Below are 112,075 nucleotides of genomic sequence, written 5' to 3' on the forward strand. Positions count from 1 at the left end.
GGGAACGCCAGATGAGGGGTTTCCCATGTCGATCGACCAGAACACCGCGGCCCGCGTGGCCAAGCTGGCCCGGATCCGGGTCGAGGAGGATCGCCTGCCGGCGCTGGCCTCCGAATTCAACACGATCCTGGGCTTCATCGAGCAGCTCGGCGAAGTCGATGTCGAGGGGGTCGAGCCCATGGTCTCGGTCACGCCCATGCGCCTGAAGCGGCGCGAGGACGTGGTCACCGACGGCAATCAGCAGGACAAGGTCCTGTCCAACGCCCCCGATGCCCGCGAGGGTTTCTTTGCCGTGCCGAAGGTGGTCGAATGAGCGATCTGAACAAACTGGGCCTGGCCGCGGCCCGCGACATGCTGCGCGCGAAAGAGGTCACCTCGGTCGAGCTGACCGAGGCCTGCCTCACTGCGATCGAAGGCGCGGATGCGCTGAACGCCTTTGTCCACAAGACGCCCGATATCGCGCTGGAGCGCGCGAAGGCCGCCGATGCGCGGCTGGCCGAGGGCGAGGCGCCGTCGATGTGCGGGCTGCCGGTGGGGATCAAGGATCTGTTCTGCACCAAGGGCGTCGCCTCGCAGGCGGCGTCGAAGATCCTGGAAGGGTTCCTGCCGGAATACGAATCCACCGTCAGCCAGAACCTCGCGGATGCGGGCGCGGTCATGCTGGGCAAGCTCAACATGGACGAGTTCGCCATGGGCTCGTCGAACGAGACGTCCGTTTACGGCAACGCGATCAACCCGTGGCGCCGCGGCAATGAAGACACCGCGCTGACGCCGGGCGGCTCTTCCGGCGGCTCTGCCTCGGCCGTGGCGGCGGACCTGTGCCTGGCCGCGACCGGGACCGATACCGGCGGGTCGATCCGCCAGCCTGCCGCCTTTACCGGCACGGTGGGGATCAAGCCGACCTACGGGCGCTGCTCGCGCTGGGGGATCGTGGCCTTCGCCTCGTCGCTGGACCAGGCCGGGCCGATGACCAAGTCGGTGCGCGACGCGGCGATCATGCTGGAAGCCATGTGCGGCCATGATCCGAAGGACAGCACCAGCGCCGACCTGGCGGTGCCGGATTTCGAGGCCATGCTGACCGGCGACATCAAGGGCAAGACCATCGGGATTCCCAAGGAATACCGGCTGGACGGCATGCCCGACGAGATCGAGCAGCTGTGGAGCGACGGCACCGCGATGCTGCGGGATGCCGGCGCGAAGATCGTCGACATTTCGCTGCCGCATACGAAATACGCCCTGCCGACCTATTACGTGATCGCCCCGGCGGAGGCGTCGTCGAACCTCGCCCGCTATGACGGGGTGCGTTACGGGTATCGCGCCAAGCTGGAGCAGGGCGACGGCATCACCGAGATGTACGAAAAGACCCGCGCCGAGGGCTTTGGCCACGAGGTGCAGCGTCGGGTGATGATCGGGACCTATGTCCTGTCGGCCGGTTTCTACGACGCCTATTACAACAAGGCCCGCAAGGTGCGCACGCTGATCAAGCGCGACTTCGAGGAGGCCTTTGCCGCCGGGGTCGACGCGATTCTGACGCCGGCCACGCCGTCGGCGGCCTTCGGTCTCGGAGAAGTGACGGATGATGATCCGGTGCAGATGTATCTCAACGACGTCTTCACGGTTACGGTGAACCTGGCCGGTTTGCCGGGCATCGCCGTGCCCACGGGTGTCGACCGCAAGGGGCTGCCGCTGGGGCTGCAGCTGATCGGGCGGCCCTGGGAAGAGGGCGATCTGCTCAACACCGCCTATGCGCTGGAGCAGGCGGCGGGCTTTGTGGCTAAGCCGGAGAAATGGTGGTAGAACCGCAAACCGTCAGGTTTCGCGATTTGGGGGTAGGCCCGATATGACAGCTGACAGGTGCTTTGCAGTTCGGTTCGCGGTGAAGTCCGGCATCGGGCTTTTGGCGGGGGTGGCTCTTGTGGCCTGCACGCCCGAGATCCCCGACAGCGGGACGGGGTACAATCCCGCGCCGCCGGCTTCGGCCATCGCGCAGCCGACGCCCCTGGCCTCGGCGGTGCCGCCGCCGGATGCGATTTCGTCGGAGGAACTGCCGCCGCAGCAGGGGGTGCCGGGCGCGGCCACGGGCACGCCTGCCGGTGCGGCCACGCCTTCGGAGCCGTCCTTCTTCGGGGCCGATTCCGCGAATGTTGCAACCGGCACCGGGGCGACGGTGACAGGCGCGTCATCCTCCAACGTGGGGACGGGCGGCGACATCGCCGCCGCTACCGCCGCGGCGCTGGCCAATTCCGGCGTGCCGCCGGTCCAGGCGAGCCCGAGCAATCCGCCGCCGGTAGATCTGAACAACCCGGGCATCTCGGACGAGAACGATTTCCAGGCCGTGGCCAGCCGCGAATCCATTGCCAGCGATGCCGAGCGCCTGGCCCAGCAGCGCGCGCAATACGAGGTGGTGACGCCCACCGCAGTGCCGCAGCGGCCGACGGGCACCGACCCGAACATCGTGCAATACGCCCTGTCGGCGCAGAACCCCAAGGGCACGCGGGTCTATACCCGGACCGGCATCAACCTGGCGGCCAAGGCACAGCGCAACTGCGCGGAATACGCCTCTCCGGACCAGGCGCAGACCGATTTCCTGGCGCGCGGCGGACCGGAGCGTGACCGCCTGGGGCTGGACCCGGACGGGGACGGCTATGCCTGTGCCTGGGACCCGGCCCCGTTCCGGGCCGCGGTGAACAACTGAGGCCGATCCCGCACCCCTCGCCGAACCACGGGGAGCGGCGGGGCGGGGCCCTGCCAGAGCTGATCGTGGTGCATTACACGGCCATGCAGAGCGCGGGCGCCGCGCTGGAGCGGCTGTGCGATCCCGACTTCGAGGTCTCGGCCCATTACCTGGTCGGCCGGGACGGCCAGCTGTGGCAGCTGGTGGACGAGGCGCGCCGGGCCTGGCACGCGGGCACCGGCAGCTGGCAGGGGCGGACGGATGTCAATTCGCGCTCCATCGGGATCGAGCTGGACAATACCGGGCGGCATCCCTTTCCCGAGCCGCAGATGCGGGTGCTGGAGGCGCTGGTCTCGGAGATCCGGGCGCGCTGGGGCATCCCGGCGGAGGGGGTGATCGGGCATTCCGACATGGCGCCGGGCCGCAAGGTGGACCCGGGTCCGCGCTTTGACTGGACGCGGCTGGAGCGGCAGGGGCTGGCCCGTCCGCCCCGGGCGGTCTTGCCCGGCGGCGCGGCGGAGCCGGGGGCGTTCCGGGCGCTGGCGGCGGGCGCGGGCTATCCGGCGACGGCGGGGGATGAGGCGTTGCTCGAGGCTGTCCGGCTGCGGCTGCGGCCCTGGGCGACGGGGCCCCTGGAGGCGGCCGACGTGGCGGCACTGTGTGGAGATCTGGGCGGCGATCGGGGCGGGGTGGCCTGAGGGACGGGAGGCTATGCCGTCTGTTCCGGTTCCTGCGCTGGCCTTTGCCCGTGACCGGTGGCGACCGCTGCGCGCGGGCCCCTGTCTTCGTCACCATTGACCCGATCCCGGCGAGGGTGCATATCCCGCCCTCGCGCGGAGGGCCGGATGGCCGCTTCGGCGGGGTGACCCGCCGGGGAGGAAAGTCCGGACTCCCTGAAGCAACGGTGCCGGGTAACGCCCGGGCGGGGCAACCCGACGGAAAGCGCCACAGAAAACAGACCGCCTCCGGCCTGGCCGGGGGTAAGGGTGAAACGGTGGAGTAAGAGACCACCGCGTCCCTGGCAACAGGGGCGGCACGGCAAGCCCCACCGGGAGCAATGCCGAATAGGACCCCCGCGCGGAACCGGTCTTCGGGCCACCGCTAGGCTCGCTTCAGCCGAGAGGGGTCGGGTTGGCAGCTCAAGGGCCGTGGCAACACGTCCCGTAGAGGAATGGTCATCGACGGGGGCAACCCCTGAACAGAATCCGGCTTACAGGCCCTCCGCGCGTATGACACCTGCCCTGCGGGGCGGTGAACCCGGGCCCATGTGAAGGCGCAACGGTGGGGTGTAACCCCACCCTACGCAGCCGTCGCGCAGCCGCCATCGGCCCAACCGGGCTTGCCTTGCTGGCCAAGGCCCGACAGGGTCCGGGTCCCGCGCGATGGTGTGGCGACCCGCAACGTGCCGCCACAGCCGCCGCCTGCTGACGCGACGGCGTCCGGGCCTGCGCCCGCCGGTTCGGTGAAAACGGAGGCGGTCTTGCAGGATTGATGGTTGACTCGGGGCTGAAACTCCGTAAAACGCCGACTTCACAAGAGATATGACCGGGCCCTGCGCGCCCGATGCAGGAGACCACCCATGGCGAAGCCCACCACGATCAAGATCCGCCTGAACTCGACCGCCGGCACTGGCCACTTCTACGTGACCAAGAAGAACGCCCGGACCATGACCGAGAAGATGACCGTACGTAAGTACGATCCCGTGGCCCGCAAGCACGTCGAGTACAAGGAAGGCAAGATCAAGTAAGCCTGTTCCATCCGGGGCCGGCTGCCTTGCAGCCGGTGCGCGGAAGGATCTGCCGAACGAGCTTGCAGACGAATTTGGGCCACGCTGGGTGCGTGGCCTTTTTCGTGTCCGGGTCCCATCGCGGGCCCGGTGGAAATGGGTCAGCCGTGCCCCGGTGCGTCGCCTGTGCGGGACACAGGCCGGGGGCCCGGGAGCATGGCGGGAGGAGCGCCCCGAGACCCGGGGCGGGGCGGACAGATGAGCGCGGAGACCTTCACCATAAGGGCCACGACGCCCGCGGACCTGGCAGGCGTCGATGCCCTGCTGGCGGCCAGTTACCCGCGCCTGCTGAAGGCCGATTACCCGCCTTCGGTCCTGGTCACCGCGCTGCCGCTGATCAGCAAGGCCAACCCGGCGCTGCTGGCCTGTGGCACATACTACCTGGCAGAGGAACCCGATGGCAGGATCCTCGGCGCGGGAGGCTGGACGCCGGACCGGGCCCAGCCGCAGCTGGCGCATGTGCGCCACGTGGTCACCGATTACCGCAGCCTGCGGCGCGGCATCGGCCGGGCGATCATCGCCCATGCGCTGGAAGAGGCCCGCCTTGCAGGCTACAGCCGCATGGAATGCTGGTCCACCCGCACCGCCGAACGCTTCTATGCTGCCATGGGTTTTGCCGCCCTCGGCGCGATGGAGGTCACGCTGGCCGCCGGCATCGGCTTTCCGGCCGTGCGCATGTCCTGCGCGCTCTGACGGGCCCCGACATCGCCCGGGTCCGGGGCTGACGCTGTCGCGGCGCAGTCTGCCCGGATCATGACACGGGGCCCGGAGGGATACGACGACTCGACCCATGCTGCTGATCGCCGACCTGTCACTGGCGCGTGCGTCGGCCTGCACCACAGGGTTTTCCGGCAATCGGCGACGGGCCGAAGGTGGAGGCCGTCAGCCCGATCAGCGCGCCTGCCGGCACCGTCTGGATGGCGTACCACGGCTGGATGCGCCCCCGCGCTGCCGAACCTCGCCATGCAGGGCACCAGGCAAAACAAAGGGGCCGGATCGTTGCTGATCCGGCCCCTTGCGTGATGTCGGTCTGCCTTGCGGCCTGCGCTTATTCCCTGTTGCCGAACAGGGACAGCAGCATGATGAACATGTTGATGAAGTCGAGGTAGAGCCGCAGCGAGCCCATGATCGCCGACTTCGACAGCCATTCCTGATCGCCATGCGAGGCGAACTGGATGTATTCGTTCTTGATCTGCTGGGTGTCGTAGGCGGTCAGGCCCGCGAAGACCAGCACGCCGATGACCGAGATCGCGAAGGTCAGCGCGTCGGAGGCCAGGAAGATGTTCACGATCGAGGCGATCACCAGGCCGATGACGCCCATGAAGAGGAACGTGCCCCAGCCGGACAGGTCCTTCTTGGTCGTGTAGCCGTAAAGCGACAGCGCCGCGAACATGATCGCGGTGATCAGGAACACCTGGGCGATCGAGGCGCCCGTGTAGATCAGGAAGATCGAGCTGAGCGACAGGCCCATCACGGCGGCAAACACGTAGAACACCAGCTGCGCGGCAGAGGCAGAAAGCTTGTTCACCGCAGCGCTCAGGCCGAAGACGAAGGCCAGCGGGGCGAACATGATCACCCACTTCAGCGGCGAGGCGTAGATCGCGTAGCCGAGTTGCGTCAGGTATTCGCCTGCACCGATCTGGTACTGCGTCGGCACGTCGGTGACGGCCAGGCCCGAAATGGCCCAGGCGGCCAGTGCGGTAATAAGCATGCCTACGGACATCGTGCCGTAGACCTTGTTCATATGGGCGCGCAGCCCTTCGTCGATCGCGGCTGTGCGTACGCCAGCGGCAGACCGGACGCCTTGAAATTCTGCCATTCGTGGTCTCCCCAGTTGTTACATCAACGGGCGCGGCTGCACAGCCGCGCCCACTTCAGTGCCGAATATCGGGGCAAGGCACATGCAGTTCAAGTTTTTCCGGCACGAAATCGGAACTCCACACGCGATTGTTTGTTTCGCGTCGTGGCATGCCGGCGGAGAGGCCGAAAAGCCGCCTTCACGGGCGGATCCGGTCGCGGTTCAGTTGCGCCAGTGCGCCGGAACATCCCAGAAGGCGCGGCTAGCCTCTTGCTCGGCTTCGCGGCGCGAGATTCCGATATCCGACAGCGACCGATCGTCGAGCGAGGCAAGGCGGCGGCGCTGGCGCCACAGGCCCACAAGCAGACCCAGGCGAAGACGCGGGAAGGGCCGGGAAGCAATGCGGTGGCGGGTGATCTGGGTCATCGGGAACTCCTATCGCGGATCGTTATGTGTGCGTCATTCATCATCAAGCATGTTGAAGATATGGAGGGCTGTGGTACATTAGAGAAACGAATGTTCGTTGGGTTAAGCATCAAGGGGCGTGATATGAGGAATCTCGACATCACCACGCTGCGGTCCTTCGTGGCGGTTGCGGATGCCGGCGGGGTGACGCGGGCGGCCGGCTACCTGAACCTCACGCAATCGGCGGTGTCGATGCAGCTCAAGCGGCTGGAGGAGCTATTGGGCGTGACCCTGCTGGACCGGACCCGGCGCGGCGTGTCGCTGACCGCCGCCGGCGACCAGCTTCTCAGCTATGCGCGCCGGATGGTGGCGCTGAACGACGAGGTTGTGGCGCGGCTGACCGACCAGGCCTTCGAGGGCGAGATCTCGCTCGGGGTGCCGCATGATATCGTCTACCCCGTTGTGCCCCGGGTGCTGCAGCAGTTTCACGCCGCCTATCCGCGGGTGAAGGTGCATCTCAAGACCTCTTATTCCGCCGAGCTGCGCAAGGATTTCGAACGCGGCGCCTGCGACCTGATCCTGACCACCGAGGTGTCGACCGGGGACGGGGCCGAGACGCTGGCGCACCGCCCGCTGGCCTGGATCGGCGCGCCGGGCGGCTCGGTCTGGCGGCAACGGCCGCTGCGGGTGGCGTTCCAGCAGCATTGCGCCTTTCGCCCGCTGTCCCTGGCGGCGCTGGATCGCGATAGCATCGAATGGGAAACGGCGGTGGAGACCGCCAGCGATCGCACGATCGAGGCGACCGTGGCGGCGGACCTTGCGGTGAACACGATGATTGCCGGGACGGAGCCCGCGCATCTCGAACAGATCCCCCATGGCGGTACCCTGCCGGAGCTGCCGGTGCAGCTGATCAACCTCTACACTGCCCCGACCCAATCGCCGCTGGTCGCCGAGCTGGCCGATATGCTGCGGCGCGGATTCTGCAACAGCGCCACCATGCGAGCGGTGGAAACGGCGGCCTGAGGGGGCAGCGCACTGGCTCGCACCGCCAGGCGACACGTCAACAGGCTGCGTGGATCGGCGCGCCGGCGCCCCGGCGGGTCAGCCGGCACCTTCGGGCACGATGACCACCTTGCCGGTCGCCTGCCGGGTGCGCAGCAGCTCCAGCCCCTCGGCGGCACGATCCAGTGGCAGGACGTGGCTGATATGCGGTTTCAGGCGGCCTTCGGCGATCCAGCCCAGCAGAGTTTCAAGCGAGCCGGTCAGCACCTCGGGCGCAAAGCGCATGTAGCCGCCCCAGTTCACGCCCAGGACAGAGAGGTTCTTGACCATCAGGTGGTTGGCCGGCACCTGCGGCACCTCGCCGCTGGCGAAGCCGATCGGCAGCAGCCGCGCCTCGGGCTTGCAGGCGCGGAAGGCCGCCTGGAAGGCCGCGCCCCCGACCGGATCATAGACCACGTCGGCCCGGCCAAGCGCGATGATCTGTTCGCGCAGATCCTCCGCCTCGATGTCGATGAGGTGATCGGCCCCGGCCTTTCTGGCGAACTCGAGCTTTTCCGCGCCGCGGGCGCAGGCGATGACACGGGCGCCCATCAGCTTGCCGATCTCGACCGCCGTAAGCCCGACCCCTCCGGCCGCGCCCAGCACCAGAAGCGTCTCGCCCGCCTGCATCCTCGCGCGATGCTCCAGCGCCACGTGGCTGGTGCCATAGGCGATCGGGAAGGCGGCGGCGGTCTTGTAGTCCACGTGATCGGGCAGGCGCACCGCGCGCCGCGCCTCGAAATTGCCGGCCTCGGCCAGCCCGCCCTGGCCCGCGTAGACCGCGACACGCTCGCCGGGGGCGAACTGTCGCACGTTTTTCCCAACAGAGAGAATCTCTCCCGCAACTTCGAGCCCCAGTGTGAACGGGGGCTCGGGCGTGTCCTGGTACGTTCCTTTAATCATCAAAAGATCAGCAAAGTTGAGCGAACATGCATAAATCCGCAGCTGAATCTGGTCTTGGCCCGGATCTGGCAACGGTATGTTTGTCAACTGCGCAGGAGACCCGCGCGAGGTAATATGGTAAGCAAACATGGGATTGCCTCTGTTTGTGGTCAAATTTGGCCGAATCTGGCACACGCAAGTCATTGTTTTACAAGGTGACCAAGGTATTGTAGGCGAAATTCGGCCGGCTTTGATCGGTTTCGATGGATCGGCGAGAATCCTCCGTTCCAAATTCGATTTGTATTCAATTTCACGTAAACCGGGAAATCGCTCGCTTGAATTCAACCCAAAAGAACGTACACTCATGGCACCAAGGTCAGCGACTTGGAATGCTGGGGATAACAGGACTCTGACCGGTTGAGCGCGGGACGCGCTCAGTTGGCCGTTGCCGAAGCGTTATAGGCCAACGTGTGAAGTGACGTTTAAAAAGTTAAGTAAAGGAGAACCAGAATGACCCACCCCGTAGACGTACACGTGGGGAAGCGCGTACGTCATCGCCGCTGGCTAATTGGCATGACCCAGCAGCAACTCGCGGAACGGGTCGGTATCAAGTTTCAACAGATCCAGAAGTATGAAACTGGAGCGAACCGGATCAGCGCATCCCGTCTTTGGGATATTGCCGACGCGCTGGAAGTCCCGGTCAGCTTCTTCTTCGAAGGTCTACAGGAAACCCCGGCCGACGAATCGGCCAATGCCGATACCGCAACAGTCCCCGCCGATCTTCTGGGGGACAAGGAGGCACTCGACCTCGTGCGGTCCTACTACGCGATTCCCGAAAACCAGAGACGCAGGCTTTTCGAACTGGCCCGTGTGCTGAGCGACGTGGCCTGACCGGCCGCCTCCTTCCGGGGGCGGCTTTGCCGGCCTCTTGTATATCTTGTAATGCGTGATCCGGACTGGCACCACATGGCCATGTCCGGATTTTTTTCTTCTGACCCCGACTCCGATCTCGCGCTGGCGCACCGCATGGCGGACGCCGCGCGCGAGGCTATCCTGCCGTATTTCCGGATGGACGGCCTAAGCGCCGACAACAAGGACGCCGGGAAGGAGGGCGGCGGGTTCGACCCCGTGACCATCGCCGACCGCGCCGCCGAAGAGGCGATGCGCGCCATCCTGGCCGAGCACAGGCCCGACGACGGCATCTGGGGCGAGGAATACGGGCAGAAGCCCGGAACCTCGGGCCGGACCTGGGTTCTGGATCCGATCGACGGCACCCGCGGGTTCCTGTCGGGCACGCCGACCTGGGGCGTTCTGATCGCACTCTCCGAGGGTGCCGGCCCGGTGCTGGGCGTGATCGACCAGCCCTATATCGGCGAACGTTTCGTGGGCGGCGGCGGCCGGGCCGAGTACACCGGCCCGCGCGGCACGCACAGGCTGGGCACCCGCGATATCGGCGGGCTCGACAAGGCGATCCTCTTCACGACCTTCCCCGAGATCGGCACGCCCGCGGATCGCAGCGCATTCGAGGCGGTGTCGAAACAGGTGAAACTGGTCCGCTACGGGATGGATTGCTACGCCTACGCGCTGCTGGCGGCGGGGCAGGTGGACCTGGTGATCGAGGCCGGGCTGAACGCCTATGACATCCAGGCGCCCATCGCCGTGATCGAGGCGGCCGGCGGCATCGTCACCGACTGGGAGGGCAACCCCGTCCACCAGGGCGGTCGGGCGCTGGCGGCGGCGACGAAGGACCTGCATGCGGCCGCGCTGGAACTGCTGGCCGGAGCGGCATGACAGCGATGGAGACACCCGAATGAGCGAAACACTGATCCGCGGCGCCGACACGATCCTGACGATGGACGACGACCGGCGTGAACTGAAAGGCGCGGATCTGCTGTTGCGCGACGGCGAGGTGGCCGGGATCGGCTCCGGCCTGCAGACCAGCGGCCGGGTGATCGAGGCGCGGGGCTGCATCGTGACGCCGGGGCTGGTGAACACCCATCACCATTTCTACCAGAGCCTGACCCGCGCGGTGCCGGGGGGGCAGGATGCACTGCTTTTCGGCTGGCTGCAGACGCTCTATCCGATCTGGCAGCGGTTCGGGCCGGAAGAGATCCATGTCTCCGCCCTGACCGCGCTGGCGGAACTCGCGCTGTCGGGCTGCACGCTGACCTCGGATCACCAGTATATCCACCCCAATGGCGCGCGGCTGGACGATGCCATCGCGGCGGCGCAAGAGATCGGCCTGCGCTTTCAGGCGACGCGCGGCGCGATGAGCATCGGCGAGAGCAAGGGCGGTTTGCCGCCCGACAGCCTGGTCGAGGACGAAACGGCGATCCTGGAGGATTGCATCCGTGTCATCGACGCATTCCACGACCCGATGCCCGACGCGATGGTCCGGGTTGCCGTGGCGCCCTGTTCGCCGTTTTCGGTCAGCCGCGAGCTGATGCGGGACGCCGCCATCCTCGCCCGCGACAAGGGGGTGATGCTGCACACCCATCTGGCCGAGAATGCCGAGGATGTCGCCTATTCGCTGGAAACCTTCGGCTGCCGGCCCGGGCAATATGCCGAGGACCTTGGCTGGACCGGCCCGGATGTCTGGCACGCCCATTGCGTGAAGATCGAGGGCGAAGAGATCGACCTCTTTGCTGCCTCTCGGACTGGGGTGGCGCATTGCCCCTGTTCGAACTGCAGGCTTGGTTCGGGCATCGCGCCGGTCAGGGCGTTCCGGGATGCGGGGGTGCCGGTGGGGCTGGGCGTGGACGGATCGGCCAGCAATGACATGGGGAACCTCGTGCTCGAGGCGCGGCAGGCGATGCTGCTGCAAAGGGTCGCCAACGGCGCCGACGCGATGAGCGCGCGGGAGGCGCTGGAGATCGCGACGCGGGGCGGGGCGGATGTGCTGGGGCGGCCGGAATGCGGGCGGCTTGAGATCGGCGCGCGGGCCGACGTGGCGGTGTGGGACACGCGCTGCATCGAGGCGGCGGGAAGCTGGGATCCCGCGGCTCTGGTGATCGCGGGGCCGGTGAAGGTGCGCGACCTGTTCGTCGAGGGGCGGCAGGTGGTGGAAAGCGGCGTGCTGACCACGGTGGATCTGGACGAGATCATCGCCGCGCAGACCCGGCTGGTGCGCGGCCTGATGGGATGAGCCGGCGAAGCCTTGGCGCGCTGGTTCTGCCGCTGGCCGGACGATGCGCTGCGCCGGCGGATCTGCCGCCGAAGATCGTGGGATTGCCGCCGGGGGCACAGCCGGCGCGGCTGGATCCCGGGGCGCTGGAGCTGATCAATCGCGAGAGGGTGGCGCGGGGGCTGCCGGAGCTGCGCTTCGATCCGAGGGTCGGCGAGGCGGCGCTGGCCCATGCCTCGGACATGGCTCGGACCGGGTTCATGGGGCATGCCGGTTCGGACGGGGCGATCGCGGGGGAACGGCTGAGCCGGGCGCGGTATCCCTGGGGCTTCGCGGCGGAGAACGTGGCCCATGGGTATCGGGATGCGGCAGGGGTCGTCGCGGGCTGGATGGGCAGCGAGGGGCACCGGGAGGCCATCCTGTCACAGGCCGAGGTCGCGGCGGTGGCCAGGGCCGGGCCGGAGGATGCGGCCTATTGGACGGCCGTTTTCGCGGGGCCGTGCTGAGGGGTGTCCCACGCGTGGGACATTTTTGGGGTGTTTGAAATCAAGTGGTTACAGGCGCGGATTAACCGATCGTTAGGGATTGGCTGCGTGCAACCCTCCGGCCTGAACGACAGGAGCCGGGCAAGTGGCGGCCCGCGGGATGCCGCTCTGACCTTTTTGCGGGTGTGCTTTATGGTGCCATCGTTCTCCCAGCGGGGAGGTCTGTGCTGGCTTCACCAAAGCGGCAGCCCGATGGGGCGGGCCGCCGCTGGTCCGGCGCCTTTGGCTTGATTCCGGACCGGGGAATGGATCTGGCGGTGGTGCCGGCGGGCGGTTTGAAGGGTGTTTGCCGCCATGCGCAATCCGCGAAACATCGACACTGTCGCAACGGGAGGCGGCCCGTGGGGTGCCGCTCTGACCTTTGTGCGGGTGTGCTTTATGGTGCAATCGTTCTCCCGGCGGGGAGTTCTGTGCTGGCGTCACCAAAGCGGCAGCCCGGGGGGCGGGCCGCCGCTGGTCCGGCGCCTTCGGCTTGATTCCGGACCGGGAGAGAAGCTTGGGGGGAGTGCCGGGGATGGAGAGACGGTCAGTGGCGCGATGCGAGTGTTGGGGGGCTTGGGTGCCGTCCTTTAGCGCGTCGCCTCTTCGCCGTCGATCCACACCGCATGGATCGCGCGGTCATCGCCCATCATGATCGTGGGAAAGATCTCTTCCCAGGGGTCTTCGGCCCTGGCCGCGCGTTGCGCGATGGCGGGGGTGGAGGCGAGGTCGAGCACGACGAAATCCGCCTCGAAGCCCTGCTCCAGCCGGCCGATGCGATCGCCCATGTGCAGGGCCTGGGCGCTGCCGGCCGTCGCCAGCCACAAAAGTTCGGCCGGATGCAGGGCGCGGCCGCGCAGCTGGGCGATCTCGTAGGCGGCGGCCATGGTGCGCAGCATCGAGAAGGAGGAGCCGCCGCCGGTGTCGGTGGCCAGCCCGATCCGGTGGCCCTCGCGCATCAGCCCGTCCATGTCGAAGAGGCCCGAGCCGATGAAGGTGTTGGACGTCGGGCAATGCACCAGCCCGGCGCCGGTCTCGCGCAGGCGGTCGCGTTCGCGCGGCTCCAGGTGGATCGCGTGGCCGTAAAGGCCGCGCCCGCCCAGCAGGCCGAAGGCCTCGTAGGTGTCGAGGTAATCGCGCGCCTGCGGGAAGAGGTCCCGGACCCAGGCGATCTCGTCTGTCTGTTCGCTGAGATGGGTCTGCATCAGGCAGTCGGGGTGTTCGGCCCAGAGCGCGCCCATCGCCTCCAGCTGGTCGGGCGTCGAGGTGGGCGAGAACCGCGGCGTGATCGCGTAGGAGATGCGGTCGGTGCCGTGCCAGCGGCCCAGCAGCGCCTTGCTGTCGTCATAGGCCGATTGCGCGGTGTCGCGCAGGCCCTCGGGCGCGTTGCGGTCCATGCAGGTCTTGCCGGCGACCACGCGCTGGCGGCGGGTCTGCGCCTGCGCGAAAAACGCCTCAACACTGGCGGGGTGGATCGTGCAGAAGGAGCACATGGTCGTGGTGCCATGGGCGGCGGTCAGGTCGAAGTATCGCGAGGCGATCCCGGCGGCATAGGCCGGATCGGCAAAGCGCATTTCCTCGGGAAAGGTGTAGATGTTCAGCCAGTCGATCAGCCGCTTGCCCCAGGAGGCGATCATCGCGGTCTGGGGATAATGCGCATGGGCGTCGACGAAGCCAGGCACGATCAGGCGGGTGCCGTAATCGGTGACCGGGGCGTCAGGATGGGCGGCGCGAAGCTGCCCGGCCTGGCCGATCTGAACGATATGGCCGTCCTGCAGGAGCATCGCGGCATCGGTCTCGACCCGGGCTGCGGCCAGCGGATCGCCCGCGAAGGGATCGGCCGAAAAGCGCAGCAGCCGCCCGGTCACGAGCCTTGTCGTCGTCATTCGCATCTGCCCTATGTTGTGCCCCGTCGCCGAAGACCCTATCCGCGCACCCGGCCCGGGTAAATCGGGACCTTGCTGCCCTGCGGCATTGTCTCGGCCAACGGGGCCGGCCTATGGTCGCGGCAAGAGCAGAAGGAAGCCGAGCATGTCCGAAGAGACGGAAACGCCAGACGTCGTGGAAGAGCGCGAAGAGCAGGCCTATGCGCTCGACCGGAAGACCTGGGCGGGGATTCTCTATGCGCTGGATGTCGAGGATCCGGAGCTTCTGGAAAGCCTGACCGCGCCGATGCACGCGGCCGACATCGCCGACCTTCTGGAGCAGTTCAACCCCTATGACCGGGGCCGGTTCATCCGGCTGTATTCCGGCGACATCCACGGCGACATCCTGTCGGAACTGGACGAGAGCCTGCGCGAGGAGGTGATCCGGTTCCTTGATCCCGACCAGCTGGCCGAGGCGGTGCGGACGCTGGAAAGCGACGACGTCGTCGACCTGGTCGAGGACATGGACGACGCCGACGCCGAGGCGATCCTGGGCGCGCTGGAAGACAGCGACCGGGTCGCGGTGCAGCAGGCGCTGTCCTTCCCGGAGGGCTCGGCCGGGCGTCTGATGCAGCGCGAGGTGGTCTGGGCGCCGGATCACTGGACGGTGGGCGAGGCGATCGACTACATGCGCAACACCGAGGATCTGCCGGACCAGTTCTACCATATCGTGCTGGTCGATCCGCGTATGCGGCCGATGGCCAATGTCACGCTGGGGCGGTTGATGGCCTCGCGGCGCGAGGTGAAGCTGGCCGACCTGGCCGAGGAGTCCTTTCGCGTCATTCCCGTCACCCAGGACGAGGAGGACGTGGCCTATGCCTTCAACCAGTATCACCTGATCTCGGCCCCAGTGGTCGATGACGACGGGCGGCTGATCGGTGTGATCACGATCGACGACGCGATGATCGTGCTGGACGAGGAACACGAGGAAGACATCCTGCTGCTGGCCGGTGTGACGGAGAGTTCGCTGTCGGAAGGGGTGATCGAGACCTCGAAGAGCCGGCTGCCGTGGCTGTTCATCAACATGTGCACGGCGGTGCTGTCGTCGATCGTGATCGCGCAGTTCGAGGACACGATCGAGGCCTTCGTGGCGCTTGCGGTGCTGCTGCCGATCGTGGCGTCGATGGGCGGGAATGCCGGGACGCAGACGCTGACGGTGTCGGTCCGTGCTCTGGCGACGCGCGACCTGACGGCGGCGAACCTGATGCGGGTGGTCCGGCGCGAGGCGACGGTGGGGCTGATGAACGGGGTGGCCTTCGCGGTCTGCCTGGGGATCGTGGGCATGGTGTGGTTCGGGATGCCGCAGCTGGGGCTGGTGATCGCCGCGGCGCTGATCGTGAACATGCTGGTGGCGGCGCTGGCGGGGACACTGGTGCCGGTGACGCTGGACCGGTTGGGGGTGGACCCGGCGCTGGCCTCGGGGACGTTCGTGACGACGATGACGGACATGATGGGCTTCTTCGCCTTCCTCGGGCTGGCGACGGTGATCTTGTTGTGATGCGACGGAAGGGAGGCGCGGAATGAAGGACCTGGCGGAGATCAAGGCGGCGGCGCGCAAGGCGGCCTTCGCACGGCGGGCCGAGGCCCATGCGGCGGCGGCGCCCGGTGCGGCGGGGCGGCTGTCGGAGGTTCTGGCCGGCTATCGCGGCGTGCCGCTGTCGGGCTACATGGCGATCCGGACCGAGATCGACCCGCTGCCGGCCATGGCCGAGGCGGCGGCGCACGGGCCGGTGGCCGTGCCGGTGATCATGGCGAAGGGCCAGCCGCTGAAGTTCTCGCGCTGGGAGCCGGACGGGGCGCTGAGGGAAGGACCGTTCGGTGCGATGGTGCCGGAGGTGGACGATTTCCTGGAGCCGGAGATCCTGATCGTGCCGCTGGTGGCCTTCGACGCGGGCGGCGGACGGCTGGGCTATGGCGGCGGGTTCTACGACCGCACGCTCGAGATGCTGCGCGCCAAGCGGGCGACGCTGGCCATCGGCTTCGCCTATGACGCGCAGGAGGCGGAGGGGCTGCCGCTGGAGCCGACGGACCAGCCGCTGGACATGATCGTGACCGAGACGCGGGTGCTGCAGCCGGGCAGGGCCGGCTAGGCGGCGCGGGCCGGGTGGCCCGGCGGCGAGGACGATGAACATGAGAAACGGGACATGACGATCACACGGGAAGAAGAGCTGGAGCATCTCAGGGAGATCGGCCGGATCGTCGCGAACACGCTTCAGGCGATGGCGCGGGCGATCGAGCCGGGGATGACCACGGGAGAACTGGACGACATCGGACGCGGGCTGCTGGAGACGGCGGGGGCGAAATCGGCGCCGGAGGCCGTCTACGGGTTTCCGGGTGCGACCTGCATCAGCGTCAACGAAGAGGTCGCGCATGGCGTGCCCGGGGACAGGAGCATCCACGAGGGCGATCTGGTGAACATCGACGTCTCCGCCTCGAAAAAGGGTTACTTCGCGGACACGGGCGCGACGTTCCGGGTGGGGCGGGTGGCGCCGGGGCTCGACCGGCTGTTGCGGGACGGAAGACGCGCCATGCAGATCGGCATCGCGCAGGTCGGCGCGGACCGCCCGCTTGCGGGCATCGGACGGGCGATCGAGGCCTTCGCGTCGCCTCGCGGCTATACGCTGATCCGGAACCTGGCAAGCCACGGGGTCGGGCAAGCGCTGCACGAATATCCCGAGGAAATCCCGACCTGGTCGGTCCGGGGCGAGCGGCGCCGGATCAACCGGGGGCTGGTCCTGACGGTGGAGCCGTTCCTGTCCCGGGGCGCGCTCTGGGCTGATACCGGCGACGACGGCTGGACGCTTCACGGAATGCCGCCCGCGCCGGCGGTCCAGTACGAGCATACGGTCGTCGCGACCGACCGGGGAGCCATCGTCGTCACCCTGCCGGGCTGAGCCATGGCCCCGGCGGCGCGGTGGCGGCGGGGGGCGAGATTTTTCGGACGAAAAATCTTGCACATGCTCAATCGGTTGACGCGGGGGGGCACGGGCCAGCTTGCGCAGGGGAAAGGCCCACACTACCAGTAGCGCATGCGACTCCTCTTTCTTGGCGATGTCATGGGCCGGTCCGGCCGAAACGCAATTGCCGAACACCTGCCCAGACTGCGCGCCGACTGGCGGCTCGATTTCGTCGTGGTCAACGGCGAGAACGCCACCAACGGCATGGGGCTGTCGGGCGCCCATGCGAAGCTGATCTTCGACGCCGGCGCGGATTGCGTCACGCTGGGCGATCATGCCTTCGACCAGAAGGACATGATGCAGGCCATCGAGAGCGACAGCCGCATCATCCGCCCGCTGAACTTCGCCAAGGCGGCGCCGGGCAAGGGCTATCGCCTGTTCCAGGCCACGAACGGGCGCAAGGTGCTGGTCTGCCAGGTGCTGGGCCAGGTCTTCATGAAGCGGCCCTTCGACGATCCGTTCTCGGCCGTCGATTCCGTGCTGCGCGCGCATCCGCGGGGCGGGCTGGCGCAGGCGGTCATCGTCGACATGCATTGCGAGGCGACATCCGAGAAGATGGCGATGGGCCATTTCTGCGACGGCAAGGCCAGCCTGGTGGTGGGCACCCATACCCATGTGCCCACGGCGGATGCGCAGATCCTGCCGGGCGGCACCGGTTACCTGACCGATGCGGGCATGTGCGGCGATTACCATTCGGTCATCGGCATGGACAAGGCCGAGCCCATGCGCCGCTTCATCACCGGCATGGCCAAGGGGCGATTTACCCCGGCCGAGGGCGAGGCGACGCTGTCCGGCGTTTTCCTGCGCACCGACGACCGGACCGGCGCGGCGGAAGAGATCCGGATGATCCGGGTCGGCGGCCGTCTGCAGCCGTCGGCGCCCTGACCGGAGGCCGGCGCATGCAGGCACGGTTTCGGCTGGCGGCCTTTGGCGCGATGATCGCGGTGGCGCTGGGATGGGGCCTGTCGATGCCCTTGTCGAAAATCGCGGTCAGCACGGGATACGGGCATTTCGGCCTGATTTTCTGGCAATCGCTGATCGGGGCGGCCCTGCTGGCCGCCATCGCGCTGGGCCGGCGCAAGCCGCCGAGTGTGGGGCCCGCCCAGTGGCGGACCTGGATCGTGCTGGCGCTGACCGGATCGGTGATCCCCAGCGCGGCCTTCTACAGCGCCATCGCGCATCTGCCCGCCGGCGTGATGTCGATCGTGATTTCGCTGGTGCCGATGATGGCCTTTCCGCTGGCCATGGCGCTGGGGTTGGAAGGCTTTGCCATGCGCCGCTTTCTGGGGCTTCTGGTGGGGCTGGGCGGAACGCTTCTGCTGATCCTGCCCGGGGCCAGCCTGCCGGGGGCGGGCGCGGGCGCGCTGGGCTGGATCGCGATCGCGATGATCGCGCCCTGCTGCTATGCCATCGAGGGCAATTACGTCGCGCGGTTCGGCACCGCGGGGATGGATCCGTTCCAGGTCATGCTGGGGGCCTCGTTGACGGGGGCGGCGATGGTGCTGCCGCTGGCGCTGGCGACGGGGCAGTTCATTTCGCCCCTGCGCGTCTTCGGGGCGGCGGACTGGGCGCTGGTGGGCTATTCGCTGATCTCGATCATGGCCTATTCCGGCTATGTCTGGCTGGTCGGCGCGGCGGGGGCGGTCTTTGCCGTGCAGGTGTCGTACCTGGTGACCGCCTTCGGCATTCTGGCTTCGATGATCTTTCTGGGCGAACGGTATGCGGCCGTCACCTGGCTGGCTTTTGTGCTGGTTATCAGCGGCATTTTCCTCGTGCAGCCAAGACGGCAGAGCAGGCTTGCGGAAGAGCCCCCAATCGATGAGAGTGTTTCGCGCGCCTCGTAGAGGCCCGCGTCCGAGGGGCAAGACAGGGCAATCATGCAACTGCTTCAATTGGGTGAAACCGGCCAGGCCGTCCTGGCGCTGGTGATCGTCGCGGGCATGTTCGTGGCTTTTCTGCGCGAGACGCTGCCGACCGAGGTGGTGGCGCTGTCGGGGGTCTCGTTGATGCTGATCACCGGCGTGCTGCCCTATGAGGCGGCGCTGCCGGTGCTGGCCAACCCGGCGCCCTGGACGATTGCCGCGATGTTCCTGATCATGGGGGCATTGGTGCGGACAGGGGCTCTCGACAGTTTCACGTCGCTGGCGCAGGGGCAGGCCGCGTCCAACCCGAAGCTTGCGGTGGGGATGCTTGGGCTCTTCGTGGTGCTGGCCTCGGCTGTGGTGTCGAACACGCCGGTGGTGGTGGTGATGATCCCGGTGGTGATCCAGATCGCCCGGTCGCTGGACATCGCGGCGAGCAAGCTGCTGATCCCGCTGAGCTATGCGGCGATCATGGGCGGTACGCTGACGCTGATCGGGACATCGACCAACCTGCTTGTCGACGGGGTCGCGCGCAGTTCCGGGATGGAGCCCTTCACGATCTTCGAGGTCACGCCGATCGGGCTGGTGGTGGTCGCCTGGGGGGCGATCTATCTGTATTTCATCGGCTCCAGGCTGTTGCCGGAGCGGGATTCCATGGCGACGCTGCTGAGCGACCGCAGCCGCATGAAGTTCTTCACCGAGGCGGTGATCCCGCCCGACAGCAACCTGATCGGGCGCGAGGTGCTGGGCGTGCAGCTGTTCAAGCGCGAGGGCGTGCGGCTGGTCGACGTGGTGCGCGGCGATGCCTCGCTGCGGCGCAACCTGGACGGGGTCGAGCTGCAGGTGGGCGACCGGGTGGTGCTGCGCACGCAGATGACCGAATTGCTGAGCCTGCAGCGCAACAAGGAGCTGAAGCGGGTCGACCAGGTGTCGGCCGTGGCGACCGAGACGGTCGAGGTGCTGATCACGCCGGGCTGCCGGATGGTGGGGCGTTCTCTGGGCTCGCTGCGGCTGCGGCGGCGGTTCGGGGTCTATGTGCTGGCCGCGCACCGGCGCAACCAGAACATCGGCCGGCAGCTTGACGAGCTGGTGGTGCGCGTGGGCGACACGCTGCTGCTGGAGGGCGCGCCGGAGGATATCCAGAGGCTGGCGGCCGAGATGGAGCTGGTCGACGTGTCGAAGCCCTCGGCCCGGGCGTTCCGGCGCAACCATGCGCCGATCGCCATCGGCGCGTTGCTGGGGATCGTGGTGCTGGCCGCACTTGGCGTGGCGCCGATCCTGATGCTGTCGGTGCTGGCCGTGGCGCTGGTGCTGGTCACCGGCTGTATCGATGCGGACGAGGCGTTTTCCTTTGTCGACGGGCGGTTGCTGGCGCTGATCTTCTCGATGCTGGCGATCGGGGCGGCACTGGAGAGTTCGGGCGCGGTGGAGCTGATCGTGAATGCCATCGCGCCGGGGCTGTCGATGCTGCCGCCGGCGCTGGTGGTGTGGGCGGTGTACCTGCTGACCTCGGTGCTGACGGAGCTGGTGTCGAACAACGCGGTCGCCGTGGTGATGACGCCGATCGCCATCGGGCTGGCCGCGGCGCTGGGCGTGGATGCGCGGGCGCTGGTGGTGGCGGTGATGATCGCCGCCTCGGCCTCGTTCGCGACGCCCATCGGGTACCAGACCAACATGCTGGTCTATGGTCCGGGGGGCTACAGATTCACCGATTTCATGAAGGTCGGGATCCCGCTGAACCTGTCGATGGGGCTTCTGGTGTCGCTGCTGATCCCGCTGATCTGGCCGTTGCAGATGCAATAGGCGCGGGGGCTCGCCCGGCCGTTGCCGGCCGGTCTCGCGGCTGCTGTGCCTGATGTCAGCCGAAGGTCTCGGCCAGCAGGTCGAAGACCATGCGGATCGGGCGGGACGTGTGCAGCTCGCGGTGGGTGGTCAGCCAGGTTTCGACCGGGATCGGCGGGAAAGCGTCGGGCAGGATCATCTCGACCTCGGGCGTCAGATCGCCGACCTCGCGCGTCATGACACCGATGCCCAGCCCCTGGCGCACCAGCTGCCAGGACAGCGCGCCATTGGCCGAGTTGCAGCGGACCTGGTCGCGGGTGACCGGCAGGCCGCGGCGGCGCAGCTCGTCTGTCAGGCGGTCGGTGGCGTCAAAGCCAACGAAGGCCATGCGCGCCAGATCCTGCAGGGTCGCGGGGTGGCCGCCTGCGCGGGCGAGGTAGCGGCGCGCGGCCCAGAGATGGGCCTGGGTGTCGCGCAGGCGGCGGGCGATCAGGTCGGGCTGTTCGGGGCGGGCGTGGCGGAGCGCGATATCTGCCTCGCGCCGGCGCAGGTCGCGGATGTCGTTGCCGGGCACCAGGTCGACCGTGATGCCGGGCGCAAGGTCGCGCAGGCGGTCGATCACCGGCGGCAGCTGCCAGGCCGACATGGCGTCCGAGGCGGTGATCGAGACCGGCCCCTCGACCGATTGCGCCTGGCCCGAGGCCGCGAGCGAGAGCTGCGCCGCCGCGTCGCCCATCGCGCGGACATGATCCAGCAGGATCCGGCCCGAGCGGGTCAGCACCATGCTGCGCCCGGTCCGTTCGAAGAGGGTGACGCCCAGGCTGTCCTCTAGCGCCGCCACCTGCCGGCCGAGCGTTGGCTGGGTTGCGCCCATCGCGCGGGCGGCGGCCGAGAGCGAGCCCTCCTCGGCGGTGACGAGAAAGGCGCGGACCTGGTTCCAGTCGAAGCAAATGTTCTGCCAGTTCATGCATTTTTGTATGACGCAAGCGCCCGCCAGTCCATTCCAACCTGCGGTGATGCATGACTGCGCGCGCTGCCCGCCGCGTACCCGGGGGCGCCCGGGTCCCGGGCAATCGCCCGCCCTGTCGCGGGGCTGTCACTGGACATGGCCGAGCCTGTGACTAGTGTCGCATCAAGCGAGCTGACAGGAGTTGCGACGATGGAGAAGTTCGGCAAGAGCCAGCCGGCCAAGCGGGTCGAGGATGTGCGCTTTCTGACCGGCGCGGGCCGCTACGTGGACGACATCGCGCCCGGGGACGCCCTGCATGCCTATTACCTGCGCAGCCCCGTGGCCCATGCCGAAATCGTCACGCTTGACGTGGCCGAGGCGCGCGCGGCCGAGGGCGTGGCGGCCGTCTACACGATCGAGGACCTGGAAGCCGCCGGGCTGGACATCGCCATCCCCGCGACGGTGGTGAAGAACCGCGACGGGTCCATGGGGGCGGCGCCGCTGCGTCCGATGCTGGCGAAGGGCAAGGTCTGTTTCGTGGGCGAGCCCATGGCCGTGGTCCTGGCCGAGACGCTTGAGCAGGCGCGCGACGCGGCCGAGCTGATCGAGTACGACCTCAAGGACCTGCCCGCGAAGCTGGACCTCGCGAAGGGCGGGCCGATGATCCATGACGCCGCGCCCGACAACCTGGCCTTCGACTGGGGTTTGGGCGACGAGACGGCGACAGAGGCGGCCTTTGCCGCAGCCGCGAAGACCGTGCGCCTGGAGGTCGGCGACAACCGGGTCATCGTCAATTCGATGGAGCCGCGCGGCTGCTATGCCGAGGCCGAGGGAGAACGGATCCACCTGTCGTTCAACGGGCAGGGCGTCTGGGGGATGAAGGCGCTGCTGGCGCAGGCGCTGGGGCTGAACGCAGAGGCGGTGCGGATCACCAACCCCGACGTCGGCGGCGGCTTTGGCATGAAATCGGGGCCATACCCCGTATATTTCTCGGTCGCCCACGCGGCGCGGGCGCTGGGGCGTCCGGTGCGCTGGATGTCGGACCGGTCCGAGGCGATGATGGCCGACAACGCCGGCCGGGACCTGGTCTCGCTGGCCGAGCTGGCCTTTGACGAACACAACCGCATCACCGCCTACCGTGTGACCACGCGGTGCAACCTGGGCGCCTACAATTCCGTCTATGGCCAGCCGATCCAGACCGAGCTGTTCAGCCGGGTGCTGATGGGAACCTATGACGTGCAGACCACGTGGCTGCAGGTCGAGGGCTATTTCACCAACACCACCCAGGTCGATGCCTATCGCGGCGCCGGGCGGCCCGAGGCGATCTATCTGCTGGAACGGGTGATGGACCGGGCGGCGCGCGAGCTGGGCGTCGATCCGCTGGAGCTGCGGCGGATCAATTTCATCAAGCCGGACCAGTTCCCCTACACGACCGCCACGGGCGAGACGTATGACGTGGGCGATTTTTCCCGGGTGCTGGGCCGGGCCGAGGCGGAGGCGGACCTTGCGGGCTTTGCCGGACGCCGCGCGGCGGACGAGGCCGAGGGACGATTCCGGGGTCTGGGGCTGTGTTACTATATCGAAAGTATTCTGGGCGATCCTTCCGAGACCGCGAAGGTGGAATTCCATGAGGATGGCACGGTGAGCATCTATGTCGGCACACAGTCGAACGGGCAGGGGCACGAGACCGTCTATGCCAGGTTCCTGTCGGACCAGACCGGCATTCCCGCCGATCTGATCCGCGTGGTGCAGGGCGACAGCGATCTGATCGCCAAGGGCGGCGGCACCGGGGGCTCGCGGTCCGTCACCACGCAGAATACGGCGACGCTGGCCACGGTGGATGCGATGGTGGCGGCCTTCATTCCCTACCTGGCCGAAAAGATGGGGGTTGAGCCGGACGCGGTCGAATTCGACGCCGAAACCTTCCGCGCGCCGGGGTCGAACCTGACGCCGACGATGGTCGAGGCCGCGCAGATGGCGCGCGAGGATCAGCGGGAGGACCTGCTTGTGCACCAGGAAACTGCCGAGCTTCCGGGGCGGTCCTATCCCAACGGCTGCCACGTGGCCGAGGTGTCGGTCGATCCCGAGACCGGGCAGGTCACGCTGGAGCGGTACACGGTGGTCGATGATTTCGGCAACCTCATCAACCCGATGCTGGCCGAGGGGCAGGTGCATGGCGGGGTGGCGCAGGGCGTGGGCCAGGCGCTGACGGAACACGTCGTGTTCGACGAGGACGGGCAGCTTCTGACCGCGACGTTCATGGACTACGCGCTGCCGAGGGCCTATGATATGCCCATGATTTCCTTCACGTCAGAGCCGGTGCCGTCGACGGCGAACCTTATGGGCATGAAGGGCTGTGGCGAGGCCGGAACAGTCGGCGCGCTGGCGGCGGTATCGAATGCGGTGCAGGACGCGCTGTGGAATTGCGGTGTGCGGCAGGCGGATATGCCGTTCACGCCGCTCAGGGTCTGGGAAATGCTCAGGGATGCCCCTGTCGCCGCTGAGTGATCATGTCTCGCGCCTGATCGGCCGGCTGAGGTGGGCCGAGCCGGCGGCGCCGGGCAAGGAGTTGCCCGCGCGGATCCACGTGATCATCCTGGACGGGACGCTTTCGACCCTCGAGCCGGGCGAGGAGACCAACGCCGGCCGGACCTACAAGCTGTGCCGCGAGGTCGGTGCGCCGCTGCTGGTGCATTACGAGAAGGGCGTGCAATGGCCCAACTGGCGATCGACGATGGACGTGCTGCGGGGCAAGGGGACCAGCCGCAGGATCCGGCGGGCCTATGGCCGGCTGGCGTCGCGCTACCGGCCGGGGGACAAGGTGTTCCTGTTCGGCTTCTCGCGCGGGGCCTTCGCGGTGCGGTCGCTGGCGGGGGTGATCGACATGGTGGGGCTGTTGCGGCCCGAACATGCCACCCATCGCAACGTGCGGCAGGCCTACCGCCTGTATGAACAGAACCCCTATGGCCATGCGGCGGCGGCCTTTTCGCGGCAGTTCTGCCACCCGCCCGGAACCGTGACGATCGAGATGGTCGGCGTCTGGGACACGGTGAAGGCGCTGGGGCTGAAGGTGCCGATCCTGTGGCGGATGGTGCGCAGCCGGCATTCCTATCACAACCACAATCTCGGCCCCTCGGTGAAGGCGGGCTTTCACGCGCTGGCGCGGGACGAGACGCGGCTGGCCTACGAGCCGGTGATGTGGACGACACCGCCGGGCTGGTCGGGGCGGCTGGAACAGATGTGGTTTCGCGGCACGCATGGCGACGTGGGCGGCCAGCTGGACGGGTTCGACGCGGCGCGGCCGCTGGCGAATGTCTCGCTGGTCTGGATGCTGGAACGGGCGGAGGAAAGCGGGCTGCCGCTGCCCGAGGGCTGGAAGGCGCGGTACCCCTGCGATGCGACGGCGCCCTCGCTGGGGTCCTGGCGCGGCTGGGCCAAGGTCATGGTGCTGCGCGCGCCGCGCGAGGTCGGGCGCGACCGGTCCGAAAAGCTGCACGAGACGACGCCGCCGCGCCAGCCCGTGCCGGAAGGCTGGAGCGCCCGTGTCTCGGCGATCTGGTCGGGGCTGCGCGGGCAGGCGTGAAGGTGAGCCCCGGGACCGACCCGGGCGGAGGGGCAGGGCCAGGCCGCTGCGCGCGGCACCGGAGCGGCGCAGGACAGGGTGACGGGGCGTCCCGGGTCACGGGCCGATCGAAACGGGCGGTGACACGCGCCCCGCCGATGGGGGCATGGCCCTTGCGCCCGGACGAGAGGCCCCCTAATGGCACCGCATGACCGCACCGATGTCCCTTCTGCAGCATATGCGTGCCACGCTTGTGCTTGGCCTGCCCCTGATCGGCGGGCACCTTGCGCAATTCGCCATCCAGCTGACCGATACGGTCATGCTGGGCTGGTATTCGGTGGAGGCGCTGGCCGCCGTCACGCTGGCGGGCAGCTACTTCATCACCTTCTTCCTGTTCGGCGCGGGTTTTGCCTGGGCGGTGATGCCGATGGTGGCGACCTTTGCCGCGAAGGGCGACCAGACCGGCGTGCGGCGGGCCACGCGGATGGGGCTGTGGCTGTCGCTGCTGTATTCCGCGCTGGCGATGCCGGCCTTCTGGTGGGCGGAGGAGATCCTGCTGGCGCTGGGCCAGACCGACGCGGTCGCGGGGCTCGCCGCCGATTACCTGCGGGTGGCGGGCTGGGGGATCTTTCCCGCGCTGATCGTCATGGTTCTGAAGAGCTACCTGGCCGCGCTGGAACGGACGCGGATCATCCTGTGGGTGACGCTGGCGGCGGCGGTGATGAACGTCTTCGGCAATTACGTCCTGATCTTCGGCAATTTCGGCCTGCCGCCGCTGGGCGCGGTGGGCGCGGCCTGGGCATCGATCATCACGCACACGACCGCGCTGGCCGGCGCCGCGGCCTACGCGGTGATCGCGCGGCCCGAGCACCAGCTTTTCGTGCGGTTCTGGCGTGCGGACTGGGAGATGTTCTTCAAGGTGTTCCGGATGGGCGGGCCGATCGGGATCACGACCCTGTCGGAGGTGAGCCTCTTTGCCGGGTCGACCGTTCTGATGGGCTGGCTGGGGACGATCCCGCTGGCGGCGCATGGCATCGCGATCCAGCTTGGAACGGCGACCTTCATGGTGCATCTCGGCTTGTCCAACGCGGCGACGGTGCGCGCGGGCCAGGCGCAGGGTCGGGACGACGGGCTGGGGCTGCGGCGCGGGGCGACGGGGGTGCTGATCCTGTCGCTGGTGGTCTCGCTGATCACGATCGCGGTGTTCCTGTCGATCCCCGAACAGCTGCTGGGCCTGTTCCTGGAGCCCGACAACCCGAACCGGCCGCAGATCCTGGCGATCGGCGTCGGGCTGGTGACGATCGCGGCGCTGTTCCAGCTGGTGGACGGGGCGCAGGTGGTGGCGCTGGGGCTGCTCCGCGGGCTGCATGACACGACCGTGCCGATGGTGATGGCCGCCGTGGGCTACTGGGTGGTGGGCCTGCCGGCCTCTTACATCCTGGGGTTCGTGGCCGGGCTGGGCGGCATCGGGGTCTGGCTGGGCCTGGTGTCGGGGCTGGCGACGGCGGCGGTGCTGCTGCTCTGGCGGTTCTGGGGACGGGCCGTGGGGCAGGTCGGGGCGGCCGTGCCGGTCTGACGGGCGGCGCCCGCGGTGGGGTGAAACCCCACCCTACGGCGGAGGTGGGCGTGGTGCCGGCGCGGTGGGTTGGAAACCCACCCTACACGGGCAGCCCGGAGCGGTCAGTCAGACGCGCCGTCGGCGTCGCGTTTCAGCAGGCGGTCGGACTTCTTCCGCACCAGCACGCTGCGCAGGTCATGCATCGCCAGCAGCAGCGCATCGGTGACCTCTTCGAGCTGGTCGTCGCTGGCCTTGCTCTGCACCCAGTGGGCCGTCATGTTCAGGTAGTCGATGGCGCGGTGGATGTCGTCCATGTCGCGCCGGGCCAGCAGGGCCCGACGCTCTTCCATCCAGCTGTCGATCGCCGCGCGGTCATCCGCCGTCAGGCTGCGGTCGCCATGCGGCTTGACCTCGCCGTTGCGGATGTTGACCACGGCGATCTGGTCCATCTCGATCCGCCGGTGCCGGTTCTGCGTATCGACCCGGTAGACGAAGGCGCCGTTCTCCCGGACCCGGAAGTAATAATCTGGAAGCGCGGCGCTCATTCCGTCAGGCCGGCACAGAAATCGGCGATCCGGGCGCAGGCCTGCTCCAGCGCGTCATCCGAGGTCGCGTAGCTGATGCGGAAGTTCGGCGAGAGGCCGAAGGCCGCGCCGAAGACCACGGCGACGTTGGCCTCCTCGAGCAGGGCGGTGGCGAAGGCCTCGTCATCGGTGATCTTCACGCCGCCGGCCGAGGTCTTGCCGATCAGCCCGGCGATCGAGGGATAGACGTAGAACGCCCCGTCCGGCACCGGGCAGGTGATGCCGTCGATCGCGTTCAGCTTGTCGACCACCAGGTCGCGGCGGCGGCGGAAGACCGCGTTGTTGGGTTCGATGAAATCCTGCGGCCCGTTCAGCGCCTCGACCGAGGCCCATTGCGAGATCGAGCAGGGGTTGGTCGTGGACTGCGACTGGATCTTGCGCATGGCGGCGATCAGCGGCTCGGGCCCGCCGGCATAGCCGATGCGCCAGCCGGTCATGGCATAGGCCTTCGAGACGCCGTTCACGGTCAGCGTGCGATCGTAGAGGCCGGGTTCCACCTGGGCCGGGCTGGCGAATTCGAAGCCGTCGTAGACGAGGTGTTCGTACATGTCGTCCGACATCACCCAGACATGGGGATGGCGCATCAGCACGTCGGTCAGCGCCTTGAGCTGGTTGCGGGTATAGCCGGCGCCCGTGGGGTTCGAAGGAGAGTTGAAAATCAGCCACTTGGTGTTGGGCGTGATCGCCGCCTCGAGCTGGTCTGGCGTCATCAGGAAGCCGTTTTCGATGCCGCATTCCACGACAACCGGCTCGCCGCCGGCCAGCCGCACCATGTCGGGATAGCTGACCCAGTAGGGGGCGGGGATGATGACCTCGTCGCCTGGGTTCAGCGTGGCCATCAGCGCGTTGTAAAGCACCTGCTTGCCGCCGGTGGAGACCGAAATCTGCGCGGGCGTGTAGGTCAGGTCGTTGTCGCGCAGGAACTTGGCGCAGATCGCCTGCTTCAGCTCGGGGATGCCGTCGGGGGCGGTGTACTTCGTCTCGCCCCGGCGAATCGCGTCGATCGCGGCGTCCTTGATGTTGTCGGGCGTGTCGAAATCGGGTTCGCCCGCGCCCAGGCCGATGACATCGCGGCCGGCGGCCTTCAGCTCCCGCGCCTTGGTGGTCACGGCCACGGTCGGAGACGGTTTCACGCGGTCGAGCGTCGCTGAGAGGAAGGACATTTTCGGGCCTCGGTTTGAATGTTTGCCCGAACTGTCATAGGGTTCAGCCCAATTGCGATCAAGCGGCGAAAGCCGCCGGACGGGAGGCAAGATGAGCGACGACGATTGGTACGGGCCGGATGCGGCCACCTTCGGAGACCGGATGGCCGGGGCACGCGAGCAGGCCGGCATGAGCCAGGCGCAGCTGGCGCGCCGGCTGGGTGTCAAGAAGGGCACGATCGTGGCCTGGGAAGAGGACCGGTCGGACCCGCGGGCCAACCGGTTGCAGATGATGTCGGGGCTTCTGAATGTCTCGATCATCTGGCTCCTGACCGGAGAGGGCGACGGGCCCGAACCGCCGCAGCCCGAGGATCCGCAAAGCGTGGGGCTGGCGGAACTCGCCGCAGAGTTGCGCGAGCTGCGCAGCCAGATGCGCGCGAATGCCGAGCACGCGGCGCGCATCGAAAAGCGGCTGCGCACCCTCATGCAGGAGGGCTGAGCCGTGGTGGAGCCGCGCGAGACGCGGGTCAAGCGATTGAAAATGCGGGCAATGCGGCGCGGGATCAGGGAAATGGACCTGATCCTTTCGGCCTATGCGGACGCCCGTCTGGAGACGATGAACGAAGGCGAGTTGAATCTCTTCGATCAACTTCTTGGCGAAAACGACCAGGATCTCTATGCTTGGGTCACGGGCCAAAGCCCGGCCGAAGGGGTGTATGCCGCCATGGTTGATGACATCGCGGAGAACTACCAGAAATAGATCGGTTTTTCTCGTTTAACCGATTCTTGGGGTTTTGTTGCCACTTTCGGTCCGAGCAGTTTGAGTCGGAGTGAAACATGCGTATGGACAAGCCCCTTGCGCCTTCTGGAAGAGCCGGGTTCATGGCCGGGTACCTTGAGGCGTTGGCCTTGGTCGAACGCCTGCACCGTCTGCTTCTGGATGTGATCAAGGACGAATTCGAACGGGTCGGAGTCTTGGAGATCAACGCCGTGCAGGCGTTGCTTCTGTTCAACATCGGCGACAACGAGGTCACGGCCGGCGAGTTGAAAAGCCGTGGCTACTACCAGGGCAGCAACGTCAGCTACAACCTGAAAAAGCTGGTTGAGATGGGCTACATGCACCATCAGCGGTGCGAGATCGACCGCCGGTCCGTGCGCGTGCGGCTGACACCCCGGGGGCGCGAGATCCGCGATGTCGTGGACCAGCTCTTCCTTCGCCATGCGGAGGGCCTTCAGGAAAAGGGCGTGATCGATGCCGCGGGCATCGAGGACATCACCGGAGCGTTGCGCCGGGTGGAACGCTACTGGACCGACCAGATCCGTTATATCTACTGACGCTCCGGCGCGGCGCCTGCACGGGTCCGGAACCGGCGACGGGAACGGCCGGACCCAAGACGCCTTCGACTGTTGTGAGTAGCCGGCGGATGGCCCTGGGACAGATATGCCGAGATGAGACGCTGATCGCAGGATCTGGCGTCTCATGTTCGTTTCTAGACTCCGCCGGAACCATGGCCGGGCTGGCCCGGGTGCCTTATCGATCGGTGAGGCTTTGATATACGATCAGCGGATCAAGGTCTTCGTGATCTGCGGCGGCAGGCGGGATGGTGGTGAAAGCTCTGCCCCGGGATCGTCGGGAATTCGATCATCGGACGTACCTGTCCTGCCTGCCGGACATCAGGGGCCGATCCGGGATGTCGGGGCTAGGGTGGGACCGGGGTCGGAGAGTCGTTCGTGTCCGGTCGCTGCCTTGGGGCCCACGGTGGGGACTTATTGTCCGGTGAGCGGATTGTCGGGCTTCAGGGTTGCGAGGTTGAGCCCCTCGAGCTCTCGCAACAGCTTGCGCACCATGGCGGCCTCGTAGTCGGCAAAGCCCAGGGCGGTTTCCACGAAGGCGCCGGGGCCCGCGATCACGTAGGCCCGGAAATAGGAGCTGAGGCCCGCCACGTCGTCTTGCCGGGCATCCCCCTGGCGCGGGTCGTCGACGCCGATCACAAGCGCGTTCACGGTGATGTCGCGCGCTGCCAGCCAGGGCTGAAGGCTGCGCGGATGGGGGCCCATGTTGTGCTTGCCATCGCCCGAGACATCCAGCGTGTGGATCCAGCATCCCGGATGCGCGTCGAGCATCGCGCCGCCGATGCGCACCGCGCTGCCTAGGGCGGTGCCCGGCGGGGCGGCGGTGCGGGCGGTGCCGCGCAGACGCGCGATGATGCCGTCCAGCGCCCCGGCCGAGGTGACCGAGGTCCAGGGCACCAGGTGGCGCTGGTAGTCCGGCGCGCTCCATTCGAAGACGGCGATGTCCACCGGCGCCTGCGGCATGGCCAGGATCGCCCGCCGCACTTCGGGGTGGTTCAGCGCGGCGGCCAGCCCGTCAAGTTGCATCCGATACTCGATCGAATCGACCGACCCGGACACGTCCAGCGCCAGCACCAGCGCCTGCCGGCATTCGGCCGTCGCGGCGGCCGGGGCCATGGACAGGGGCAGGGACACAGACAAGGCAGTGCAAACGGCATACGCCATGGCCCGAAGCCGCCGGAGGCCTTGTGTCACCCCGGGCTCCCGGGGCGCTGGTCAAGCTCGCCCACGACGCGGGGGCGCAGCTCGCGCTCCAGCTTGCGGCGCATGGCGCGTTCGTAATCCTCGAAGCCGCGCGCCACCTCGACAAAGGCGCCGGGGCCGCGGATGACCTCGTTGCGGTAGTAGTGTTCCAGGCTGACCTCGGGTTCCGAATTGGCGCCGTCGATGGCCAGCCCGTTCACCACGACACCGGCGAAGGGGAAATGCCGGTAGGCGCGGGAGGGGGCGAAGCCTTCGTTGTTCTCGCCGTCGCCGGCGACGTCCACGGTCTGGAACAGGCAGGGCGGTGCGCGGTCCAGAAGGCCGGCGGCATAGCCCAGGGCATAACCCATGGCGGTGGGGAATTCATCGTGGCTGCGGGTCGATGCGCCGATCGCCTGGGCCACGGCAAACAGCGCGGCGCGGCTGTCGATCAGGGTCCAGTCGACCAGGACCTCGTGATTGTACCGCCCGCTCCATTCGAAGACGGCCAGCGCCACGTGCATGTCGCTGGCAAACAACGCGGTCTGGACCTCGGGGGCCAGCAGGGCAGAGGCCAGGCCGCCCCTTTGCAGCGCGTCCTCCTGCGCATCGACGGAGGAGGAGACATCCATCGCCAGTACCAGCGCCAGCCGGCACTCGGCTGCGGCCGAGGCTTCGGTGACCCCGAAGACCCCGGCCAGACCGGCGGCGAGACCCGCCGCAAGAGATGCGGCGCGCGGCGTCACCAGTGTCCGGTGTTTTCCATGCTGGCCCAGGGTTCTGCCGGCTCCAGCCGCTCGCCCTTCTGCAGCAGCTCGACCGAGATATTGTCGGGCGAGCGGACAAAGGCCATCCAGCCGTCGCGCGGCGGCCGGTTGATGGTCACGCCGTTGTCCTGCAGGTGCTGGCACATCTCGTAGATGTTATCGACCTGGTAGGCGAGGTGCCCGAAGTGACGGCTGTCGCTGGGCAGGCCCTCGTCGCCGTCCCAGTTGTAGGTCAGCTCCACCGGGCATTCTTCCTGGCCCGGAGGCGCCATGAAGATCAGCGAAAAGCGGCCCTGCTCGCTGTCGGTGCGGCGGGTTTCCCTGAGGCCCAGCAGTTCGAAGAACGCCATGGTCTTCTCGAGATCCTTCACGCGAACCATGGTGTGCAGATATTTGATGGTCATGTCGGGGACTCCTTGGTGTTGGCCCATCCTAACGTCCCCCTTGTCACTGTCGAGCGGGGGCGGGTCAAAAAGCCGACTGGATCCCGAAATTGATGCCGAAGCGCCGGGCCTCGTAGAGGGCGATGTTGCTTTCGGTGTTCTGCGCGTAAACCGTCATCGTCGGGTTGAAACCGAAGTAGTCCAGCCCGGTGAAGATCACCGTGGCCGAGGCCGAGACACGGTGATCCTGCCGCCCGTCCGGCGAATGGGGCGAGACATCGTAGTCGCGCCCGCGGTAATCCAGCCCCATCTGCAGGCCCGCGCCGTCGAAGATCTCTCCGAGCACCAGCGAGGCGCCCAGCCCGGCCTCGACATATTCTTCCGAGGCGACGGGGCTGTCGGTCACAGCACCCGACAGGACCACGCGCAGCTGCCGGCCGTTGGGGAAGAAATGCGCCGCCCAGGTTTCCGCCGAGTAGGTGTTCACGTCGGCGGTGTTGATCCCGTATTGCCATTCGCCCGCGATACGCCCGTTGATCCGCGTGGTCCCGGTAAGGGCGTAGGATTGCAGCGCCGAGGCGCGCAGGTAGCGGGCGAATTGTTCGTATCCGTACCAGGATTGCCCGGCATCCGCGCGAAAGGCGAATTCGCCGTCCTCGCCGAAGTTGAACGCGCGATAGCCGTAGCCGGCAAAGACCGAGGCAAAGTCGAAATCCGATCCCTTGACGCCCGGTGCTTCGGATTTGGCGTCACCGGTCAGCTCGAAATGGCGGTAATCCAGCGAGAGATAGAGATCCTGCGCCCGGGTCGCGGTCTGCCAGAAGCGGTAGCGGGTATCGGCGCCCAGCTCGAACTCGATCCCCGAAAGCGCCACGGCGGCGCCGGTCAGCTGGTATTGCACGGGCTGGCCAAAGAGCGCCTCGGTCAGCTCGTAGTTCAGGAAGGAGGTCCGGTAGGCGGAGCCGTTGTTGATGTTGCTGTCCGGCGTGATCGAGAAGCTGAAGCGCGACGACCAGGGGTTGGTGGCGCGCACGTACTTGAAGTCGCGGATCGCCATGGCCTCGAGGTTCTCGTGCGGGGCGATTTCGACCGCGCGGCGCAGCCAGAGCTGCGCCAGCGTCTTCTGCCCCGCCGTGGACAGGACCTGCGCCATCACCATGGCCGAGGCGAACTGGTCCGGGTCTTCCTCGGCAAGGTCCCAGGCCTGGCGCGCGGCGGTCTTGGCCGCGTCGGTCTGTCCCAGATCGCGCAGGGCGCGGGCGCGGATCAGCAGGGCGGGCAGGTCTTGCGCGTCGCGGGCAAGCAGGGCATCGGCCAGGGCCAGGGCCTGCTGCGGGGCGCCCACGGCAAGGCTGTCCGAGGCGGCGACGCGCATCTGGCCAGGGGTCAGCTGCACGGGGTCGGATCCGGCGGCGGGGGCCGGATCCGTCACAAGGCACAGGGCAAGGGCGGCCGCGAGGCCGGGCAGGCGCATCCTCTTAGCGGACGACGACGAAGCCGCCGGTCTCGCGCACCGTCACGTTGTCGGGCTGGCCGACGTTGGTTTCGGTGACGACGATGCCCACGATCTCGGCGGCGTCGTCGCCCGAGACGATGGCGTAGTAATTGCCCTCTTCGAAGGCGACCGCGTTGCCGCTGTTGTCGCCGAAATTGCTGGCGACGGTGCCGGCGATTTCGCCGTTGTCGTTCATCACGCCCGGACCGACCCGGAAGACGATCGCGGGCATGGCGTCCAGGCTGGAATCGGAACTGGCGTTGATGCCGTTGACGACCTGCTGGGTGATGTCGTTGCCGTTGATGTCATAGATCACCCGGTCGGTGATCTGGCCCCGCACCGCGTCGCCGCGGCGGCCGGTGGTGGAATTGAAATCCTCGAAATCGATGGCCATGTCGATCGTGGCGGTGGTGTATTGCAGGCCGCCGGCCCCGTTGAAATCGCGCAGCCCGGCGTAGTCGCCGCTGTAGCGGGCCTGGCCGGAATCGGGCAGGGTCATGCCGCCGTTGCGCTGGTAGATGAAGCCGCCGAAGCCGTAGTCGATGTAATCGCCCGTCCGCACGATGGCGAACTGGGTGTTGCCCGAGGGGCTGACGCCATAGATCGCCCGGTGCGCGAACTGGCTGATCGGCGCGCCGGTGATGCTGTCGGGATAGGTGGCGCTGGCCTCGTAGACGGCATAGGGCCCAAGGCTCGAGACGGCGGTGCCGCGCTGGTAGACATTGTCGCCGTCGAAGCCGAGGTTGTCGACGAAGAAGGTATCGTTCGAGGCGTCGTAGGACACGCTGGTGACAAAGCCGTCGCCGGGATTGCCGCCGTCCGCTTCGGTCGGTTCGGTGCGCACGATGGACGACGACGGGGTGGGCGAGGCGGTACCGGGGGGCAGGCCGCTGTCCCCGTCGATGCCGTCGGGATCGCTGCCGTCCGTGCCCTCGCCGTTGCCGCCGTCGGTGTCTTCGGCGTTGTCGTCGAACGGGTTGCCGTCCCCGCATCCCGACACCGCAATGCCCGCCGCAAGTGCGGCGGCAATAAACCTGTTCATGCCTGTCTGCCTCGGTGTTTTTTGTACACGATTTTGCCCGATTTTTCGCGCGAACCCCTTTGAAGTCAATGAAGTTCACGATTCGTCGAGGCGATTGAGAGCCGGGCATGATCGAAATGCCATACTGCATATGGCGTTTCATCCGGGGCTGACGCCAGATATGGTAGGGGGCGACTCGCATGAGAGGGAAGTGCCGCCATGGGCCTGTCACCGGAACAGCTTGCCGAAATTTCTGAACTGCGCAGCCAGGCACAGTCCACGCTGCGGGCCACCGCGCCGGGGATGGAGGCGCATCTCTACAAGCCCTACCAGGTGCTGGACCATGGCTTTGTGCGGGTCGTCGACTACATGGGCGACGACGCGGCGATCTGTCAGGCGGCGCGGGTGTCCTATGGCCGCGGCACCAAGTCGGTGCAGAACGACGACGGGCTGATCCGCTACCTGATGCGGCACTGGCATTCGACGCCCTTCGAGATGTGCGAGGTCAAGCTGCACGTCAAGCTGCCGGTCTTCGTGGCGCGGCAGTGGATCCGGCACCGGACGGCGAACGTGAACGAATATTCGGCGCGCTATTCGATCCTGGACCGGGAATTTTACATCCCCGCGCCCGAGCATGTCGCGGCGCAGTCCGAGGTGAACAACCAGGGCCGGGGATCGGCGCTGGAAGGCGAAGAGGCGGCGCGGGTGCTGGAGCTGCTGAAATCCGACAGCACGCGGGCCTATGACCATTACGAGGAGATGATCTCTTCGGACGGGCAGCAGGGGCTGGCGCGTGAACTGGCGCGGATGAACCTGCCGGCGAATATCTACACGCAATGGTACTGGAAGGTGGATCTGCACAACCTGTTCCACTTCCTGCGGCTGCGCGCGGATGCCCATGCGCAATACGAAATCCGGGTCTACGCCGAGGAGATCTGCAAGATCGTGGCCGACTGGGTGCCCTTCGCCTATGGCGCCTTCGAGGAATACCGGCTGGGCGCGGAAACGCTGAGCGCCTCGGCGCTGGATTGCGTGCGGCGCATGCTGAAGGGCGAGGAGGTCACGAAGGAGACCTCGGGCATGTCGGCGCGGGAATGGCGCGAGCTGGAGGCCGTTCTGAAGGGCTGAGGCTGGTTCGGGTTGAGAGGGGCAGCCTGCCCGGAGCTGACCGGTTCGGGCAGGCTGCCTGGAACGGGCGGCGCCCTCAGCTTTCGGTTTTGCCGCGGTAGAGCCAGAAGCGGCGGATGTCGGCAAAGAGCTGCGGGTTCATGATATGCGGCAGGTGCCCGCGATCACGGTACCAGCGGGCATCGGCGTTCTCCATTCGTGCGGCCAGCCGGGCGATCCCGGCCGAGGGGCTGACCGTGTCGTGGCTGCCATGAAAGAAGCGCAGCGGCGTGTCGGCCTGCATGGCGCGTGCCGAGGGGCGCCAGAAGGCGACGCCGGAGCCGTGGCTGAAAAGCATCCGGGCCGTGGGCGTGACCGAGGGCCCGGTGGGCCGGCCGCGGTCGTCCAGCGTCAGCTTCGGCCGGGGCGTGTCGCGGCCGAACATCAGCACCTGGAACAGCTCGTACCAGATCACCGGCCAGTCCGCCCCGGGATGGGCGCGGCGGATGCGCCAGAGATCGCTGCTCATCCCCATGGTCGTGGCCAGCAGGTCAGGGAAGGGCGCAGGGGCTGCGATCGCCGCCAGCGTCACGTCCGGGCAGGTCAGCAGCCCGCGCAGTTCCAGGCAGATGCCGGCCCCGGCAGAGATCCCGACAAGGTCGATCCGTCGCGCGGGTGCCGCGTTCAGGCGCTTGGCCAGCAGCCGCGCGGCCGGCCGCATCCGCACCCGCCCCTGAAGCGGGCGGCCGTCGAGCCCGGGGAAGGCAAGCTCTGCCAGCGCCGTGCCCGAGGGCAGGTTTTCGGTCAGCGGGTCGAAGGCATCGAGGCGGGTGAGCGCGCCGGGCACGGTCACCAGGATGCGCCGGGCCTCGGCCAGGGGGGTGCCTGACAGGCGCAGGCCGTCGCGATCGGGGCCGGGAGGGGAGAGAGGTCTCATACGTGGTGGGAGAGCCGGGCAGAGGGGCGATGTCAAATGCGCGGGTCGCCGCAGGGGTTCGTTTTCGTGTATAGCGTGACTATATACATAGTGTCATTTTCCTGTTACAAAACACCTATTATGCGCGCCTTCGTTTCCCTTGCCTTTCTGCTGTCACTTCCGGCGTCCGCCGCGCTGGCCAATCCGCTGGCAGAGGTGATCTGTGACACCACGCCCCGGATGCGGGACCGGCTGGAGCACCAGTTCGGCACCCGGCAGGAGGCGACAGGCCTGCGCGGGCCGGAGGAGATCATGGAGGTCTGGACCGACACGCGTGGCGACTGGACCCTGGTGATGACCTATGCCACCGGGACCTCCTGCATCGTGGCGATGGGCGAAGACTGGCAGCAGACGCATCGCAAGGATCCGGCCTGACGGCATAAGCGCCGCGCGGCGTGAAGGGACCCTTGCGCAAGGCACGGATCCTTGAACGGGGTCGGCTGACCGGTCGGTTGTCGCAAGGGACTGCACGGATGGTCCTGGACGACAACGCAGGGATCGCGGCGCGCGCCGTTTCCGAAACCCCGCACCGCGACGAAACATGGCGGCGGGGCGGGACAAAGGGCTGGACTTGGCCCCGCCGCTGCCGGCAGATTGGGACAACACTTGCATCCGCTGCACCGGGTCGCATTCCGCGCGGCGCCTATCAACTTTCGGGGGTTTCATGCGCAGACAGTCTCTTGCGGGTCCGGTTGGGGCCATGATCGGCGCGACCGCGCTTTGCGTGGCGGCCGGGGTGGCAATGGCCAGCGATGCGGCCACTGTCCAGCAATCCTCGTCGGAACTGCCGGTCGGGATCTATGCGACCGGCGCCGGTACGTCCTACTGCCCCGCCGGGCTGCGGCCCGTATCGGTCGACGGCACCACCAGCTGTGGCATGCCGAACCGGACCGAAACCTATGCCGAAGCGAAGCGTACGCCCTATCGGCGCAGCTATCGTTCCTATGATTGCGCTGTCGGGATCAAGGGCTGCGACTGAGCGGTTGCGGATCGGGCAGCGCCGGCCGGCCAGGGACCTGTCGTCCCGGGCCAGTCCGGGCCACGCGGTCATATCGCGACCGGGACCACAGAGGGTGCAGGCCTGGCCGACGTCAATCAACCTCTCCGCGCCCCGGTCGAGAAAATGCGCCCGGGCAGGGCCAGGGCGCAGCACAGAAACATGTGTCGGACATTGAATTCGGACAGTGAATTCGGGCTGTCTAGGCAGGGTCCCGGAGGTCCGTCCGGTCTCGTCAGAGAGGTTTCAGATCGCCCGCCATCGTGCGCCCGTCGCGCCCCTCGATCAACTCGTATCCGATCTTCTGATTGTCGGCGAGCCCGGTCAGGCCGGACCGCTCCACGGCAGAAATGTGCACGAACACATCCTTGCCGCCTTCATCGGGGGCAATGAACCCGTACCCCTTGGTGGTATTGAACCATTTCACGGTGCCAGTCGGCATGTCCCGTGTCTCCTTTCACCTTTGGTCGTTCAATCGCAAATCCATGCGATCATGCGTAAAACCGGCATGAACATCATCGGTCCGGGTTGGCAGAGACCGAAGGTTGACATGACGATTGACGCCTTTTGAGTGTCGCACGGCTTAGGGAAAAATCAAGGTTAAGACCTGTGAATTCCGGGGGCTGGCATTTATTTCGACTTTGGAAATGAGGAAAAGATATGCGGATTTACGGAATAAAGACCTGTGATACCTGCCGAAAGGCAATTCGGGCGTTCCCTTATGCCCAATTTATCGACATTCGCGCCTCCGGCCTGCCTGATGCGCTCAGGGCGCGTGCCTTGGAAGAGTTCGGGGAGGCGTTGATCAACCGCAGGTCGACAACTTGGCGGGAGCTGGACGCGGCAGAGCGCGAAAGGGCGCCGCAGGATCTGTTGTCCGATCACCCGGTGTTGATGAAACGGCCCCTGATCGAGGATGACGAGGACGGGCTGCACCTGGGCTGGACGAAGGAGGTCCAGGCGGCTCTGGGCGTGTGATCCGCGCGTGATCCGGGGGCCGCATGGCACGGCTCAGGGGCCGGCAAGGGACGGGCGCGCGGATCTGGCGGCGCGCCCGGTTCCTCAGCGCAGGCCGGGCGGCATGACCCGGCGCAGCAGCGCGTCGACGGACAGAAGCCCGCCGCCCTTCGCCACGAGATAGAGCAGCAGGAAGATCCAGAAGCTGCGCTGGTCGAGGATCAGGCTGCCCGAGGCGCCGTCGAACCAGGCGCCCAGTGACTGCGCGTCGGTCTGGCCCAGGCCATAGACATCGGTCAGCGACTGGATGACCACGAAGCCGATCATGCCGAGCGCGGCGAGCCGGGTGAAGAGACCCAGCACGATCAGCGCGGGCAGCAGGAATTCGGCCCAGGTCCCCAGCACGGCAACCAGCCAGTGCCCGGTCCCCAGTTGCGACACGTCGTAAGAGACCGACTCCATCTGTTTCGGGAAGATCTGGGCATAGGCCCCGGTCGAGGGGTTCAGAAAGCCGAAGATACCGTCGCCCAGCTTGGTCACGGCCGAGTGCCAGAAATAGAAAAGCAGCACGGCGGCGAAGACGAAGCGTGCCAGGAGCGGCAACAGGACATCCCCCCCGGTCTCGACAAGGGCGAAGACCCGGTTGTGAAAGGAAAACAGGCGGTGCATCGGGGTGGTCCTTTTCAGTCAGTCCTGGTTGGCCAGGCCGGTGATCGCCGCGCCCCGGATCAGCAAGGCGAGGACGGGGCCGGGGTCGAAGCCCGGGGTCTCGGTGCAGGCGGTCTCGTGGGCCGCGGCGACGGTGGCACCGTCGACAAGCGCCTGCAGGAAGGCGGCGCCGCCGGGGGGCAGCCGCTGCGGCAGAGGATCGTAGGCGGGGCGCAGGATCACGACATCCTCCGGCCCGGGCTCTGGTTTCGGGGCGCCCTCTTCGGTGTTGAAGCGCCAGATCGCGTGGATCGGCCAGGCGGAGCGGATCAGCTGCATGGCGGGCGCCAGGCTGAGGGCGCTTTGCAGCAGTGTTTCGGGGGCGATGTCCGAAAGGTCGGCGGGCGCGGCATCGGCGGCGTGGTAGGCGCGGCGCATGGCCAGGTCGAGCCGGGCGATATCGGGCAGGTAGCCCAAGTGCGCCAGCTGCGGCATCCCGGCGAGGAAGTCGGGGAAGGCGCCGCCGTAATGCATCATCAGCGGTGTCTGAGGCGGGTGGGCGCGCAGGTAGAGCCGCGCGAGACCGTCCATGTTCTGCTTCCCCAGCAACCTGGCGATGGTGGGGAAGGCGGTATGCAGCGCTTCGGTCAGCGAGACGGCGACATTGTTGCGATAGACGTCGAAGCGGCGGCCGGCCGGATGGTTGTCCGGACCGGAGAGCCCCTCTGGCACCGCGCTCTCGGGGTCCAGGAGCGCCGCGTGGAAGGTGGTCTGGTCCGGGCTCATGGCAGTCTTATCCGGCGGGGACGAGGGCGTGGGCGGCCCGGGCGGCCTCGGCCTCGAGCACGGGCCAGTCGGGGACGTCCGTGTCCCATTCGATCAGCAGGGGGCGGGGCCCGGAGCGGGCCAGCGTGTACGCCAGCAGCGCCCAGACCGGATCGGCGACCGCCCGGCCGTGGCTGTCTATCAGCAGCGGCGCGCCGTGGTCGTCGTGGTCCTCGTCATGGCCGCCGAGGTGGACTTCTCCGACGCGGTCCAGGGGGAAGGCGTCGATATAGCCCTGCGGCGAGAAGCCAAGGTTGGTGGCGGAGATGAAGACATTGTTGATGTCGAGCAGCAGGCCGCAGTCGGTGCGCTTCGACAGCTCGGCCAGGAACTCGGGCTCCGACCAGGTGCTGTCGTCGAAGGCGAGGTAGCTGGAGGGGTTCTCCAGCAGCATGGGACGGCCGACATTGTCCTGTACCTGGTCGATATGGGCGGCGACGCGGGTAAGCGTGTCTTTGGTGTAGGGCAGCGGCAGGAGGTCGTTCAGGAAATGGCTGTCGTGGGTGGACCAGGCGAGGTGCTCGGAAAAGCTGGCCGGGTCGAGCCAGGAGACGAGGTGTTTCAGCCGGGCCAGGTGGTCGGGGTCGAGCGGGCCCTCGCCGCCGATGGAGAGGCCGACGCCGTGGACGGAGACCGGAAAGCGTTCGGCCAGCGCGCGAAGCTGGGCAAGGGGGCGGCCGCCGTCGCCCATGTAGTTTTCGGCATGGATCTCGATCCACCGCACGGCGCCCGGGTTTTCGGTGATCGCCGCGAAATGCTGCGGCTTGAAGCCGACGCCGGGCGCGGCGGGAAGGCGGGTCGGGTGGCCGGTATCGAGCATGGGAGCCTCGGTTCGGTCTTCTGACGGTTTGCTGTCGGGCGCGCTGAACGGCGGGAAAGCGCGCCGTTCAGGTCTGTGTGGCGAGGGCAGCCGTGACGGCGCAGGCGGTGGGTTGGAAACCCACCCTACGGATATCTGCCGGGCCACGTCCGAGGGTCCGGGGGTAGGGTGGGGTTCTACCCCACCGCCCCCGCAAAAGGCCTTACGCGGAGGGCAGATCGCGATCGAGCGGTTCCAGCGACCCGTGGCGCGCGGTGCCGTCGGCTGCGGCGGGCAGGGTCATGTCGGTGCAGGTGCCCGCGTCGACCAGGGTCCAGGCGTTACCCTGGTAATCCACGGTCGAGGTGCCGGCGCAGGTGGTACCCGGTCCGGCGGCGCAATCGTTCTCGCCGGCGAGCGACACGCCATAGCACTTCTCCTTGGCCTGGGCCTCGGCGGTGGTGGCATGGGCGGTCAGGGCCGCGGCGATGGAGGCGGCGACGGTCATGGTTTTCACGGGATTCGACATCTCTGTTCTCCTCTGGGTGGGTGCCGTTTATGCACGCAGCGTAAACCGACCCGGTCGCGCGTTGGAACTCACGAGCCTGTTGGTCACGCCCCTGTCACTCCACGCGAACGGCGCGCAGGTGCAAGATACTGAAAATCATTGAGGAATAAAGGCGTCAGCCGGGCAATGTCATATCCCGGCTGTCGCGGATCACGGATTGTTACAGAAGATCCGGGGCCGTCGCCTCGGTTCCCAGGGCCTTTGTTACATCCTCAAGGCTCATCACCTCGGTCTTCTTCTCGCCCAGCCGGCGGATAGACACGGTGCGCTCCTCGACCTCGCGGTGGCCGATGGCGAGGATCACCGGGACCTTGCCGACCGAATGCTCGCGCACCTTGTAGTTGATCTTTTCGTTGCGGATGTCGGCCTCGGCCCGGACACCGGCGGCGGTCAGCTTGGCCACGACCTCGTTCACGTAGTCATCCGCTTCCGAGGTGATCGAGGCCACGACGACCTGCCGCGGCGCGAGCCAGAACGGCAGCTTGCCTTCCCAGTTCTCGATCAGGATGCCGATGAACCGCTCGAAGGATCCAAGGCAGGCGCGGTGCAGCATGAAGGGGCGATGCTTGTCGCCGTCCGCCGCGATATAGGACGCGCCCAGCCGTTCCGGCAGGTTGGGGTCCACCTGGAAGGTACCGCATTGCCAGACCCGGCCGATCGCGTCGGTCAGGTAGAAGTCCAGCTTCGGGCCGTAGAATGCACCGTCGCCCGGCTCCAGCGTATAGTCGCGGCCCACCGCCTTGATCGCGTTTTCCAGCGCGTTCTCGACGTAATCCCAGCTCTCTTCCGTGCCGACGCGCTTTTCGGGGCGCGTGGCAAAGCGGATCTCGAAATCGTCGAAGCCGAGTTCCTTGTAGACATTCGCGAGGAAGTCGATGAAGCGGGCGCATTCCTCCTGGATCTGATCCTCGGTGCAGAAGATATGCGCATCGTCCTGGGTAAAGCCGCGCACGCGCATGATGCCGTGCAGGGCGCCGGAGGGTTCGAACCGCGAGCACGATCCGAATTCGGCCAGCCGCAGGGGCAGGTCGCGGTAGGATTTGAGGCCCTGGTTGAACACCTGCACGTGGCAGGGGCAGTTCATCGGCTTCAGCGCGTTGATGCGCGTCTGCTCCTTGTTCCGGGCGGAGGCGTCGTCGGTCTCGCCGTCGCGGCTTTCATCCACCTCGACGATGAACATGTGGTGCTGGTACTTCTCCCAGTGGCCCGAGGCCTCCCACAGCTTGCGGTCGACGACCTGCGGCGTGTTGATCTCGCGATACCCACCCGCGCGCTGCTTGCGGCGCATGTAATCCTGCAGCGTGGTGTAGATCGTCCAGCCGCCCGGGTGCCAGAACACCTGGCCCGGCGCCTCTTCCTGCATGTGGAACAGGTCCATCTCGCGGCCGAGCTTGCGGTGGTCGCGCTTGGCGGCCTCCTCGAGCATGTGCAGATGCGCCTTGAGCTTTTCCTTGCCGGTGAAGGCCACGCCATAGATCCGCTGCAGCATCTGGCGGTTGCTGTCGCCGCGCCAGTAGGCGCCGGCGATCGACATCAGCTTGAACGCATCGGCCGGCACCTGCCCGGTGTGCTGCAGGTGCGGGCCGCGGCAGAGATCCTGCCAGCCGCCATGCCAGTACATGCGCAGCGGTTCGTCGCCCGGAATGGCGTCGATCAGCTCGACCTTGTAGGGCTCGTTGTTGTCCTTGTAATACTGGACGGCCTTTTCGCGGCCCCAGACCTCGGTGGTCACGGGCTCGCGCTTGTTGATGATTTCCTTCATCTTCTTCTCGATCTCGCCGAGATCTTCGGGCGTGAAGGGCTCTTCGCGGTCGAAATCGTAGTACCAGCCGTTGTCGATGACGGGGCCGATGGTGACCTTTGTGTCGGGCCAGATCTCCTGCACGGCACGCGCCATGATATGAGCGAGGTCATGGCGCACCAGCTCGTTCGCCTGAACCTCGTCCTTCATCGTGTGGATGGCGATGTCGGCATCCGTGTCGATCGGCCACTGAAGATCCCAGTGCTTGCCGTTCACGGTGGCGGAGATGGCCTTCTTGGCCAGGGAGGTGGAGATATCGGCAGCGACCTCGCCGGGCGTGATGCCGGCGTCATAGGAGCGCGAATTGCCATCGGGAAGGGTGAGAGAGACTTGGGCCATGATCTGGCTCTCCTCGTCGGTTTGGCGCCCACGGAACGCCCGGTTGCGGGTATGTATGCAGGGGCGGTGTGCCGGGCCGGGGCGGCGGTGTCAAGCCGGTGTCGGGGCGGCGCTGGTCGGCCGGGGCCGGGACGGGGCCGGGGGTCGGGCAGAGCGGGCAGGGGAATGTCGGTGGACCCCGAAGACCGGCCCCGGCATGATCGGGCCGCAAGGTGCCCGGATCGGGCGCAGGGCCCAAAGGCAGGAAGACAGGAGCGAGACATGAGCGAACCGCAATACCTGGAGACGGCGCAGGGCCGGCGGCTGGCCTATCACCGGACGGGCGGGGAGGGGCCGATGGTGGTCTTCCTCGGCGGTCTGAAGTCGGACATGGAGGGGACAAAGGCGCTTTACCTCGAAGACTGGGCGCGGGCGCAGGGACGGGCCTTCCTGCGGTTCGACTATTCCGGCCACGGGCAGTCGAGCGGGGTGTTCGAGGAAGGCTCCATCGCCGACTGGCACGAAGACACGCTGGCGGCGGTCGAGGCGCTGACCGAGGGGCCGCTGGTGGTCGTGGGGTCTTCGATGGGGGGGTGGCAGGCGCTGCTGCTCGCCCGGGCGATGCCCGCGCGCGTCGCGGGTCTTGTCACCATCGCGGCGGCGCCGGATTTCACCGAGGACGGCTATTGGGCCGGGTTCAGCGACGCACAGAAGGCCGAGATCGAGGCGGGGCGGAATGTCGAACTGCCGTCGGATTACATGGAGCCCTATGTCGTCACGCGCAAGATGATCGAGGACGGGCTCCGCCACCTGGTGCTGCGCGCACCGCTGGACCTGCCGTTCCCGGTGCGGATGCTGCAGGGCACGGCGGATACGGCCGTGTCGGTGGCGACGGCGGTGGCCCTGCTGGAGCACGCGACCAGCCCGGACATGCGCCTGCTGCTGGTGAAGGATGCCGATCACCGGTTCTCGGACGACACCTGCCTGCAGCTGATCGAAAGGGCTGTCGAGGACGTCTCAACGTGACGCGCCGGCTGTGGTTCATCACCCATGCGGATGTGGCGATCAGCCGGGCGCAGGATCAGCCGGCGAACGGGGGCGGGAATGTCCTGTGCTGCGCCGTGCCGGACTTGCGTCTGATCCACGGCTGGCGCGATATTGATCCCGTATCGGTTTGAGGTCTCACCATGCGCATGTTCGGCAAGATCCTGGGGTGGATCCTCCTGTTCCTCGTGGTGGCCGTGGGTCTGCTGTGGGTTTTTGGCCCGCGCGAGCCGGTGGCGCTGCGGGCAGAGTTCGATCCGCGCCGGTTCGGCGAGGGTGTGCAAGTCTATTTCGAAAGCGTCGAGAGCGCCTTTGACGACATCACTCCGGGTGTCGAGAAGCGGGTGATCTGGCAGGCGGGGTTCAAGGAGCAGCGCACGCCGGTCTCGGTTGTCTATATCCACGGCTTCTCGGCCACGTCGGAGGAGATCCGGCCGGTGCCCGACCGGGTGGCCGAGGCGCTGGGGGCGAACCTGGTTTTCACGCGGCTGACGGGCCACGGGCGGCCGGGCGATGCGATGGGCGAGGCGACGGCGGTCGACTGGATCGGCGATGTCGCCGAGGCGATGGCGGCGGCGCGCGCGGTGGGCGAACGGGTGGTGGTCATCGCGACCTCGACCGGCGGCACGCTGGCGGCGCTGGCCGCGCTGGATCCGGAGATGTCGGAGAGGGTCGCGGCGCTGATCCTGGTCTCGCCCAACTTCGGGGTGAACGCGCCGGGGGCTGCGATGATGACCTGGCCGGCGGCGCGCTGGTGGGCGCCGCTGATCGTCGGAGAGCGGCGGAGCGCGGCGCCCGAGAGCGAGGAGATCGGGCGCTACTGGACCCATGATTATCCCACCGTCGCGGTGCTGCCGATGGCGGCGCTGGTGAAGGAGACGGTGGCGCAGGATTTCTCGGGCGCGCAGGTGCCCGCGCTGTTCTGGTTCACCGAGGAGGACAAGGTGGTGGTGCCGGCGGCAACACACGCGGTGGCCGAGGCCTGGGGCGGGCCTGCGACGGTGAAGATCGTGACCATGGGGCCGGGGGATGACCAGAACAGCCACGTGATCTCGGGCGACCTGGTCTCACCCGGGCAGACGGAGGCGACGGTGCGGGGCATGCTGGACTGGCTCGCCTCGATCGGGATCGGCGGGTGAGGGGGACGTGCCGAAGCGGGGCCGTGGCATGATGGGCCAGAGGTCGGATCGCGTCCGGAGCGCTCCCGCCCGCCCACCCCGCGCTCCGGACGCGATCCGGCTCTGATGCGGCGGCCGGGGAGCATGTGGAGCCTGGAGACGCTGGGGCGCGTGCGGCTGTCGCGGCATTTCTTCATGCGCGATTTCCTCTATTCTGAGATCGGCAATTTCCACGAGGTGCAGAACATCCCCGACGATCCGGAGCTGGCCATCGCCTGTGGCCGCGCGCTTTGCGAGACGCTGCTGGACCCGCTCGAGGAGACGTTTGGCCGGATCGCCGTGCGCTCGGGCTATCGCTCGGCGCGGCTGAACCGGTTCGGGAACGAGAGGAAGCTCAATTGCGCGTCGAACGACTGGCCGCTGGAATGCCATGTCTGGGACAGGCGGCGGGGCGAGGACCGCGTGGCCGGTGCTTCGATCGTCGTCCCGTGGTTCGCCGACCGCTATGCGCAGGGGCGCGACTGGCGCGACCTGGCCTGGTGGATCCACGATCACCTGGACTATTCCGAGGCCTGGTTCTTCCCCAAGCTCGGCGCCTTCAACCTGGTCTGGCGGCCGGTCCCGCGGCGGCGGATCGACAGCTACATCGCCCCGCGCGGCTGTCTTCTGCGCCCCGGCGCACGGCCCGACGAACCGCTGGAGGCGCGCCAGGCGCGCTATCGCGATTTCCCGCCGTTCCGGGGCATAGCCTTTCCGTGATCGCCCTTGCGGGGCGGTTCAAAAGCCAGCAAGGTCGGACCAAAGGGATCCGACAGAGATCCCCGGCATGAGCGCAGGCAACAATGAGCGAACCCCTGGTCCTGATCCCCGGCCTGATGGCCGACGCGCGCGCATATGATGCGTTGATGACGCCGCTGTCACGCGAGCGCGCGGTGATGGTCGCGCCCTCGATCCTGGGCGAACGGGTGGAGGAAATGGCCTCCAACCTGATGGACCAGCTGCCGGTGCGCTTCGCGCTGGCGGGCCATGGGCTGGGCGGCGTGGTGGCGATGGAGATCCTGCGCCGCGCGCCGGACAGGGTGATGCGCATCGCGCTCATGGACAGCACGCCGCTGCCCGAAACCCCGCAGGAGGCCGCCGATCGCGAGATGCTGATCGTCAAGGCGCGGGCCGGGCGGATGGAAGACGTGATCGCCGAGAGCTTTCCGGCCGAGGCCCTGGCCCCCGGCGCGGCGCGGCGCGATGTGCTGAGGCACGTGGTCTCGATGGCCTTCGACCTTGGGCCGGAGGTGTTCCTGCGGCAGGCGCGGGCGCTGCAGAAGCGGCGGGACCAGCAACCGACATTGCGCAAGTGCCGGGTGCCGGCGCTGGTGCTTTGCGGGGAACATGATTGCCTGGCGCCGGTCAAGCGGCAGGAGTTCATGGCGGAGCTGATCCATCATGCCGCGCTGAAGGTGATCCCGGAGGCCGGGCATTTCCCGATGATCGAGACACCGGGCGCGGTGCTGGAGGCGCTGCGGAGCTGGCTGGACGCACCCATGGTGCTGCGCTAGCGGTGCTGTGTTAGCGGCCGCCCCTGTGACGGCGCGCCTGATGGACACGCCGCTCTTCGCTGTCAGAAGTCGCGGCCGGCGGGGGCGTTTCGCTTGCCCGCCGGGCGGCAAGGCCGGGCAGAGCCCGGCGCCTGCGGACCAAGCCCTCAGGCCGCCGCGTTGGAATTTGCGGCGTTGGGCTTGGGCTTCGGGCTGTTGGCGTCGATGAAGCTCAGCACCAGCGGGCGGATGTTGTTGCGCCAACTCTTGCCCGCGAAGATGCCGTAATGTCCGGCGCCGGGCTCGATATGGCTGGCCTTCTTCTCGTCCGGCAGGCCGGTGCAGAGATCGAGCGCCGCGATGCACTGGCCGGGGGCCGAGATGTCATCGTTCGCGCCCTCGACCGTCTTGACCGCCACGGTGGTGATCTTGCCGATGTCGACCTTCTTGCCGTTCACCGTGAAGACGTTGCGCGCGACCTCGCGGTTCTTGAAGATCCGTTCGACCGTCGAAAGGTAGAATTCGGCGGTCATGTCCATCACGGCGAGATATTCGTCGTAGAACCTGTTGTGCGGATCGTGGTCCGAGGCATCGCCCTTGGCGGTGCGCTGGATCTGGTCGGTGAAGGCTTTGGAATGGCGCTCGGCGTTCATCGACATGAACGAGGCCAGTTGCAGAAGGCCCGGATAGACCATGCGGCCGACGCCCTTGTACTTGAAGCCGACGCGCTGGATCATGGCGAATTCCAGCTGCCCCATGGTGACGCGACGGCCGAAATCCGTGACCTCGGTCGGCGTGGCGTCCGGGTCGATCGGCCCGCCGATCAGGGTCAGCGAACGCGGCTGCGCGTCGGGGTCTTCCTCGGCGAGATAGGCCGTCGCGGCGAGTGTCAGCGGCGCGGGCTGGCAGACGGCGATCACATGGGTGTCGGGACCGAGGTGGCGCATGAAATCCACGAGGTAGAGCGTGTAATCCTCGACATCGAACTTGCCGCAGCTGACGGGGATGTCACGGGCATTGTGCCAGTCGGTGACATAGACTTCGCAATCGGGCAGCAGCGAGTTCACGGTCGAACGCAGCAGCGTCGCGTAATGGCCCGACATCGGCGCCACGACCAGCACCTTGCGCTGGCTTTTCTCGCGTCCGGACACCTTGAAGTGCAGGAGGTCGCCGAAGTCCTTTTCGACCACGATCTCCTTTTCGACGATGTGGTCCTTGCCGTCGGCGCAGGTGATCGAGCGGATCCCCCAGGACGGTTTCACGACCATGCGCGAGAAGGTGCGTTCGGTGACTTCGCCCCAGGCCGCGGTCCAGGCGATCGCGGGGTTCGGAATCATGGCATAGACCGGATACGAGGCAAACGCCTGCGCCGTCGCGCCCAGCCACTGGTTGGTGTTCCGAACCGTCTCCATGACGTCGTACGTCATCATGTTCCGCATTTGGGGGACTCCTTTTTGCCGGTTGCTCGACTAAACTCGACGTGACTCGGTCCTCGCAGAAAGGACCATTCGCCGCTTTGTCCCGGCTACAGAGCGACACTATGCTGCAAAGCAGCAAGGTAGGAGGGAATTACGAGAATGGCAACTGATACTCAAGAATTGGTTACGACGCCCGCGGAGCATCTTGACAAGCTCAAGGAAAACATGCGCCGCGTCGAAGACCTCTCCCACCGACTGATCGACGTTCTCGCCCATCGCAAGATGCACAACCCGGCGCTGGACGCGCCCAAGCAGGATCTGTTTGCCAAGGCCGCCGCCGCCTACTGGATCGAATCGATGCAGGACCCGGGCAAGATCATCGAACACCAGATCCAGTACTGGTCCAAATCCGTGCTGCATTTCGTCGAGGCGCAGCAGGCGCTGGCCAAGGGCAAGCTGACCGCTCCGGACGATCCGGGGCCGAAAGACCGGCGCTTTACCAATCCTCTGTGGGACAGCCATCCCTATTTCAACTTCATCAAGCAGCAATACCTGATCAACGCCGAGGCGATCCAGCAGGCGGTCGCGGATGTCGACGACCTGGACGAGGTCGAAAAGCGTCGCCTGAGCTACTTCGCCAAGCAGATCGTCGACATGATGGCGCCGACCAACTTCCTGGCCACCAACCCCGACGCGCTGGAAAAGGCGGTTGAGACGGACGGCCAATCGCTCATCAACGGGCTCGAGAACCTGATCCGCGATCTCGAGGCCAACGACGGCGAGCTTGTCGTACGGCTTGCCGATGAAAGCGCCTTCAGGCTGGGCGAGAACATCGGCGCCTCGAAGGGCGAGGTGGTCTATCGCAACCGCATGATGGAGCTGATCCAGTATTCGCCCACGACCGAGCAGGTGCACGAGGTCCCGCTGCTGCTGTTCCCGCCCTGGATCAACAAGTTCTACATCCTCGACCTGAAGGCGCAGAACAGCCTGATCAAGTGGGTGACCGATCAGGGGTATACGCTGTTCGTGGTCAGCTGGGTCAATCCCGATCCATCCTATCGCGATATCGGGATGGAGGACTACATCCAGGACGGCTTTCTTGCCGCGATCCGCGAGGTGAAGGCGATCACGCAGCAGAAGCAGATCAACGTGGTCGGCTATTGCATCGCGGGGACGACGTTGGCGCTGACGCTGTCGCTGATGAAGCAGACCGGGGACAAGTCGGTGAAGTCGGCGACCTTCTTCACCGCGCTGACCGATTTTGCCGACCAGGGCGAATTCACGCCCTTCCTGCAGGACGATTTCGTCGACGGTCTGGAGACCGAGACGAAGGCGCGGGGGATCCTGCCGTCCTACATCATGGCGCGCACCTTCTCGTTCCTGCGCTCCAACGATCTTGTCTATTCGCCCGCGATCCGGTCCTACATGATGGGGCAGACCCCGCCGGCATTCGACCTGCTCTACTGGAACGGGGACGGGACAAACCTTCCGGCGAAGATGGCGATGCAGTACCTGCGCCAGCTGTGCCAGAGGAACGAATTCGCCTCGGGCGAGGGGATGGACCTGCTGGGCCACACGCTGCGGATCAAGGACGTGGACGTGCCGGTCTGCGCCATCGCCTGCGAGACGGACCATATTGCCGCATGGCGCGACAGCTATCGCGGCGTGCAGCAGATGGGGTCGCGGTCGAAGACCTTCATCATGACCCAGTCCGGCCACATCGCCGGGATCGTGAACCCGCCGTCCAAGAAGAAGTACGGCCATTTCGTCAACAAGGACCTCAAGCTTGACCCGCAGACCTGGCTCGACACGGCAGAGTTTACCGAAGGGTCGTGGTGGCCCCGGTGGGAATCCTGGCTGAAGGGACGCTCGGGCAAGATGATTCCCGCGCGCGAGCCGGGGGATGCCGCGCATCCGCCGCTGTGCGCGGCGCCCGGAGAATACGTGCGTCCGGCCATGGTCGAGAAGGACTGAGGCGCGACAACGGCGGTTTGCACCGGGTTATGCACGCGGCCTTCGGCGGTGAGCGGAATAAAATGGGGCTCCGCGGCCAATGGGTGCGGCGCCGTAAGAGCTGCTCGGAGCAAGAAAATCAAGGCCGTGAACCCGCGCGCCTTATGTCCTCCGGCTGGGCGGTGCATCCTCTGGGTGAGTATCCCTGTCGGCGGATCCTTGCCTTACAACCAGCATGTTATTTTCTGCATCGCAGCATTCGGACTTGAAATGCTGCGTCGCAGCATCTATTGTATGTCAGGAAGCGAGCGATGACGGGGTGGGCCCGTCACACAAGTACGGACAACCAGGAAGAGTACCATGGCTACCAACGCACAAGACTTCACCGCAATGATGAAAGACATGATGGGCGCATTCCCGGTCGACACGTCGGCCATGGAAGACGCGTTCAAGACCAGCGCATCGCTGAACGAGAAACTCTCGGGCGTCGCTCTGGAAGCGGCCGACAAGACCGCCGAAGTGTCCACCGCGTGGACCAAGCAGACGATCGAGAAACTCAGCGAGCTGTCGAAAGCCAAGACAGAGCCGGCCGACTACGCGAAGGCCCTGACCGATTTCGCCTCGGCCACCGCCGAGATCTCGGCCGAGCACATGGCCGCCTACGCCGAAATCGCCAAGAAGGTCCAGATGGACACCGTCGAGCTGATGATGGCCGCTGGCAAGGACATGACCGAAGACGCGACCGCGGCAATGAAAAAAGCCACCGACGACGTGAGCGCCGTCACCAAGAAAGCCACCGCGAAGTAATTCGGTCGCATTCGAGCAATTTGCACCATCTCCTCCCCTCAGGTGCAATCGCAGGAGGGGGCAGGCCGAAAGGTCTGCCCCCTTTTTCGTGCCCGGAGCCCCGTCGCAGGGCACCGGACCGCGGGAGCATCCTGGCACATCGAGCAGGCCCCGCGCGGGCCGGGCGCCGAGGCCTGCGACAGACGGGCCCGGCGCCGTGCTGTTCGTGTCGTGGTTGTGGCACAGGCCCTTTCTGAAGGGCGGCGACGGAGGACTGTGCGGGCGCGATCAGTCCCGTCATGCTGCACTGCGCGCATGAACGGCTGGAACGGTGCGCTCCCGGCGCTGCTACCCGACCCGCTGTTCCGCGATCGCGGTTGCCCAAGCGTCAGATCATTGAAAAAAAACGGCCTCTTTCCTTTCGTTCTGCGCTCGCATAGGCTTTTCTGCAACGCTGCATAACCGGGGGAGGCTATCGTGGCCGATACAGACAAACCGCTTCTGATCAAGCGCTATGCGAGCCGGCGTCTCTACAACACGGAAACCAGCGATTATGTCACGCTGGAGGACATCGCCGGCTTCATCCGTAGCGGACGCGAGGTCAAGATCGTCGATCTGAAATCCGGGGATGACCTGACGCGGCAGTATCTTCTGCAGATCATCGCCGAACACGAAAGCCGGGGCGAAAACGTTCTGCCGGTGACCGTGCTGAACGACCTGGTGCGCAGCTACATGGTGCCGGGCGGGGGGATGATGCCGCAGTTCCTGCAGACGTCGTTCGACATGCTGCGCGAGAGCCAGTCGAAGATGCTGAACAACATGACGGCCATGAACCCGATGGCCAAGACCGGGCTCGAGGCGATGAAGGCCCAGCAGGAGGCCTTTGTGAAGGCCATGACCGGCGGGATCGGGACGCAATGGTCAGGCCCGGGCGAGGATGACAGCGCGGGCGACGACAAGGACGACCTCGATTCCATCAAGAAACAGCTGGCCGAGCTGCAGGACAAACTGTCGAAGCTGAGCTGACGTGCGGCGCGGGGCCCGCCGGGCGGGCTGCGCCGTTTCTACCGGGCCGGTCCGCTGTGACCGGCCTTGTTCGTTCCTGCGACTGTGTCGCGGATCGTCTGCCGCGGGGTCAGCCGGCACGCCGCAGCAATTCGTCGAAAATCGCGTCCATAAGCGCGGGCGTCGAGGTGTCGGCCGGTGTCACACCCAGCCGCTCTGCGATCGGCGCGAGGTCTGTGGCCGCCGTGGCCGAGATGTCCAGCAGCTGTTCCTCCGAGGTGATCCCGTCCGCATCCGATTCCGACCCCGCCGAGGGCACCATGGCCAGATCCGCGCGGCGCTCCAGCCAGCGCAGGTCGCGGGGCGCCAGGTGCTCGTTGACCAGCGACGCGGCGAAGCGGAACCGGGGTCGGTGCAGGCCGCGTTCCAGTTGCGGCGACAGGTCGGGGCGGGCCGCCATGCGCTTGCGGATCCGCGCCTGGCGGCGGGCCTCCTCGCGCAGGAGCGTGCGCACCAGCCGCAGGCGCGCGCGGAACAGCCGGGGTGATCCCGTCAGCTCGGGGCGCTCGCGGTTGAACCGGAACAGCGCGGCGGCCATCGGCAGGGTGAAGCTCTCGTTGGTGCGGCGGTCCTGGATCCGGGACAGGTCGGCGCCGATGCGGGTGGCGAAGTCGCGCACGACTGACCCGCCGGGAAACCTGGACGGCCGGAAGGGCAGGAGTGTCACGTTCTCCGCGCCGAAGATCCGTTCGAGCGGGTCGAGCCGGGTGGCGTAGCGGGGGCCGGGCACACGGAAGACGTGGCGGCCGGCCTTCAGATCCTGCTGGAAGGCGGAGGCGGCATAGCCCGCCGGGTCGCGTACGTAGGCCAGAGGGCGGATGGACCGGCCGTGTCCGGCCAGGACGGCCTGCAGGGCGCGCAGCTGCGAGGGCTTGAGCGAGAGCACGCCCTCGGCCGAGATCAGGACCCGCGCGCGGGCGCCGTCGAGCGCGGCGGCGAGATCGGCGCGTGACCTCTCGCGGCGGCGCAGGATCTCGGCTCGGTCGAGCCCCTGGGCGCGGAGCGCGCGCGTGGGATCGCCGGGATCGCGGAACATCATCTGGATCGGCATGGAATGGTTGGCGCTGCCCAGTTGCGCATAGGCCAGCGTGCCGTCGTCATAGTCCGCGAAGGCCTGCTGGATCGACGAGGACCCGGTCTTGTCCATTCCGACATGCAGGAGGATTTCGGTCATTGGATCATGACGGTTCCGGATGCTTCGGGGCGGGACAGGCCGGAATGAAAACAGCCCCCCGGCCGGTTGGCAAGGGGGCCGCATGAAAGGGGCCTTCGGGCCGGGGCTGTCACTCGCCGCGCTCTTGCAAGCGCGTCTCGTCAGGTGCCGTAGGCGCGTTCTTCGCCCATCACCGCCTCGACCGAGGCGAGCAGGATGTCGGTGATCACGTCCAGTTCGGCGCGGGTCAGGCGGACGGGCAGGCGCACGTCGCAGGCCTTCATCAGCATGGCGCGGGTCTGGGGCAGCTGGGGCAGGTCGCCCAGGAACTGCCAGTTCCAGAAGGCGCGGGCATTGTCGGTGGACATGCCGAAGACCTGGACCTTCACGCCGCGGGCCGCCGATTCATCCGAAAAGGCGCGGATCTGGTCGGCGTCCATGTTCTCCATGTTGAACTGGATCGAATCGGGCGCGCGCAGTTCCGGGCCCAGCGGGTCCGGCACGTGGATGAAGGGCGACGCGTTCAGCCGCGCGGCCACGTAATCGTGGTTGGCGCGTCCGTCGGTCACGCGGCGGTCCAGCTGGGGCAGCTGCGAGCGGCTGATCGCGGCTGAGATGTTGTTGAGCCGCAGGTTGTACAGCGGCAGCTGGTTCTGCCAGGTGGCAAAGGCGGCCTCGAGCTCGCCATTGCCATGGCCGAAGCCGCGGTGCTTCTTCCAGTTGTGTTCGTAGGCGCCGGACATGATGACGGCGCGCGCGATCAGGTCGGCGTCGTCGGTGATCATGATCCCGCCTTCGCCGGCATTGACCATCTTGTAAGACTGGAAGGAAAAGCAGCCGACCCTGCCGATCGTCCCGATCTTCTGCCCGTTCCAGAGCGTGCCGAGCGAATGCGCCGCATCCTCGATCACAGGCAGGTCGCGGGCATCGCAAAGCGCCATGATCGCGTCCATGTCCGAGGTGTGGCCGCGCATGTGGCTGATGATGACCGCCTCGACCCCGTCGAGCTTGGCTTCGAAATCCGCCATGTCGACGCGGTAATTGTCACCGACCTCGCACAGGACCGGCACGCAATCGGCGTGCACCACCGACGACGGCACGGCGGCAAAGGTGAAGGCGGGGATCAGCACGCGGGCGCCAGGCGTCAGCCCCAGTGCCTTGAGCGACAGGAAGAGCGCCGCCGAACAGGACGACACCGCCAGGGCATAGCGCGACCCCATCATCGCGGCGAAGTCTTCTTCCAGAAGCGTGACCGCCGCGCCTTCGGACGTGTACCGGAAGAGGTCGCCGGATTGCAGCAGCGCCTCGATCTCGGCGCGGGCAGCTTCGGGGATCGGCTCGGCCTCGTGTACGTTCGGAACGTCGTTCATTTTGAATTTCCTTAACTGTACCTTTGAGAAAGGTAAAACATCGCGCTGGCGAGACCAAGCCAAAAGAGGCCGCGCGACCTAATAGTTTCATGACAGTGTTGCGAGCGGGTTCCGGTCTGTCAGAGCCCCAGCCGGTCGCGCAGGGCGTACCAGCTCATGGCGAGCGCCAGCAGCGGGCTGCGCAGGGCGGTGCCGCCGGGAAAGACCGGGGTAGGCAGGGCGGAGAAGGTGTCGAACCCTTCCGATTGCCCCTGCACGGCCTGCGCCATCAGCTTGCCGGCATGGGTCGCCGTGCCGACGCCGTGGCCGGAATAGCCCGAGGCCGTCAGGATCCGGGGCGACAGCCGCGCCATCCAGGGCAGGCGCTGCATCGTGATCGCCAGCGTGCCGCCCCAGGCGTAGTCGATCCGGACCCCCTTCAGGTGGGGAAAGATCCGCTCCATCGGTTTGCGCACGGTCGCGGCGATGTCGGCCGGGAAGCGGTAGCCATAGCTTTCGCCGCCGCCGAACAGCAGCCGGCCATCGACGGAGAGGCGGAAGTAGTTGATGACGAAGAGATCGTCGGCCACGGCCACGTCGCGGGTCAGCACGTCGGCCGTCCGCTCGCCCAGCGGCTCGGTCGCGGCGATGAAGTTGTTGATCGGCATGACCCGGGCGGCGACGCGCGGCTCCAGCCCGCCGAGATAGCCGTTGCAGGCCAGGATCACGTGATCCGCCGTCACGGTGCCGGTGTCGGTCTTTACCCGCACCTGCGCGCCGTCTTCGATCCCCGTCACGCGCGTGCCTTCGCAGATCCGCGCACCGGCGGCCTCGGCGGCGCGGGCCAGCCCCAGCGCCAGTTTCAGCGGATGCAGATGGGCGGAGCTCCAGTCGATCAGCCCGCCCTTGTAGACCGGCGAGGGGCAGAGCGCATGGCCGGCTTCGGCATCCAGCACCTCGGTCTGGGTGTGGCCGTAGCGGTCGGCGAGGAATTCGGCGTAGTGGTGCAGATGCGTGACCTCGGCCGCGGACGAGGCCATCTCGGCCACGCCGGGTCGCAGGTCGCAGTCGATGTCGTGGCGCGCGATCAGGTCCTTGACCAGCGTCAGCGCCTCGTCGCCCAGCTCCCAGAGCTGGCGGGCGGTTTCGGGGCCGTGGCGTTTTTCCAGCACGTCCTGGGTGACGCGCTGCCCGCCGCCCAGCTGCCCGCCGTTGCGGCCCGAGGCGCCGAAGCCCGCGCGGTGCGCTTCCAGCAGCAGCACGGATCGCCCGGCCTCGGCCAGGTGCAGCGCCGCCGAAAGGCCGGTGTAGCCGCCGCCGACGATGCAGACGTCGACCCGCGCGTCGCCATCCAGCGCGGGGCGCTCGGGCGGCAGTTCCGCGCTGGCCACGTACCACGAGTCCGGATACCGGCCCGGCCGGTCATTGGCATAGAGCAGGTCCATCCCGCGTTCCCGTATCTGTCCTGTTGATCCCGTGCCGGGGCGCACTCGGGCGCCGCCGGCCATGCCGTGCGCCTCAGACGTTCAGCAGCAGGTGTTCGCGTTCCCACGGAGAGATCACCTGCAGGAACTCTTCGTATTCGGTGCGCTTGACGATGCCGTAGACGCGCGCGAATTCCTCGCCCAGCACGCTGTGCAGGTCGGTCGCCTCGTCAAAGAGATCCAGCGCCGAGCCCAGCACGCGCGGGATTTCCCGCTGGCTGTCGTCGTCGCTGTCATAGGCGTCGCCGCGGAACTGGGCGTCCGGTTCGCGCTGCTGGATCAGCCCGAGATAGCCGCAGGCCAGCGAGGCCGCGATGCCGAGGTAGGGGTTGCAATCCATCCCCGCCAGCCGGTTTTCCACCCGCCGTCCGGCAGGGTCCGAGATCGGCACGCGGATGCCGGTGGTGCGGTTGTCATGGCCCCAGCTGAGGTTGATCGGCGCGGCATGGTCCTTCACGTAACGCCGGTACGAATTCACGTAAGGCGCCAGCACGGCGATTGCGTCGGGCAGATGTGCCTGAAGCCCGCCGATGAAATGGTGGAACTCGCGCGTGGGCGATCCGTCCTCGGCCGAGAAGACGTTGTTCCCGGTCTTCATGTCGATCAGCGAGTGATGGATATGCATGGCCGAGCCGGGCTCGTCCGCGATCGGCTTGGCCATGAAGGTGGCAAAGCAGTCGTGGCGCAGCGCCGCCTCGCGGATCAGACGCTTGAAGTAGAAGACCTCGTCGGCCAGCTTCACGGGGTCCCCGTGGCGCAGGTTGATCTCGAGCTGGCCGGCGCCGCCTTCCTGGGTGATGCCGTCGATCTCGAAGCCCTGGGCCTCGGCGAAATCGTAGATGTCGTCGATGACGGGGCCGAATTCGTCCACGGCAGTCATCGAATAGGCCTGCCGCGCGGCGGCCGGGCGGCCCGAGCGGCCCATCATCGGCGCGATGTCCTGCGCCGGGTCGATGTTGCGCGCCACCAGGAAGAATTCCATCTCGGGCGCGACGACCGGCTTCCATCCCTTGTCGCGATAAAGCTGCACGACCCGTTTCAGCACGTTGCGCGGCGCGATCGGCACCGGCTCGCCCTTGGTGTCCAGCGCGTCGTGGATCACCTGCAGGGTCCAGTCTCCGGTCCAGGGCGCGGCCGTGGCGGTGGACATGTCGGGCACCAGCTGCATGTCGGCCTCGGTGAAACCGGCCTCGCCAGCGGCGTCCGACCAGGTGCCGGTGATGGTCTGGTAGAAGATGCTGTCGGGCAGGTAGAACATCTTCTGCCGGGCGAACTTGCTGGCCGGCACGGCCTTGCCGCGGGCGATGCCGGGCAGGTCGGCGATGATGCACTCGACCTCGTCGAGGCGCCGGTTCTCAAGGTATTCCGCCGCCGAAGGGGGCAGATCGGTCATCCAGTCGCTCATGCCACGCGCTCCTGCAGGAAGAAGCGGGCCATCTCTTCGCCCACCTCCAGTCGGTCGGTCGGCTCGGGCAGTCGGGCGGTCGCCTCGTCGATCAGCGGCTGCGGGACATTGCCCGGCGCGCGGTGCTTCAGCAGCCCCGCGATGAAATCCGAATCGAACTCGGGATGCGGCTGGCAGGTCCAGATCGTGTCGCCGTAGCCAAGGATGGCATGGGGCGCGAACGCGTTGCCGCCGAGGATCTTGGCGCCCTCGGGCAGGCGCGTGACCTGGTCCTGGTGCCAGGCGTTCACCGCCACCCTGCGGCCGCCATAGTCATAGACCTGCCGGCCCACGGCCCAGCCGCCGGAGAATTTCTCGACCTTGCCGCCAAGCGCCTGGGCGATGATCTGATGGCCGAAGCACACGCCGATCATCGGCCGCCCGCTGGCGCGGATCCGGCGGATCAGCGCCTCCAGCGGCGGGATCCAGGGGTGATCCTCATAGGCGCCGTGGCGCGAGCCGGTGATAAGCCAGCCGTCGGCGGCCTCCGGTCCGGGCAGGGGGACGTTGTCGACAACGGCCCAGGTTTCGAAATCGAAGCCGTGACCGCCCAGCAGCCGCTCGAAGAGCTGGTCGTAATCGCCGGTTTCGCCAATGATCGCGTCGGGCGCGTGGCCCGTCTGCAAGATACCGATTTTCATGAAACACCGAATTTGATCAAATTCAGGATAGGGGGTTGGGCGCCTCGTTTCAAGCTCAGTCTTGGGGGCAGGGGAGGCCGTGACGCGGGATCAGGCGGTCTCGATCAGTGATTCCCAGTGCCGGTCCGGGTCCATCCCGGCAAAGACGGCATGTTCCTGGCGCTTGGTCATCACGAGGTAGCGGATCAGGTCGGGGGGCAGGATGCGGGCCATCAGGGCGCTGTTTTCCAGCCGGTCGATGGCGGTGGCCCAGTCGGCGGCGATCTGGGGCGCCTCCTTGATCGCATAGGCATTGCCCTGGATCGGCTCGGGCGGGGTCAGCCCGTCCTCGATCCCCACGAGCCCCGCGCCCAGCACCACGGCAAGCAGCAGGTAGGGGTTCACGTCGCCGCCGGCGCTGCGATGCTCGACCCGGCGCGCGGCCGGGGGGCCGCCGGGGATGCGGATCGCGGCGGTGCGGTTCTCGTAGGCCCAGACGGCGGCGGTGGGCGCGTGCGCGCCGGGCACCAGCCGGTCGTAGGAATTGCCGAAGGGCGCGAAGATCAGCGAACTGTCGGGCATCGCCTGCAGGCACCCGGCCACCGCGTTCATCAGCAGGGGCGTGCCCATCGCTCCGCCGTCCGAGAAGATGTTGCGCCCCTCGCGGTCCAGCACCGAGAAATGCACATGCATTCCGTTGCCGGCGTCGTCCATGTAGGGCTTGGCCATGAAGGTCGCGGCCATCTTGTACTTGCGCGCCAGCCCCTGCACCAACGCCTTGAAGAGCCAGGCGTCATCGGCGGCGCGCAGCGCGCCCTGGTGGGTCAGCGTCACCTCGAACTGGCCCACGCCGCTTTCGGCGATGGCGTTGTCGGCGGGGATCCCCATTTCCTCGCAGCCCTCGTAGAGGTCCGAAAAGAAGGCGTCGAAGGCGTCGAGTTCCTGGATCGACAGCACCGCGCCATGGGCCAGCCGCCGGCCCGAATGCGGGTCGATCACCGGCAGCAGCGTGTCGCCGCTGTCGTCGACAAGGGTGAATTCCATCTCGGTCGCGGCCACGACCTCCCAGCCGCGCGCGGCATAGCGGCCCAGCACCGCCTCAAGTGCGGCGCGGGGATCGCCGGCGAAGGGCTTGCCGCTCTCGGTCCTCATCGTCATCGGCACCAGCGCCGAGGGCCGGTCGAGCCAGGGCATCGGCACCGGCCCACGCCCGGTGGGCACCAGGACGCCATCGGCATCGCCGGTCTCGAACACCAGCGGCGAATTCTCGATGTCATGACCCCAGAGATCCACGTTCAGCGCCGAGAAGGGCATGCGCACGCCCTTGTCCATGGACCCCAGCTGCCGGCCGGGCACGCGCTTGCCGCGCATCCTCCCGTTGAGGTCGCAGGCGGCGATACGGATCGTGGGATAGGCTGTAGGGCTCATTGGGGTGGTTCCGGGTAGGGCGCGGTCTCAGCGCATAAGGTTGGGGCGGTATTTCACGCGGCTTCGGCGGCTGGCCGGGAGATGCCGGTTCAGCCGGGCGTTCACAAGGCCGAAGATACCGACGATGATCAGGGTGAACAGGATGAAGTAACCCGCCAGGATCGGGTAGGCGATGAACGGGTTGAAGGTCTTGTCCGCGAAGTAGTTCGCGTAATAAAGCGCATCGCCCTGCTGGCGCCAGGCCGGGAAGCCCGAGAAGAACACCAGCGTGGTCGCGTGGAAGAGGAAGATCGCCTCGTTCGTGTAGGCGGGCCAGGCGAGGCGCAGCATGGTGGGCCAGACGATCCGCCGGAAGCGCGGCAGGCCGGTCAGGCCATAGGCATCGGCCGCCTCGATGTCGCCCTTGGGGATCGACTGCAGCGCGCCGTAGAAGATCTCTCCGGAATAGGCGGCGGTGTTCAGCAGCAACACGATCAGCGCGCCAAGCGCGGCCGAGGTGAAGGGATCGAAGACCGGGCTCACGCCCTTGAGGCTGGTGAACAGCGCATAGGCGAAGAAGATCTGGATGAAGAGCGGCGAGCCCCGGAAGATGAAGATGAACCATTCCGACGGCTTGCGCAGCCAGCGTTTCGACGACGCCTTGCCCACCGCCACCGCCGTTGCCAGCAGGAAGCCCAGGCAAAGCGCGATCACGCCGAAATAGACGTTCCAGATCATGCCCGAGCCGATCAGGATGACCTGCTCGCACAGCGTGAAATCCGATCGCGGCAGCAGCCGCTCGCCATAGCCCAGAGAGCGCAGCGCGTAGGATGAGAAGGCCTCGGCGCAGCTCATGCGGGGCCTCCGGTCAGGGCGGGGGCGGGCCGGCGTATGGGCTGCCGTTCCGTTGCGCGCACGCTCGACATCTTTCCGCTCATGCCGCGGCCTTCCGCTGGGCTTCGCCGGCGGCGGTGGCCTGACCATGGGTCAGGCGCGCCGTGATCCGGTCCAGCACGATCTCGGACACCCGGGTGAAGGCCAGATAGAAGATGAGCAGCCCGAGGAAATACCACACCCGCCAGTCGCCATGTGGGTAATCGGTGAAGCGCGCGGTCTTGGCGCCGCCCAGTTCCTTGGCCCAGTAGACGATGTCCTCGACGCCCAGCAGGAACAGCAACGGCGTGGCCTTGACCAGCACCATCCACAGGTTGGACAGGCCGGGCAGGGCATAGATCCACATCTGCGGCACCAGGATCCGCCAGAAGGTCTGGCGATGGGTCATGCCGTAGGCCTCGGCCGTCTCAAGCTGCGCCTGCGGCACCGCGCGCATGGCGCCGAACAGCACGTTGCCGGCAAAGGCGCCGAAGACGATGGCGAAGGTCAGCACCGCCAGCGCGAAACCATAGACCTCGTGCCAGGCCTGCGGTGCGGTCGACAGCGGCATCTTGGCCGCCGCGCAGACGATGAAGTCCGATCCCTGCCGGATCGGCTCGTCCCAGTCGGGGCACTTGATCTTGTGGCGCAGGTATTCGATCCCCTGGTCCAGCGCGATCACGAAGAACAGGAAAAAGACGATGTCCGGCACGCCCCGGACCATCGCGATGTAGATCTTGCCGAACCAGCTGAGCGGCAGGATCCGCGACCGCGCCGCCGCCGCCGCCCCGAACCCGAAGCCAAGCGCGATGGGCGCGGTGATGGCCAGCAGCAGAAGCACCGTCCCGAAGGAGGCGTAGAACAGCATCAGCTTGCCGGTGGTCAGATAGCAGGCAAACCAGGCCGGGGTCGCAAGAAGCGAGGGATCGGTGCAGAAGGAAAACATGGGTGCATCAGCCGGCGGGGCGGGACCCCGCCGGCCGGGTCAGCTCAATAGGTGTCGGTGCCTTCCCCGAACCACTTGATCAGCATTTCGTTCAGCGATCCGTCTTCCTTCATCGAGGTGATGGCCGCGTCGAACTTGTCCTTCAGCTCGGTGTCGCTTTCGCGGATGCCCATGCCGGTGCCACGGCCCAGCGTGACGGTCTCGCCGATGAACATCAGCTCGCCGCCCGATTCCTCGACGATCGGCACCAGATAGTCGGTATCGAAGAACACCGCGTCGGCCTCGCCGCTCTTCAGGGCGGTGATGATCTCGTCCGCGGTGGCGAATTCCAGCAGGGTCGCGTCGCTTTCCGAGATGTACTGCGATTGCAGGGTCGAGGTCTGGGCCGCGACCACGCCGCCAAGGTCGGCATCCTCGCTGAGCGCCACATAGGAGGAGGTCGCCGGCGGGATGTAATCCTGGGTAAAGTCGATGACCTCGTCGCGCTCGTCGTTGATCGACATGCCGGCGATGATCGTGTCGTAGTTGCCCGACACCAGGTTGGGGATGATCGAATCCCAGTCGTTGGTCACCCATTCACAGGTCAACTCCGCGCGGGCGCAAAGCTCGTCGCCGAATTCCCGCTCGAAGCCGTCGACCTCGCCGGCATCGTTGATGAAGTTGTACGGAGGATAGGCGCCCTCGGTGCCCATGCGGACGGTCTGTGCCATGGCAAGGCCCGCGGACAAAGCCAGGACGGCGGTGCTGAGAATCAGGGTCTTCATGTGTGTTACTCCCGGTTCGTGGTTGGTGTTGTTATCGTTGTTATGGTTTGGCGGTCGCGTCGCGCTGGTCACGCCGCGTGAGACAGGAACCCGCGCAGGCGTTCGGATTTCGGCGCGCTGAACAGCGTGTCCGGCGGCCCTTCTTCCTCGATCACCCCCTTGTGCAGGAAGACGACGTGGTCGCTGACATCCTGGGCCAGCTTCATGTCGTGGGTGACGATGATCATCGTGCGCCCCTCGGCGGCAAGGTCCTTGATGACCTTCACCACCTCCTGTTCCAGCTCGGGGTCCAGGGCCGAGGTCGGCTCGTCGAATAAAAGCGCCTCGGGCTCCATCGCCAGGGCACGGGCGATGGCGGCGCGCTGCTGCTGGCCGCCCGACAGCTGGGCGGGCCAGGCATCGCACTTGTCGCCGATGCCGACCTTGTCCAGATAGCGCCGGGCCGAGGCCTCGGCCTCTGCCTTGTCGCGGCCCAGCACGGTGACCGGCGCCTCCATCACGTTCTGCAGGATCGTCAGGTGGGACCACAGGTTGAACTGCTGGAAGACCATCGACAGGTTCGTGCGGATCCGCAGCACCTGTTTGGCATCCGCCGGCCGGCGCGCCATCGCGGCCCCGCGCCAGCTGACCGGTTCGCCCTTGAACAGGATCTCGCCCTGCTGGCTGTCTTCCAGCAGGTTGGCGCAGCGCAGCAGTGTGGATTTGCCCGACCCGGACGACCCGATGAGCGAGACCACGTCGCCGCGCCTTGCCGCGATCGACACGCCCTTGAGCACCTCAAGCGGGCCGTAGGCCTTGTGCAGGTCGCGGATCTCGATGACGGTTGGTGTGTCGGCGGGTGAATGGTCGGTCACGCGGTGTCCGTGGCAAAGGATGTTTGGCCCAAACTCTGGGCAAATTCCATGCGCCTTGGCAATCCGCAAAACGCCTTTAGCAGTGTGGAATTCGCCCGGTTGCCGCGACGTTGTGCCTGATTTTCAGGCAGCCGCGACCGCCGGAACCGGCGGCATCGCCTCGGCCAGGTAGGCGGCTTCGCCGTGCTGCACGAAGCCTTTCAGATGCAGCGCGTCGCGGAATGCGGGGTCAAGGCGCGCGATCGCGGCGCCGATGGCGCGCGCGATGGGCTCGGGGTCGCGGCCCTTCGCGGTGATGTAGGGCGTGCCGAGCGACGGCTCGGTCAGGCCGGCGATCTCCAGCCCCTCGGGCAACAGGCCCAGCTCGTCGAACATGGTCCAGCTGAGCAGGTCGATCCCGGCCATGTCCGCGCGTCCCTCGGCCAGCGCCCGGACGGAGGCCGCGTGCGCGCCGGTCCCGAAGATGGGGCCGGGGGTGATGCCCTGGGCGCTCAGCCAGGCCGAGGGGTTGCCCCAGCCGGATTGCGAGAACGGGTCGTTGATCGCCATGCGCGCGCCGTCGCGGGGCTCGTCCCCGCGGCGCACCACGATGGCAGAGCGGTAATGGCCCGGCGGGCAGCCCGGCAGTCCGAAATCCGGCGTGCCGACCAGCGTCACCTGGCCCCGCAGCGGGCCGCGGAAGGGCAGGGAGCAGGTCTGCGCCAGCAACAGGTCCGGTGCGCGCCAGACCGGCCAGAGATCATCGGGCCGCACCATGCGCTCGGGGCCGTGGCCCAGCTCGGCGCGGATCGCGGACCAGTAGGCATCGTTGGCCGCCTGCACCGGGGCCATGTCGTAGAACCCCAGGTAGGCGATCGCGCCGGTCTCGGTCATCTGTCGCTCATCCGGCTTCGGCCCGCTTGCGGGCCAGGTTGCTGTCCATGTCGTTGATGCCCAGCAGGCTGGCGACGACACGCAGCAGCGCGTCTTCCTCGGCCTCGCGATGGCCGTCGGTCAGGGCGATCTTCCACAGCGCCTCGATCACGGCGAGCCGCTCCTCGTAGGGGACCGCCTCCTTGATGGCGCGGGTAAAGCGGACGGTATCGGGCGCCTCCGCCTCGAGTTTCTCGGCATCTTGGCGCAAGGCGCCCGCGTCCTGCGCCGAGAGCCCGTAGCGGGTGGCCAGGATCCGGTCGATCTGCTGGATTTCGTCCGGGGCATAATAGCCATCGGTCCGTGCGACGCGCACCAGAAGGGCGGCCAGCGCGTGGCGGGCATCGGCATCGGACAGGGGCTGCGGGGCCGGTTCGGTCAGCCGGCGGATCAGATCTGAGAACATGGAACGCATATAGACCGGCCGTCCCGGTCAGGCAATCTCGGCCGCGACCCGCTGCAGGGCGTCACGGGCCGGCGCCCCGATCCGCGGCGAATGCCAGGTGATGGAGGGTAAGGGTGTCGCCGGCCGGCGCTGCCGAGGTCAGGTCAGCGCCGGCCGGGTCCTGCCCAAGCGGTGTGTCCGATGAGGACCCGGCCCGGACATGCCAGCGTCAATGGGGGTGACGGGGCGCGCTTGTGGCGGGGGCCGGCGCTCCTTGTCGCTTATCGGCCGGCGGACGGGATGACCCTTGCGGGCCGTTGCCTGTCCGGTCCGGTCCGACCGCTCAGGCCAGCGCCTGTTCGGCCCGTGCCCGGGCCGCGGCGTTGTCGGCCACCGACAGACCCAGCGCGAGGCGCGCGGTCTCGACGATGTCGGTTTCCTTCTCCTGCGCCTCGCCGTCGGCCAGGACGACCTGCCACAGCGCGGTCAGCGCTTCGCGGCGCTCCTCGGTGTCCAGCTCGGACCGGATCAGGGCGGCGAAGGTCTCGGTATCCGGGGCCTTGGCGTGCAGCTTCTCGCAGGTGGCGCGCATCTTGGCCGCCTCGACCGCGTCTAGATCGAAAAGCCGGGCAAGCACCTTGTCGATCAGGCTGATCTCCGCGAACTGGTAGTTTTCGTCGGACATGGCAATCCGCACCATCAGCGCGCCGGTTGCCAACTGCGCGTCGGGCTCCGGCAGGGGCTGCGGCTGGGTCGCGCGGAACGAATTGAGAAGCTGCGTCAGAACGGACATGGCGCTGAACTCAGTCGGAATGAGAAGCGCCGGATTGATCCGGGGCGTAGCGGGGAAGGCGAGAACGGAGCGCCACATGTGTCACCTTTAGATCGTGGATCATATGGCTTGCCAACGCTGTTATGCTTCAGGTTGTTCCGACGCTGATACAGATGCCGGCGCAAGTCCATCCCCGGCCGCTCGCCTTTTGGACGAAATTCGGCGGCGAATGCACCTTTGCCCGGTGGCGTGGAATCCGAGCAACAGGCGGCGGTGACAGCGGTTCCGAGACGGGTCGGCAACGGCCCGGCGAGGACCCTGCCACCGCGTCTTCGGAGCCTTGCTGACAAAGGGGGCGCGCGAGGATCCAGGCGGGGTCGCCTGGCCTCGCCGCCATGTCGCGCCGCGGCCCCTGTTGCCGCCCGGTCCGGTGTCAGACCAGCCGCGAGGTTTCCTTCGCCGCCCGGATGAAATCGTCGAACAGCGGATGCGGCGCGAAGGGCTTGGATTTCAGTTCCGGGTGGAACTGCACGCCCACGAACCACGGGTGATTGGCCCATTCCACGATCTCGGGCAGCCGGCCGTCGGGCGACATGCCCGAAAACTTCAGCCCCGCCTCTTCCAGCTTTTCGCGGTAGCGCAGGTCGACCTCGTAGCGGTGGCGGTGGCGTTCCTCGATCTGGGTGCAGCCGTAAATCCCGGCCACGCGCGATCCTTCGGTCAGCATGGCGTCATAGGCGCCCAGGCGCATGGTGCCGCCCTTGTCGTCATCGACCTTGCGTTCGACCTTGTGATTGCCCTGCACCCATTCCTTCAGGTGATAGACCACCGGCTCAAACCGTTTCTTGTCGGCCTCGTGATCGAATTCCTCCGATCCCGCCTTGGCGATGCCGGCCGCGTTGCGCGCCGCCTCGATCACCGCCATCTGCATGCCCAGGCAGATGCCAAGGTAGGGCACCTTATGCTCGCGCGCGAATTTCGCGGCGCGGATCTTGCCCTCGGTCCCGCGTTCGCCAAAGCCGCCGGGCACCAGGATCGCGTCGTAGCCTTCTAGGTAGGCCGCCGGGTCCTCGCGCTCGAAGAGCTCGGCGTCGACCCATTCCACGTTGACTTTCACGCGGTTCGAAATACCGCCATGGGTCAGCGCCTCGGCAATGGATTTGTAGGCGTCTTCCAGCTGGGTGTACTTGCCGACGATGGCCACGCGCACGTCGCCTTCGGGATGGGCGATCCGGTCGGCCACGTCTTCCCAGATGTCCAGCTTCGGTTTGGGCGCCGGGTGGATCTGGAACGCGTCCAGCACCGCCTGGTCCAGCCCCTCGCGGTGATAGACCAGCGGCGCCTCGTAGATGGATTTCAGGTCCAGCGCGGCGATCACCGCATCGGGGCGTACGTTGCAGAACAATGCCAGCTTCTCGCGCTCCTTGGCCGGGATCGGGCTTTCCGAGCGGCAGACCAGGATGTCGGGCGCCAGGCCGATGGAGCGCAGTTCCTTGACCGAGTGCTGGGTCGGCTTGGTCTTCAGCTCTCCGGACGCCTTGATGAAGGGCAGCAGCGTCAGATGCATGAAGATGCACTGGCCGCGCGGCTTGTCCTGGCTGAACTGGCGAATGGCTTCGAAGAAGGGCAGGCCCTCGATATCGCCGACGGTGCCGCCGATCTCGCAGAGCATGAAATCCACCTCGTCCTCGCCGATCGAAATGAAATCCTTGATCTCGTTGGTGACGTGCGGAATGACCTGGATCGTTTTGCCGAGGTAGTCGCCGCGGCGCTCCTTCTCGAGCACGTTGGAATAGATCCGGCCGGAGCTGACGCTGTCGGTCTTGCGCGCGGCGACGCCGGTGAAGCGTTCGTAATGGCCGAGGTCGAGGTCGGTCTCGGCCCCGTCATCGGTGACGAAGACCTCGCCATGTTCGAAGGGCGACATCGTGCCCGGATCGACGTTCAGGTAGGGATCGAGCTTGCGCAGCCGGACCGAATAGCCCCGTGCCTGCAGAAGCGCCCCGAGTGCGGCCGAAGCCAGCCCCTTGCCGAGGGATGATACGACACCGCCTGTAATGAAAATGAAACGCGCCATCTTTCGGCCGCCCCCGTGATTGAATGCGTATTATCTGCTCTGAGATAGCCTCAGCAGTGCCGGAACACCGCTTTACCACGGGATTTCATCCTAACAGGATTCGCCGGGCAAAGGCAAGAAAGCCGCTAGATGCTGTTGCGGCTTTTTCGCGTGAGGCAAAGTGTTGTGGACACCCTCGGCCTGCCCGGGAAGGACCCCGGGACCGGCGCGGGCGCGTCCGTTGACGTTGATGTTATGGCCCGCCGATCAGTCGGCGGTGGGTGCCAGCGGCGCGGTGTCATCCGTGCTCGGCGGCAGCAGGTCATCGGCCGAGGGCAGGGCCGGCGTGGTCGCCGGGCTGTCGTCCGTCCCGCCGATCGGCGCGCCGGCGCGGTCGATCACCGAGGTGCCGGCCGAGTTTTCGGCGGCCAGGATCGTCAGGATGATCGAGGTACAGATGAAGGCCGCCGCAAGGATCCAGGTCATCTTGGACATCGCGGTGGCCGCCGACCGGCCTGCCGTCGAGGGGCCCGACGATCCCATGCCAAGCCCGCCGCCCTCGGACCGCTGCATCAGCACGATGCCGATCAGGCTCAGGGCCAGGAGGAGATGGATGATGAGAACGACGTTTTCCATGGGGCCCCGTTTGGGTTGGTCTTCCGGATAGCAGGCTGGATCTTGATCGCGCGACATGTAGGCAAAAGAGGATCGGGGGGCAAGGGAGGAATCGGGGAAGCCGTCGTCCGGGCGCAGCTGTGCCGTCGGGGCGATGCCGGGGCAGGGACGCGGGCCGGCCTGTCCACTCCGGTCTTGCCCGGCGCACGGCGGCGGTTAAGGATGCCGCCATGGCACATGACGATCCCGATCACCCCCATGCGCTCCTGCCGCCGGACCCGGCGCTGCGGGTTCGCGCGCTTGAAACGGTCCTGACGCGCAAGGGGCTGATCGACCCTGCCGCGCTGGACGCGATCATCGACACCTATCAGAACCGGGTCGGCCCGAAGAACGGCGCCGCCGTGGTGGCCCGCGCCTGGAGCGATCCGGGCTTCCGCGCGGACCTGCTGGACGATGCGACGGCAGCGGTATCCGGGATGGGCTTTCACGGCCGGCAGGGTGAACACATCGTCGCGGTCGAGAACACGCCCGAGGTCCATAACATGGTCGTCTGCACATTGTGCAGCTGTTACCCGTGGCCCCTGCTGGGCGTGCCGCCGGCCTGGTACAAATCCGACGCCTATCGCGCCCGTGCGGTGCGCGAGCCGCGCAAGGTGCTGGCCGAGTTCGGCGTGACCCTGCCCGAGGAGACGGCGGTGCGCGTGTGGGATTCGACGGCCGAGGTCCGCTACCTCGTGCTGCCGATGCGGCCCAAGGGCACCGACGGGCTGTCCGAAGAGGCGCTGGCCGCGCTGGTCGGGCGTGACGCGATGATCGGCACGGCGCTGGCCTCGGCACCCGAGGGCGCGGCATGACCCGGGTACACGACATGGGCGGACGGTTCGGCGACGGGCCGGTCGACCCCACGGACCGCGCCTATCCGCCCCGGGCCGAGCCCTGGCAGACCCGCGCCCTGACACTGACGCTGGCGGCCGGCGCGACGGGGCTTTGGAATATCGACATGTCGCGCCGCGCCCGGGAAGCCGTGGACCCGAAGGATTACGCGCGATTCTCTTATTACGAGAAATGGCTGGCCGGCATGGCCGACCTGCTGGTCGAAACCGGCGCGGTCAGCCGCGAGGAGCTGGCCAGTGCGGGCGAAGGCCTTTCCCAATGTGATGAGCTCGACCCGAAGGCCCTGCGCGCCGAGGCGGTGCCCGGGGTTCTGGCGCGCGGCGGGCCGGCCGATCGGGACAGCGCGGTGATGCCGGTGTTCTCGCCCGGCGACGCGGTGATGACGCTGCGGCCGGCGGCCAACCGGCTGGTCGATGGCGGCCACACCCGCCTGCCGGCCTATGCCGCCGGCGCGCGCGGGCGGGTGCTGCGCTGCCATGGCGCCCATGTGCTGCCCGACAGCAACGCGCACGGGCTGGGTGAGGCGCCGGAGCCGCTTTACGCGGTGGCCTTTGCCGCATCTGAGCTGTGGGCCGCGCCGGAACATCCCCGGGACGAGGTTGTGCTGGATCTGTGGCAAAGCTACCTCTGCCCCGCATGAGCGCCCGGCCCGACCCCGTCTTTGCCGAGCCCTGGCATGCGCAGCTTTTCGCGCTGACGGTGCATCTGAACGAACAGGGGCTCTTTGCCTGGCCCGACTGGGCCGCGCGCTTCGGCGCGACGCTGAAGCGGCACGGGCTGTCCAGGGAGCTGGACGGCGGTGACGATTACTTTGCGGCCTGGCTCGAGACGCTCGAGGCGCTGCTGGACGAGGCGGGCGCCGCGCCGGGGTCGGTGGTCGAGGATCTGCGCGCGGCCTGGGAACGGGCCTACCTGATGACACCCCATGGGGATCCGGTGCACCTGGCGGAGAGCTGAGGATCGCCTCCGGACCGCTCCCGCCCACCCACCCCGCGCTCCGGAGGCGATCCGGCAGGGCCCAGGCGCACCGCTTGGGGCCGAGGGCAGGGCGCGTCTCGCGGGGTGGGCGGGCGGGAGCGTGACGCGCCCTGCCCGGTGTCGGGGCCGCGACACAGACCCGCCATGCGCCCGTCAATCCGAAATTCCGGTTTCGCTGACGGCGCCCCACCGATATAGGGGCCGGGTTCAAACCCCAGAAGCGGGAGAAGGTCATGGCAAACGTCGTCGTCGTCGGCGCCCAGTGGGGCGACGAGGGGAAAGGCAAGATCGTGGACTGGCTGAGCGAGCGTGCCGATGTGATCGCGCGCTTCCAGGGCGGTCACAACGCCGGCCATACGCTGGTTATCGACGGCAAGGTCTACAAGCTGCACGCGCTGCCGTCGGGCGTTGTCCGCTCCGGCAAGCTGTCGATCATCGGCAACGGCGTCGTGCTCGACCCTTGGCACCTGATCAAGGAAATCGCCACGATTCGCGAGCAGGGTGTCGAGATCACGCCCGAGACCCTGATGATCGCGGAGAACACGCCGCTGATCCTGCCGATTCACGGCGAGCTCGACCGCGCCCGCGAGGCGCAGAATTCCGTGGCCAAGATCGGCACCACCGGCCGCGGCATCGGCCCGGCCTACGAGGACAAGGTCGGCCGCCGCTCGGTCCGCGTCGCGGATCTGGCCGACGATGCGACGCTGGAGCTGCGGGTCGACCGCGCGCTGGTGCACCACGACGCGCTGCGCCGGGGCCTCGGGCTGGAACCCGTCGACCGTGACGCGCTGATCGCCAGCCTCAAGGAGCTTGCGCCGCAGATCCTGCCCTTCGCCGCGCCGGTCTGGAAGGAAATGCACGATCGCCGCCGCGCGGGCGAACGCATCCTGTTCGAGGGCGCGCAGGGCTCACTGCTGGACATCGACTTCGGCACCTATCCCTACGTGACCTCGTCCAACGTGATCGCCGGACAGGCCGCCACCGGCACCGGTGTCGGCCCCGGCGCGATCGATTTCGTCCTGGGCATCGTCAAGGCCTACACCACCCGCGTGGGCGAAGGCCCGTTCCCGACCGAGCTGACCGACGAGACCGGCCAGCGGCTGGGCGAGCGGGGCCATGAATTCGGCACCACCACGGGGCGCAAGCGCCGCTGCGGCTGGTTCGATGCGGTCCTCGTGCGCCAGACCTGCGCGCTCTCGGGGATCAACGGCATCGCGCTGACCAAGCTTGACGTGCTCGACGGCTTCGAGACGCTCAAGATCTGCACCGGCTACGAGCTTGACGGCAAGCTGATCGACCACCTGCCCACGGCCGCCGATCACCAGGCCCGCGCCACCCCGATCTACGAGGAGATGCCGGGCTGGGAGGAATCGACCGAAGGCGCGCGCAGCTGGGCGGACCTGCCGGCCAACGCGATCAAGTACGTGCGCCGCGTCGAGGAACTGATCGGCTGCAACGTCGCGCTGCTTTCGACCTCGCCGGAGCGTGATGATACGATCCTGGTGACCGACCCCTTCGCCGACTGACCAAAGCGGACCAACGATGACCGACAAGCCCGCCCTGAGCTACAAGGCCCGCCGCCGCTGGGCGCTGGTGATCCTGCTCGTCGGCCTGCCGCTTTACGCGGTGGTGGCGGTGAGCGTGATGAACTGGCTCGGCCGGCCGCCGATCCTGGTGGAATTGCTGGTCTATGTCGTGCTGGGCGTGCTTTGGGCGCTGCCCTTCCGGTTCATCTTCCGGGGCGTGGGCAAGGACGATCCGGGATCGGATGATCCGCCGGCCCCGTGATACTGCGAACGGCCCTGCCGGGGGCATCGAGACTGAAAGAAAGAAAAGCGCCCTGCCGGATCTCCCGCAGGGCGCTTTTTCATGCCGGCGTCTTGATCTCGGGACGCGGCGCCTGGGCGCCGGTGTCTCAGCCCGTCGCCTTGTGGGCCGGGCGATAGCCGATCTGTTCGGAGGCGGTGAACCGCCCGCCCGAGGTCTTCTCGATTTTTCCTTCGCGCAGCAGCTGGCCGAAGGTGCGCAGCCCGTCCTCGCGGTTGAACCCGGTGGTCGAGGCCTGCTTGACGCGGGTCATCAGCTGCGGGCGCGAGAATTGCTCCCAGCCCTCCACGAAGGACATGTAGGCGGCGGCAGCTTCCAGCAGCTCGCTCAGCTCGCGCGCGCCGACCTCGTTGGCGAAGGCTGCAAAGCCGCCCGGGGTGCCGCCTTCGGGGTCCGACACGGCCTGGGCCGCGACGCGGCGCGGGCGGATCGGGCCGCGCTGGGGCCGGGTCGTGTCTGCATCGACGCGCTGTTCGGCCACCAACTTCAGCGGCGCGGCGCGATCCGCGGTCTCGGGGCGGCGCGGACGGCTGCCGATGCCGGAGGTTTCGGGGCGGCGCGGGCGCACGACGCTGGCCAGATCCTCGCGATAGGCCTCGTCCTCGCGCGGCAGGAGCCGCTTCGCACCCTCTTCTGCGCCCAGCGTTTCCTCTGCCTCGGCGGCGGCGACGGCGGCGCGCAGATGCGAATAGGCCTCGCGGCGCGACGAGGATTCGGGCTCGTGCATCTTGGTGTCGGCTTCGGCCATCAGCCGGTTCACGTCGGGCCGCGCGCCCTCGATCACCTCGGAGCCCCGGTGGCGGTCGTGGCGTTCGGCACTGGTCCGCACTCGCGGAGCCTTTTCGTCGGGCGGGTTCAGCGCGGCCTGCGCCTCTGCCAGTTCGGCGGCAACGGCGTCAAGCTCAGCCTGCAGGTCCGCCTCGTCCGCGGCCGACAGCGAGGATTTCAGCTGTTCGGGTTCGGCGGCCGGCTCTTTCGCGGCAGACGCATCCGGCGCGGGCGCATCGGCTGTCGCGGCGGTCTCCTCGACCTCTTCCAAAGTGCCCGATGCAACGGCCTCTTCCAGGGCGGCGCGCTTGACCTTGATGACACGGGTCACCGGGCCGCTGGCGGCGGCCTGAACGCCCGCTTCCACGGCATCGCCGCGCGGGCCCAGCTCTCCGAGGATGTTCCGGATGGCCTCGTCGTCGGCCTGGTCGTCCTCGTCGTCCCTGTCCCAGTCGATGGTGCGGAAGACGTTGGCCTCGTCCTCTTCGGGCGTCTCGGCGGTGTCCGCATCGGTGGCGTCCCGGGTCTTGGGGGCGTCGGCCGGATCGGCAGCATAGGTGGAGGTCAGCGTGAGCGGTTCGACCTCGGCCATCTCGGCGGAGGGGGCGGGCACATCCTCGGGGTCGGGTTGCAGCGGTGCGTCCAGCTCGAAGGCTTCGGCGGACAGCTCTTCGGGCGTGTCGCCGGCATCCTCGCCGGCGGTCTCGTTCAGCGGTGCGGCGAAGGCCTCCTCGTAGGCGGCATCACTGGCCGCGTAATCCGCCTCGTAGGCGTCGTCGAGGCTGTCGGAAAAGCTGTCATCGATCGGCGCATCGGCCATGTCCCGGGGGGCATAGGTCGACGATTGCGGCGCGTAGAGCGCTGTGCTGACGGCGTCGAGCGTGCTTTCGTCGGGATCGATCGCTTCGGCCGCTGCGGCGAGGATCTCTTCCTCCCGGGCGGTGTCGGCCAGTTCGGCCGCCTGCGCCGGCAGATCCGCGCCGACGGTCCCCGGGGTCGGGTCTGCCTGTTCGAAACTGCCGTATTGGGTGTTCTCGAAAGAGGTGACGTTGCCCCCGGTCCCCGGTGCCGGGGCCGCGTCGAAGGCGGTCTCTTCGATCTCGGGCGCGGTTGTCTCCTTGCGGTCGACCACGGCGCGGATCCGGGCGAGCTTGTCAGCGAGGTTGTCGGCCATGGGCGCCAGCACGACCCGTGCGTCGACATCTTCGGCCTCGGGCATGTCCTCGGCGGTATCGTCCTGCACAAGGTCTTCGGGGTAGGCGGTGCCGGAGGGCATGTGCGCCGCTTCGGCCGGGGCTCCGGGGGCCGTGGCGGGGGACGCCGGCTGCGCGGCCACGGGGGCGGCGGGGGCCGGAGCAGGCTGTGGCGCAGGCGCCGGGGCGGGGTCCGTCGCGCGCAGCAGGATACCGGTGCCGTCGCTGTGGGCATCGACCCGGCGCGAGATCTCGCGCTGGGCGATTCGGGCCAGCATGTCGGCATCGGGCTGCGGCGGCTCGGCCCCGAAGTAGCGGTCGTCGGCGGCCAGGTCGCGGAAATACTCCGCTATGGCCTTCATCGTGCCGAAGGCGTCGTCGAACCCTTCCAATGTGCAGGAAAACGTCCCATAGGATACCGTCAGGATCTTGTTCGTCTGCACCATTTTCTCATCCTCATCAGCTCGGCCTCGTCTCCATGGCACCCATTTACCAACATAGTCGCGGCGGGAGCGGATCGAATCTGTGCTGAAACACGTATCATTTCGTGGCCAAATTATGGCCGTTTCCCAAAACTGCATTAAGATCGCATGACCGAAACACTTGTCGAAACACCCGATCTGGTCACTCTCGTGGGAGGAGGCGACGTCTCGGCGGAAGATCTGGACCTCGCGTTGTCCCATGCCCCGGTGCTTGTCGCTGCCGATAGTGGCGCGGATGCGGCTCTGGCGCAAGGGAGGGCCCCGGTCGCGGTGATCGGGGATCTCGATTCCCTGTCAGACAGGGCGCGGGCAACGCTGGGAGAGCAGCGTCTGCATCACCTGCCAGAGCAGGAAAGCACGGATTTCGACAAGGCGCTGCGCAGCATCGCGGCGCCGATGGTTCTGGCGGTGGGCTTTCTGGGCGCGCGCGTGGATCACCAGCTGGCGGTGTTCAACGTGCTGGTCCGGCGCGCGGACCTGCCCTGCGTGCTGATCGGCCCCGAAGAGGTGGTCTTTGCCGCCCCGCCCGCCATCGCGCTGGCGCTGGCGCTCGAGGCGGGCGATGTCGTCTCGCTGTTCCCGATGCGGCAGGTGACGGGCCGGTCGAGCGGGCTGACCTGGCCCATCGAGGGGCTGGACTTTGCCCCCGACGGGCGTGTCGGCACATCGAACCGGGCCGACGGGGCCGCGGTGCTGGAATTCGACGGGCCCGGCATGCTGGTCATCCTGCCGCGCAACCGGCTGGAGACGGTGATCACTGCGCTGGCTTCTCCGCAGGCTCCATCTCGGGCTCGGTGAGCCGGGCGCGGGCGCGCTGGGTCGCCTGTTCGCGCATCACCACGTAAAGCCCGGCGCCCACGGTGATCAGGATCCCGACCGTGGCCATGGTATTGGGCAGGTCGCCGAAGATCGCGAAACCGGCGATCGTCGCCACCGGGATCTCAAGGTATTGCATCGGCGCCAGCGTGGCCGAGGGCGCGAAGCGCAGCGCCCAGGTCATCAGCAGATGCGCGCCGGTGCCCAATGCACCGATCGCCAACAGCAGCCAGACCGAATCCGGCGGCAGCGCGGTCAGGTCGATCTCGTGCCCATCCAGATGGGTGGCAACGACGAAGGGCAGGATCAGGATGGTGGCCATGAGCCCGTTGACGGCCTGCAGCCCGATCGGATCGGTGGCGTGTGCGATCCGGCGGGTGATCAGCATGAAGAAGGAGAAGGTGACCGCCACGCCCACCGGCAGCAGCGCGTACCAGCCGACATCGGCAAAGCTGGGCTGGATCACCAGCAACGTGCCGACGAAGCCGGCGCCGCAGGCCAGCAGCCGCCGCGGGCCCACCTCTTCTCCCAGAAGCCAGTGGCCAAGCAGAAGCATCAGGAAGGGCATCACGAAGGCGATGGCAACGGCATCGGCCAGCGGCATGAATTTCAGCGCGGTGAACATCGCACCGATCCCGGCCATGTGCAGGCAGGTCCGGACCCAGGCCAGCCGCAGGACCAGCCCCTGCATCCGCCATGTCCGCCCGGTCGCCGCGACCAGCGGAATCAGGATCGCTGCCTGCATCGCGAAGCGGATCAGCAGCAGTTCGGTGATGCCGACGCGCGTTCCCAGAAGCTTGGCCGTGGCATCGCCAAGCGGCGCCACCACGCAGAAGCCAAGCATGAGAAGAATGCCCAGGACGGGCCGATCCGTTTGCATGGCAACGACGCTAGGAAGAGGGCCGTCCGAATGCAAGCAGGGGTTGTTCTGACGTAGGGGCGGAATTTCTGGAATTGAAAAGTCTTCGGCGGGAATACGCCGTTTCGTTCACGTACGGGCCTCGTGATCACGACAATCCTACGCGGTCAGGAGGAAAGCGTCTGCCCGGAGCGGGGCCCGCGCCCCGGGACGGCCCCAACACTCCTGGCGACTCTCCGGGCCTGATCGCAGCGCCGGGGCGCGCCTGACGTCAGCAGTTCGGCACGTTCACGGCCAGCCCGCCCAGCGAGGTTTCCTTGTATTTCTCGTGCATGTCATGGCCGGTCTGGCGCATCGTCTCGATACAGGCGTCCAGCGGCACCATGTGCGCGCCGTCGCCGCGCAGCGCGAGGCTGGCGGCCGACACGGCCTTGATCGCGCCCAGCCCGTTGCGCTCGATGCAGGGCACCTGCACCAGGCCCTTCACCGGGTCACAGGTCATGCCCAGGTGATGCTCCAGCGCGATCTCGGCGGCGTTTTCCACCTGTTCGGGCGTGCCGCCCATCACCGCGCAAAGGCCGGCGGCCGCCATGGCCGAGGCGCTGCCGACCTCGGCCTGGCACCCCGCCTCGGCCCCGCTGATCGAGGCATTGTATTTCACCAGCCCGCCGATGGCGGCGGCGGTCAGCAGGAAATCTTCGACACGGGCCTGGCTCGCCCCCGGCACATGGTCCAGGTAGTAGCGGACGACTGCGGGCACCACGCCCGCCGCACCGTTGGTCGGCGCGGTGACGACCTGGCCGCCGGCGGCGTTTTCCTCGTTGACCGCCATGGCATAGGCGCTCATCCAGTCGTTGATCGTATGCGGCGGGGTCAGGTTCAGACCGCGCTCGGCCTGCAGCGCGTCGTGGATCTTCTTCGCGCGGCGCCGGACCTTCAGCCCGCCGGGCAGGATGCCGTCATTCTCCAGCCCCCGGTCGATGCAGCCGTTCATCACCTCCCAGATCCGGGCGACACCGGACTTCAGCGCCTCCGGCGACCGGCGCGTGCCCTCGTTGGCGCGCTTCAGCTCGGCGACCGTGCGGCCCGTCTCGCGACACATCTGCAGCATCTCGGCGGCGGATTTGAACGGGTAGGGGACGGGGGCGCCGTCGTCGGTGTCCTTGCCGGCGGCCAGTTCCGCCTCGGTCAGGACAAAGCCGCCGCCTACGGAGTAATAGGTCTCCGACAGGGTGACATCGCCCTGCGCATCGGTGGCCATGAGGATCATGCCGTTGGCATGGCCCGGCAGCGCGCGGTCGTAATCGAAGATCAGGTCATTGGCGGGCGCGAAGTTGAGCCGCCCCAGCACCTCGGGCGTGACCGTGCCGGTCGCGCCGATCTCGGCCAGCGCAGTTTCGGCGGCCTCGGCATCGTAAGTCTCGGGGACGAAACCCGCCAGCCCCAGGATCACGGCCCGGTCGGTGGCATGGCCCACGCCGGTAAACGCCAGCGAGCCATGCAGCGAGGCGCGCAGCCCGGCGAAATGGAAGGGCGAGGCGCGCATCAGGTCGAGAAACCGTGCCGCCGCGACCATCGGGCCCATCGTGTGGGATGACGACGGGCCGACGCCCACCTTGAACATGTCGAAGACGGAAAGAAACATCAGTTGGCTCTTTTGCTGGGATGGTCGTCTGGAAGGGGCGCGGCTTTGCAACCCGGGACGGGCGCGTTCCTGTCGGCGCTGGTGCCGGGCGTCGGCACATGGTCCCCAGACCCGCCTGGGATCCCCGGAGGCACGATCCGCGACGCGGCACCTGGTCCGCTATGCAATCCATTGCTCATGTGCTTCTCCTGTCGCCGCCGACGCGCCCGCGCGCGTCAGAAAACGACCAGCCGTCGGCCAAATTCGCAACCCGCGCCTTCAACCCAAGTCTTCATCTTTTCCCGAATACCTCATAATCGACGCCGGCCACGGTCACGAGGCCGTCAAATGAGGCAATCCGCCCGGTCACTTCCCCTCGCACCCGGCGCCGGAACACCTTATAACGGTTCGAAACCCGCAAAGATCCGCAGAGGACCCGCCATGACCGGAGAGCTCTCCCCCATCGACAAGGCCAAGTTCGTGGCCGCCCGCCGCGCCGCCGACCTCGTCGAGGACGGGATGCGCGTCGGCCTCGGCACCGGCTCCACCGCCGCCTGGCTGGTGCGCTGCCTGGGAGAGATGGTGCGCCAGGACGGGCTGAAGCTGCGCGGCGTGCCGACCTCGACCCGCACCGCCGAACTGGCGCGCAGCGTGGGGATCGAGGTGATCTCGCTCGACGAGGCCAAGTGGCTGGACCTGACGATCGACGGCGCGGACGAGTTCGACGCCGATCTCAACCTGATCAAGGGCGGCGGCGGCGCGCTGCTGCAGGAGAAGATCGTGGCCACCGCGTCCGATCACATGGTCGTCATCGCCGACGCCGCGAAAGAGGTCGAGGCGCTGGGCAATTTCCCCCTGCCGGTGGAGGTCATTCCCTTCGGCTGGCAGACCACGCAGTCGCTGGTCGAGGAAACCCTGGTGTCCATGGACGTCATGGGCCGGACCGCGACGCTGCGGATGAACGGCCACGAGCCTTATGTCACCGACGAGGGCAACCACATCCTGGACCTGCACCTGGGGCGCATCGGCAACCCGCGGCAGGTGGCGATGATGCTCAACCAGATCCCCGGCGTGGTTGAAAACGGGCTCTTCATCGATATCTGTGACACCGTGATCATCGGCTACGGCGACGGTCGGGTCGAGACGCGGGACATCAACCAGGGCACGGTGGAACATGACAGGCTGGATTTCGTGGAAACGGACAACCTGTTCACCGATCTTGCCGACTGAGCGGCCGCGATACGGCCGGTCACCGAACCGAAAAGGGGCTGGCACCGGGCGGATGTGCCGACCGACTGCGCTGACCGAAGGGACTATCCATGAGCTTTGATTTCGATCTGTTCGTCATTGGCGGCGGCTCCGGCGGTGTGCGGGCGGCGCGCGTGGCGGCGGGCGACACCGGCGCGAAGGTCGGCCTGGCCGAGATGGACCGGTACGGCGGCACCTGCGTGATCCGCGGCTGCGTGCCGAAGAAGCTGATGGTCTTCGCCTCGTCCTACGCGCCCATGGTCGAAGAGGCACGCGCCTACGGCTGGTCGATGGAGGCCGGCACCTTCAGCTGGGAGCAGTTCCACGGCACGCTGGAACAGGAGCTCGACCGCCTCGAAGGGGTCTACCGCAAGCTGCTGGACGGGTCCGGCGTGCAGAAATTCGATGCCCGCGCGGTCATCAAGGACGCCCATACGGTCGAACTCTCGACCGGCGAAAGCTTTACCGCAAAGCACATCCTGATCGCCACGGGCGGTCGTCCTTTGCGGCCCGAGCTGACCAATGCCAATCTCGGCCTGGTGTCGGACGACATCTTTCACCTGCCGGAACTGCCGAAGAAGATCCTGATCGTCGGCGGCGGCTATATTGCCTGCGAATTCGCCTGCATCCTCAACGGGCTCGGGGTCGAGGTGACGCAATTCTACCGTGGCGCCCAGATCCTGCGCGGGTTCGACGACGAGGCGCGCGGCCTGATCGCCGAGCAGATGCAGGGAAACGGGATCGACCTGCAGGTCGGCACCGACATCCTGGAATTGCGCCATGCCGCCGAGGACGAGATCGCCGGCAAGTCCAAGGCCGCGGGTCTGGGCGCGCCGATGAACGAGGCCAGTTACGGCCGGATCGACAACGGTCCCGAGGGTCCGCTCTGGGTCAAATGCACCAATGGCACCGAGGCGGTCTTCGATCATGTCTTCTTTGCCACCGGCCGGGCGCCGAACACGGCGGACATGGGGCTGGAAGAGGTCGGCGTGACGCTTGGCCGCAACGGCGCCGTGCAGGTCGACGACTACAGCCAGACCTCGGTCCCGTCGATCTACGCGATCGGCGACGCGACCGACCGGGTGAACCTGACGCCCGTGGCGATCCGCGAGGGCATGGCCTTCGTCGAGACGGTGTTCAAGGCCAACCCGACGCCCGTGGATCACGACCTGATCCCGAGCGCGGTCTTCACCCAGCCCGAGATGGGGACCATCGGCCTGACCGAGGAACAGGCAGCCGACCAGGAGCCGATCGAGGTCTATTCGACCAGCTTCCGGCCGATGCAATCCGCCTTTGCGGGCAGCACCGGACGGGTGATGATGAAGCTGATCGTCTCGAAGGAAACGCGCAAGGTGCTGGGCTGTCATATCGTCGCGCCCGGCGCGGGAGAGATGATCCAGCTGGCCGGTATCGCGGTCAAGATGGGTGCGACGAAGGAAGACTTTGACCGAACGGTTGCGGTTCATCCAACAATGTCGGAAGAAATCGTGACGATGAAAAGCCCGACCCGGACAGCTTGATTTCCTGGCAATTCTGCACAGGTTCAGGTCCATCCGGTTGAGGGCACGAGAGGGAAAGACGCATGGCAGGTAACAACGGCGGCCCCTGGGGAGGCGGCGGCGGCTCCGGCGGGGGTAATCGCGGAAACGACAACGGCGGCGGTGGCGATCGCAAAGGCGGCGGCAACGGTGGCGGCGGTGGTCCGCGCCGGCCCGGCGGCGACGGCGGACCCCCGATCCCCGAGATCGACGACCTGATGCGCAAGGGCCAGGAACAGCTGCGCGTGCTCATGGGCGGGCGCGGCAATGGCGGCCGGGGCAACGGTTCCGGCGGCAGTGGCGGTGGCGGAGGTCCGGCCTTCGGCAAGGGTACCCTGCTGCTTGGCGGTGCCGCGGCGGTGGTCCTTTGGGGCCTGGCCAGCTTCTACACCGTGCGACCCGACGAACAATCGGTCGAACTGTTCCTCGGGCGCTTCAGCCAGATCGGCAACCCGGGCCTGAACTTCGCTCCCTGGCCGCTGGTGACCGCAGAGGTCATCACCGTGACCCGCGAACGCACCGAAGAGATCGGCGTGGGCTCTGGCCGCACCGATGCCGGGCTGATGCTGACCGGCGACGAGAACATCGTCGACATCGACTTCCAGGTGGTCTGGAACATCTCGGACCCGGCGCAGTACCTCTTCAACCTGCGGGACCCCAGCCAGACGATCGACGCGGTCTCTGAATCGGCGATGCGCGAGATCATCGCGCAATCCGAGCTGGCGCCGATCCTCAACCGTGACCGCGGGCTCATCGCCTCGCGGCTCGAAGAGCTGATCCAGTCGACGCTCGACAGCTATGGCAGCGGCGTGAACATCATCCGTGTCAACTTTGACAAGGCCGACCCGCCCGCGCCGGTGATCGACGCCTTCCGCGACGTGCAGGCGGCGGAACAGGAACGTGACCGGCTGCGCAACGTGGCGGACGCTTATGCCAACCGGGTTCTGGCCGAGGCCCGCGGTGAAGCCGCGCAGCTGATCGAGGAGGCCGAAGGCTATCGCGCCCAGGTGGTCAACGAGGCCCAGGGTGAGGCCAGCCGCTTCGAGGCGGTTCTGGAGGAATACCAGAAGGCCCCGGAAGTGACGCGCAAGCGCCTGTACCTCGAAACGATGGAGCAGGTCCTTGGCGGTCTGGACAAGATAATTCTCGATGAAAACGGCGGCGGTTCGGGACAGGGCGTGGTGCCCTACCTGCCGCTCAATGAACTTCGCCGGCAGAGCGGGGGAGACCAGTGATGCGCAAGACGACCTTCATCCTCCCCGCCATCGTGATCCTCGTGGCGCTGTTCATGTCGTCCCTCTTCATCGTGGATGAACGGCAAAAGGCGCTGGTACTGCAATTTGGACGCGTCGTTTCGGTCAAGGAAGACCCGGGCCTCGCCTTCAAGATCCCGCTGATCCAGGAAGTTGCCCGCTACGACGACCGGATCCTGTCGATCGACGTCGATCCGCTCGAGATCACGCCGCTCGACGATCGCCGCCTCGTGGTCGACGCCTTCGCCCGCTACCGGATCGCCGACGTGAACCGGTTCCGCGAGGCCACCGGCGCCTCGGGCGACACCGCCCTGCGCATGGCCGCGGCACGGCTCGATTCGATCCTGCGCGCCCAGACCCGGGAAGTGCTGGGTTCGGTCACCTCGGACGAGATCCTGAGCTCGGACCGCTTCGCGCTGATGCTGCGGATCCGCAACGGCGCCATCGGACAGGCCGAGGATCTCGGGCTAGAGGTCATCGACGTGCGGCTCAAGCGCACCGACCTGCCGACGCAGAACCTTGAAGCCACCTTCGAGCGGATGCGCGCCGAACGTGAACGCGAAGCCACGGACGAACGGGCCCGAGGTAACGAGGCCGCGCAGCGGATCCGCGCCCAGGCCGACCGGACCGTGGTCGAGCTGACATCGGAAGCGCAGCGCGAGGCCGAGATCGTCCGCGGTGAAGCCGATGCCCAGCGGAACGGGATCTTTGCCGAGGCCTTCGGGCAGGACGAGGAATTCTTCGAATTCTACCGCTCGCTGACCGCCTATACCCGGGCGCTGCGGGGCGAGAACTCGTCGATGGTGATTTCGCCCGACGGTGAGTTCTTCGACTATCTCCGCTCGCCCACCGGCGGCCGTGAGATTACTCCGAGTGCCCCGCGCCCCGAAGAAGAGGTGCAGGCCGAGGAAGACGCTGCTCTCGAATCGGCGCAGGAGGCCCTGGAAGAGACCGAGGCCGAAAGCCAGACCGAGGAAGAGGCAGAGACCAGCGTCGACAACTTCGAGGAGACGCAGGCCGAGGACGCCGAAGAGGGCGTGAACGATTGATCGCCACCGCGCTTCTTGCGATGGGATTGGTGCTCGTGACGGAGGGGCTGGCCTGGTGGCTGGCCCCTTCGCTTGTGGAGCGCCTTTTGGAAATGATGCGCAACCTGCCGTTGCAGGCCCGTCGGCAGCTTGGTCTGCTGGCGGTCGTGTCGGGGTTGATCCTGCTCTGGACCGCCCATTGGCTGGGGGCGCAAATCCTTGGCGGAACGCCGTTGATGTGACATAACCGTCACGCGCAAGTGAAGTTTTGCGCGCGGTGGGGGTCTTTCGGTCGGCGTTGCTGTCGGGATACTGGGGAAAATCATCCAGTCGGGTCGGAGGAGCAGACACGGCCCGTCAAACCACAAAGGAGAATGCAGAGAATGCAGCTTCAGACATCGACGCTGACACGCTGGACCCCGCAACGGGCCTTCAATGCGTTGGGGTTCGTGGTGCTCGCCATGGCCCTCATGCTGGCCCAGGCCGTGTCGTCGCAAACCCGCCCGGACAGCCTTGCGCCGCTGGCGGACCAGGTCAGCCCCGCCGTGGTGAACATCACCACCTCCACCGTCGTCGAAGGCCGCACCGGCCCGCAGGGCATCGTGCCCGAGGGGTCGCCCTTCGAGGATTTCTTCCGTGAATTCCAGGACCGCAACGGTGGCGAGGGCCGCCGGCCGCGCCGCTCATCGGCGCTGGGATCCGGCTTTGTCATCTCCGAAGACGGCTATGTCGTCACCAACAACCACGTCATCGAAAGCGCCGACGAGATCACCATCGAATTCTTCGACGGCGACGAACTGCAGGCCACCGTCGTGGGCACCGACCCCAACACCGACATCGCCCTGCTGAAGGTCGAGACGGACGAGCCGCTGCCCTTCGTCAATTTCGGCGACAGTGACACGGCCCGCGTCGGCGACTGGGTGATCGCGATGGGCAACCCGCTGGGCCAGGGCTTCTCGCTTTCGGTCGGGATCGTCTCGGCACGCAACCGGGCGCTGTCGGGCAGCTACGACGACTACATCCAGACCGACGCCGCCATCAACCGCGGCAACTCGGGCGGGCCGCTGTTCAACATGGACGGCGAAGTCGTCGGCGTGAACACCGCGATCCTGTCGCCCAACGGCGGCTCGATCGGCATCGGTTTCTCGATGGCGTCGAACGTGGTGACCCGCGTGGTCGACCAGCTGCGCGAATACGGCGAAACCCGCCGCGGCTGGCTGGGTGTCCGCATCCAGGACGTCACCGACGAGATCGCCGAAGCCATGGGCCTGGAACAGGCCTCCGGCGCGCTGATCACCGACGTGCCCGAGGGCCCGGCCAAGGAAGCCGGCCTGCTGGCCGGTGACGTGATCATGACCTTCGACGGCAAGGACGTCGAAGATACCCGTGGCCTCGTCCGCCAGGTCGGCAACACCGACATCGGCAAGTCGGTCCGTGTCGTGGTCTTCCGCGACGGCGGCACCGAAACGGTCCTGGTCACCCTGGGCCGCCGCGAGGAAGCCGAGCGGACCGTGCCCGCCGCCATGGAGCAGATGGAGGACGCGCCGGCCGAGCGTGAGATCCTCGGCCTGACCCTGTCGACCCTGACCGAGGAGATGCGCGCCGAGCTGGGCATTCCCGAGGGCCAGGACGGGCTGGTCGTGGTCGACGTGGACGAGACCTCGGAAGCCTACGAAAAGGGCCTGCGCGCCGGTGACCTGATCACCGAGGCCGGCCAGCAGAAGGTCGAGACCCTCGCCGCGCTGGACGAACGCATCGAGGAGGCGACCGAAGCCGGGCGCAAGTCGCTCCTGCTTCTGGTCCGCCGTGGTGGCGACCCGCGCTTCGTGGCCATCAGCCTCGAAGACAGCTGATCCTGCCGCCCCCCGGCCTTCGGGGGGCGACACGCCCTGACGCGGGTCCGCGTCAGGAAGCAAGAAAGAAAGCCATGTGCTGCGAGGCACATGGCTTTTTCAGTCGAGGTCTGAGGGGAGAGAGACGCGACTGCCGCCCTGGGCTGGGACCAGACCGGACCCCGGAGATGTCGGTTCGCCGGTGATGCAGGCCGGATCGAAATGCTCCGGCGGTGCTGGCGGCCCGGTCATCGACGAAATGGTCGCTCCGGGGAAGGGCGGTGTCGCGGGTAATGTCCTTTCGGGTCTGTCGCTTGGGGTTGAAAGTCTTGGTCCGGCGCACGCGGCCTTCGGGAGGAGAAGTCCTGCCCCCGCCGGGAGGAAGCCGTCAGAAGAAGCCGTCGGCGCGGTGGATCCGGTCCTGCGTCACGTGATAGCGACGTCCGGTTTCAAGCACTCGAAAGACGAAGCGGATGACACCGGATTCGTCCGGAGCCCGAACCTTCGGGGCGCGGTCGGCGGCGGTAAGTTTCCTTTCGATAATCATTTCCTGTTTCCCAATCTGTCGATCTTGACGGTTGTCCGATCTGGTGGGTTCAGGATGCCGCAAGGTCAGCTCTCTCGTATGTGAACCACGTCACATCCAGCGTAAAAGGCGGGTCGGGTATTCCAGACCTTTCGGGGGTTTGCGGAGATTTCGGCGCTTGTTGCGGCGAAACGGGTCTGTTGACGGGCTTCAGCGGGGCACGGCCAGGGCAGAGCAAATGCGACGTCAAACCCACCCGCGCGTGCCACCATCCCGCCCGGTCGCTGTAGCGGTCAGATGAATTCCGGCTCCGCGATCAGCTCAAGCGCCGGGCGGTCAAGAACCGTGAGCCCCCCGCGCGAGGCTTCGACCACACCGTCCTTCTTCCAGTTCGACAGGGTCTTCGACACGGCCTCGCGCGTGGCGCCGACGAATTCGGCCAGCTCGGCCTGGCTGAGCCTGAGGCTCATGCCATGGTCCTTCAGCTTCGCCGGATCGTCGGACTGGGTCAGGTACAGGATCTTGCGCGCCAGCCGCAGCGGCACCGGCAGGAAGACCTGTTCGTTCAGCTGCCGGTTCATGTAGCGCATCCGCTTGCCCGCCAGGTGGATCAGGTCGATCGCCAGCTCGGGCGTCTTGGTGATCTCGGACAGCACGTCGCAATGGCGCACCCGGCGCAGAACGGTCGGTTCCAGGGCCGTCGCCGTGGCGGTGCGCGGGCCGGGATCGAACAGCGTGATCTCTCCAAGGATCGAGCCCGCGCGCATGATGTCCAGCGTCAGCTTGCGCCCGTCCTCGGAATAGACCGAGATCTCCAGCGCGCCCTCGGTCACCGCGAAGAGCGCGTCGCCCGGATCGCCGGCCTCGAACAGGACCTGACCCCGTGTCATGCGGATTTCCGTGGACAGCCCCTCGAGGATATCGATCAGTGCCGCGGAGGCGGTGGACAGGAATCCTTTGGTGGCGGTCATCTGTTGCGTGCGGCTTCTTGTTGTTTCGGGATGGCTCCGGGGGTGCCGGGAAAGCCTAGCGGAACCGTGCGGCCGTGCAATGACCTTTGCGCGACAGGGCGGGGGTGGCGACGGGTGGCCGGTCGGGGGGCAGGGAAGCGGGGCGGCAGGCTATCAAAGTGGCGCATGGGACAATCCGGTGCCTGCTGGGTGGGCAGTTTTGACAGCCCTGGGCCGGACGCGCCCCTGCGTCAGCCGTTCAGCTCGACGGCCACCAGCCCCAGCTCGCGCGCGGTGCGCAACGACAGGGTGCCCGAGTCGAGCCCGTCCTGCAGCTGATAGGCCAGCACCGCCTCGCGCGTGGTGGTGTCGACCAGTCCGGTGATCGGCCCGTCATAGATCCCGCGCACCTGCAGCGCCCGCTGCAGGGAGGCCACGAATTCCCCGGTCAGCGCATCGGCGCACAGCGCCTCGAACCAGGTCTCCTGACGTTCCCGTACGATCTGCTGGCGGGTCTCGGTCCGGTAGCTGGCCGGCTGCGCGACCGAACCGTCGTCGCGCAGCTGCGCCGGTTCGACCAGAACCTGGGCGGTCTCGGTCTCCACCACGGCGGGGCTTACCACCCGGTCCCAGCAGGTGCCGGGCGGCGCGCCCGGCGGGGCATGGCCCGGCAGACCAGCCAGCGACACGGGCGAGATCGGGACCGGCGCCTCCGGGCCGGGATCGGCGCAGGCGGCCAGAAGCCAGAGGCCCAGGGCGGGAAGGATCAGGCGGGTCAAGGGGGCTCGGGGTCCGGGCTTGTGATCTGGTCTCGGGGTGGCAGGCGGTCCGGGACGGCCGGGACGCGGTACTCTGGCAGAGGTTAGCCACATCGCGGGCCCGGGGCCAAGCCCCCGGCGCCTGGGTCTGTGTCCCGGGGGCCAGTGTCCCAGGGGCCGGATTGCCGCTGATCCCTGTCCCGGAACGCCGCGCCGGTCGCGGATGTCAGGATGCGGGCGGCAGCGGCTCCCCGCTCACCAGCAGGTCGAGCATGTGCGAGATGTCCTCGATCTCCTCCGCGATCACGTGGGTCACCGAATGGGCGCGCTGCACCCGCCCCGTGACCCGCAACAGACGCCCGGCGATCACCGCGCGGCGGAAGCGTTCATAGATCTTGCGCCAGACGATCACGTTGACCACGCCGGTCTCGTCCTCGAGCGTGACGAAGACCACGCCCTTGGCCGTGCCTGGCCGCTGCCGCAGGATCACCAGCCCGGCGACAGTGACCCGCGCGCCCTGCGGCGGGTCTTCGAGCCGGTCGGCCGGCAGGCAGGCCGGCGGGCGGGGCCAGTCGGGGCCATCGGGGACGGGTGTGACGAACATATGCCCTGAATACGCCCCCTGCAGGCTGTACCGCAAGGCCGGGACAGCCTGCGACCCAATTGGGGCTGGCCCCTGTCGATGGCCTTGTCTAGAGAAGATCTGACGTACGAAATACGACGGACGACAAGGACGAGGCACCCATGGCGAAGATCACCTATATCGAGCATGACGGCACCGAACATGTGGTCGATGTCCCCAACGGGCTGACCGTGATGGAAGGCGCGCGGGACAACAACATTCCCGGCATCGAGGCCGATTGCGGCGGCGCCTGCGCCTGTTCGACCTGCCATGTCTACGTGCATCCCGACTGGGTGGAAAAGCTGCCCGCGCGGGACGACATGGAAGAGGACATGCTGGATTTCGCCTATGAGCCCGACCCGACGCGCTCGCGGCTGACCTGTCAGCTGAAGGTGACGGACGCGCTGGACGGGCTGATCGTCCAGATGCCCGAGAAGCAGATCTGAGAATGTTTGCCCCGGTGGCACGGCGTCTGCCGTCCCGCCGGTGGAGATTGCGCGCCCGCCGTGCGCTGCTGGTGTTGTGCCTGTGGCATGGCGCGGGTGGCGCGGTTGCGCAGCAGATCACATCGGCCCGCTATGTCGAGCCTGTGACGCGCTATGGCCACGGCGTGCTGGGCGACGCGGTGGAATACGGCGCGCTGCGGATCTCGGTGGGGCAGGGGGCCGACCGGCTGATCCGCCTGCCCGAAAGCCACGTCTTCGAGGATATTTCGCCGCGTCTCGTGGATCTCGACCTCGACGGCCGGGCCGACGCGGTGATGGTCGTGGAAACCGACATGGCGCGCGGCGCGGCGCTGGCGCTTTACGGACCCACAGGCAAGATCGCGCAAACGCCGCATATCGGGCAGACCCATCGCTGGCTTGCGCCGCTGGGGGCCGCCGACCTCGACCGGGACGGGAGGGTGGAGATCGCCTATGTCGACCGCCCGCACCTGGCGCGGATCCTGCGGATATGGCGCTTTCGCGATGGTGCCCTGCAGCCGGTGGCCGAGGCGCGCGGGCTGACCAATCACCGGATCGGGGAGGCGTTCATCTCGGGCGGGATCCGCGATTGCGGGGCGGGGCCGGAGATCGTGACCGCCGATGCGGGCTGGTCCCGGATCATGGTGTCGCGGCTGGAGGCGGGACGGATCGCGACGCGGCCGGTGGGGGCGTTCACCGGTGCGGCGGGGATGCGCGCGGTCCTGGCCTGCCGCTAGGGGCCCCGGGCGCGTCGGAGTCCCTGTTTTGGGGGGCGCTGCCCCCGTCCGCCGGGGGCGGACTCCCCCGGAGGTATTTGGCCAAGGTGAAGACAGGGGCGTGGTTCTGACGGGTCCGCCGGGGCGCGGTATGGGAGCCGTGTGAAAGGCCCGGGCGGATCAGAGTGCCCGCCAGCCTATGTCGCGGCGGAAGAAGCCCTGGGGCCAGTCCACCGCGTCGGCCAGGGCATAGGCGCGGTCGCGCGCTTCCTGCAGGGTCGCGCCGCGGGCCGTGGCGTTCAGCACGCGCCCGCCGGAGGCCAGGAACCGGCCGTCCTTGCGCTGGGTACCGGCGTGAAAGCACATCTCGAAGGCCGTTTCCGGCAGATCCTCCAGCCCGCCGATGACCGAGCCCTTTTCATAGGCGCCGGGATAGCCATTGGCCGCCAGCACGATCGTCATGGCGTGGTCGTCGGCCCAGTTCACGCGGGTTTCGGCCAGCCGTGCCTCGGCTGCCGCATGCAGAAGATCCAGCGCCTGGGCCCCCAGCCGCAGCATCAGCACCTGGCATTCGGGATCGCCGAAGCGGACGTTGTATTCCACCAGCCGTGGCTGGCCGTTCTCGATCATCAGGCCCACGTAGAGCACACCCTGGTAGGGGGTGCCGCGCCGGGCCATCTCGGCCACGCAGGGCGTCACGATCTCGTCCAGCGCCTTCTGCGTGACTTCATCGGTCATGATCGGCGCCGGGGAATAGGCGCCCATACCGCCCGTGTTCGGCCCGGTGTCGCCTTCACCGACCCGCTTGTGATCCTGCGCCGTGCCGATGGGCAACACCGTCTCGCCGTCGCAGAGCACGAAGAAGGACGCCTCTTCGCCGGTCATGAACTCCTCGATCACCACCTCGGCCCCGGCGCCGCCGAAGGCGCCGCCGAACATGTCGTCGATGGCCTCCAGCGCCGTGGCCTCGTCCATCGCCACGATCACGCCCTTGCCCGCGGCGAGTCCGTCGGCCTTGATCACGATCGGCGCGCCCTGTTCGCGGACATAGGCCCTGGCCGGTTCGGCCTCGGTGAAGCTGGCGTAGCCCGCCGTGGGGGCGCCTGCGGCGGCGCAGATCTCCTTGGTGAAGCGTTTGGACGCCTCGAGCTTCGCTGCCTCGGCCGAGGGGCCGAAGACCAGGATGCCTTCCTCGCGCAGCCGGTCGGCGATGCCGGCGGCCAGAGGTGCCTCGGGTCCGACGATGACGAAATCGATGGCGTTGTCATAGGCGAAGGTGGCGACCGCGGTCGGGTCCTCGATGTCGAGGCTGGCGCAGGTGGCGATCTGTGCGATGCCGCCATTACCCGGCGCCACGATCAGCTTGTCGCATTTAGGGTTCTGCATGACCGCCCAGGCCAGCGCGTGTTCGCGCCCGCCGCTGCCGAGAATGAGGATGTTCATGCCGTCTGTCCGCCTGTTTCTGCCGCTCGGAATCCGTGCCGCTCATAACCCGGGCCCCGCCCCGGGAACAAGCGTCCGTGCCGCCGCCCTGTCCGGCCGTTTCCGTCGAGGCAACCGGCGCCCTGTGTCGGAACATCTCTCCGGCCCGCGCGGTTTACCCATCAAACAGCGAAAGGAGATTTCCAGATGAGCACTATTGACGGAAAGACGATCGCCATTCTCTCCACCCATGGCTTCGAGCAATCCGAACTTGAAACCCCGCGCGACCGCCTGAAAGAGGCAGGCGCCACGGTGCACGTGATTTCCCCGGAAACGGGCGAAATCCGCGGATGGGACGGCGACGACTGGGGCCGGCCGGTGCCGGTCGACAAGAAGCTGAGCGAAGTCTCGGCCGATGATTACGATGCGCTGGTTCTGCCGGGCGGTCAGATCAATCCCGACCTTCTGCGCGTGAACGAGGATGCGCTGGCCTTCATCCGCGCGATCTTCGACGCGGGCAAGCCCTTGGGCGCAATCTGCCATGCCCCCTGGCTGCTGGTCGAGACCGGCATCGCCGAGGGCCGCGCCATGACCTCGTACAAATCCATCGCCACCGACGTGAAGAACGCCGGCGGCAAGTGGGAGGACAGCGAAGTCGTCTGCGACCGCGCGCTGGTCACCAGCCGCAACCCGGGCGACCTGCCGGCCTTCTGCGACAAGATGATCGAGGAGATCCGCGAAGGGAAGCACAGCCGCCGCGCGGCCTGACCGCTTCCACTTCGGAACCGGATCGGGCATGGTCCCCGCCATGTCCGATCTGTTCGAAGACCCTGCCGGCGAGCCCGCCGGCAACGCACCCGAATTCACCGTCTCCGAGCTTTCGGGGGCGGTCAAACGTATCATCGAGGGCGAGTTCGGCCATGTCCGCGTCCGGGGCGAGGTGGGCCGGGTGAGTCGTCCGCGCTCGGGCCATGTCTACCTGGACCTCAAGGACGACCGGGCCGTGATCGCCGGGGTGATGTGGAAGGGCGTGGCTTCGCGTCTGGCCACCCAGCCCGAAGAGGGCATGGAGGTGATCGCCATCGGGCGCATGACCACCTTCCCGGGGCAATCCAAGTACCAGATCGTGATCGAGGATATCCGCCCGGCCGGCCTGGGCGCGCTGATGGCGATGCTCGAGAAACGCAAGGCGGCGCTCTCGGCCGAGGGGCTGTTCGATCCGGCGCGCAAGCAGCCGCTGCCCTTCCTGCCGGAGGTGATCGGCGTCGTGACCTCGCCCTCGGGCGCGGTGATCCGCGACATCCTGCACCGGCTGCGCGAACGCTTTCCCCGCAAGGTGCTGATCTGGCCCGTGGCCGTGCAGGGCGAGAAATGCGCGCCCGAGGTGACCCGCGCGATCGAGGGGTTCAATGCGCTCTCTCCCGGTGGGTCGCTGCCGCGGCCGGATCTGCTGATCGTGGCGCGGGGCGGCGGTTCGGTCGAGGATCTCTGGGGGTTCAACGAGGAAATGGTCGTCCGCGCGGCGGCGGCCTCGCGCATTCCGCTGATCTCGGCCGTGGGGCACGAAACCGACACGACTCTGATCGACTTCGCCTCGGACAAGCGCGCGCCGACGCCCACGGCGGCGGCGGAGCTGGCGGTGCCGGTGCGGCTGGAACTCTCCGCCTGGACCGAGGATCAGGGCGCGCGGCTGACCCGGGCGCTGGGCCTGTCGGTAACCCAGAGGCGGCAGCGGCTGGCCGATCTGTCCCGCGCCCTGCCGCGGCCCGACACGCTGCTGGACGCGCCGCGCCAGAGGCTGGACATCCTGTCGGACAAGCTGCCCCAGGCGCTGATCACCGGGATCCAGCACCGCCGGTTGGCGCTGAGCGACGCCGCCGGCAGCCTGCGGCCCGCGGCGCTGCGCCGGCTGATCGCCGGGCAGGCGGACACGCTCTCCCGGCTTTCGGCCCGGCTGGCCCCGGCGCTGGGGCGCAACACCCGCCAGCGCCGCGCCGAGCTTGACCATCGCACCACGCGCCTGCAGCCGCGCCGGCTGCAGGCGGACCATGCCGCCGCGATGCGCGAATTCCAGCGGCTGTCGGACCGGCTCTCGGCGGCGGCCACGGCGCAGCTGTCCGACTGGCGCCGCCGGATCGAGACGGCGGACCGCCTGCGCGAGACCCTGGGCTACCGTGCCACGCTGGAACGGGGCTATGCGGTGGTGCGGTCGGGCCCGGAGGTCATCACCTCGAAAACGGCGGCCGAGGCGGCCGGCGCGCTCGAGATCGAATTCGCGGACGGGCGGTTCTCCATCGGAGGGGCGGCGCCGAAACCGGCCCGGAAATCGAAACCGGAGCCGCCTCCGGACCAGGGGTCGCTTTTCTGAGAGGCTGCGCCGGAGTATTTTTCCAAAGGTGAAACACTGGACCTGCAAGATGTCCCACGCGTGGGACACGGGGCCGCCTGTGTAATATCAATCCCTTACAGGCGCGCGTTAGGAAAGCGTTCACCTTTCCGGGCGCCACGCCCCTGCTTCTTCTTGGCCAAAATACCTCCGGGGGAGTCGCCCCTGGCGACGGGGGCAGCGCCCCCAAACGACACCGGCCTCAGACGCCGACCTCGGGCCCGTAGCACAGCATCTCCTCGCCCAGGTCCTGCGCCTCGTAAAGCTCCCGCGCTTCGGGGTTGTTCTCGAACCGGGCGATCAGGCCGTCCTGGCCCTGGTAGAAGGTCCAGCACTGCGGATCGAGCCGGTCCTCGTAGAGAAAGCAGATCTGCTCGCCCTCCTGGTACCAGACCCCGTCCTGGCAGCGCCCGTCGAGGAAGGACCAGACCACCCGGCGGTTGTCGAGATAGCGCTCGACGCCATAGGCCGAGCCGTCGGCGCCGTAATAGAGCGTCTTGCCCCTGGTATACCGGTCGAAGGCCTCGGCGCCCATCGGGGTCTCGGCGGCGGCGGGCAGGGCCAGAAGCAGGCTCAGAATCAGGAATGCGCGTGTCATGGGGCGGAGTCTGACAGAAGCGCCGGCCGGCTTCCACTGCCCTGGAGGAGAGGTGGAGTGTTCCGCCGTATAGCGCCGAAGGGCGCTTGCGGATCGGGCCACGGCGGCGTGAGCGGCAGGTCGTGGCTGTGCGGACAGGGCGGCTCGGTGGGCATGCAGAGGGCTGCGCGGGGGCCGTCGCGGTGGTGGGACGGGCCGCGCGGCCTTCCATCCCCGCGGATTCCGCATTAGGTGAAGGCAACCACGCGCGGAGACCGCCTCATGGCATTTTTCTCGAAACTCAAGGACCGGCTGTTCAAATCTTCCTCGAAGCTCGAGGAAGGGCTGGATGCCATCATGGAGGAAGGGACCGATGCGTCGGAGGCGCCCGCCGCCGAACCGTCCCCCGCACCGTCCAAGGCGCCCCCGGCCGGGACATCCTCCCCCATGGCACCGCCGCCAGCCGCCGCGCCGGTGAACCCCCCGGTGCCTTCGGCCACGCCGGCGCCCGCGCCGGCCGTGCCGCCGGCGCCCGCGGCGGATCCGTCGGGCATTGCCAATACGCCGCCGGCGGAGGAGACAGGCGGGCCCGGCCTTCTGGGCCGGCTGTTCAAGGGGGGCGATGCCGCCGCCCCGCGCCGGGTGCTGGACGACGAGATGCTGGAGCAGCTCGAAGAGCTGCTGATCACCGCCGACATGGGCGTGGACACCGCCTTGCGGGTGACGGCCAATATCGCCGAGGGCCGCTATGGGCGGCGCGTTTCGACCGAGGAGATCAAGCGCCTGCTGGCCGAGGAGATCGCCCGCATCATGGAGCCGGTCGCCCGGCCCATGCCGCTTTACCAGAAGCGGCCGCAGGTGGTTCTGGTCGTCGGCGTGAACGGGTCGGGCAAGACCACGACCATCGGCAAGCTGGCCAGCCAGTTCCGGGCCGCCGGCAAGACCGTGGTGATCGCCGCCGGCGATACCTTCCGCGCGGCGGCCGTGGAACAGCTGCAGGTCTGGGGCGACCGGGCCGGTGTGCCGGTGCTGACGGCGCCCGAAGGGTCGGACCCGGCGAGCCTGGCGTTCGACGCGATGACCAAGGCCGAGGCGGATGGCGCCGATCTGCTGATGATCGACACCGCCGGCCGGTTGCAGAACCGCGCCGACCTGATGGAAGAACTGGCCAAGATCGTCCGCGTGATCCGCAAGAAGGACCCGGATGCGCCGCACAACACGCTGCTGGTGCTGGATGCGACCACCGGGCAGAACGCGCTGTCCCAGGTGGAGACGTTCAAGTCCATGGCCGATGTCTCGGGCCTGGTGATGACCAAGCTGGACGGCACGGCGCGGGGCGGTGTTCTGGTGGCGCTGGCCGACAAGTTCGGGCTGCCGATCCATGCCATCGGCGTGGGCGAACAGATCGACGATCTTGCCCCCTTCGATCCCGAGGATTTCGCCGCCGCCCTGACCGGGCTTGGCCGCTGAGCGGGCGCGGGCAGGGACAAGGCGGCGACCAGGCAGGGATCAATCGGTGCCCATCAGGATTTCGACCTGCCGCACGACGGTCAGGATCACCACGACGATGATCGCCGCCAGCCCGGCCAGCGCCACGTGCCCCGAGCCGCAGGCCAGCCCGATCGCGCCCGCCAGCCACATCGAGGCGCCGGTGGTGAGGTTCCTTACCTTGCCCTGGTTCGAGATGATGGTGCCCGCGGCCAGGAAGGCCACGCCGGCGGTCACCGCCTCGACCAGGCGCAGGGGATCGACGCGTTTCTCCGTCTCGCCGTCCACCGGCAGTTCGACCAGCTCCTCGCTGACCAGGACGAAGAGGCAGGCCGCCATCGAGACCAGCATGTGCGTGCGCAGCCCGGCGGGCTTGCCGCGGGCTTCGCGTTCCATCCCGACCGCGCCGCCCAGCACCAGCGCGGCCAGCAGTCGGGTGCCCACCACTGCCGCCGGTACGGCCCCGAAGGATGTCATGACGTCATTATATGCCTGCTCCAATAGCTGTTCCCACATGGCGGCTCCCCTTTTCCTGCTGATTCTTGAAAACGCGAGGTCGGGGGCGCGGTTCCCGGGGCGGGCCGCGTGACCGAGTGGTTGCTGAGCCTCGAGGGGACCGAGGCGGGCCATACGCTGGCGATGGTTCTGGCGCTGCTGGCGGCGTTTCTGCACGCGGTCTTTGGCGCGCTGCAGAAGGGACGGCACGACCCGTGGCTGACGCGGGGGGCGATCGACGCCGCGCTTTTCGTGCTGTCGCTGCCGATGGCGCTGTTTCTGGTGCCCTGGCCCGAGGGCTGGGCCTGGGCGATCCTGGGCGGCGCGATGGTGATCCACTTTCTCTACAAGGTGGGCATGGCGCTGGCCTATGAGCGCGGCGCCTTCACCGTGGTCTATCCGGTGGTGCGGGGGACGGGGCCCTTGTTCACCGTGATCGGGGCCTGGCTGCTGTTCGGCGAGGTGTTCTCGGGCGTGCAGTGGCTGGGCGTCGGGGTGCTGCTGATGGGGATCTTCGGGCTGGCGGTCTACAACCTGGTGCATATCTCGCTGGGGCGCGAGACGCTGGTGCCGGCGCTGTGGCTGGCGGTGGGGACCGGGGCTCTGGTCGCTCTATACACGACCTACGATGCCTTCGGCATCCGGTACACGCCGTCGCCCTTCACCTTCCTGGCGTGGTTCTTCATGCTGACGGCGATGGATTTCCCTATCATCGCCTGGATCCGCTGGCGCCGGATGGAGAACCCGCCCGAGCTGCGCCCGCTGCTGACGCGGGGCGTGATCGGGGCCTTCATCGCCTTCGGCAGTTTCGGCTCGGTCATGATGGCCACGCGGCTGGACAAGGTGGGCGAGGCGGCGGTGCTGCGCGAGACCTCGACCGTTTTCGCCGCGCTGATCGGCTGGCTGGTGCTGAAAGAGACGGTGGGACCGCGGCGGATTGCCCTGATGACCTTGATCGCCGTGGGTGCCGTGATAGTGGAACTGGGCGGATGAACCCGAAAGAGGCAGGCATGAGCGACACGCAGGAACGCCCCATCAACCCGATCGTCAAGCAGGTGCTGGAGCTGGGGCCGACAATCGCCTTCTTCCTGATCTACCTGCGGCTGAAGGAGCAGGTCTATGTCTGGGGAGGCACGGAATATTCCGGCTTCATCGTGGCGACGCTGATCTTCGTGCCGATCCTGCTGATCTGCATGGCGATCCTGTGGAAGCTGACCGGGCATCTCAGCCGGCTGCAGATCTTCACCGCGGTGATCGTGATCTTCTTTGGCGGGCTGACGGCGTATTTCAACGATGAACGGTTCTTCAAGATGAAGACGACGATCGTCTACGGGGTCTTTGCCACGCTGCTGGGGATCGGTCTGCTGCAGGGGAAATCCTACCTCGCCTATATCCTCAACGACATGATGCCGATGAAGGAAGAGGGCTGGATGATCCTGACGCGGCGGCTGTTCGTCATGTTCATCCTGCTGGGCGTGGGGAACGAATTCGTCTGGCGGACCATGTCGACCGACGCCTGGGTCAAGATCGAGACCTTCGGCTTTCCGCTGCTGCTGTTCGGCTTCCTGTGGTGGCAGATCGTGACGTTGCAGAAGTACCTGATCCTGCCGCCGGAAGAACAGAAATGATCCATCGGTCAGCTGTGACCGGGTGAAAAGAAGGGCTGCCGTCGCGGGACGGCAGCCCTTTTGCCATGCCTGGCCCGGTGCGGTTTACGGTGCGGTCAGGAGGCGTTCTGAAGGAAGGGCAGCGGCACCGGCAGGGCCGGCGGTGCAAGCAGGCGGGACCAGCGCGGGGACGGGCGCTGCGGCATGGCCCCGCGCAGGCTGTGCAGCGGAAACCGGTCGGGCTGGCGCATCAGCGCGTTGTAGAACCGCAGGATCCCGTGGCGCGTATAGCTCGACCAGTGGCAGATCCGGCGCTGGGGCGCGGCAAGCGGATGGCCTAGCCTTTCCAGGTGTTCCAGCGTGCGCGGGCAGTCGATCTGCAGGGTGACGGCGTTGGGCGCCTCGAACCCCTGCCCGATGGACCGGTCGCCGGCACGGGGCGGCGAGATCAGCCGCTCGTAGAGAAAATCGAACGTGTCGTTCTCGCGGCTGACCACGTTGAAGAAGTCGACCTTGCGGCCGGCCGGCGTGTCGAGCGCGTCCTGCGCGCGGCTTTGGTAGCAGGCGCCGGTCAACGACACGATGCGGTTCACGCTGCCGGAGGGCAGGTGCGGCAGGGCCTGAAGCGCGACCTCGGTGCCCATGGAATGCGACAGCACGTGCAGGGGCCGGTCCGGCGCGTGGCGGTGCAGCCGCGCGATGGTCTCGGCCAGGGCCTCTCCGGCGGCGACGGCGCTGGCCTGCGCGGTCCAGAGCGCGCCGCGGGCGTTCCAGCCGAAGGCCACGCCCAGCCCCTCGTCGGCGTAACCGGCCCCAAAGCCCAGCCGGCGCGGCCAGCTTTGCATGCGGATGTCCGACGTGACCGGGTGCAGCGACAGGACGCGGCGGTGCGGGCAGTGGTCCGGGTGGCCCGGCAGGTACTTGTAGCCGTGGATCATGACGATGACCGGGCCGCGCCCCTGGGCGGCAGTGCGGAAGCAGGGCAGCGGCTCCCCTTTTCCGGGGCGCATCCGGGATCCGTCCGCGTTGATCCTGATGATGGGCATGGCAGGCCTCATACAAGATGTTGTGTCTGGTCTATGACCGATGCGTAAGACGGGGGTATGAAACTGCGGTTACAGTACCGTGACGGTGCTTGACGGCTTTTCGCCTGAGGCGTAAATGCAACAGCACGGGAAGTGGCGATTTGTTCACCGGATTGCGGGCCACGTTAAACATGCCGCTAAAGAGGTCAGACGAAGGGGCCCCTTTCGCTTGACCGCGACGGGGGTTTTTTTGTGAGCTTTCGACGGAAAGCCGGAAGGAAAGACATGAGCGACAGCTGGAAAAGGCGCACCCGTGCGGTGCATGGCGGAACCAAGCGAAGCCAGTTCGGAGAAATGAGCGAGGCGATCTACCTGACGCAGGGGTTCTCCTACGACAGTGCCGAACAGGCCGAGGCCCGGTTCCTCGAAGCCGGGCACGACGAGTTCATCTATGCGCGCTACGGCAATCCCACGGTCGCCATGTTCGAAGAGCGCATCGCGACGCTCGAGGGCACCGAAGACGCCTTTGCGACCGCCAGCGGCATGGCGGCGGTCACCGCCTCGCTGATGTCTATGCTGAAGGCCGGCGATCACGTGGTGTCGGCCAAGGCGCTGTTCGGATCCTGCCTTTACGTTCTGGAAGAGGTGCTGGGCCGCTACGGGGTCGAGGTCACCTTTGTCGATGGCACCGACCTGGATCAATGGCGCGCGGCGATGCGCGACGACACCAGGGCGGTGTTCTTCGAATCGGTCGCCAACCCGACGCTGGAGCTGGTCGACATCCGCGGCGTGGCCGAGATCGCCCATGAAAAGGGCGCGCTGGTCATCGTGGACAACGTGTTCTCGACCCCGGTCTTCTCGAAGGCGGTGGAGCTGGGCGCGGATGTGATCGTCTATTCCGCCACCAAGCATATCGACGGCCAGGGACGGACCCTGGGCGGGGTGATTCTGGGCACCCGCGAATACATCCGCAAGACGGCGGAGCCGTTCCTGAAGCACACCGGCGCCGCGATGAGCCCGTTCACCGCCTGGGTGATGCTGAAGGGGCTGGAGACGATGGAGCTGCGCGTGCGGGCCCAGGCCGAGGGCGCGCTGAAGCTGGCGCAGGCGCTGGAAGGGCATCCGCAGCTGGAGAGGGTGATCTTTCCCGGTCTGGCGGCGCATCCGCAGCACGACCTAATGCTGTCGCAGATGGAGCAGGGCGGCACCGTGCTGTCCTTCGACGTGAAGGGCGGCCAGGAGGCGGCGTTCAAGGTGCTGAACGCGCTGAAAATCGTCAAGATTTCCAACAACCTGGGCGATGCCAAGTCGATCGTCACCCATCCCGCGACCACCACCCATCAGCGCCTGCCCGACGAGCAGAAGGCCGAGCTGGGCATCACGCGCGGGCTGCTGCGTCTGTCGGTCGGGCTGGAAGATCCCGATGACCTGATCGCCGACTTGAAGGACGCGCTGGACGCGCTTTGATGCACCCGGGGGCGGGCCGTCGTGGAGTAGGTGGCCCCCCTCTGCCCCCCTTGCGGGGCGCCTCGGTCACCGGATCACGGTCCCGTGTGGCCGGTTGAGTGATCCACCGCGTCTTCGGCCGCGTAATCCACAGGAACACATGGAAATTTGCGCCCCGGGCGTTATGTTCCATACCTGACACGGAGGCTTTCGCATGACGATTCACGCACCCACCCTGCAGCGCAAACCCGACCAGGACGAGGCGGCCGAGGCGCTGGCCGTCCTGCGCAGCTGGGCGCGGGGGGCCTCTGACGCCGAGATCTCGCAGCTGGACCCGGCCATCGCCAAGCTGATTCCCGGCGGCGGCGCGGTGAGCTATCCGTCGCTGTCGCGCCAGTACCCGGACGATTTCGCGGTGGATGCCAATTACAAGGCCTCGCTGCCCGACCTGCAGAACGGGCCGTCGAGCCTGATCCGCGGGGCGAAGCAGGAGATCCAGCATGTCGGGATCTCGAATTTCCGGCTGCCGATCCGATTCCATACTCGCGATAACGGAGATGTGACGCTGGAGACCAGCGTGACCGGCTCTGTCAGCCTGGAGGCGGACAAGAAGGGCATCAACATGTCGCGCATCATGCGCAGCTTCTATGCCCATGCCGAAAAGACCTTCAGCTTCGAGGTGATCGAGGCGGCGCTGGACGATTACAAGTCGGACCTGGAGAGCTTTGACGCGCGGATCATGATGCGGTTCTCGTTCCCGATGAAGGTGGACAGCCTGCGCTCGGGGCTGGCCGGGTACCAGTATTACGATATCGCGCTGGAACTGGTGGAGCGGGCGGGCACGCGCCGCAAGATCATGCACCTGGATTACGTCTATTCCTCGACCTGCCCCTGTTCGCTGGAATTGTCGGAACACGCGCGATCGATGCGCGGCCAGCTGGCGACGCCGCATTCGCAGCGTTCGGTGGCGCGGATTTCCGTGGAACTGGAACGGGATGCGGGCTGCCTGTGGTTCGAGGACCTGGTCGAGGCCTGCCGCCGCGCGGTGCCGACCGAGACGCAGGTGATGGTGAAGCGCGAGGACGAACAGGCCTTCGCCGAGCTGAACGCGGCCAATCCGATCTTTGTCGAGGATGCCGCGCGGCTGTTCTGCGAGTCGCTTGAGGCCGACGCAAGGATCGGCGATTTCCGTATCATCGCGAGCCACCAGGAAAGCCTGCACAGCCATGACGCGGTGTCGGTCCTGACCCGGGGCACGACCTTCGACAGCGAAAGCCTCGATCCGCAGCTCTTTGCCACGCTGCATCACCGGGGGTGAAACGGTTCTGCGCGCCCGGCCTTTCGTGGTCCGGGCGCGGATCCGAAACCAACACGACACCGGCGGCGCCGTGCCGTCATGCCGCGGTGCAGCAATTTTCTCTGCACAAGCCAAATGACCTGCGTTATACTGGAAGTTGACTGGTAGCCGGCGTGGCGCTGTCGCCCTGGGCGGGGTGTTGCGCGGCTGAACAGGGGGCAGCAGGTAACTGTCCCGCACGACACCAGAATTACGAAATGCGAGGAGCACCCGAGATGATCACCTCCCAGATGCAGATGTCCTCGGCCATGATTCAGATGGCCGGCGGTGCAATGGCGAACCAGATAAAGATTCTGCAGGCGATCAGCCTGTCGGCGATTGAACTGCCCTACCGCAACTTTCGGATGATGTCCGAACTCGCGGCCGTGCCGCTTTCGGCCACGTGGCTGGGAGCGCCCGCGATGCCGACCCCGAAAGCGCCGGCCAAACCGGCGGCGAAGCCGGCGGCCCCGGCCCGCAAGGCCGCGCCGAAGGCGCCGGCCGCGAAGGCCGAGACCCCCGCGACCCCTCTGGCCCCGACGAAGATGGCGAGCGAAGCGAGCCCGGCCCCGGCGCCCAAGGCGGATGACAAGCCGGCCGCACCGGCGACGAAGGCGGTCGCGACCTCGGCCCGGACGGCAAGCGAAGCGGCCCCGGCGGCGGCACCGGCCAGGAAGGCCCCGGCGACCCGCAAGCCGCGCGCGAAGACCTCCGCCAGGACGGGCACGGCCCGGAAGACGGCCACCGCGCGCAAGGCCCCCGCGAAGACCGCAACAGCGCCCAAAGCGGCCGCGAAATCCACGGCCTCCGAGGGCAAGGAGACGGCCAAAACCGCCGACGCAGCGACCTCCGGCACGGCCAAGGCCCCGACAACGAAGGCCCTGACAACCAAGGCGAAGACAACCGAGGGCGCGGCCGCCGCAAAGCCGGCAACCCGCAGCACTGAGAAGCCCGCGGCCGCGAAACCGGAGCCGGCGACCTCGACCTCGGCCGCTGCCCCGGCAGCAACCCCGAGCTCCACGCCGTCGTCCAGCGACAGCTAAGACACGCGGTCGCTTGACACCGCGCTCGGGGCGCGACAACGCTTCGGCCCATGCTGGATCCGCGCCCCGTAGCCTATGTGATCGGCCTGCTCGTCACTGCCCTGGGCGCGGCGATGCTGGTGCCGATGTTTGCCGACCTCGTTGTCGGCAACGGCCATTGGGCCGCCTTCTTCGAAAGCGCCGTCATCTCGATGCTGGCCGGTGGCATCACCGCGCTGAGCACCGCCAACAGCGTGCCCGAGCGGCTGAGCCTGCAGCAGACCTTCATGCTGACCACCGGCGTCTGGCTGGCGCTGCCCTTCTTCGGCGCCTTGCCCCTGATCATCGGCGACACGGAACTGGGGGTGACCGACGCCCTGTTCGAAGCGATGTCGGGCTTCACCACCACCGGTTCGACGGTGATCGTGGGTCTGGATGACCTGCCCGCAGGGATCCTCCTGTGGCGGGGCATCCTGCAATGGCTGGGCGGCATCGGGATCATTGTCGTGGCCATGGTCTTCCTGCCGGAACTGCGGGTCGGGGGGATGCAGATCTTTCGATCGGAAGGCTTTGAAACCATGGGCAAGATCCTGCCCCGGGCGACGCAGATCGCCGGGCAGATCTCGGCCATCTACGTGGCGATCACGCTGGCCTGCATCGTCACCTACGTGGCGCTGGACATGTCGGTCTTCGATGCCATCGTCCATGCGATGACCACGGTTTCGACAGGCGGGTTCGCGAATTACGATGCCTCCTTCGGGGCGTTCACAGGGCCGGCGGAATACGCGGCCTCGGTCTTCATGATCCTCGCGGCGCTGCCTTTCGTGCGCTACGTGCAGCTGATCAACGGCGACGGCTGGTCGATCCTGCGCGACACGCAGGTGCGGACCTTCTTCGGCATCATCGCGGTTCTGGTCGGGGTGACGACGATCGTCCTGCTGTCGGTCTTTCCGCATCACTGGGAACAGGCGCTGCGCGAGGCGCTGTTCAACATCACGTCGATCCTGTCGGGCACGGGCTATGCCAGTGTCGATTACATGGGCTGGGGGCCGTTCCTGGTGGGGCTGTTCTTCTTCATCGGGCTGATCGGCGGCTGCGCCGGGTCGACAAGCTGTTCGATCAAGGTGTTCCGGTACCAGCTGCTGTTCGCCTCGGTCCGGGCGCAGCTGATGAAGATCCGCTCGCCCCATGGCGTGTTCATTCCGCGCTATGACGGGCGGCCGGTCTCGGAGGAGGTGCTGAGCTCGGTCATGTCCTTCTTCGTCTTCTTCATCGTGACGATGGGGATCCTGTCGGTGGCGCTGAGCCTGACCGGGCTGGACAACATCACCGCGATCTCGGGCGCGGCGACGGCGCTGGCCAATATCGGCCCGGGGCTGGGCGACATCATCGGCCCGGCGGGGAATTTCGCGCCGCTGAACGACGGGGCGAAGTGGATCCTGATCCTGGCGATGCTGGTCGGGCGGCTGGAGCTGATGGCGGTCTATGTCATGCTGACCGTGAAGTTCTGGCGGGCCTGAGGGCACGTCTTGCGGCAGGCCGCCCCGGTCACACTCCCCTGAAAGACCTGTTGCGGCTGAACCGTGGCACGGCCCGCCCACCCGCGTGACCGGGGCGGCGCGGGGTCCGTTGCGTCGGGGGATCAGGGAGAGAGGAGGGGGCCTTCGGCGGCCCAGGTGCGCGAGGCCCCGGTGGCGGGGCCCCGCAAGCGGTCAGGACATCAGTCCCAGCAGCTTACCAGCACGGTCATGCCTTCGGCCATGCGCATCAGGTCGTGCGGGGCAACGCTTTGCGAGGAGCTGCCGCCCGAAGCGCCGACACCGGCCTGGTTCAGAATCGCGGCGATGGCCTCGGCCTTGGCGGCAAAGCGCACGTCATCGGGCAGCTGCTGCGCGCCGGTCCGTTCCGGCAACAGCATGCCCAAGACCGAACCGCCGGCGTCGAAGACCGGGCCGCCCGCGTCGCCCGGCCGGGCGGCAAGGGCAAGGCGGGTCAGCCCGGGTTCTCCGCCCAGGCCCCGGGTGTCGGACAGGGTGCCGAAGGTCAGCGTGGGCGCGCCGAGGGCGCCGCCGAAGGAGTAACCCGCGACCGCAATCTCGGATTGCAGACGGGGCATGAGGTCGGACAGGCGGGCCACCTCCATCGGGGCCAGCGCGTCGCGCGGGCGCAGAACCGCCACGCCCAGCGTCTCGTCCATTGCCGCGACCTGCGCCTCGTAATCGTCGTCCAGCGTCACGCGGCTGCAGCCCTGTACGGTGGCGGCGCTGGTCACCACGGCGCCTGCGCGGTCCACGAAGAAGCCCGAGCCCACAGCCTTCGGCTTGCGCACCCGCAGGCCCGAGACGAGGTCGACGTTCTGTTCCTGCTCGGCGCCGGCCAGCGGGTCGAGCGTGCCGGGCAGGCGGGTGAAGCTGGCCTTCATCTCCTCCAGCACCCGGGCGCGGCGGCGTTCGTCCCCGGCGGGCCAGACCAGGATGAAGCCCTTGATCTCGCCGTCATTCAGGCTCGCCTCGACATGGGTGACGATGCGGTCATTGCGGCCCTCGATGGTGAAGCCCTGGCGGCCGCGTTCGCGCGGCCCGTCGAGCGGAACGATCGCGAGGGTCTGGAGGATGTCGTAGAGACCGAAGAGGTTGGCGCCGTCGCCGGGCTGGCTGATCAGCAGCACGCGGATGTTGTCGGCGGTGGTCGGGTCGTAATGGGCAAAGGGCGACTGGTATTCCGAGAAACGCACGGCGGCCATCGGCATCTGCATGGCGATGCCGGCGCGGGTGTCGCTGTGGCGGGTCATCCCGACCGAGGTCAGCGGTTCGTTGTATTGCTCCATCAGCGCGGCGCGCTGGCGGGTGGTCAGCACGCCGGTCTGTTCATAGCCCGTCGCGGCCTGCCAGTCGCCCATCGAGCGGCGGGTGCCGGCGCCGAAGGCCCCGTCGATCCCGGCGTTGTAATAGCCGGCCCATTGCAGGGCGCGCTGCAGGTCGCGGCGTTCCTCGGCGCTCAGCAGCCGCTCCGAGGCGCGGGCCTCGGACGGGGTTTCGTCGGCCTGGGCGACCGGAGTGCCGGGGGCAGGGGCCACGGGCTCGGCCGGGGCGGTCACGGCGGCGGTGCCGTTGTCCAGCAGGTTGGAGCCCAGCGGGTAGAACTGCCGCCCGTAGGTGGAGGTGGCGGTGATGTAGCTGTCGCGCGGGATCTTGCCCTCGGCCCGGTAGACGCGCAGCACCTGCTGGGCGTCCTCGGGGGCATAGGGGCCCAGGGCGATGCCATACCACGACCCGCCAAGCGAGAAGCCGTTCACATCCGGCATCTCGGCGGCGTAGCGGCGGGCGCGTTCCTGGGCGACGGTCAGGCTGGGGTGCGCCTCGATCTGGACCCATACGGTGTCGGGCCCGGTCTGTGCCGTGGCCCCCCGCAGGGTGATCACGATCGCAACGACGATCCAGGAAACCAGTTTCTTCATGCTCGGTCCTCGGTTTTCCCGCGCCTTGGCGCGGGAGGTTGGCCTGATGGCCTTGGCTTGGGTACAATCGGCGCGATCTGACCATGAATTGTACCCCCGCGACAAGTTCCCCGGGGCTGCGCGGCCCCGTTGACCCGGTCCGCCGTGGCGCCTATGCAATGCCCGCCGATCCAGCCCGGAAAGACATGATGCCCGACACAGCCACAGCCCCGCGTTCGTTCCAGGAGATCATCCTGCGCCTGCAGACCTACTGGGCCTCGAAAGGCTGCGCCGTGCTGCAGCCCTACGACATGGAGGTCGGCGCCGGCACGTTCCACCCGGCGACCACGCTGCGTTCGCTGGGCTCCACGCCCTGGGCCGCGGCCTATGTGCAGCCCTCGCGCCGTCCGACCGACGGCCGCTATGGCGAGAACCCGAACCGGCTGCAGCATTATTACCAGTTCCAGGTGCTCATCAAACCGAGCCCGCCGGACCTGCAGGATCTTTACCTGGGCTCGCTGCAGGCGATCGGGATCGACATGGACCTGCACGACATCCGCTTTGTCGAGGACGACTGGGAAAGCCCGACGCTGGGCGCCTGGGGCCTGGGCTGGGAGGTCTGGTGCGACGGGATGGAAGTCTCGCAATTCACGTATTTCCAGCAGGTCGGCGGCCACGACTGTCGCCCCGTCTCGGGCGAGCTGACCTACGGGCTGGAAAGGCTGGCGATGTACGTGCTGGGGATCGAGCACGTGATGGAGATGCCGTTCAACGACCCGCAGACGCCGATCCCGCTCACGTATGGAGATATCTTCCGCCAGACCGAGGAAGAATATTCGCGCTGGAACTTCGACGTGGCCGACACCGAGGTGCTGCTGCGCCATTTCGAGGAGGCGGAGGCGGAATGCGCCCGCATCCTCGATCATCCGTACCAGGATCCCAAGACAGGCAAGCGCATCATCATGGCGCATCCGGCCTATGACCAGTGCATCAAGGCCAGCCACATCTTCAACCTGCTGGATGCGCGCGGCGTGATCTCGGTCACCGAGCGGCAGTCGTATATCGGCCGGGTGCGGGCGCTGGCGAAGATCTGCGCCGATGCCTTCGTGCAGACGGATGCCGGCGGCGGCACGCCCGAGGCGGCCTGATGAACGGCAAGATCCTCGCGGGGTTCATCGTGATCTCGGCGCTGCTGACCGGGATCGGGATCTACTATTTCCAGATCTACGGCTATTATTCCGAGGTCGAGGCCACCGGCACCGATGACGTGCGCCTGACCTCGCGGGTCACGGGCACGCCCGAGGGCATCGCCTATGACGGGTTCGAGGCGATCGACGGGTCGTCCTCGCCGATCCGCTACCGGGCCTGTTTCACCACCACCGCCAGCCTCGACCAGCTGAGCGAGACCTACGAGATGGTCGAAGAGGCCACGCCGCGCAACGCGCCCGGCTGGTTCGAGTGTTTCGATGCCGCCGCCATCGGCGCCGAGCTGGAGGCCGGCACCGCGCTGGCCTTCATGGGCGAGGAAAACATCGAATACGGGGTCGACCGGATCGTCGCGGTCACCGAAGACGGGCGCGGCTATGTCTGGCACGACCTGAACAATTGCGGCGAAAAGGCCTATGACGGGACTGTCGTGGGCGATGAATGCCCGCCGCGTCCGGGCGATCAGGGCGCAGCCGACTAAGCCCGGCCTGCCGCGCCCTGCCGGAGAACCGGGGGCAGCCTCGGCGTCCCCGCATTCGCAGTCTTTTCACTTTTCCGGGAACCCGGCGTGGGCCGGGCGCGCTTCTCTTCCAACCAAGAGGAGATCCGCAATGGCCGAAAGAGCCCCCGCCTGGGTTGTACCCGTCATGCGTGCCGGCTACGGCGCACGCGCTGCCACCTATCTGATTGTCGGCGTGCTCGCCTTTCTGGCCGCCTGGCAGGGCGGGCAGGCCGAGGGCACCACAGACGCCATTGAACAGCTCAGGGGCTACGCCTGGGGCCTTGCGGCGATGTGGGCCATCGCACTGGGTCTGATCGCCTATGCGGCATGGCGGTTCATCGACGCCTGGATGGATCTTGAGGATTACGGCAGCAACGCCAAGGGGATCTTTGCCCGTGGCGGCCTGATCGTGACGGGCGCCGTCCACGCCGCCCTGGGTGTCTCGGTCGCGGCCTCGGCCATCGGCATCGGCGGTGGCGGCGGCGGTGAGGGCGGCGGCGCGCAGAGCCTGACGCAGAAGGTGATGGCGCTGCCCTATGGTCCGCTGCTCGTCGGGCTCATCGGTGTCGGCACTCTCGGGGCCGGGGGGTATTACATCTACAAGGGCTATGCCGAGAAATACAAGGAAGACATCCGCGAGACCCCGACCACGCGCCGGCTGGATCCCGTGATGAAAGCGGGCTTTGTCGCCGAGGGCATCGTCGTCGGCATCATCGGCGCCCTGATCGTCTTTGCCGCCCTGACAACGGATCCCAGCGAGGCCGGCGGTGTCGGACAAGCGCTGCAGGAGATCCGCTCGGTGGCGTTCGGGCGCATTCTGCTGGGGGCGATCGGCCTTGGGCTGGTGGGGTTTGCCGTCGAGAACCTCGTCGAGGCGATTTATCGCATCATCCCGCGCCGTGCCGGCGATGACGTGATGTCGATGGCCCACCGCGCCAAGCTGAAGGCCGAGGGCAAGCTGCACGAGGCCACTGCCTGAAACGGCGGCCCATGGCGAACCAGACAACGACCGATCCGGCGGGGCCCTCCTCCGGATCGGTCCAACAGTGAAGCCGGGGTGCGCCCCGGCTTTTGCCGCTCATGGGGACTTCCGTCCCGCCGACGCGGCCGCGCGCCCTTATCCGCTTGCTGCCATCGCCCCGGGCCGGTAATCACGCCCCGACCACGCGGCAAGGGAAGACGAACGCGATGCCCGACCTCCTGATCGAACTCTTCTCCGAGGAAATCCCCGCCCGCATGCAGGCGCGTGCGGCGGAAGAGCTGAAGAAACGCGTGACCGATGGCGTCGTCGAGGCCGGCCTGACCTACGCCGGCGCTGCCGCCTACGTGACGCCCCGGCGTCTAACGCTGACGGTCAGCGGGCTGACCGCCGAGAGCCCCACGCTGCGCGAGGAACGCAAGGGCCCCAAGGTCGGCGCGCCCGACAAGGCGGTCGAGGGCTTCTTGCGCGGCGCCGGCATCACCCGCGATCAGCTGGAAGAGCGCGACACGCCCAAGGGCGCCGTCTATTTCGCAACGATCGAGAAACCCGGCCGCACGGCGGAGGTCATCGTCGCCGAGGTAATGGAAGACACGATCCGCAACTTCCCCTGGCCGAAATCCATGCGCTGGGGCGCGGGCACGCTGCGCTGGGTGCGGCCGCTGCATTCGATCCTGTGCATCCTGTCCGACGAGGCCGGGGCGCGCGTTGTCGACATGGAAGTCGAGGGCATCCGCGCGGGCGATACGACCGAAGGCCACCGCTTTCTGGCGCCGGGGCGGTTTTCCGTCACCTCCTTCGAGGATTACGAGGCGCAGCTGAAGCGCCGGTCGGTCATCCTGAACGCCGAGGAACGGGCCGAAACGATCTGGCACGACGCCACCAACATGGCCTTTGCCAACGGGCTGGAGGTCATCGAGGACAAGGGGTTGCTGGCCGAAGTTGCAGGCCTGGTCGAATTCCCCGTGGTGCTGATGGGCGAGATCGGCGAGGATTTCCTCGATCTGCCGCCGGAAGTGCTGCAGACCTCGATGAAAGAACACCAGAAATTCTTCTCGGTCCGCAATCCGCGGTCGGGGCGGATCGAACGTTTTGTCACCGTGGCCAACCGGACCACGGCGGATCATGGCGCGACGATCCTGGCCGGCAACCAGAAGGTTCTGTCGGCGCGGCTGTCGGATGCGAAATTCTTCTGGGAGAACGATTTGCGCGTCGCGAAGGAGGACATCACCTCCTGGACGCAGGCGCTTGAGAACGTGACCTTCCACAACAAGATGGGCAGCCAGGGCGACCGCGTGCGCCGCATCGCCTCGCTGGCGGCCGAGCTGGCGCCGGTCGCGGGCGCCGAAGCGGACGTCGCGAGGGAGGCGGCGGAACTGGCCAAGGCGGATCTCTCGTCCGAGATGGTCTATGAATTCCCCGAGCTGCAGGGGCTTATGGGCCGCTATTACATCGCCGCCGCAGGACGCAGCGAGGCGGTCGCGGCCGCGGCAGAAGAGCATTATTCTCCCCTTGGCCCCTCGGACGACGTGCCCACCGCGCCGGTCTCTGTCACGGTGGCACTGGCCGACAAGCTGGACATGCTCACCGGGTTCTGGGCGATCGACGAAAAACCCACCGGTTCCAAGGACCCCTTCGCCCTGCGTCGCGCAGCACTTGGGGTGATCCGGCTGATCCTGGAAAACGACCTGCGGCTGCCGCTGCGCGAGGCCAATGCGCGGGCCTTCTTCCCCCATGCGCTTCGCCGCGACAGCGCCAGCGACGAGACTCTGGCCGAAAAGCGTGCCGAATATGCCGGGATCACCGGCACCTCTGCCGAAGAGTTGGCAGAGCTGTCGGGCGAGGCGATGGTCTCGATGATCGCGCAGCGCGGGCTTTTCGGGACGCTCTGGGACACGATCAGCGACCGGAATTCGTCCTTCCACGAGGATGCCGCCACGCTCGAGGACCTGCTGGGCTTCATCCACGACCGCCTGAAGGTGGTGCTGCGCGACGAGGGCATCCGCCACGACATCATCGACGCCTGTATCGCGATGCCGGGCTCGGACGACCTGACGCTTCTGGTCAAACGCGCGCGGGCGCTGGACGTGATCCTGAAGACCGAGGATGGCGAGAACCTGCTGCAGGGTTTCAAGCGTGCCAACAACATCCTCACCCAGGCCGAGGAGAAGGACGGGGTCGAATATTCCTTCGGCGCCGACCCGCGCTTTGCCGACGATCCAGCGGAAACCGCGCTGTTTTCGGCGCTGGATGCGGCCGAGGCTGCGATCAAGCCGGCGCTGGAGGCCGAGGATTTTGCCGCCGCCATGTCCGCCATGGCGGCCCTGCGCGCCCCGGTCGATGCCTTTTTCGAGGCGGTTCAGGTGAATACCGACAACCAGACCGTGCGCCGCAACCGTCTGAACCTGCTCAGCCGGATCCGCACCGTGTGCATCTCTGTGGCGGATCTCACGCGTATCGAGAGCTGATCGGGCGTCCCGACCAATGGCGCCCTTGCGCGAGACGCGCGGGGGCGTATCTTGCCTGCCGAAGTGGATTCCGCAGTGCAGAATAATCCCGACACCACCCTTGTCACGCCCGACGCCCCGATCAAGATCCAGACCCACGGCGGGCGGGCCAAGTGCCTTCAGCGGCTGGTCCGGCTGGATCTGCCGGTGCCGCGCACGCTTGCCCTGTCGTTTTCGGCCGTGCATCGCATCGCCCAGGGGCATCTGCCCGACATCGACCGCATCGTCGGCGTCTTCGACGCCAACCTGCTGCTCTGCGTGCGGCCCTCGTCCGAGGATCCCGACTGGGGGGGGCCCGGCGCCATCCTGAACATCGGCATGAACGCCACCCGCCATGCCGCGCTGTGCAAGCGGCTGGGCAAACCGGCGGCCGATGCGCTCTATGTGCGTTTCATGCAGGCCTATGCCGCCAATGTCGCCCGGCTGGACCCGGATGTCTTCGACGAGGTCGACCCCAACCAGGAAGGCGCGCTGGAGAAATTCCACGACGCTTATGAACAGGAGGCGGACGAGCCCTTTCCGCAGGATCCGGGCCAACAGCTGGCCGCCGTGCTGAAATCCATGGCCCGCGCCTGGGAGGGTACCTCGGCCCGGCTGCTGCGCCAGGCCAAGGGCGCGCCGGCGGATGCCGGGCTGGGCCTTGTCGTGCAGGAGATGATCCCGGGGCTGGGGCAGGGCGAATGCGGCTCGGGCGTGCTGCAGCTGATCGATCCGGTGACGGGCGCGCCGCAGGTCACGGGGCGCTACCTGAGCCAGAGCCAGGGCCGCGATGCGCTGGGGGCGGGGCGCCAGTCGATCTACCTGCAGAAGGATCCGCGCGGGCCATCGCTTGAAGATCTGGCGCCGGCCGCCTTTGCCGCGTTGCAGGAGGATGCCGCGCTGATGCGCGTGCGCCTGCGCGAAGAGATGCAGGTCGAATTCGTGATCGAGAACGGGCGGGTGCATATCCTGGACGGTGTCCGGGTGCCTCGGTCTTCGCGGGCGGCGGTGCGGATCGCCGTGCAGCTGGCGCTGGACGGGATCATCACACGGCAGGAGGCGGTGATGCGCGTGGAGCCCCGCGCGCTGAACGAATTGCTGCACCGCCAGGTGGATCCGCGCGCGACGCGCGACGTGATCGGCACCGGCATCGCCGCAAGCCCCGGCGCCGCCACGGGCCGCGCCGTGTTCACTGGGGCCGAGGCGCAGGCCAGTGCCGCGCGGCGCGAGCCCTGCGTGCTGATCCGGCGCGAAACCGTGCCGGAAGACGTGCGCGGCATGCATGCCGCCGCCGCCGTGCTGACCGAGAAGGGCGGGATGACCAGCCATGCGGCGGTGATAGGCCGTGGCCTGGGCCTGCCCTGTATCGTCGGCGCTTCCGGTGTCCGCTTCAACATGTCGCGCGAACAGCTGGTCACGCCCGATGGCCGCGTCTTTCGCACCGGCGACATCATCACGATCGACGGCACCTCGGGCCAGATCCTGGCGGGCGAGCCGGAAATGCTGGAGCCGGCGCTGGACGAGGCGTTCCAGACGCTGATGTCCTGGGCCGACGAGGCGCGCGACATCGGCATCCGCGCCAATGCCGACACGCCCGAAGACGCCCAGACCGCGCGCAATTTCGACGCCCAGGGCATCGGCCTTTGCCGGACCGAACACATGTTCTTCGAGCCCGCGCGACTTCTGGTCATGCGCGAGATGATCTTTGCCGAAACCTCGGCCGACCGCGCCTCGGTGCTTGAACGGCTCCTGCCCATGCAGCGCGCCGATTTCATCCAGCTCTTCCGCATCATGGAAGGCCAGCCGGTCTGTATCCGCCTGTTCGACCCGCCGCTGCACGAATTCCTGCCGACCACGCGCACGGGCCAGCGGGACCTTGCCGAGGCGCTGGATATTCCGCTGTCGGACGTGGTCCGCCGGGCCGAGGAGATGAGCGAGTACAACCCGATGCTGGGCATGCGCGGGGTGCGTCTTGGCGTCACTG

General features: G+C 67.4%; 110 protein-coding genes, 1 other RNA gene and 1 riboswitch (1 of these 112 only partly in view). Of the genes, 64 read left to right on the forward strand and 47 right to left on the reverse strand.

Annotated elements, in window-relative coordinates:
* The first annotated feature begins 25 nt into the window (after positions 1–25).
* From gatC to ATO3_RS15770, 7 genes are all read left to right on the forward strand, one after another.
* Positions 26–313: an Asp-tRNA(Asn)/Glu-tRNA(Gln) amidotransferase subunit GatC gene (gatC, locus tag ATO3_RS15740; RefSeq protein WP_088650839.1), complete on the forward strand. Its 288-nt coding sequence runs from the start codon at positions 26–28 to the stop codon at positions 311–313.
* On the forward strand, positions 310–1,797 hold the full coding sequence (gene gatA, locus ATO3_RS15745) for an Asp-tRNA(Asn)/Glu-tRNA(Gln) amidotransferase subunit GatA (protein ID WP_088650840.1): 1,488 nt from the start codon (positions 310–312) through the stop codon (positions 1,795–1,797). The genes gatC and gatA overlap by 4 nt, the downstream gene beginning before the upstream one ends.
* A gap of 43 nt (positions 1,798–1,840) precedes the next feature.
* Positions 1,841–2,695: a hypothetical protein gene (locus ATO3_RS15750; RefSeq protein ID WP_088650841.1), complete on the forward strand. Its 855-nt coding sequence runs from the start codon at positions 1,841–1,843 to the stop codon at positions 2,693–2,695.
* Positions 2,656–3,372 (forward strand): N-acetylmuramoyl-L-alanine amidase, encoded by a 717-nt coding sequence (locus ATO3_RS15755; protein WP_408630821.1) that lies wholly within the window; start codon positions 2,656–2,658, stop codon positions 3,370–3,372. Before ATO3_RS15750 ends, ATO3_RS15755 begins: the two co-directional genes overlap by 40 nt.
* Before the next feature lie 135 nt (positions 3,373–3,507).
* Positions 3,508–3,903: RNase P RNA component class A (gene rnpB / locus ATO3_RS15760), an RNA gene on the forward strand.
* A 350-nt stretch (positions 3,904–4,253) separates the two neighbouring features.
* A complete protein-coding gene (gene rpmG, locus ATO3_RS15765) occupies positions 4,254–4,421 on the forward strand; it encodes a 50S ribosomal protein L33 (protein WP_005630270.1) in 168 nt (55 codons plus the stop codon).
* Between the two features lie 237 nt (positions 4,422–4,658).
* Entirely contained in the window at positions 4,659–5,153 is a 495-nt protein-coding gene (locus ATO3_RS15770) for a GNAT family N-acetyltransferase (protein WP_088650843.1), read from the forward strand.
* Between the two features lie 355 nt (positions 5,154–5,508).
* On the opposite strand, the gene ATO3_RS15775 is transcribed toward ATO3_RS15770, so the two are convergent.
* On the reverse strand, positions 5,509–6,279 hold the full coding sequence (locus ATO3_RS15775; RefSeq protein ID WP_088650844.1) for a Bax inhibitor-1/YccA family protein: 771 nt from the start codon (positions 6,277–6,279) through the stop codon (positions 5,509–5,511).
* 201 nt (positions 6,280–6,480) lie between these two features.
* Entirely contained in the window at positions 6,481–6,684 is a 204-nt protein-coding gene (locus ATO3_RS15780; protein WP_088650845.1) for a DUF1127 domain-containing protein, read from the reverse strand.
* Positions 6,685–6,807: 123 nt separating this feature from the next.
* On the opposite strand from ATO3_RS15780, the gene ATO3_RS15785 reads away from it, so the two are divergent.
* Positions 6,808–7,686 carry a LysR family transcriptional regulator gene (locus ATO3_RS15785; protein ID WP_088650846.1) on the forward strand — a complete coding sequence of 293 codons (879 nt, stop codon included), beginning with the start codon at positions 6,808–6,810 and terminating at the stop codon, positions 7,684–7,686.
* A gap of 78 nt (positions 7,687–7,764) precedes the next feature.
* Here the strand turns inward: ATO3_RS15785 and ATO3_RS15790 are convergent, their stop codons facing one another.
* A complete protein-coding gene (locus tag ATO3_RS15790) occupies positions 7,765–8,736 on the reverse strand; it encodes an NADPH:quinone oxidoreductase family protein (protein ID WP_088650847.1) in 972 nt (323 codons plus the stop codon).
* Between the two features lie 360 nt (positions 8,737–9,096).
* On the opposite strand from ATO3_RS15790, the gene ATO3_RS15795 reads away from it, so the two are divergent.
* The 4 genes from ATO3_RS15795 (at position 9,097) to ATO3_RS15810 (ending at position 12,216) form a co-directional block, all read left to right on the forward strand.
* Positions 9,097–9,477: a helix-turn-helix domain-containing protein gene (locus tag ATO3_RS15795; RefSeq protein ID WP_088650848.1), complete on the forward strand. Its 381-nt coding sequence runs from the start codon at positions 9,097–9,099 to the stop codon at positions 9,475–9,477.
* An 81-nt stretch (positions 9,478–9,558) separates the two neighbouring features.
* A complete protein-coding gene (gene hisN / locus ATO3_RS15800; RefSeq protein ID WP_088650986.1) occupies positions 9,559–10,377 on the forward strand; it encodes a histidinol-phosphatase in 819 nt (272 codons plus the stop codon).
* Between the two features lie 19 nt (positions 10,378–10,396).
* Complete coding sequence (locus ATO3_RS15805; RefSeq protein ID WP_088650987.1) at positions 10,397–11,731, forward strand: 8-oxoguanine deaminase; 1,335 nt, start codon at positions 10,397–10,399, stop codon at positions 11,729–11,731.
* Positions 11,728–12,216: a CAP domain-containing protein gene (locus ATO3_RS15810; RefSeq protein ID WP_088650849.1), complete on the forward strand. Its 489-nt coding sequence runs from the start codon at positions 11,728–11,730 to the stop codon at positions 12,214–12,216. Before ATO3_RS15805 ends, ATO3_RS15810 begins: the two co-directional genes overlap by 4 nt.
* A gap of 608 nt (positions 12,217–12,824) precedes the next feature.
* Here the strand turns inward: ATO3_RS15810 and guaD are convergent.
* Positions 12,825–14,120 (reverse strand): guanine deaminase, encoded by a 1,296-nt coding sequence (gene guaD / locus ATO3_RS15815; RefSeq protein ID WP_088650850.1) that lies wholly within the window; start codon positions 14,118–14,120, stop codon positions 12,825–12,827.
* 145 nt (positions 14,121–14,265) lie between these two features.
* On the opposite strand from guaD, the gene mgtE reads away from it, so the two are divergent.
* The 6 genes from mgtE (at position 14,266) to ATO3_RS15845 (ending at position 20,781) form a co-directional block, all read left to right on the forward strand.
* Positions 14,266–15,657 (forward strand): magnesium transporter, encoded by a 1,392-nt coding sequence (gene mgtE, locus ATO3_RS15820; RefSeq protein ID WP_088650851.1) that lies wholly within the window; start codon positions 14,266–14,268, stop codon positions 15,655–15,657.
* A gap of 22 nt (positions 15,658–15,679) precedes the next feature.
* Positions 15,680–16,249, forward strand: a complete 570-nt coding sequence (locus ATO3_RS15825; RefSeq protein ID WP_088650852.1) for a 5-formyltetrahydrofolate cyclo-ligase — start codon at positions 15,680–15,682, stop codon at positions 16,247–16,249.
* Positions 16,250–16,303: 54 nt separating this feature from the next.
* Positions 16,304–17,053: a type I methionyl aminopeptidase gene (gene map, locus ATO3_RS15830; RefSeq protein ID WP_088650853.1), complete on the forward strand. Its 750-nt coding sequence runs from the start codon at positions 16,304–16,306 to the stop codon at positions 17,051–17,053.
* A gap of 135 nt (positions 17,054–17,188) precedes the next feature.
* Complete coding sequence (locus tag ATO3_RS15835; protein WP_088650854.1) at positions 17,189–18,001, forward strand: TIGR00282 family metallophosphoesterase; 813 nt, start codon at positions 17,189–17,191, stop codon at positions 17,999–18,001.
* Between the two features lie 14 nt (positions 18,002–18,015).
* Entirely contained in the window at positions 18,016–18,960 is a 945-nt protein-coding gene (locus tag ATO3_RS15840) for a DMT family transporter (protein WP_233152172.1), read from the forward strand.
* Between the two features lie 33 nt (positions 18,961–18,993).
* On the forward strand, positions 18,994–20,781 hold the full coding sequence (locus ATO3_RS15845; protein WP_088650855.1) for an SLC13 family permease: 1,788 nt from the start codon (positions 18,994–18,996) through the stop codon (positions 20,779–20,781).
* A 55-nt stretch (positions 20,782–20,836) separates the two neighbouring features.
* On the opposite strand, the gene ATO3_RS15850 is transcribed toward ATO3_RS15845, so the two are convergent.
* Positions 20,837–21,727, reverse strand: a complete 891-nt coding sequence (locus ATO3_RS15850) for a LysR family transcriptional regulator (RefSeq protein ID WP_088650856.1) — start codon at positions 21,725–21,727, stop codon at positions 20,837–20,839.
* 192 nt (positions 21,728–21,919) lie between these two features.
* On the opposite strand from ATO3_RS15850, the gene ATO3_RS15855 reads away from it, so the two are divergent.
* The 3 genes from ATO3_RS15855 to ATO3_RS15865 all read left to right on the forward strand — a co-directional run bounded on the left by ATO3_RS15855 (position 21,920) and on the right by ATO3_RS15865 (position 26,847).
* Positions 21,920–24,217: a xanthine dehydrogenase family protein molybdopterin-binding subunit gene (locus ATO3_RS15855; RefSeq protein ID WP_088650857.1), complete on the forward strand. Its 2,298-nt coding sequence runs from the start codon at positions 21,920–21,922 to the stop codon at positions 24,215–24,217.
* Complete coding sequence (locus tag ATO3_RS15860) at positions 24,195–25,292, forward strand: DUF2235 domain-containing protein (RefSeq protein ID WP_088650989.1); 1,098 nt, start codon at positions 24,195–24,197, stop codon at positions 25,290–25,292. The genes ATO3_RS15855 and ATO3_RS15860 overlap by 23 nt, the downstream gene beginning before the upstream one ends.
* A gap of 199 nt (positions 25,293–25,491) precedes the next feature.
* A complete protein-coding gene (locus ATO3_RS15865; RefSeq protein ID WP_233152173.1) occupies positions 25,492–26,847 on the forward strand; it encodes an MATE family efflux transporter in 1,356 nt (451 codons plus the stop codon).
* A 104-nt stretch (positions 26,848–26,951) separates the two neighbouring features.
* On the opposite strand, the gene ATO3_RS15870 is transcribed toward ATO3_RS15865, so the two are convergent.
* Together ATO3_RS15870 and ATO3_RS15875 are read right to left on the reverse strand one after the other, a co-directional pair.
* Complete coding sequence (locus ATO3_RS15870; protein ID WP_088650859.1) at positions 26,952–27,374, reverse strand: hypothetical protein; 423 nt, start codon at positions 27,372–27,374, stop codon at positions 26,952–26,954.
* Positions 27,371–28,576 (reverse strand): pyridoxal phosphate-dependent aminotransferase, encoded by a 1,206-nt coding sequence (locus ATO3_RS15875; RefSeq protein ID WP_088650860.1) that lies wholly within the window; start codon positions 28,574–28,576, stop codon positions 27,371–27,373. Before ATO3_RS15875 ends, ATO3_RS15870 begins: the two co-directional genes overlap by 4 nt.
* A 91-nt stretch (positions 28,577–28,667) precedes the next feature.
* Between ATO3_RS15875 and ATO3_RS15880 the strand changes: the two genes are divergently transcribed.
* The 3 genes from ATO3_RS15880 (at position 28,668) to ATO3_RS15890 (ending at position 29,890) form a co-directional block, all read left to right on the forward strand.
* Positions 28,668–29,054 (forward strand): helix-turn-helix domain-containing protein, encoded by a 387-nt coding sequence (locus tag ATO3_RS15880; RefSeq protein ID WP_088650861.1) that lies wholly within the window; start codon positions 28,668–28,670, stop codon positions 29,052–29,054.
* Between the two features lie 3 nt (positions 29,055–29,057).
* The gene (locus ATO3_RS15885) at positions 29,058–29,315 is read left to right on the forward strand and encodes a succinate dehydrogenase assembly factor 2 (protein ID WP_233152174.1); all 258 of its coding nucleotides are present in this window, start codon (positions 29,058–29,060) and stop codon (positions 29,313–29,315) included.
* 83 nt (positions 29,316–29,398) lie between these two features.
* Positions 29,399–29,890: a MarR family winged helix-turn-helix transcriptional regulator gene (locus tag ATO3_RS15890; protein ID WP_088650862.1), complete on the forward strand. Its 492-nt coding sequence runs from the start codon at positions 29,399–29,401 to the stop codon at positions 29,888–29,890.
* Between the two features lie 432 nt (positions 29,891–30,322).
* On the opposite strand, the gene ATO3_RS15895 is transcribed toward ATO3_RS15890, so the two are convergent.
* From ATO3_RS15895 to ATO3_RS15915, 5 genes are all read right to left on the reverse strand, one after another.
* Entirely contained in the window at positions 30,323–31,024 is a 702-nt protein-coding gene (locus ATO3_RS15895) for a DUF1194 domain-containing protein (RefSeq protein ID WP_233152175.1), read from the reverse strand.
* Between the two features lie 74 nt (positions 31,025–31,098).
* A complete protein-coding gene (locus ATO3_RS15900; protein ID WP_088650864.1) occupies positions 31,099–31,836 on the reverse strand; it encodes a DUF1194 domain-containing protein in 738 nt (245 codons plus the stop codon).
* Positions 31,833–32,261, reverse strand: coding sequence for a VOC family protein (locus ATO3_RS15905; protein WP_088650865.1), 429 nt, complete (start codon positions 32,259–32,261; stop codon positions 31,833–31,835). The genes ATO3_RS15900 and ATO3_RS15905 overlap by 4 nt, the downstream gene beginning before the upstream one ends.
* A gap of 64 nt (positions 32,262–32,325) precedes the next feature.
* A complete protein-coding gene (locus ATO3_RS15910; RefSeq protein ID WP_158217984.1) occupies positions 32,326–33,636 on the reverse strand; it encodes a porin family protein in 1,311 nt (436 codons plus the stop codon).
* 82 nt (positions 33,637–33,718) lie between these two features.
* On the reverse strand, positions 33,719–34,777 hold the full coding sequence (locus tag ATO3_RS15915) for a hypothetical protein (RefSeq protein WP_088650867.1): 1,059 nt from the start codon (positions 34,775–34,777) through the stop codon (positions 33,719–33,721).
* A 198-nt stretch (positions 34,778–34,975) separates the two neighbouring features.
* On the opposite strand from ATO3_RS15915, the gene thyX reads away from it, so the two are divergent.
* A complete protein-coding gene (gene thyX, locus ATO3_RS15920; protein ID WP_088650868.1) occupies positions 34,976–35,884 on the forward strand; it encodes an FAD-dependent thymidylate synthase in 909 nt (302 codons plus the stop codon).
* A gap of 76 nt (positions 35,885–35,960) precedes the next feature.
* On the opposite strand, the gene ATO3_RS15925 is transcribed toward thyX, so the two are convergent.
* Complete coding sequence (locus ATO3_RS15925; RefSeq protein WP_088650869.1) at positions 35,961–36,800, reverse strand: alpha/beta fold hydrolase; 840 nt, start codon at positions 36,798–36,800, stop codon at positions 35,961–35,963.
* A gap of 120 nt (positions 36,801–36,920) precedes the next feature.
* On the opposite strand from ATO3_RS15925, the gene ATO3_RS15930 reads away from it, so the two are divergent.
* Both ATO3_RS15930 and ATO3_RS15935 read left to right on the forward strand, forming a co-directional pair.
* A complete protein-coding gene (locus ATO3_RS15930; protein WP_088650870.1) occupies positions 36,921–37,214 on the forward strand; it encodes a hypothetical protein in 294 nt (97 codons plus the stop codon).
* A 325-nt stretch (positions 37,215–37,539) separates the two neighbouring features.
* Entirely contained in the window at positions 37,540–37,818 is a 279-nt protein-coding gene (locus ATO3_RS15935; protein ID WP_088650871.1) for a hypothetical protein, read from the forward strand.
* Between the two features lie 253 nt (positions 37,819–38,071).
* Here ATO3_RS15935 and ATO3_RS15940 read toward each other — a convergent pair whose 3' ends face one another.
* Positions 38,072–38,278 (reverse strand): cold-shock protein, encoded by a 207-nt coding sequence (locus ATO3_RS15940; protein WP_088650872.1) that lies wholly within the window; start codon positions 38,276–38,278, stop codon positions 38,072–38,074.
* 218 nt (positions 38,279–38,496) lie between these two features.
* Here ATO3_RS15940 and ATO3_RS15945 point away from each other — a divergent pair, with 218 nt between their 5' ends.
* Complete coding sequence (locus tag ATO3_RS15945) at positions 38,497–38,814, forward strand: arsenate reductase family protein (protein WP_088650873.1); 318 nt, start codon at positions 38,497–38,499, stop codon at positions 38,812–38,814.
* Positions 38,815–38,898: 84 nt separating this feature from the next.
* Here the strand turns inward: ATO3_RS15945 and ATO3_RS15950 are convergent, their stop codons facing one another.
* From ATO3_RS15950 to thrS, 5 genes are all read right to left on the reverse strand, one after another.
* Positions 38,899–39,462 carry a DoxX family protein gene (locus tag ATO3_RS15950; protein ID WP_088650874.1) on the reverse strand — a complete coding sequence of 188 codons (564 nt, stop codon included), beginning with the start codon at positions 39,460–39,462 and terminating at the stop codon, positions 38,899–38,901.
* Positions 39,463–39,480: 18 nt separating this feature from the next.
* Positions 39,481–40,227 carry an HvfC/BufC N-terminal domain-containing protein gene (locus tag ATO3_RS15955; protein ID WP_088650875.1) on the reverse strand — a complete coding sequence of 249 codons (747 nt, stop codon included), beginning with the start codon at positions 40,225–40,227 and terminating at the stop codon, positions 39,481–39,483.
* A gap of 7 nt (positions 40,228–40,234) precedes the next feature.
* On the reverse strand, positions 40,235–41,086 hold the full coding sequence (gene bufB / locus ATO3_RS15960; RefSeq protein WP_088650876.1) for an MNIO family bufferin maturase: 852 nt from the start codon (positions 41,084–41,086) through the stop codon (positions 40,235–40,237).
* 202 nt (positions 41,087–41,288) lie between these two features.
* Positions 41,289–41,594: a BufA1 family periplasmic bufferin-type metallophore gene (locus tag ATO3_RS15965; RefSeq protein WP_088650877.1), complete on the reverse strand. Its 306-nt coding sequence runs from the start codon at positions 41,592–41,594 to the stop codon at positions 41,289–41,291.
* Between the two features lie 199 nt (positions 41,595–41,793).
* Positions 41,794–43,773: a threonine--tRNA ligase gene (gene thrS / locus ATO3_RS15970; RefSeq protein WP_088650878.1), complete on the reverse strand. Its 1,980-nt coding sequence runs from the start codon at positions 43,771–43,773 to the stop codon at positions 41,794–41,796.
* Between the two features lie 261 nt (positions 43,774–44,034).
* Here thrS and ATO3_RS15975 point away from each other — a divergent pair, with 261 nt between their 5' ends.
* From ATO3_RS15975 to ATO3_RS15990, 5 genes are all read left to right on the forward strand, one after another.
* Complete coding sequence (locus tag ATO3_RS15975) at positions 44,035–44,778, forward strand: alpha/beta fold hydrolase (RefSeq protein ID WP_088650879.1); 744 nt, start codon at positions 44,035–44,037, stop codon at positions 44,776–44,778.
* Positions 44,775–44,930, forward strand: a complete 156-nt coding sequence (locus ATO3_RS28855) for a hypothetical protein (RefSeq protein ID WP_158217985.1) — start codon at positions 44,775–44,777, stop codon at positions 44,928–44,930. Before ATO3_RS15975 ends, ATO3_RS28855 begins: the two co-directional genes overlap by 4 nt.
* Positions 44,931–44,939: 9 nt before the next feature.
* Positions 44,940–45,935: an alpha/beta fold hydrolase gene (locus ATO3_RS15980; protein ID WP_088650880.1), complete on the forward strand. Its 996-nt coding sequence runs from the start codon at positions 44,940–44,942 to the stop codon at positions 45,933–45,935.
* A 123-nt stretch (positions 45,936–46,058) separates the two neighbouring features.
* On the forward strand, positions 46,059–46,673 hold the full coding sequence (locus ATO3_RS15985; RefSeq protein ID WP_088650881.1) for a hypothetical protein: 615 nt from the start codon (positions 46,059–46,061) through the stop codon (positions 46,671–46,673).
* 83 nt (positions 46,674–46,756) lie between these two features.
* A complete protein-coding gene (locus ATO3_RS15990; RefSeq protein ID WP_088650882.1) occupies positions 46,757–47,467 on the forward strand; it encodes an alpha/beta fold hydrolase in 711 nt (236 codons plus the stop codon).
* A 146-nt stretch (positions 47,468–47,613) separates the two neighbouring features.
* Here ATO3_RS15990 and phaZ read toward each other — a convergent pair whose 3' ends face one another.
* Entirely contained in the window at positions 47,614–48,885 is a 1,272-nt protein-coding gene (gene phaZ / locus ATO3_RS15995) for a polyhydroxyalkanoate depolymerase (protein ID WP_088650883.1), read from the reverse strand.
* Between the two features lie 138 nt (positions 48,886–49,023).
* On the opposite strand from phaZ, the gene ATO3_RS16000 reads away from it, so the two are divergent.
* From ATO3_RS16000 to phaR, 3 genes are all read left to right on the forward strand, one after another.
* A complete protein-coding gene (locus tag ATO3_RS16000; protein ID WP_088650884.1) occupies positions 49,024–50,838 on the forward strand; it encodes a PHA/PHB synthase family protein in 1,815 nt (604 codons plus the stop codon).
* 339 nt (positions 50,839–51,177) lie between these two features.
* Positions 51,178–51,624, forward strand: a complete 447-nt coding sequence (locus tag ATO3_RS16005; RefSeq protein WP_088650885.1) for a BAR domain-containing protein — start codon at positions 51,178–51,180, stop codon at positions 51,622–51,624.
* Positions 51,625–52,080: 456 nt separating this feature from the next.
* On the forward strand, positions 52,081–52,629 hold the full coding sequence (phaR, locus tag ATO3_RS16010) for a polyhydroxyalkanoate synthesis repressor PhaR (protein ID WP_088650886.1): 549 nt from the start codon (positions 52,081–52,083) through the stop codon (positions 52,627–52,629).
* A gap of 109 nt (positions 52,630–52,738) precedes the next feature.
* Here phaR and ATO3_RS16015 read toward each other — a convergent pair whose 3' ends face one another.
* The 15 genes from ATO3_RS16015 to secG form a co-directional block, all read right to left on the reverse strand.
* The gene (locus tag ATO3_RS16015; RefSeq protein WP_088650887.1) at positions 52,739–53,842 is read right to left on the reverse strand and encodes a hypothetical protein; all 1,104 of its coding nucleotides are present in this window, start codon (positions 53,840–53,842) and stop codon (positions 52,739–52,741) included.
* A gap of 140 nt (positions 53,843–53,982) precedes the next feature.
* Positions 53,983–55,191, reverse strand: coding sequence for a DegT/DnrJ/EryC1/StrS family aminotransferase (locus tag ATO3_RS16020; RefSeq protein ID WP_088650888.1), 1,209 nt, complete (start codon positions 55,189–55,191; stop codon positions 53,983–53,985).
* 119 nt (positions 55,192–55,310) lie between these two features.
* Positions 55,311–56,615, reverse strand: a complete 1,305-nt coding sequence (locus tag ATO3_RS16025) for an NAD(P)/FAD-dependent oxidoreductase (protein WP_088650889.1) — start codon at positions 56,613–56,615, stop codon at positions 55,311–55,313.
* Positions 56,616–56,688: 73 nt separating this feature from the next.
* Complete coding sequence (locus ATO3_RS16030) at positions 56,689–58,059, reverse strand: glutamine synthetase family protein (protein ID WP_088650890.1); 1,371 nt, start codon at positions 58,057–58,059, stop codon at positions 56,689–56,691.
* Positions 58,056–58,739, reverse strand: a complete 684-nt coding sequence (locus ATO3_RS16035; RefSeq protein ID WP_088650891.1) for a type 1 glutamine amidotransferase — start codon at positions 58,737–58,739, stop codon at positions 58,056–58,058. Before ATO3_RS16035 ends, ATO3_RS16030 begins: the two co-directional genes overlap by 4 nt.
* Before the next feature lie 90 nt (positions 58,740–58,829).
* Complete coding sequence (locus ATO3_RS16040; protein ID WP_088650892.1) at positions 58,830–60,146, reverse strand: glutamine synthetase family protein; 1,317 nt, start codon at positions 60,144–60,146, stop codon at positions 58,830–58,832.
* Between the two features lie 27 nt (positions 60,147–60,173).
* Entirely contained in the window at positions 60,174–60,980 is an 807-nt protein-coding gene (locus ATO3_RS16045) for an ABC transporter permease (RefSeq protein ID WP_088650893.1), read from the reverse strand.
* Positions 60,981–61,059: 79 nt separating this feature from the next.
* On the reverse strand, positions 61,060–61,944 hold the full coding sequence (locus ATO3_RS16050; RefSeq protein ID WP_088650894.1) for an ABC transporter permease: 885 nt from the start codon (positions 61,942–61,944) through the stop codon (positions 61,060–61,062).
* 44 nt (positions 61,945–61,988) lie between these two features.
* Entirely contained in the window at positions 61,989–62,708 is a 720-nt protein-coding gene (locus ATO3_RS16055; RefSeq protein WP_088650895.1) for a transporter substrate-binding domain-containing protein, read from the reverse strand.
* A 68-nt stretch (positions 62,709–62,776) separates the two neighbouring features.
* Complete coding sequence (locus ATO3_RS16060) at positions 62,777–63,562, reverse strand: ABC transporter ATP-binding protein (protein WP_088650896.1); 786 nt, start codon at positions 63,560–63,562, stop codon at positions 62,777–62,779.
* Positions 63,563–63,685: 123 nt separating this feature from the next.
* Positions 63,686–64,435 (reverse strand): phosphate/phosphite/phosphonate ABC transporter substrate-binding protein, encoded by a 750-nt coding sequence (locus tag ATO3_RS16065; RefSeq protein ID WP_088650897.1) that lies wholly within the window; start codon positions 64,433–64,435, stop codon positions 63,686–63,688.
* Positions 64,436–64,442: 7 nt separating this feature from the next.
* Positions 64,443–64,880 (reverse strand): tellurite resistance TerB family protein, encoded by a 438-nt coding sequence (locus ATO3_RS16070; RefSeq protein WP_088650898.1) that lies wholly within the window; start codon positions 64,878–64,880, stop codon positions 64,443–64,445.
* Between the two features lie 322 nt (positions 64,881–65,202).
* Positions 65,203–65,730 (reverse strand): tellurite resistance TerB family protein, encoded by a 528-nt coding sequence (locus ATO3_RS16075; protein WP_408630819.1) that lies wholly within the window; start codon positions 65,728–65,730, stop codon positions 65,203–65,205.
* Between the two features lie 334 nt (positions 65,731–66,064).
* Positions 66,065–67,708 carry a CTP synthase gene (locus ATO3_RS16080; protein ID WP_088650900.1) on the reverse strand — a complete coding sequence of 548 codons (1,644 nt, stop codon included), beginning with the start codon at positions 67,706–67,708 and terminating at the stop codon, positions 66,065–66,067.
* Between the two features lie 246 nt (positions 67,709–67,954).
* On the reverse strand, positions 67,955–68,323 hold the full coding sequence (gene secG / locus ATO3_RS16085; RefSeq protein WP_088650901.1) for a preprotein translocase subunit SecG: 369 nt from the start codon (positions 68,321–68,323) through the stop codon (positions 67,955–67,957).
* 209 nt (positions 68,324–68,532) lie between these two features.
* Here secG and nthA point away from each other — a divergent pair, with 209 nt between their 5' ends.
* From nthA to ATO3_RS16110, 5 genes are all read left to right on the forward strand, one after another.
* Positions 68,533–69,156 carry a nitrile hydratase subunit alpha gene (gene nthA / locus ATO3_RS16090; RefSeq protein ID WP_088650902.1) on the forward strand — a complete coding sequence of 208 codons (624 nt, stop codon included), beginning with the start codon at positions 68,533–68,535 and terminating at the stop codon, positions 69,154–69,156.
* Complete coding sequence (gene nthB, locus ATO3_RS16095; RefSeq protein ID WP_088650903.1) at positions 69,153–69,836, forward strand: nitrile hydratase subunit beta; 684 nt, start codon at positions 69,153–69,155, stop codon at positions 69,834–69,836. The genes nthA and nthB overlap by 4 nt, the downstream gene beginning before the upstream one ends.
* The gene (locus ATO3_RS16100; RefSeq protein ID WP_088650904.1) at positions 69,833–70,153 is read left to right on the forward strand and encodes a nitrile hydratase accessory protein; all 321 of its coding nucleotides are present in this window, start codon (positions 69,833–69,835) and stop codon (positions 70,151–70,153) included. Before nthB ends, ATO3_RS16100 begins: the two co-directional genes overlap by 4 nt.
* A 254-nt stretch (positions 70,154–70,407) precedes the next feature.
* Positions 70,408–71,700 carry an adenylosuccinate synthase gene (locus ATO3_RS16105; protein ID WP_088650905.1) on the forward strand — a complete coding sequence of 431 codons (1,293 nt, stop codon included), beginning with the start codon at positions 70,408–70,410 and terminating at the stop codon, positions 71,698–71,700.
* A 16-nt stretch (positions 71,701–71,716) separates the two neighbouring features.
* The gene (locus tag ATO3_RS16110) at positions 71,717–71,962 is read left to right on the forward strand and encodes a DUF2842 domain-containing protein (protein ID WP_088650906.1); all 246 of its coding nucleotides are present in this window, start codon (positions 71,717–71,719) and stop codon (positions 71,960–71,962) included.
* A 127-nt stretch (positions 71,963–72,089) separates the two neighbouring features.
* Here ATO3_RS16110 and ATO3_RS16115 read toward each other — a convergent pair whose 3' ends face one another.
* Complete coding sequence (locus ATO3_RS16115; protein WP_088650907.1) at positions 72,090–74,408, reverse strand: hypothetical protein; 2,319 nt, start codon at positions 74,406–74,408, stop codon at positions 72,090–72,092.
* Positions 74,409–74,552: 144 nt separating this feature from the next.
* Between ATO3_RS16115 and ATO3_RS16120 the strand changes: the two genes are divergently transcribed.
* Positions 74,553–75,242 (forward strand): thiamine diphosphokinase, encoded by a 690-nt coding sequence (locus ATO3_RS16120; protein ID WP_088650908.1) that lies wholly within the window; start codon positions 74,553–74,555, stop codon positions 75,240–75,242.
* Here ATO3_RS16120 and ATO3_RS16125 read toward each other — a convergent pair.
* Together ATO3_RS16125 and ATO3_RS16130 are read right to left on the reverse strand one after the other, a co-directional pair.
* Positions 75,199–76,140 carry a DMT family transporter gene (locus tag ATO3_RS16125; protein WP_088650909.1) on the reverse strand — a complete coding sequence of 314 codons (942 nt, stop codon included), beginning with the start codon at positions 76,138–76,140 and terminating at the stop codon, positions 75,199–75,201. The two genes, ATO3_RS16120 and ATO3_RS16125, sit on opposite strands and share 44 nt — an antisense overlap.
* 250 nt (positions 76,141–76,390) lie before the next feature.
* Entirely contained in the window at positions 76,391–77,764 is a 1,374-nt protein-coding gene (locus tag ATO3_RS16130) for an L-serine ammonia-lyase (protein WP_088650910.1), read from the reverse strand.
* Between the two features lie 420 nt (positions 77,765–78,184).
* Between ATO3_RS16130 and rpiA the strand changes: the two genes are divergently transcribed.
* The 6 genes from rpiA (at position 78,185) to ATO3_RS16160 (ending at position 84,663) form a co-directional block, all read left to right on the forward strand.
* Positions 78,185–78,973, forward strand: a complete 789-nt coding sequence (gene rpiA / locus ATO3_RS16135; protein ID WP_088650911.1) for a ribose-5-phosphate isomerase RpiA — start codon at positions 78,185–78,187, stop codon at positions 78,971–78,973.
* 89 nt (positions 78,974–79,062) lie between these two features.
* On the forward strand, positions 79,063–80,511 hold the full coding sequence (locus ATO3_RS16140) for an FAD-dependent oxidoreductase (protein ID WP_088650912.1): 1,449 nt from the start codon (positions 79,063–79,065) through the stop codon (positions 80,509–80,511).
* A gap of 62 nt (positions 80,512–80,573) precedes the next feature.
* Positions 80,574–81,764 carry an FtsH protease activity modulator HflK gene (gene hflK, locus ATO3_RS16145; protein WP_088650913.1) on the forward strand — a complete coding sequence of 397 codons (1,191 nt, stop codon included), beginning with the start codon at positions 80,574–80,576 and terminating at the stop codon, positions 81,762–81,764.
* Positions 81,764–82,831: a protease modulator HflC gene (gene hflC, locus ATO3_RS16150; RefSeq protein WP_088650914.1), complete on the forward strand. Its 1,068-nt coding sequence runs from the start codon at positions 81,764–81,766 to the stop codon at positions 82,829–82,831. The genes hflK and hflC overlap by 1 nt, the downstream gene beginning before the upstream one ends.
* Positions 82,828–83,052, forward strand: a complete 225-nt coding sequence (locus ATO3_RS16155) for a DUF2065 domain-containing protein (RefSeq protein ID WP_408630820.1) — start codon at positions 82,828–82,830, stop codon at positions 83,050–83,052. The genes hflC and ATO3_RS16155 overlap by 4 nt, the downstream gene beginning before the upstream one ends.
* Before the next feature lie 219 nt (positions 83,053–83,271).
* Positions 83,272–84,663 (forward strand): Do family serine endopeptidase, encoded by a 1,392-nt coding sequence (locus tag ATO3_RS16160; RefSeq protein ID WP_233152186.1) that lies wholly within the window; start codon positions 83,272–83,274, stop codon positions 84,661–84,663.
* A gap of 367 nt (positions 84,664–85,030) precedes the next feature.
* Here the strand turns inward: ATO3_RS16160 and ATO3_RS28860 are convergent, their stop codons facing one another.
* The 4 genes from ATO3_RS28860 to ATO3_RS16175 all read right to left on the reverse strand — a co-directional run bounded on the left by ATO3_RS28860 (position 85,031) and on the right by ATO3_RS16175 (position 87,480).
* Positions 85,031–85,189 carry a hypothetical protein gene (locus ATO3_RS28860; RefSeq protein WP_158217986.1) on the reverse strand — a complete coding sequence of 53 codons (159 nt, stop codon included), beginning with the start codon at positions 85,187–85,189 and terminating at the stop codon, positions 85,031–85,033.
* A gap of 272 nt (positions 85,190–85,461) precedes the next feature.
* On the reverse strand, positions 85,462–86,139 hold the full coding sequence (locus ATO3_RS16165; RefSeq protein WP_088650916.1) for a Crp/Fnr family transcriptional regulator: 678 nt from the start codon (positions 86,137–86,139) through the stop codon (positions 85,462–85,464).
* 230 nt (positions 86,140–86,369) lie between these two features.
* Positions 86,370–86,897: a peptidoglycan-binding domain-containing protein gene (locus ATO3_RS16170; protein ID WP_233152176.1), complete on the reverse strand. Its 528-nt coding sequence runs from the start codon at positions 86,895–86,897 to the stop codon at positions 86,370–86,372.
* Positions 86,898–87,102: 205 nt separating this feature from the next.
* Positions 87,103–87,480 carry an OB-fold nucleic acid binding domain-containing protein gene (locus ATO3_RS16175; protein WP_088650918.1) on the reverse strand — a complete coding sequence of 126 codons (378 nt, stop codon included), beginning with the start codon at positions 87,478–87,480 and terminating at the stop codon, positions 87,103–87,105.
* Between the two features lie 140 nt (positions 87,481–87,620).
* Between ATO3_RS16175 and ATO3_RS16180 the strand changes: the two genes are divergently transcribed.
* Entirely contained in the window at positions 87,621–87,944 is a 324-nt protein-coding gene (locus tag ATO3_RS16180) for a 2Fe-2S iron-sulfur cluster-binding protein (protein WP_088650919.1), read from the forward strand.
* Positions 87,945–87,946: 2 nt separating this feature from the next.
* Complete coding sequence (locus ATO3_RS16185; protein ID WP_233152177.1) at positions 87,947–88,699, forward strand: FG-GAP repeat domain-containing protein; 753 nt, start codon at positions 87,947–87,949, stop codon at positions 88,697–88,699.
* A 159-nt stretch (positions 88,700–88,858) separates the two neighbouring features.
* On the opposite strand, the gene purD is transcribed toward ATO3_RS16185, so the two are convergent.
* Positions 88,859–90,121 carry a phosphoribosylamine--glycine ligase gene (gene purD / locus ATO3_RS16190; protein ID WP_088650920.1) on the reverse strand — a complete coding sequence of 421 codons (1,263 nt, stop codon included), beginning with the start codon at positions 90,119–90,121 and terminating at the stop codon, positions 88,859–88,861.
* A gap of 186 nt (positions 90,122–90,307) precedes the next feature.
* On the opposite strand from purD, the gene ATO3_RS16195 reads away from it, so the two are divergent.
* Both ATO3_RS16195 and xseA read left to right on the forward strand, forming a co-directional pair.
* A complete protein-coding gene (locus tag ATO3_RS16195) occupies positions 90,308–90,868 on the forward strand; it encodes a type 1 glutamine amidotransferase domain-containing protein (RefSeq protein WP_088650921.1) in 561 nt (186 codons plus the stop codon).
* Between the two features lie 28 nt (positions 90,869–90,896).
* Entirely contained in the window at positions 90,897–92,468 is a 1,572-nt protein-coding gene (xseA, locus tag ATO3_RS16200) for an exodeoxyribonuclease VII large subunit (protein WP_233152178.1), read from the forward strand.
* A 220-nt stretch (positions 92,469–92,688) separates the two neighbouring features.
* Here the strand turns inward: xseA and ATO3_RS16205 are convergent, their stop codons facing one another.
* Positions 92,689–93,084 (reverse strand): hypothetical protein, encoded by a 396-nt coding sequence (locus ATO3_RS16205; protein WP_088650922.1) that lies wholly within the window; start codon positions 93,082–93,084, stop codon positions 92,689–92,691.
* A 261-nt stretch (positions 93,085–93,345) separates the two neighbouring features.
* Between ATO3_RS16205 and ftsY the strand changes: the two genes are divergently transcribed.
* Positions 93,346–94,533: a signal recognition particle-docking protein FtsY gene (ftsY, locus tag ATO3_RS16210; RefSeq protein WP_088650923.1), complete on the forward strand. Its 1,188-nt coding sequence runs from the start codon at positions 93,346–93,348 to the stop codon at positions 94,531–94,533.
* A 39-nt stretch (positions 94,534–94,572) separates the two neighbouring features.
* Here ftsY and ATO3_RS16215 read toward each other — a convergent pair whose 3' ends face one another.
* Positions 94,573–95,028 carry an MgtC/SapB family protein gene (locus tag ATO3_RS16215; protein ID WP_233152179.1) on the reverse strand — a complete coding sequence of 152 codons (456 nt, stop codon included), beginning with the start codon at positions 95,026–95,028 and terminating at the stop codon, positions 94,573–94,575.
* A gap of 108 nt (positions 95,029–95,136) precedes the next feature.
* Between ATO3_RS16215 and ATO3_RS16220 the strand changes: the two genes are divergently transcribed.
* A complete protein-coding gene (locus ATO3_RS16220; protein WP_088650925.1) occupies positions 95,137–96,039 on the forward strand; it encodes a DMT family transporter in 903 nt (300 codons plus the stop codon).
* Positions 96,040–96,056: 17 nt separating this feature from the next.
* The gene (locus ATO3_RS16225) at positions 96,057–96,674 is read left to right on the forward strand and encodes an inner membrane-spanning protein YciB (RefSeq protein ID WP_088650926.1); all 618 of its coding nucleotides are present in this window, start codon (positions 96,057–96,059) and stop codon (positions 96,672–96,674) included.
* Between the two features lie 95 nt (positions 96,675–96,769).
* Here ATO3_RS16225 and ATO3_RS16230 read toward each other — a convergent pair whose 3' ends face one another.
* Entirely contained in the window at positions 96,770–97,699 is a 930-nt protein-coding gene (locus tag ATO3_RS16230; protein ID WP_088650927.1) for an alpha/beta hydrolase, read from the reverse strand.
* 122 nt (positions 97,700–97,821) lie between these two features.
* Positions 97,822–97,900: riboswitch (SAM riboswitch) on the forward strand.
* 63 nt (positions 97,901–97,963) lie between these two features.
* Between ATO3_RS16230 and metZ the strand changes: the two genes are divergently transcribed.
* From metZ to ATO3_RS16250, 4 genes are all read left to right on the forward strand, one after another.
* A complete protein-coding gene (gene metZ / locus ATO3_RS16235) occupies positions 97,964–99,145 on the forward strand; it encodes an O-succinylhomoserine sulfhydrylase (protein WP_088650928.1) in 1,182 nt (393 codons plus the stop codon).
* Positions 99,146–99,338: 193 nt separating this feature from the next.
* Entirely contained in the window at positions 99,339–100,442 is a 1,104-nt protein-coding gene (gene folE2 / locus ATO3_RS16240; protein WP_088650929.1) for a GTP cyclohydrolase FolE2, read from the forward strand.
* A gap of 254 nt (positions 100,443–100,696) precedes the next feature.
* On the forward strand, positions 100,697–101,503 hold the full coding sequence (locus tag ATO3_RS16245) for a histone (protein ID WP_088650930.1): 807 nt from the start codon (positions 100,697–100,699) through the stop codon (positions 101,501–101,503).
* A gap of 50 nt (positions 101,504–101,553) precedes the next feature.
* Positions 101,554–103,002 (forward strand): TrkH family potassium uptake protein, encoded by a 1,449-nt coding sequence (locus ATO3_RS16250; RefSeq protein WP_088650931.1) that lies wholly within the window; start codon positions 101,554–101,556, stop codon positions 103,000–103,002.
* A 200-nt stretch (positions 103,003–103,202) separates the two neighbouring features.
* On the opposite strand, the gene ATO3_RS16255 is transcribed toward ATO3_RS16250, so the two are convergent.
* Entirely contained in the window at positions 103,203–104,939 is a 1,737-nt protein-coding gene (locus ATO3_RS16255) for a serine protease (protein ID WP_088650932.1), read from the reverse strand.
* A 188-nt stretch (positions 104,940–105,127) separates the two neighbouring features.
* Between ATO3_RS16255 and ATO3_RS16260 the strand changes: the two genes are divergently transcribed.
* The 5 genes from ATO3_RS16260 to ATO3_RS16280 form a co-directional block, all read left to right on the forward strand.
* Positions 105,128–106,066 (forward strand): glycine--tRNA ligase subunit alpha, encoded by a 939-nt coding sequence (locus ATO3_RS16260; RefSeq protein ID WP_088650994.1) that lies wholly within the window; start codon positions 105,128–105,130, stop codon positions 106,064–106,066.
* Positions 106,066–106,605 (forward strand): DUF6446 family protein, encoded by a 540-nt coding sequence (locus tag ATO3_RS16265; protein ID WP_088650933.1) that lies wholly within the window; start codon positions 106,066–106,068, stop codon positions 106,603–106,605. The genes ATO3_RS16260 and ATO3_RS16265 overlap by 1 nt, the downstream gene beginning before the upstream one ends.
* A gap of 130 nt (positions 106,606–106,735) precedes the next feature.
* Positions 106,736–107,605 (forward strand): DUF1206 domain-containing protein, encoded by an 870-nt coding sequence (locus ATO3_RS16270; protein WP_088650934.1) that lies wholly within the window; start codon positions 106,736–106,738, stop codon positions 107,603–107,605.
* A 209-nt stretch (positions 107,606–107,814) separates the two neighbouring features.
* Positions 107,815–110,073 (forward strand): glycine--tRNA ligase subunit beta, encoded by a 2,259-nt coding sequence (glyS, locus tag ATO3_RS16275; protein ID WP_088650935.1) that lies wholly within the window; start codon positions 107,815–107,817, stop codon positions 110,071–110,073.
* Between the two features lie 75 nt (positions 110,074–110,148).
* A protein-coding gene (locus tag ATO3_RS16280; protein ID WP_332888703.1) for a putative PEP-binding protein crosses the window boundary here: on the forward strand, positions 110,149–112,075 show its 5' portion. 629 nt of this gene lie beyond the right edge of the window; the window shows 1,927 of its 2,556 coding nt (coding positions 1–1,927); the start codon lies at positions 110,149–110,151; its stop codon lies beyond the right edge, outside the window.

This window comes from Marinibacterium profundimaris, assembly GCF_002210095.1.
GTDB lineage: Bacteria > Pseudomonadota > Alphaproteobacteria > Rhodobacterales > Rhodobacteraceae > Marinibacterium > Marinibacterium profundimaris.

Coding starts and splice junctions, on each gene's coding strand:
- ATO3_RS16115 (WP_088650907.1), bottom strand. CDS start 74,408: ATGGTGCAGACGAACAAGATCCTGACGGTATCCTATGGGACGTTTTCC.
- ATO3_RS15945 (WP_088650873.1), top strand. CDS start 38,497: ATGCGGATTTACGGAATAAAGACCTGTGATACCTGCCGAAAGGCAATT.
- ATO3_RS16120 (WP_088650908.1), top strand. CDS start 74,553: ATGACCGAAACACTTGTCGAAACACCCGATCTGGTCACTCTCGTGGGA.
- ATO3_RS16270 (WP_088650934.1), top strand. CDS start 106,736: ATGGCCGAAAGAGCCCCCGCCTGGGTTGTACCCGTCATGCGTGCCGGC.
- ATO3_RS15875 (WP_088650860.1), bottom strand. CDS start 28,576: ATGTCCTTCCTCTCAGCGACGCTCGACCGCGTGAAACCGTCTCCGACC.
- ATO3_RS15925 (WP_088650869.1), bottom strand. CDS start 36,800: ATGAGACCTCTCTCCCCTCCCGGCCCCGATCGCGACGGCCTGCGCCTG.
- ATO3_RS16050 (WP_088650894.1), bottom strand. CDS start 61,944: ATGTTTTCCTTCTGCACCGATCCCTCGCTTCTTGCGACCCCGGCCTGG.
- hflC (WP_088650914.1), top strand. CDS start 81,764: ATGCGCAAGACGACCTTCATCCTCCCCGCCATCGTGATCCTCGTGGCG.
- ATO3_RS16000 (WP_088650884.1), top strand. CDS start 49,024: ATGGCAACTGATACTCAAGAATTGGTTACGACGCCCGCGGAGCATCTT.
- nthB (WP_088650903.1), top strand. CDS start 69,153: ATGACCCGGGTACACGACATGGGCGGACGGTTCGGCGACGGGCCGGTC.
- mgtE (WP_088650851.1), top strand. CDS start 14,266: ATGTCCGAAGAGACGGAAACGCCAGACGTCGTGGAAGAGCGCGAAGAG.
- ATO3_RS15750 (WP_088650841.1), top strand. CDS start 1,841: ATGACAGCTGACAGGTGCTTTGCAGTTCGGTTCGCGGTGAAGTCCGGC.
- hflK (WP_088650913.1), top strand. CDS start 80,574: ATGGCAGGTAACAACGGCGGCCCCTGGGGAGGCGGCGGCGGCTCCGGC.
- ATO3_RS15855 (WP_088650857.1), top strand. CDS start 21,920: ATGGAGAAGTTCGGCAAGAGCCAGCCGGCCAAGCGGGTCGAGGATGTG.
- ATO3_RS15835 (WP_088650854.1), top strand. CDS start 17,189: ATGCGACTCCTCTTTCTTGGCGATGTCATGGGCCGGTCCGGCCGAAAC.
- ATO3_RS16130 (WP_088650910.1), bottom strand. CDS start 77,764: ATGTTTCTTTCCGTCTTCGACATGTTCAAGGTGGGCGTCGGCCCGTCG.
- ATO3_RS15980 (WP_088650880.1), top strand. CDS start 44,940: ATGCGCATGTTCGGCAAGATCCTGGGGTGGATCCTCCTGTTCCTCGTG.
- ATO3_RS15975 (WP_088650879.1), top strand. CDS start 44,035: ATGAGCGAACCGCAATACCTGGAGACGGCGCAGGGCCGGCGGCTGGCC.
- ATO3_RS15950 (WP_088650874.1), bottom strand. CDS start 39,462: ATGCACCGCCTGTTTTCCTTTCACAACCGGGTCTTCGCCCTTGTCGAG.
- nthA (WP_088650902.1), top strand. CDS start 68,533: ATGGCACATGACGATCCCGATCACCCCCATGCGCTCCTGCCGCCGGAC.
- ATO3_RS15935 (WP_088650871.1), top strand. CDS start 37,540: ATGATCGGCGCGACCGCGCTTTGCGTGGCGGCCGGGGTGGCAATGGCC.
- ATO3_RS16255 (WP_088650932.1), bottom strand. CDS start 104,939: ATGAAGAAACTGGTTTCCTGGATCGTCGTTGCGATCGTGATCACCCTG.
- ATO3_RS15870 (WP_088650859.1), bottom strand. CDS start 27,374: ATGAGCGCCGCGCTTCCAGATTATTACTTCCGGGTCCGGGAGAACGGC.
- ATO3_RS15890 (WP_088650862.1), top strand. CDS start 29,399: ATGGACAAGCCCCTTGCGCCTTCTGGAAGAGCCGGGTTCATGGCCGGG.
- secG (WP_088650901.1), bottom strand. CDS start 68,323: ATGGAAAACGTCGTTCTCATCATCCATCTCCTCCTGGCCCTGAGCCTG.
- ATO3_RS15795 (WP_088650848.1), top strand. CDS start 9,097: ATGACCCACCCCGTAGACGTACACGTGGGGAAGCGCGTACGTCATCGC.
- ATO3_RS16225 (WP_088650926.1), top strand. CDS start 96,057: ATGAGCGACACGCAGGAACGCCCCATCAACCCGATCGTCAAGCAGGTG.
- ATO3_RS16030 (WP_088650890.1), bottom strand. CDS start 58,059: ATGAGCGACTGGATGACCGATCTGCCCCCTTCGGCGGCGGAATACCTT.
- ATO3_RS16245 (WP_088650930.1), top strand. CDS start 100,697: ATGATCACCTCCCAGATGCAGATGTCCTCGGCCATGATTCAGATGGCC.
- thyX (WP_088650868.1), top strand. CDS start 34,976: ATGGGCCTGTCACCGGAACAGCTTGCCGAAATTTCTGAACTGCGCAGC.
- thrS (WP_088650878.1), bottom strand. CDS start 43,773: ATGGCCCAAGTCTCTCTCACCCTTCCCGATGGCAATTCGCGCTCCTAT.
- gatC (WP_088650839.1), top strand. CDS start 26: ATGTCGATCGACCAGAACACCGCGGCCCGCGTGGCCAAGCTGGCCCGG.
- purD (WP_088650920.1), bottom strand. CDS start 90,121: ATGAACATCCTCATTCTCGGCAGCGGCGGGCGCGAACACGCGCTGGCC.
- ATO3_RS15985 (WP_088650881.1), top strand. CDS start 46,059: ATGTGGAGCCTGGAGACGCTGGGGCGCGTGCGGCTGTCGCGGCATTTC.
- ATO3_RS16105 (WP_088650905.1), top strand. CDS start 70,408: ATGGCAAACGTCGTCGTCGTCGGCGCCCAGTGGGGCGACGAGGGGAAA.
- ATO3_RS16205 (WP_088650922.1), bottom strand. CDS start 93,084: ATGACACGCGCATTCCTGATTCTGAGCCTGCTTCTGGCCCTGCCCGCC.
- ATO3_RS16005 (WP_088650885.1), top strand. CDS start 51,178: ATGGCTACCAACGCACAAGACTTCACCGCAATGATGAAAGACATGATG.
- ATO3_RS16100 (WP_088650904.1), top strand. CDS start 69,833: ATGAGCGCCCGGCCCGACCCCGTCTTTGCCGAGCCCTGGCATGCGCAG.
- ATO3_RS16195 (WP_088650921.1), top strand. CDS start 90,308: ATGAGCACTATTGACGGAAAGACGATCGCCATTCTCTCCACCCATGGC.
- ATO3_RS15825 (WP_088650852.1), top strand. CDS start 15,680: ATGAAGGACCTGGCGGAGATCAAGGCGGCGGCGCGCAAGGCGGCCTTC.
- phaZ (WP_088650883.1), bottom strand. CDS start 48,885: ATGCGGAACATGATGACGTACGACGTCATGGAGACGGTTCGGAACACC.
- map (WP_088650853.1), top strand. CDS start 16,304: ATGACGATCACACGGGAAGAAGAGCTGGAGCATCTCAGGGAGATCGGC.
- ATO3_RS15840 (WP_233152172.1), top strand. CDS start 18,016: ATGCAGGCACGGTTTCGGCTGGCGGCCTTTGGCGCGATGATCGCGGTG.
- ATO3_RS16020 (WP_088650888.1), bottom strand. CDS start 55,191: ATGAACGACGTTCCGAACGTACACGAGGCCGAGCCGATCCCCGAAGCT.
- ATO3_RS15785 (WP_088650846.1), top strand. CDS start 6,808: ATGAGGAATCTCGACATCACCACGCTGCGGTCCTTCGTGGCGGTTGCG.
- ATO3_RS15915 (WP_088650867.1), bottom strand. CDS start 34,777: ATGAACAGGTTTATTGCCGCCGCACTTGCGGCGGGCATTGCGGTGTCG.
- ATO3_RS15930 (WP_088650870.1), top strand. CDS start 36,921: ATGCGCGCCTTCGTTTCCCTTGCCTTTCTGCTGTCACTTCCGGCGTCC.
- ATO3_RS16040 (WP_088650892.1), bottom strand. CDS start 60,146: ATGAGCCCTACAGCCTATCCCACGATCCGTATCGCCGCCTGCGACCTC.
- ATO3_RS15865 (WP_233152173.1), top strand. CDS start 25,492: ATGTCCCTTCTGCAGCATATGCGTGCCACGCTTGTGCTTGGCCTGCCC.
- gatA (WP_088650840.1), top strand. CDS start 310: ATGAGCGATCTGAACAAACTGGGCCTGGCCGCGGCCCGCGACATGCTG.
- ATO3_RS16055 (WP_088650895.1), bottom strand. CDS start 62,708: ATGAAGACCCTGATTCTCAGCACCGCCGTCCTGGCTTTGTCCGCGGGC.
- ATO3_RS16125 (WP_088650909.1), bottom strand. CDS start 76,140: ATGCAAACGGATCGGCCCGTCCTGGGCATTCTTCTCATGCTTGGCTTC.
- ATO3_RS16080 (WP_088650900.1), bottom strand. CDS start 67,708: ATGGCGCGTTTCATTTTCATTACAGGCGGTGTCGTATCATCCCTCGGC.
- bufB (WP_088650876.1), bottom strand. CDS start 41,086: ATGCTCGATACCGGCCACCCGACCCGCCTTCCCGCCGCGCCCGGCGTC.
- rpmG (WP_005630270.1), top strand. CDS start 4,254: ATGGCGAAGCCCACCACGATCAAGATCCGCCTGAACTCGACCGCCGGC.
- ATO3_RS15770 (WP_088650843.1), top strand. CDS start 4,659: ATGAGCGCGGAGACCTTCACCATAAGGGCCACGACGCCCGCGGACCTG.
- ATO3_RS16265 (WP_088650933.1), top strand. CDS start 106,066: ATGAACGGCAAGATCCTCGCGGGGTTCATCGTGATCTCGGCGCTGCTG.
- ATO3_RS15895 (WP_233152175.1), bottom strand. CDS start 31,024: ATGGCCCCGGCCGCCGCGACGGCCGAATGCCGGCAGGCGCTGGTGCTG.
- ATO3_RS15775 (WP_088650844.1), bottom strand. CDS start 6,279: ATGGCAGAATTTCAAGGCGTCCGGTCTGCCGCTGGCGTACGCACAGCC.
- ATO3_RS15850 (WP_088650856.1), bottom strand. CDS start 21,727: ATGAACTGGCAGAACATTTGCTTCGACTGGAACCAGGTCCGCGCCTTT.
- metZ (WP_088650928.1), top strand. CDS start 97,964: ATGAGCGACAGCTGGAAAAGGCGCACCCGTGCGGTGCATGGCGGAACC.
- ATO3_RS15860 (WP_088650989.1), top strand. CDS start 24,195: ATGCCCCTGTCGCCGCTGAGTGATCATGTCTCGCGCCTGATCGGCCGG.
- ATO3_RS16260 (WP_088650994.1), top strand. CDS start 105,128: ATGCCCGACACAGCCACAGCCCCGCGTTCGTTCCAGGAGATCATCCTG.
- ATO3_RS15805 (WP_088650987.1), top strand. CDS start 10,397: ATGAGCGAAACACTGATCCGCGGCGCCGACACGATCCTGACGATGGAC.
- ATO3_RS16250 (WP_088650931.1), top strand. CDS start 101,554: ATGCTGGATCCGCGCCCCGTAGCCTATGTGATCGGCCTGCTCGTCACT.
- ATO3_RS15990 (WP_088650882.1), top strand. CDS start 46,757: ATGAGCGAACCCCTGGTCCTGATCCCCGGCCTGATGGCCGACGCGCGC.
- ATO3_RS16035 (WP_088650891.1), bottom strand. CDS start 58,739: ATGAAAATCGGTATCTTGCAGACGGGCCACGCGCCCGACGCGATCATT.
- ATO3_RS16215 (WP_233152179.1), bottom strand. CDS start 95,028: ATGACATCCTTCGGGGCCGTACCGGCGGCAGTGGTGGGCACCCGACTG.
- ATO3_RS16075 (WP_408630819.1), bottom strand. CDS start 65,730: ATGTGGCGCTCCGTTCTCGCCTTCCCCGCTACGCCCCGGATCAATCCG.
- ATO3_RS16165 (WP_088650916.1), bottom strand. CDS start 86,139: ATGACCGCCACCAAAGGATTCCTGTCCACCGCCTCCGCGGCACTGATC.
- ATO3_RS15965 (WP_088650877.1), bottom strand. CDS start 41,594: ATGTCGAATCCCGTGAAAACCATGACCGTCGCCGCCTCCATCGCCGCG.
- rpiA (WP_088650911.1), top strand. CDS start 78,185: ATGACCGGAGAGCTCTCCCCCATCGACAAGGCCAAGTTCGTGGCCGCC.
- ATO3_RS16140 (WP_088650912.1), top strand. CDS start 79,063: ATGAGCTTTGATTTCGATCTGTTCGTCATTGGCGGCGGCTCCGGCGGT.
- ATO3_RS15955 (WP_088650875.1), bottom strand. CDS start 40,227: ATGAGCCCGGACCAGACCACCTTCCACGCGGCGCTCCTGGACCCCGAG.
- ATO3_RS16230 (WP_088650927.1), bottom strand. CDS start 97,699: ATGCCCATCATCAGGATCAACGCGGACGGATCCCGGATGCGCCCCGGA.
- xseA (WP_233152178.1), top strand. CDS start 90,897: ATGGTCCCCGCCATGTCCGATCTGTTCGAAGACCCTGCCGGCGAGCCC.
- glyS (WP_088650935.1), top strand. CDS start 107,815: ATGCCCGACCTCCTGATCGAACTCTTCTCCGAGGAAATCCCCGCCCGC.
- ATO3_RS15780 (WP_088650845.1), bottom strand. CDS start 6,684: ATGACCCAGATCACCCGCCACCGCATTGCTTCCCGGCCCTTCCCGCGT.
- ATO3_RS16015 (WP_088650887.1), bottom strand. CDS start 53,842: ATGACCGAAATCCTCCTGCATGTCGGAATGGACAAGACCGGGTCCTCG.
- ftsY (WP_088650923.1), top strand. CDS start 93,346: ATGGCATTTTTCTCGAAACTCAAGGACCGGCTGTTCAAATCTTCCTCG.
- ATO3_RS16025 (WP_088650889.1), bottom strand. CDS start 56,615: ATGGACCTGCTCTATGCCAATGACCGGCCGGGCCGGTATCCGGACTCG.
- ATO3_RS16070 (WP_088650898.1), bottom strand. CDS start 64,880: ATGTTCTCAGATCTGATCCGCCGGCTGACCGAACCGGCCCCGCAGCCC.
- ATO3_RS28860 (WP_158217986.1), bottom strand. CDS start 85,189: ATGATTATCGAAAGGAAACTTACCGCCGCCGACCGCGCCCCGAAGGTT.
- ATO3_RS15880 (WP_088650861.1), top strand. CDS start 28,668: ATGAGCGACGACGATTGGTACGGGCCGGATGCGGCCACCTTCGGAGAC.
- ATO3_RS16180 (WP_088650919.1), top strand. CDS start 87,621: ATGGCGAAGATCACCTATATCGAGCATGACGGCACCGAACATGTGGTC.
- ATO3_RS16110 (WP_088650906.1), top strand. CDS start 71,717: ATGACCGACAAGCCCGCCCTGAGCTACAAGGCCCGCCGCCGCTGGGCG.
- ATO3_RS16065 (WP_088650897.1), bottom strand. CDS start 64,435: ATGACCGAGACCGGCGCGATCGCCTACCTGGGGTTCTACGACATGGCC.
- ATO3_RS15940 (WP_088650872.1), bottom strand. CDS start 38,278: ATGCCGACTGGCACCGTGAAATGGTTCAATACCACCAAGGGGTACGGG.
- ATO3_RS15905 (WP_088650865.1), bottom strand. CDS start 32,261: ATGACCATCAAATATCTGCACACCATGGTTCGCGTGAAGGATCTCGAG.
- ATO3_RS15810 (WP_088650849.1), top strand. CDS start 11,728: ATGAGCCGGCGAAGCCTTGGCGCGCTGGTTCTGCCGCTGGCCGGACGA.
- ATO3_RS15790 (WP_088650847.1), bottom strand. CDS start 8,736: ATGTTTGCTTACCATATTACCTCGCGCGGGTCTCCTGCGCAGTTGACA.
- hisN (WP_088650986.1), top strand. CDS start 9,559: ATGTCCGGATTTTTTTCTTCTGACCCCGACTCCGATCTCGCGCTGGCG.
- folE2 (WP_088650929.1), top strand. CDS start 99,339: ATGACGATTCACGCACCCACCCTGCAGCGCAAACCCGACCAGGACGAG.
- ATO3_RS16160 (WP_233152186.1), top strand. CDS start 83,272: ATGGCCCTCATGCTGGCCCAGGCCGTGTCGTCGCAAACCCGCCCGGAC.
- guaD (WP_088650850.1), bottom strand. CDS start 14,120: ATGACGACGACAAGGCTCGTGACCGGGCGGCTGCTGCGCTTTTCGGCC.
- ATO3_RS16175 (WP_088650918.1), bottom strand. CDS start 87,480: ATGTTCGTCACACCCGTCCCCGATGGCCCCGACTGGCCCCGCCCGCCG.
- ATO3_RS16185 (WP_233152177.1), top strand. CDS start 87,947: ATGTTTGCCCCGGTGGCACGGCGTCTGCCGTCCCGCCGGTGGAGATTG.
- ATO3_RS15845 (WP_088650855.1), top strand. CDS start 18,994: ATGCAACTGCTTCAATTGGGTGAAACCGGCCAGGCCGTCCTGGCGCTG.
- ATO3_RS16045 (WP_088650893.1), bottom strand. CDS start 60,980: ATGAGCTGCGCCGAGGCCTTCTCATCCTACGCGCTGCGCTCTCTGGGC.